General features: G+C 58.4%; 114 protein-coding genes, 2 tRNA genes and 2 pseudogenes (2 of these 118 running past the window's edge). 42 read left to right on the forward strand and 76 right to left on the reverse strand.

Features of this window, described 5'->3' with window-relative positions; all coding sequences use genetic code 11:
• Both JAB4_RS24895 and JAB4_RS24900 read right to left on the reverse strand, forming a co-directional pair.
• Positions 1–440, reverse strand: partial view of a phage baseplate assembly protein V gene (locus JAB4_RS24895; RefSeq protein WP_070217946.1) — the 5' portion only. It extends 67 nt beyond the left edge of the window; the window shows 440 of its 507 coding nt (coding positions 1–440); it begins with the start codon at positions 438–440; its stop codon lies beyond the left edge, outside the window.
• A complete protein-coding gene (locus JAB4_RS24900; protein WP_070217944.1) occupies positions 437–1,537 on the reverse strand; it encodes a phage baseplate assembly protein in 1,101 nt (366 codons plus the stop codon). Before JAB4_RS24900 ends, JAB4_RS24895 begins: the two co-directional genes overlap by 4 nt.
• Before the next feature lie 26 nt (positions 1,538–1,563).
• Between JAB4_RS24900 and JAB4_RS24905 the strand changes: the two genes are divergently transcribed.
• Entirely contained in the window at positions 1,564–1,794 is a 231-nt protein-coding gene (locus tag JAB4_RS24905) for a hypothetical protein (protein ID WP_070217942.1), read from the forward strand.
• Here JAB4_RS24905 and JAB4_RS24910 read toward each other — a convergent pair whose 3' ends face one another.
• From JAB4_RS24910 to JAB4_RS25025, 24 genes are all read right to left on the reverse strand, one after another.
• A complete protein-coding gene (locus JAB4_RS24910; RefSeq protein ID WP_070217940.1) occupies positions 1,795–2,358 on the reverse strand; it encodes a hypothetical protein in 564 nt (187 codons plus the stop codon).
• On the reverse strand, positions 2,355–3,245 hold the full coding sequence (locus tag JAB4_RS24915; protein ID WP_070217938.1) for a DNA circularization N-terminal domain-containing protein: 891 nt from the start codon (positions 3,243–3,245) through the stop codon (positions 2,355–2,357). Before JAB4_RS24915 ends, JAB4_RS24910 begins: the two co-directional genes overlap by 4 nt.
• Entirely contained in the window at positions 3,242–5,179 is a 1,938-nt protein-coding gene (locus tag JAB4_RS24920) for a hypothetical protein (protein WP_070217936.1), read from the reverse strand. Before JAB4_RS24920 ends, JAB4_RS24915 begins: the two co-directional genes overlap by 4 nt.
• A 122-nt stretch (positions 5,180–5,301) precedes the next feature.
• The gene (locus JAB4_RS24925) at positions 5,302–5,604 is read right to left on the reverse strand and encodes a phage tail assembly protein (protein ID WP_070217934.1); all 303 of its coding nucleotides are present in this window, start codon (positions 5,602–5,604) and stop codon (positions 5,302–5,304) included.
• 3 nt (positions 5,605–5,607) lie between these two features.
• Complete coding sequence (locus JAB4_RS24930) at positions 5,608–5,976, reverse strand: phage tail tube protein (RefSeq protein WP_070217932.1); 369 nt, start codon at positions 5,974–5,976, stop codon at positions 5,608–5,610.
• A gap of 46 nt (positions 5,977–6,022) precedes the next feature.
• Positions 6,023–7,504 carry a phage tail sheath subtilisin-like domain-containing protein gene (locus JAB4_RS24935; protein WP_070217930.1) on the reverse strand — a complete coding sequence of 494 codons (1,482 nt, stop codon included), beginning with the start codon at positions 7,502–7,504 and terminating at the stop codon, positions 6,023–6,025.
• On the reverse strand, positions 7,501–7,701 hold the full coding sequence (locus JAB4_RS24940) for a DUF2635 domain-containing protein (RefSeq protein WP_070217929.1): 201 nt from the start codon (positions 7,699–7,701) through the stop codon (positions 7,501–7,503). The genes JAB4_RS24935 and JAB4_RS24940 overlap by 4 nt, the downstream gene beginning before the upstream one ends.
• Positions 7,702–7,734: 33 nt before the next feature.
• The gene (locus tag JAB4_RS24945; RefSeq protein ID WP_070217927.1) at positions 7,735–8,298 is read right to left on the reverse strand and encodes a hypothetical protein; all 564 of its coding nucleotides are present in this window, start codon (positions 8,296–8,298) and stop codon (positions 7,735–7,737) included.
• Positions 8,298–8,630, reverse strand: a complete 333-nt coding sequence (locus JAB4_RS24950) for a hypothetical protein (RefSeq protein ID WP_070217925.1) — start codon at positions 8,628–8,630, stop codon at positions 8,298–8,300. The genes JAB4_RS24945 and JAB4_RS24950 overlap by 1 nt, the downstream gene beginning before the upstream one ends.
• Positions 8,627–8,857, reverse strand: coding sequence for a hypothetical protein (locus JAB4_RS24955; RefSeq protein ID WP_139143592.1), 231 nt, complete (start codon positions 8,855–8,857; stop codon positions 8,627–8,629). Before JAB4_RS24955 ends, JAB4_RS24950 begins: the two co-directional genes overlap by 4 nt.
• Before the next feature lie 2 nt (positions 8,858–8,859).
• On the reverse strand, positions 8,860–9,933 hold the full coding sequence (locus JAB4_RS24960) for a major capsid protein (RefSeq protein WP_070217923.1): 1,074 nt from the start codon (positions 9,931–9,933) through the stop codon (positions 8,860–8,862).
• A gap of 65 nt (positions 9,934–9,998) precedes the next feature.
• Positions 9,999–10,415, reverse strand: a complete 417-nt coding sequence (locus tag JAB4_RS24965) for a head decoration protein (RefSeq protein ID WP_070217922.1) — start codon at positions 10,413–10,415, stop codon at positions 9,999–10,001.
• Between the two features lie 31 nt (positions 10,416–10,446).
• Complete coding sequence (locus JAB4_RS24970) at positions 10,447–11,028, reverse strand: hypothetical protein (protein WP_175444720.1); 582 nt, start codon at positions 11,026–11,028, stop codon at positions 10,447–10,449.
• Positions 11,029–11,048: 20 nt separating this feature from the next.
• Positions 11,049–11,915 (reverse strand): S49 family peptidase, encoded by an 867-nt coding sequence (locus tag JAB4_RS24975; RefSeq protein ID WP_070217920.1) that lies wholly within the window; start codon positions 11,913–11,915, stop codon positions 11,049–11,051.
• Positions 11,915–13,543, reverse strand: a complete 1,629-nt coding sequence (locus JAB4_RS24980; protein ID WP_070217918.1) for a phage portal protein — start codon at positions 13,541–13,543, stop codon at positions 11,915–11,917. Before JAB4_RS24980 ends, JAB4_RS24975 begins: the two co-directional genes overlap by 1 nt.
• On the reverse strand, positions 13,543–13,809 hold the full coding sequence (gene gpW, locus JAB4_RS24985; protein ID WP_070217916.1) for a gpW family head-tail joining protein: 267 nt from the start codon (positions 13,807–13,809) through the stop codon (positions 13,543–13,545). The genes JAB4_RS24980 and gpW overlap by 1 nt, the downstream gene beginning before the upstream one ends.
• A 7-nt stretch (positions 13,810–13,816) precedes the next feature.
• Positions 13,817–15,964: a terminase gpA endonuclease subunit gene (locus JAB4_RS24990; protein ID WP_217494512.1), complete on the reverse strand. Its 2,148-nt coding sequence runs from the start codon at positions 15,962–15,964 to the stop codon at positions 13,817–13,819.
• Positions 15,891–16,409, reverse strand: coding sequence for a terminase small subunit (locus tag JAB4_RS24995; protein ID WP_070217911.1), 519 nt, complete (start codon positions 16,407–16,409; stop codon positions 15,891–15,893). The genes JAB4_RS24990 and JAB4_RS24995 overlap by 74 nt, the downstream gene beginning before the upstream one ends.
• Before the next feature lie 146 nt (positions 16,410–16,555).
• Positions 16,556–17,233 (reverse strand): hypothetical protein, encoded by a 678-nt coding sequence (locus JAB4_RS25000; protein WP_070217909.1) that lies wholly within the window; start codon positions 17,231–17,233, stop codon positions 16,556–16,558.
• A gap of 302 nt (positions 17,234–17,535) precedes the next feature.
• Positions 17,536–18,183, reverse strand: a complete 648-nt coding sequence (locus JAB4_RS25005) for a hypothetical protein (protein ID WP_070217907.1) — start codon at positions 18,181–18,183, stop codon at positions 17,536–17,538.
• Positions 18,184–18,186: 3 nt separating this feature from the next.
• On the reverse strand, positions 18,187–18,471 hold the full coding sequence (locus JAB4_RS25010) for a hypothetical protein (RefSeq protein ID WP_070217905.1): 285 nt from the start codon (positions 18,469–18,471) through the stop codon (positions 18,187–18,189).
• 302 nt (positions 18,472–18,773) lie between these two features.
• Positions 18,774–21,557: a DUF5906 domain-containing protein gene (locus JAB4_RS25015; RefSeq protein WP_070308419.1), complete on the reverse strand. Its 2,784-nt coding sequence runs from the start codon at positions 21,555–21,557 to the stop codon at positions 18,774–18,776.
• A gap of 22 nt (positions 21,558–21,579) precedes the next feature.
• The gene (locus tag JAB4_RS25020; protein WP_070217901.1) at positions 21,580–22,026 is read right to left on the reverse strand and encodes a hypothetical protein; all 447 of its coding nucleotides are present in this window, start codon (positions 22,024–22,026) and stop codon (positions 21,580–21,582) included.
• Positions 22,023–22,490 (reverse strand): YmfL family putative regulatory protein, encoded by a 468-nt coding sequence (locus JAB4_RS25025; RefSeq protein ID WP_070217899.1) that lies wholly within the window; start codon positions 22,488–22,490, stop codon positions 22,023–22,025. Before JAB4_RS25025 ends, JAB4_RS25020 begins: the two co-directional genes overlap by 4 nt.
• Before the next feature lie 444 nt (positions 22,491–22,934).
• Here JAB4_RS25025 and JAB4_RS25030 point away from each other — a divergent pair, with 444 nt between their 5' ends.
• The 7 genes from JAB4_RS25030 (at position 22,935) to JAB4_RS25060 (ending at position 27,951) form a co-directional block, all read left to right on the forward strand.
• The gene (locus tag JAB4_RS25030; protein ID WP_070217897.1) at positions 22,935–23,627 is read left to right on the forward strand and encodes an XRE family transcriptional regulator; all 693 of its coding nucleotides are present in this window, start codon (positions 22,935–22,937) and stop codon (positions 23,625–23,627) included.
• 174 nt (positions 23,628–23,801) lie between these two features.
• Entirely contained in the window at positions 23,802–24,011 is a 210-nt protein-coding gene (locus JAB4_RS25035; protein ID WP_139143589.1) for a hypothetical protein, read from the forward strand.
• 151 nt (positions 24,012–24,162) lie between these two features.
• Positions 24,163–24,495 carry a hypothetical protein gene (locus JAB4_RS25040; protein ID WP_070217895.1) on the forward strand — a complete coding sequence of 111 codons (333 nt, stop codon included), beginning with the start codon at positions 24,163–24,165 and terminating at the stop codon, positions 24,493–24,495.
• Entirely contained in the window at positions 24,492–24,695 is a 204-nt protein-coding gene (locus tag JAB4_RS25045; RefSeq protein ID WP_070217892.1) for a hypothetical protein, read from the forward strand. Before JAB4_RS25040 ends, JAB4_RS25045 begins: the two co-directional genes overlap by 4 nt.
• A 34-nt stretch (positions 24,696–24,729) precedes the next feature.
• Entirely contained in the window at positions 24,730–26,895 is a 2,166-nt protein-coding gene (locus JAB4_RS25050; RefSeq protein ID WP_175444719.1) for a ParB/RepB/Spo0J family partition protein, read from the forward strand.
• Between the two features lie 20 nt (positions 26,896–26,915).
• Entirely contained in the window at positions 26,916–27,620 is a 705-nt protein-coding gene (locus tag JAB4_RS25055) for a primase-helicase family protein (protein ID WP_070300294.1), read from the forward strand.
• Between the two features lie 73 nt (positions 27,621–27,693).
• Positions 27,694–27,951 carry a hypothetical protein gene (locus JAB4_RS25060; RefSeq protein WP_139143588.1) on the forward strand — a complete coding sequence of 86 codons (258 nt, stop codon included), beginning with the start codon at positions 27,694–27,696 and terminating at the stop codon, positions 27,949–27,951.
• A 36-nt stretch (positions 27,952–27,987) separates the two neighbouring features.
• On the opposite strand, the gene JAB4_RS25065 is transcribed toward JAB4_RS25060, so the two are convergent.
• The 5 genes from JAB4_RS25065 to pepN form a co-directional block, all read right to left on the reverse strand.
• Complete coding sequence (locus JAB4_RS25065) at positions 27,988–28,476, reverse strand: hypothetical protein (protein WP_139143587.1); 489 nt, start codon at positions 28,474–28,476, stop codon at positions 27,988–27,990.
• A gap of 273 nt (positions 28,477–28,749) precedes the next feature.
• Positions 28,750–29,715 carry a site-specific integrase gene (locus tag JAB4_RS25070; RefSeq protein WP_070224404.1) on the reverse strand — a complete coding sequence of 322 codons (966 nt, stop codon included), beginning with the start codon at positions 29,713–29,715 and terminating at the stop codon, positions 28,750–28,752.
• Between the two features lie 154 nt (positions 29,716–29,869).
• Positions 29,870–29,945 (reverse strand) — tRNA-Thr (locus JAB4_RS25075).
• Between the two features lie 117 nt (positions 29,946–30,062).
• Positions 30,063–31,064, reverse strand: coding sequence for a class 1 fructose-bisphosphatase (locus JAB4_RS25080; protein ID WP_034747152.1), 1,002 nt, complete (start codon positions 31,062–31,064; stop codon positions 30,063–30,065).
• A 133-nt stretch (positions 31,065–31,197) separates the two neighbouring features.
• Positions 31,198–33,852: an aminopeptidase N gene (pepN, locus tag JAB4_RS25085; protein WP_070224403.1), complete on the reverse strand. Its 2,655-nt coding sequence runs from the start codon at positions 33,850–33,852 to the stop codon at positions 31,198–31,200.
• Positions 33,853–34,050: 198 nt separating this feature from the next.
• On the opposite strand from pepN, the gene JAB4_RS25090 reads away from it, so the two are divergent.
• Complete coding sequence (locus JAB4_RS25090; RefSeq protein WP_070224402.1) at positions 34,051–34,680, forward strand: DUF4136 domain-containing protein; 630 nt, start codon at positions 34,051–34,053, stop codon at positions 34,678–34,680.
• 181 nt (positions 34,681–34,861) lie between these two features.
• On the opposite strand, the gene JAB4_RS25095 is transcribed toward JAB4_RS25090, so the two are convergent.
• From JAB4_RS25095 to JAB4_RS25110, 4 genes are all read right to left on the reverse strand, one after another.
• Positions 34,862–35,791 (reverse strand): quinone oxidoreductase, encoded by a 930-nt coding sequence (locus tag JAB4_RS25095; RefSeq protein ID WP_070224409.1) that lies wholly within the window; start codon positions 35,789–35,791, stop codon positions 34,862–34,864.
• 93 nt (positions 35,792–35,884) lie between these two features.
• Positions 35,885–36,274, reverse strand: a complete 390-nt coding sequence (locus JAB4_RS25100; RefSeq protein ID WP_034786684.1) for a methylglyoxal synthase — start codon at positions 36,272–36,274, stop codon at positions 35,885–35,887.
• Between the two features lie 29 nt (positions 36,275–36,303).
• Positions 36,304–37,224: an EamA family transporter gene (locus tag JAB4_RS25105; protein ID WP_070224401.1), complete on the reverse strand. Its 921-nt coding sequence runs from the start codon at positions 37,222–37,224 to the stop codon at positions 36,304–36,306.
• 196 nt (positions 37,225–37,420) lie between these two features.
• Positions 37,421–39,904: an alkaline phosphatase D family protein gene (locus JAB4_RS25110; protein WP_227742031.1), complete on the reverse strand. Its 2,484-nt coding sequence runs from the start codon at positions 39,902–39,904 to the stop codon at positions 37,421–37,423.
• 143 nt (positions 39,905–40,047) lie between these two features.
• On the opposite strand from JAB4_RS25110, the gene JAB4_RS25115 reads away from it, so the two are divergent.
• From JAB4_RS25115 to JAB4_RS25170, 12 genes are all read left to right on the forward strand, one after another.
• The gene (locus JAB4_RS25115; protein ID WP_070224399.1) at positions 40,048–40,773 is read left to right on the forward strand and encodes a YebC/PmpR family DNA-binding transcriptional regulator; all 726 of its coding nucleotides are present in this window, start codon (positions 40,048–40,050) and stop codon (positions 40,771–40,773) included.
• 164 nt (positions 40,774–40,937) lie between these two features.
• Positions 40,938–42,206, forward strand: coding sequence for a phosphoribosylamine--glycine ligase (purD, locus tag JAB4_RS25120; protein ID WP_070224398.1), 1,269 nt, complete (start codon positions 40,938–40,940; stop codon positions 42,204–42,206).
• Between the two features lie 113 nt (positions 42,207–42,319).
• Positions 42,320–43,135: a hypothetical protein gene (locus tag JAB4_RS25125; RefSeq protein WP_139143586.1), complete on the forward strand. Its 816-nt coding sequence runs from the start codon at positions 42,320–42,322 to the stop codon at positions 43,133–43,135.
• A 70-nt stretch (positions 43,136–43,205) separates the two neighbouring features.
• On the forward strand, positions 43,206–44,756 hold the full coding sequence (locus tag JAB4_RS25130) for a class I SAM-dependent methyltransferase (protein ID WP_070224396.1): 1,551 nt from the start codon (positions 43,206–43,208) through the stop codon (positions 44,754–44,756).
• 129 nt (positions 44,757–44,885) lie between these two features.
• A complete protein-coding gene (gene hemF, locus JAB4_RS25135) occupies positions 44,886–45,800 on the forward strand; it encodes an oxygen-dependent coproporphyrinogen oxidase (protein WP_070224395.1) in 915 nt (304 codons plus the stop codon).
• Positions 45,797–46,468, forward strand: coding sequence for a nicotinate-nucleotide adenylyltransferase (gene nadD / locus JAB4_RS25140; RefSeq protein ID WP_265334685.1), 672 nt, complete (start codon positions 45,797–45,799; stop codon positions 46,466–46,468). The genes hemF and nadD overlap by 4 nt, the downstream gene beginning before the upstream one ends.
• On the forward strand, positions 46,469–47,158 hold the full coding sequence (gene rsfS / locus JAB4_RS25145) for a ribosome silencing factor (protein ID WP_070224394.1): 690 nt from the start codon (positions 46,469–46,471) through the stop codon (positions 47,156–47,158).
• Between the two features lie 6 nt (positions 47,159–47,164).
• Positions 47,165–47,635 carry a 23S rRNA (pseudouridine(1915)-N(3))-methyltransferase RlmH gene (gene rlmH / locus JAB4_RS25150; RefSeq protein ID WP_034747108.1) on the forward strand — a complete coding sequence of 157 codons (471 nt, stop codon included), beginning with the start codon at positions 47,165–47,167 and terminating at the stop codon, positions 47,633–47,635.
• An 8-nt stretch (positions 47,636–47,643) separates the two neighbouring features.
• Positions 47,644–48,264, forward strand: a complete 621-nt coding sequence (locus tag JAB4_RS25155) for a nucleoside triphosphate pyrophosphatase (protein WP_070224393.1) — start codon at positions 47,644–47,646, stop codon at positions 48,262–48,264.
• A gap of 43 nt (positions 48,265–48,307) precedes the next feature.
• Complete coding sequence (gene rng, locus JAB4_RS25160) at positions 48,308–49,771, forward strand: ribonuclease G (RefSeq protein WP_070224392.1); 1,464 nt, start codon at positions 48,308–48,310, stop codon at positions 49,769–49,771.
• Positions 49,772–49,773: 2 nt separating this feature from the next.
• Positions 49,774–50,556, forward strand: coding sequence for an AraC family transcriptional regulator (locus JAB4_RS25165; RefSeq protein ID WP_070224391.1), 783 nt, complete (start codon positions 49,774–49,776; stop codon positions 50,554–50,556).
• A 79-nt stretch (positions 50,557–50,635) separates the two neighbouring features.
• The gene (locus tag JAB4_RS25170; RefSeq protein ID WP_070224390.1) at positions 50,636–51,265 is read left to right on the forward strand and encodes a LysE family transporter; all 630 of its coding nucleotides are present in this window, start codon (positions 50,636–50,638) and stop codon (positions 51,263–51,265) included.
• Between the two features lie 4 nt (positions 51,266–51,269).
• Here JAB4_RS25170 and JAB4_RS25175 read toward each other — a convergent pair whose 3' ends face one another.
• The 3 genes from JAB4_RS25175 to JAB4_RS25185 all read right to left on the reverse strand — a co-directional run bounded on the left by JAB4_RS25175 (position 51,270) and on the right by JAB4_RS25185 (position 53,495).
• Positions 51,270–51,809, reverse strand: coding sequence for a hypothetical protein (locus JAB4_RS25175; protein ID WP_227742033.1), 540 nt, complete (start codon positions 51,807–51,809; stop codon positions 51,270–51,272).
• Positions 51,810–51,875: 66 nt separating this feature from the next.
• Positions 51,876–52,355: a hypothetical protein gene (locus JAB4_RS25180; RefSeq protein WP_070224388.1), complete on the reverse strand. Its 480-nt coding sequence runs from the start codon at positions 52,353–52,355 to the stop codon at positions 51,876–51,878.
• Between the two features lie 114 nt (positions 52,356–52,469).
• Positions 52,470–53,495 carry a LacI family DNA-binding transcriptional regulator gene (locus JAB4_RS25185; protein WP_070224387.1) on the reverse strand — a complete coding sequence of 342 codons (1,026 nt, stop codon included), beginning with the start codon at positions 53,493–53,495 and terminating at the stop codon, positions 52,470–52,472.
• A 206-nt stretch (positions 53,496–53,701) separates the two neighbouring features.
• On the opposite strand from JAB4_RS25185, the pseudogene JAB4_RS25190 reads away from it, so the two are divergent.
• From JAB4_RS25190 to JAB4_RS25205, 4 genes and pseudogenes are all read left to right on the forward strand, one after another.
• Positions 53,702–54,940 (forward strand): annotated as a pseudogene (locus JAB4_RS25190) (malic enzyme-like NAD(P)-binding protein); the annotation flags it as partial.
• A 254-nt stretch (positions 54,941–55,194) separates the two neighbouring features.
• Entirely contained in the window at positions 55,195–56,406 is a 1,212-nt protein-coding gene (locus JAB4_RS25195) for an O-antigen ligase family protein (protein ID WP_070224385.1), read from the forward strand.
• Between the two features lie 51 nt (positions 56,407–56,457).
• Positions 56,458–58,191 (forward strand): lipid A export permease/ATP-binding protein MsbA, encoded by a 1,734-nt coding sequence (gene msbA, locus JAB4_RS25200; protein ID WP_070224384.1) that lies wholly within the window; start codon positions 56,458–56,460, stop codon positions 58,189–58,191.
• A 58-nt stretch (positions 58,192–58,249) separates the two neighbouring features.
• Entirely contained in the window at positions 58,250–59,350 is a 1,101-nt protein-coding gene (locus tag JAB4_RS25205; RefSeq protein WP_070224383.1) for a glycosyltransferase family 9 protein, read from the forward strand.
• Between the two features lie 15 nt (positions 59,351–59,365).
• Here the strand turns inward: JAB4_RS25205 and JAB4_RS25210 are convergent, their stop codons facing one another.
• From JAB4_RS25210 to JAB4_RS25225, 4 genes are all read right to left on the reverse strand, one after another.
• Positions 59,366–59,977, reverse strand: coding sequence for a response regulator (locus tag JAB4_RS25210; RefSeq protein ID WP_070224407.1), 612 nt, complete (start codon positions 59,975–59,977; stop codon positions 59,366–59,368).
• On the reverse strand, positions 59,964–61,559 hold the full coding sequence (locus JAB4_RS25215; RefSeq protein WP_070224382.1) for an ATP-binding protein: 1,596 nt from the start codon (positions 61,557–61,559) through the stop codon (positions 59,964–59,966). The genes JAB4_RS25210 and JAB4_RS25215 overlap by 14 nt, the downstream gene beginning before the upstream one ends.
• A 119-nt stretch (positions 61,560–61,678) precedes the next feature.
• Positions 61,679–63,067: an ATP-binding protein gene (locus tag JAB4_RS25220; protein WP_083287035.1), complete on the reverse strand. Its 1,389-nt coding sequence runs from the start codon at positions 63,065–63,067 to the stop codon at positions 61,679–61,681.
• Positions 63,064–63,750 carry a response regulator gene (locus tag JAB4_RS25225; RefSeq protein WP_070224380.1) on the reverse strand — a complete coding sequence of 229 codons (687 nt, stop codon included), beginning with the start codon at positions 63,748–63,750 and terminating at the stop codon, positions 63,064–63,066. The genes JAB4_RS25220 and JAB4_RS25225 overlap by 4 nt, the downstream gene beginning before the upstream one ends.
• A gap of 156 nt (positions 63,751–63,906) precedes the next feature.
• Between JAB4_RS25225 and JAB4_RS25230 the strand changes: the two genes are divergently transcribed.
• The 4 genes from JAB4_RS25230 to JAB4_RS25245 all read left to right on the forward strand — a co-directional run bounded on the left by JAB4_RS25230 (position 63,907) and on the right by JAB4_RS25245 (position 66,765).
• On the forward strand, positions 63,907–64,728 hold the full coding sequence (locus JAB4_RS25230; RefSeq protein WP_070224379.1) for a MipA/OmpV family protein: 822 nt from the start codon (positions 63,907–63,909) through the stop codon (positions 64,726–64,728).
• A gap of 103 nt (positions 64,729–64,831) precedes the next feature.
• Positions 64,832–65,371: a universal stress protein gene (locus JAB4_RS25235; RefSeq protein WP_070224378.1), complete on the forward strand. Its 540-nt coding sequence runs from the start codon at positions 64,832–64,834 to the stop codon at positions 65,369–65,371.
• 46 nt (positions 65,372–65,417) lie between these two features.
• Entirely contained in the window at positions 65,418–66,416 is a 999-nt protein-coding gene (locus tag JAB4_RS25240) for a VirK/YbjX family protein (protein ID WP_175444718.1), read from the forward strand.
• Positions 66,417–66,534: 118 nt separating this feature from the next.
• Positions 66,535–66,765 carry a DUF6139 family protein gene (locus tag JAB4_RS25245; RefSeq protein ID WP_070224376.1) on the forward strand — a complete coding sequence of 77 codons (231 nt, stop codon included), beginning with the start codon at positions 66,535–66,537 and terminating at the stop codon, positions 66,763–66,765.
• 65 nt (positions 66,766–66,830) lie between these two features.
• Here JAB4_RS25245 and dnaE read toward each other — a convergent pair whose 3' ends face one another.
• Entirely contained in the window at positions 66,831–70,331 is a 3,501-nt protein-coding gene (dnaE, locus tag JAB4_RS25250) for a DNA polymerase III subunit alpha (protein ID WP_227742034.1), read from the reverse strand.
• Positions 70,332–70,507: 176 nt separating this feature from the next.
• Here dnaE and JAB4_RS25255 point away from each other — a divergent pair, with 176 nt between their 5' ends.
• From JAB4_RS25255 to JAB4_RS30985, 3 genes are all read left to right on the forward strand, one after another.
• Positions 70,508–71,404 carry a sulfurtransferase gene (locus JAB4_RS25255; RefSeq protein WP_070224374.1) on the forward strand — a complete coding sequence of 299 codons (897 nt, stop codon included), beginning with the start codon at positions 70,508–70,510 and terminating at the stop codon, positions 71,402–71,404.
• Between the two features lie 659 nt (positions 71,405–72,063).
• Positions 72,064–72,387 (forward strand): AMP-binding protein, encoded by a 324-nt coding sequence (locus tag JAB4_RS30980; protein WP_071650280.1) that lies wholly within the window; start codon positions 72,064–72,066, stop codon positions 72,385–72,387.
• Positions 72,341–72,697, forward strand: coding sequence for an AMP-binding protein (locus tag JAB4_RS30985; RefSeq protein WP_071650279.1), 357 nt, complete (start codon positions 72,341–72,343; stop codon positions 72,695–72,697). The genes JAB4_RS30980 and JAB4_RS30985 overlap by 47 nt, the downstream gene beginning before the upstream one ends.
• A 352-nt stretch (positions 72,698–73,049) precedes the next feature.
• Here JAB4_RS30985 and JAB4_RS25270 read toward each other — a convergent pair whose 3' ends face one another.
• From JAB4_RS25270 to JAB4_RS25330, 13 genes are all read right to left on the reverse strand, one after another.
• Positions 73,050–74,207, reverse strand: a complete 1,158-nt coding sequence (locus JAB4_RS25270; RefSeq protein WP_070308414.1) for an acyltransferase — start codon at positions 74,205–74,207, stop codon at positions 73,050–73,052.
• A gap of 93 nt (positions 74,208–74,300) precedes the next feature.
• Positions 74,301–74,891, reverse strand: a complete 591-nt coding sequence (locus JAB4_RS25275) for a sugar transferase (protein WP_070224371.1) — start codon at positions 74,889–74,891, stop codon at positions 74,301–74,303.
• Positions 74,888–76,048, reverse strand: coding sequence for a DegT/DnrJ/EryC1/StrS family aminotransferase (locus tag JAB4_RS25280; RefSeq protein ID WP_205602288.1), 1,161 nt, complete (start codon positions 76,046–76,048; stop codon positions 74,888–74,890). The genes JAB4_RS25275 and JAB4_RS25280 overlap by 4 nt, the downstream gene beginning before the upstream one ends.
• A 70-nt stretch (positions 76,049–76,118) precedes the next feature.
• Entirely contained in the window at positions 76,119–77,345 is a 1,227-nt protein-coding gene (locus tag JAB4_RS25285; protein WP_070224369.1) for a glycosyltransferase family 4 protein, read from the reverse strand.
• Positions 77,346–77,354: 9 nt separating this feature from the next.
• Positions 77,355–78,224, reverse strand: a complete 870-nt coding sequence (locus JAB4_RS25290) for a UDP-3-O-(3-hydroxymyristoyl)glucosamine N-acyltransferase (RefSeq protein ID WP_071653569.1) — start codon at positions 78,222–78,224, stop codon at positions 77,355–77,357.
• Positions 78,209–78,853 (reverse strand): PIG-L deacetylase family protein, encoded by a 645-nt coding sequence (locus tag JAB4_RS25295; RefSeq protein ID WP_070224367.1) that lies wholly within the window; start codon positions 78,851–78,853, stop codon positions 78,209–78,211. The genes JAB4_RS25290 and JAB4_RS25295 overlap by 16 nt, the downstream gene beginning before the upstream one ends.
• Before the next feature lie 130 nt (positions 78,854–78,983).
• A complete protein-coding gene (locus JAB4_RS25300; protein WP_070224366.1) occupies positions 78,984–80,078 on the reverse strand; it encodes a glycosyltransferase in 1,095 nt (364 codons plus the stop codon).
• Positions 80,075–81,403, reverse strand: coding sequence for a hypothetical protein (locus JAB4_RS25305; protein ID WP_070224365.1), 1,329 nt, complete (start codon positions 81,401–81,403; stop codon positions 80,075–80,077). The genes JAB4_RS25300 and JAB4_RS25305 overlap by 4 nt, the downstream gene beginning before the upstream one ends.
• 18 nt (positions 81,404–81,421) lie before the next feature.
• The gene (locus JAB4_RS25310; RefSeq protein WP_070224364.1) at positions 81,422–82,684 is read right to left on the reverse strand and encodes a hypothetical protein; all 1,263 of its coding nucleotides are present in this window, start codon (positions 82,682–82,684) and stop codon (positions 81,422–81,424) included.
• A gap of 9 nt (positions 82,685–82,693) precedes the next feature.
• Positions 82,694–83,770, reverse strand: coding sequence for a DegT/DnrJ/EryC1/StrS family aminotransferase (locus JAB4_RS25315; RefSeq protein WP_070224363.1), 1,077 nt, complete (start codon positions 83,768–83,770; stop codon positions 82,694–82,696).
• A gap of 14 nt (positions 83,771–83,784) precedes the next feature.
• Positions 83,785–84,366 carry an acyltransferase gene (locus JAB4_RS25320; protein ID WP_070224362.1) on the reverse strand — a complete coding sequence of 194 codons (582 nt, stop codon included), beginning with the start codon at positions 84,364–84,366 and terminating at the stop codon, positions 83,785–83,787.
• Position 84,367: 1 nt separating this feature from the next.
• Positions 84,368–85,429 carry a Gfo/Idh/MocA family oxidoreductase gene (locus JAB4_RS25325; RefSeq protein WP_070224361.1) on the reverse strand — a complete coding sequence of 354 codons (1,062 nt, stop codon included), beginning with the start codon at positions 85,427–85,429 and terminating at the stop codon, positions 84,368–84,370.
• 17 nt (positions 85,430–85,446) lie between these two features.
• Positions 85,447–86,775: a nucleotide sugar dehydrogenase gene (locus tag JAB4_RS25330; RefSeq protein ID WP_070224360.1), complete on the reverse strand. Its 1,329-nt coding sequence runs from the start codon at positions 86,773–86,775 to the stop codon at positions 85,447–85,449.
• A gap of 599 nt (positions 86,776–87,374) precedes the next feature.
• Here JAB4_RS25330 and JAB4_RS25335 point away from each other — a divergent pair.
• Together JAB4_RS25335 and JAB4_RS25340 are read left to right on the forward strand one after the other, a co-directional pair.
• Positions 87,375–89,282 carry a nucleoside-diphosphate sugar epimerase/dehydratase gene (locus JAB4_RS25335; RefSeq protein WP_070224359.1) on the forward strand — a complete coding sequence of 636 codons (1,908 nt, stop codon included), beginning with the start codon at positions 87,375–87,377 and terminating at the stop codon, positions 89,280–89,282.
• 103 nt (positions 89,283–89,385) lie between these two features.
• Positions 89,386–90,627, forward strand: coding sequence for a lipopolysaccharide biosynthesis protein (locus JAB4_RS25340; protein WP_070224358.1), 1,242 nt, complete (start codon positions 89,386–89,388; stop codon positions 90,625–90,627).
• A 327-nt stretch (positions 90,628–90,954) separates the two neighbouring features.
• Here JAB4_RS25340 and JAB4_RS25345 read toward each other — a convergent pair whose 3' ends face one another.
• Entirely contained in the window at positions 90,955–92,523 is a 1,569-nt protein-coding gene (locus JAB4_RS25345; RefSeq protein WP_070224357.1) for a DEAD/DEAH box helicase, read from the reverse strand.
• 362 nt (positions 92,524–92,885) lie between these two features.
• On the opposite strand from JAB4_RS25345, the gene JAB4_RS25350 reads away from it, so the two are divergent.
• Complete coding sequence (locus tag JAB4_RS25350; protein WP_070224406.1) at positions 92,886–93,104, forward strand: oxidoreductase-like domain-containing protein; 219 nt, start codon at positions 92,886–92,888, stop codon at positions 93,102–93,104.
• 10 nt (positions 93,105–93,114) lie between these two features.
• Here the strand turns inward: JAB4_RS25350 and JAB4_RS25355 are convergent, their stop codons facing one another.
• Complete coding sequence (locus tag JAB4_RS25355; protein WP_070224356.1) at positions 93,115–94,803, reverse strand: methyl-accepting chemotaxis protein; 1,689 nt, start codon at positions 94,801–94,803, stop codon at positions 93,115–93,117.
• A gap of 498 nt (positions 94,804–95,301) precedes the next feature.
• On the opposite strand from JAB4_RS25355, the gene JAB4_RS25360 reads away from it, so the two are divergent.
• Together JAB4_RS25360 and JAB4_RS25365 are read left to right on the forward strand one after the other, a co-directional pair.
• On the forward strand, positions 95,302–96,021 hold the full coding sequence (locus JAB4_RS25360) for a Crp/Fnr family transcriptional regulator (RefSeq protein WP_035828139.1): 720 nt from the start codon (positions 95,302–95,304) through the stop codon (positions 96,019–96,021).
• 179 nt (positions 96,022–96,200) lie between these two features.
• Positions 96,201–96,863 carry a hypothetical protein gene (locus JAB4_RS25365; protein ID WP_175444717.1) on the forward strand — a complete coding sequence of 221 codons (663 nt, stop codon included), beginning with the start codon at positions 96,201–96,203 and terminating at the stop codon, positions 96,861–96,863.
• Between the two features lie 118 nt (positions 96,864–96,981).
• On the opposite strand, the gene JAB4_RS25370 is transcribed toward JAB4_RS25365, so the two are convergent.
• Complete coding sequence (locus tag JAB4_RS25370) at positions 96,982–97,374, reverse strand: GFA family protein (RefSeq protein ID WP_070224355.1); 393 nt, start codon at positions 97,372–97,374, stop codon at positions 96,982–96,984.
• Positions 97,375–97,494: 120 nt separating this feature from the next.
• Between JAB4_RS25370 and JAB4_RS25375 the strand changes: the two genes are divergently transcribed.
• From JAB4_RS25375 to JAB4_RS25385, 3 genes are read left to right on the forward strand one after another with little or no spacing between them, the layout of a single operon-like run.
• Positions 97,495–97,986 (forward strand): DUF4265 domain-containing protein, encoded by a 492-nt coding sequence (locus JAB4_RS25375; protein WP_070224354.1) that lies wholly within the window; start codon positions 97,495–97,497, stop codon positions 97,984–97,986.
• 32 nt (positions 97,987–98,018) lie between these two features.
• Positions 98,019–98,480 (forward strand): BPSL0067 family protein, encoded by a 462-nt coding sequence (locus tag JAB4_RS25380; RefSeq protein WP_227742035.1) that lies wholly within the window; start codon positions 98,019–98,021, stop codon positions 98,478–98,480.
• Positions 98,477–98,878, forward strand: a complete 402-nt coding sequence (locus JAB4_RS25385) for an STY0301 family protein (RefSeq protein WP_070308412.1) — start codon at positions 98,477–98,479, stop codon at positions 98,876–98,878. Before JAB4_RS25380 ends, JAB4_RS25385 begins: the two co-directional genes overlap by 4 nt.
• Positions 98,879–98,999: 121 nt before the next feature.
• Here the strand turns inward: JAB4_RS25385 and JAB4_RS25390 are convergent, their stop codons facing one another.
• A complete protein-coding gene (locus JAB4_RS25390; protein ID WP_070224351.1) occupies positions 99,000–99,725 on the reverse strand; it encodes a pyridoxine 5'-phosphate synthase in 726 nt (241 codons plus the stop codon).
• A gap of 128 nt (positions 99,726–99,853) precedes the next feature.
• Between JAB4_RS25390 and JAB4_RS25395 the strand changes: the two genes are divergently transcribed.
• Positions 99,854–100,567: a YjjG family noncanonical pyrimidine nucleotidase gene (locus JAB4_RS25395; RefSeq protein WP_070224350.1), complete on the forward strand. Its 714-nt coding sequence runs from the start codon at positions 99,854–99,856 to the stop codon at positions 100,565–100,567.
• 108 nt (positions 100,568–100,675) lie between these two features.
• Here the strand turns inward: JAB4_RS25395 and JAB4_RS25400 are convergent, their stop codons facing one another.
• The 4 genes and pseudogenes from JAB4_RS25400 to JAB4_RS25415 form a co-directional block, all read right to left on the reverse strand.
• Positions 100,676–101,011: an FKBP-type peptidyl-prolyl cis-trans isomerase gene (locus JAB4_RS25400; RefSeq protein WP_070224349.1), complete on the reverse strand. Its 336-nt coding sequence runs from the start codon at positions 101,009–101,011 to the stop codon at positions 100,676–100,678.
• A 198-nt stretch (positions 101,012–101,209) separates the two neighbouring features.
• A complete protein-coding gene (locus JAB4_RS25405; RefSeq protein WP_139143585.1) occupies positions 101,210–102,052 on the reverse strand; it encodes a hypothetical protein in 843 nt (280 codons plus the stop codon).
• Positions 102,053–102,179: 127 nt separating this feature from the next.
• The gene (locus tag JAB4_RS25410; RefSeq protein WP_139143584.1) at positions 102,180–103,454 is read right to left on the reverse strand and encodes a hypothetical protein; all 1,275 of its coding nucleotides are present in this window, start codon (positions 103,452–103,454) and stop codon (positions 102,180–102,182) included.
• A gap of 78 nt (positions 103,455–103,532) precedes the next feature.
• Positions 103,533–104,036 (reverse strand): annotated as a pseudogene (locus JAB4_RS25415) (site-specific integrase); the annotation flags it as partial.
• A 108-nt stretch (positions 104,037–104,144) separates the two neighbouring features.
• Here JAB4_RS25415 and JAB4_RS30820 point away from each other — a divergent pair.
• Complete coding sequence (locus JAB4_RS30820; protein ID WP_227742036.1) at positions 104,145–104,285, forward strand: hypothetical protein; 141 nt, start codon at positions 104,145–104,147, stop codon at positions 104,283–104,285.
• A gap of 6 nt (positions 104,286–104,291) precedes the next feature.
• On the opposite strand, the gene JAB4_RS25420 is transcribed toward JAB4_RS30820, so the two are convergent.
• The 12 genes from JAB4_RS25420 to rpoD form a co-directional block, all read right to left on the reverse strand.
• A protein-coding gene (locus JAB4_RS25420) for an IS3 family transposase (RefSeq protein ID WP_265334686.1) occupies positions 104,292–105,523 on the reverse strand; the annotation gives its coding sequence in 2 pieces (ribosomal slippage) (positions 104,292–105,155 and positions 105,158–105,523; 1,230 coding nt in all).
• Positions 105,524–105,697: 174 nt separating this feature from the next.
• A complete protein-coding gene (locus JAB4_RS25425; RefSeq protein ID WP_227742037.1) occupies positions 105,698–106,582 on the reverse strand; it encodes a site-specific integrase in 885 nt (294 codons plus the stop codon).
• A gap of 59 nt (positions 106,583–106,641) precedes the next feature.
• Complete coding sequence (locus JAB4_RS25430) at positions 106,642–107,502, reverse strand: hypothetical protein (RefSeq protein WP_139143758.1); 861 nt, start codon at positions 107,500–107,502, stop codon at positions 106,642–106,644.
• Positions 107,503–107,711: 209 nt separating this feature from the next.
• Positions 107,712–107,981 (reverse strand): hypothetical protein, encoded by a 270-nt coding sequence (locus JAB4_RS25435; protein ID WP_139143759.1) that lies wholly within the window; start codon positions 107,979–107,981, stop codon positions 107,712–107,714.
• Between the two features lie 237 nt (positions 107,982–108,218).
• Entirely contained in the window at positions 108,219–109,541 is a 1,323-nt protein-coding gene (locus JAB4_RS25440) for a hypothetical protein (protein ID WP_083287330.1), read from the reverse strand.
• Positions 109,538–110,683 (reverse strand): zonular occludens toxin domain-containing protein, encoded by a 1,146-nt coding sequence (locus JAB4_RS25445; protein WP_083287331.1) that lies wholly within the window; start codon positions 110,681–110,683, stop codon positions 109,538–109,540. Before JAB4_RS25445 ends, JAB4_RS25440 begins: the two co-directional genes overlap by 4 nt.
• A 9-nt stretch (positions 110,684–110,692) precedes the next feature.
• On the reverse strand, positions 110,693–111,028 hold the full coding sequence (locus tag JAB4_RS25450; protein WP_070308497.1) for a hypothetical protein: 336 nt from the start codon (positions 111,026–111,028) through the stop codon (positions 110,693–110,695).
• 2 nt (positions 111,029–111,030) lie between these two features.
• Complete coding sequence (locus JAB4_RS25455; RefSeq protein WP_193725205.1) at positions 111,031–112,323, reverse strand: hypothetical protein; 1,293 nt, start codon at positions 112,321–112,323, stop codon at positions 111,031–111,033.
• Positions 112,324–112,378: 55 nt separating this feature from the next.
• Positions 112,379–112,594 (reverse strand): major coat protein, encoded by a 216-nt coding sequence (locus JAB4_RS25460; RefSeq protein WP_070223129.1) that lies wholly within the window; start codon positions 112,592–112,594, stop codon positions 112,379–112,381.
• Between the two features lie 513 nt (positions 112,595–113,107).
• Complete coding sequence (locus JAB4_RS25465; protein ID WP_070223125.1) at positions 113,108–113,449, reverse strand: hypothetical protein; 342 nt, start codon at positions 113,447–113,449, stop codon at positions 113,108–113,110.
• Positions 113,450–113,972: 523 nt separating this feature from the next.
• A tRNA-Ile gene (locus JAB4_RS25470) sits at positions 113,973–114,051 on the reverse strand.
• A 108-nt stretch (positions 114,052–114,159) separates the two neighbouring features.
• Positions 114,160–114,718 carry the final stretch of an RNA polymerase sigma factor RpoD gene (gene rpoD / locus JAB4_RS25475; RefSeq protein WP_070223123.1) on the reverse strand. Its footprint extends 1,682 nt past the window's final position, so 559 of the gene's 2,241 nt are visible here — the last part of the coding sequence; the start codon falls outside the window, past its right edge; its stop codon occupies positions 114,160–114,162.

Consider the following 114,718-nt stretch of genomic DNA (forward strand, 5'->3'; position numbering starts at 1 on the left):
AGGCTGACGCCAGAGGCAGTGACATCGCCGGTTGCATCAAGATCGCCATGCAGCTTGATACTGCCGTGTATCGTGATCGGTAGCCCTGCACTCTGGATGACAATGCCTCCATGGGTGAGATGCACCGACTGGCCGAGGCTGTCGTAAATGGCGACTTCACCCGACGCCAGGCTTTTCATGCGGTAGGCCTGGCTGCCGATAGTGACCGCGATTCCATTGGTCCGATTGCCACCCATGAATGAAACGAACACATCAGATCCGATTGGAGGATTCGACGTAAAGCCGAAGTCGTGTGGCGCCGGCAGGTTGTCGATGATTTCCATGCCGCCGAACCTCACCTGCAGTTTCTGCACTGGTCCAGTGTCGTCCACAAAGGTCACGCGTCCCCGGCCGAACGCCAGCAGCATGCAACGGTACAGTCGCTCAATCGCCCCGATCATGGCGCGCCCGCCGCCGGCACATCAGCCAGCACCTTGTACAGCAGCATCGGCTGCGGAATGAAGGCTTCCGGCGGCATGATTACCAGCTCGCATGTCGTGCCGCTCTGCCCATCTCGCTTGTAGCTCACTTCACTGATCAGCCAGGTCGTGGGCGCCAGCTTTAATGCCGGAAAGTCCACCGCTACCAGGGTGTTCGGTGCATACAACGCACCGGCGGAATCACGCCAGCCGTCGGTGCGTACCTGCAACCGCCGCGAGCGGCCAGATCGCCGGGCCACTTCCCAGTTGGCGCGCCGCTTGAGCACATCAAATCCGCTATCTCCCGATTCCGCGATCAGCACCTTGCGACGATGACGCGGCACATTCGGATCGGTCACGGTGGCAACCAGGTTCCCGTCATCGCCAGCATCCGAGAACGTGTCCAGGTTCTGAATGAACGCCAGCACTTCGGAAAATCGTTGGTCCATGGAATACTCCAAGGAAGCTGACTGTACGTTGACACCCTGCTTGAAACCGCTGGCCGCCGATACTTTCCCAGTTTGAGTCAGAAACAAATTCCCAGCAGGATCATCGTAGGCAAGCAGCCCCGCATAGCGGCACAGGCGCTCGATGATCTCGAAGGCTTTTTCTCCCAGCATCAGGTTGAATTGGTGCAGTGGCGGTCCGGCATCCGTTACATCCGTACTTACGTGGATCGGATAGGAGGCATCGCCCGTCAGTGAAATACCATATGGTGCAGCAAGCTTGCGCGCGATTTCCAGCACGCTCGATCCGCTGATCTGTCCAGCTGGCCACTCTGCATCGCAATCGACCAGGTCCGCGCACTTTCCTCGGCCGACAACACGGATTGCGTGCGTTCCGGCATCCATGGAAGGAATGAAGCGGTCTACGTAGCCGGTCATGACCAGATCGCTGCCCAACAACACCTGACACGCGTCGCCTGGTTGAATGACGAAAGCACCAACCTCCTCTGGATAGAGTTCGGTCATGACCACCTCGAAATCACTAGGGCACCGTTCAATGCCGCGCGTAACTCGTACCGAGGTCCAGCCGGACAAAAGTCGACCTCCGACAATTAATGTGAGATCATCAGCCATATTGTTCTTTATGAAATGTGAATGCCATGAGCATCGTTGTTGCGTTGACGATCATCTTTTCGGATGGGTATATGGGCGGCTCCGTGCATGCCCGCGACTTTAAGACGATGGCCGAATGCAAGAAGTTCGCGCCACAGCTGGTGCGCTACTACACTGGCAATGGTCATCCCGCATCGTTCGTATGCGAACGGGCCGAAAAAATGGAGCGCCGAGGGCCCCCAGAAACCCACTCTGTTCAAACCCTACCTGCCGGTTAATTACGAAGACCGTGCCTTAAAGCTTGTGGGCATGAAGGCTGGATGAATCGGATTTGCCTGCCCCACCAGCTCATCGGCCCGCCCAGGTGTGCGATACAACCGCTGGGCCAGCACCGGCGCCGGCACCGGCTGCACGCTAGTGACAGTGATAATGGATGCCAGGCCGGCACCGCGTGTCGCCAGATCCAGCGACACCGCAGACCGCACTTCCCGCAATGCATTGAATGTGGCGTCCTGCCCCTGGTCGCCAGCGATCGTAATTTCAGCATCGAGCAACGCGCAAACCGCATCGCGCACCGCCGCCGCATCCTCCACAGAAGTGGGCTGATAAGCGGCAGACGCGCGGGCCAGTGCTACGACAGCGGCCCGGCGAAACATGTCGCCAGTGGCGTGTTGCACCAAGGCCATTGCCGATCCGATCGCCGACGACGTGGCCGGATCAGGAGGCACATTGACAGCCAGAATGGACAGCAAACGCATAGCGTCGCCCGGCTGCACCGCCGCATCCTTGATTGCGGCCGCCAATTCCTGCGCCGCGTCAACAAGTTCGCTACCTGTACTCATGATCCCAACCCCGATGCCGTTGATGTAAGTTTTTCGACTGCGCTCGATACAGCCGTGCGAGCGGCCGAGCCAAGCGCTATCAGCTTGGGAATGGAATTGGCCGCACTGGAGACAGCACCAGCAGCCACCGCGATGCCGGCAATACCATTGCCCTTGGCATAGCGGCCAAAGCCACCCTTGAGCGTGCCCACCATGTTGTATAAGTTCGTCGCGTCGTTAGCCAGACGCTGCGCCTGACGCCCCCAGGTAGCCGCCGTGCTGGCAACCTTCGCAACAACTGCTGCGCCCTGCTTGAGCGCCGCTGCTGTACTTGCCAGGAAGTCGCCCTTGGATGCGGCATCGGCTTGTGCGCATGCCTTCAAGACCGCCGAACCCGTCGACACCTGCACACTCGGGAAAACCCGCTTCCCTGACTCGATGAACGTGAAACTTAGTTGGAATACCCGTCCCTGCTCCCACTTTTCCTCAGCCACGCATTCAACTGCACTGGCGGTGAGCTGACCAAGCGTCGGGTGAATCAGCTCCCCACTACCTGCGGTCTCAGCTGCGGCGATCATGCGATCACGCTGGGCAATCACATCGTCACCAACCAGGAATCCCGTCATGGTGATGCGACGCACCGCTCGGCCCAGGTCCTCCACCCAGACTGTATCGCGGTACGGATATTCATGAACCGCCGTACGGCGGCCGAACTTGATACCACCTCCCAGGACACCAAAAGGCACACCGCGCCAGGAGGCGGGCCGCAGCTGGGCGGCCCAGCCTGTACCCGAGCCACCGCCCAGGCCGCCGCCGAAATCGGCGGCAACGCGTTTGATGGTGTTATCAGCAATGCTAATAGTAGTAGTAATCGACTGCAACGCGCCCAGAGCGCTATCGATACTCATCCTGCCGCCAACGTTGGCATTGCGTGGCTGACCCGTACTGGGACCATATTTCCACCTTTCGTACTCGCCGTTGCCGTCGTGCCAGCTGGCGCATTTTTAAAGTCGACAACAACCCTGGCCACAGCCTTCTCGACCATATCCTTGCTGAAGCCGCCCTGGTTACCTTCTTGCCTGATGATGGCCGATACGAGTGGCGCCACGGTTGCCTTATCAGTGAGATCGAGCTTCTGATTCGGACCAAAACCAGTATTCTTGGCCATCGCATCGATGTAGGCAGCCGTATTGTTTTCGCTCGCAGGCGCCCACTTACCGATAATGCTGGCGATAGTGTTGAGCCCATGCTTGCTTTGCTGTGTTTGCAGGTTTTGGATCATCGCGCTCAAGCCGGCTTCAGGCGTCGCAAATCGGGCAAAGCCATCTTCACGCGGGGTATTGCCCCATGTGCGCAGGTTGCCAGGATTGTTGTTCCGTATGCCGCGTGGGCGCGTGTCGCTGCCTGGTGACGACTCCCAGTCACCAGATGCGCCGTGTCCGTTAAACCGCCCACCTCCGGGCATGGCCGGGGAAGCACCTTGTCCCTCTGGTGCAGTACTCCATCCATCGCTGACACCCTTTGCGCCCTTAGCGAGCTTGTCGGTAGATGCTGCGATCTTGCCCTGTCCACTGGCAGCATCGTCCGACATGTCACCCCACATCCGGCGCCACCACTTGGCGAGCCGGTCCCAGTTCTCATAGATGAGCACCGCAACAGTCGCAATGGCGGTCAGGATGGCAGTAATGGGATTGGCCAGCATCGCCAGTCGCAACAGCCCCAGCGCACGGATCAGCACAGGGATGGTGACGGCCGCCAATCTAGCCAAACTAATACCAAACGAAGCGATGCTGAGCAGAAATGGCCCGGCCATGACGCCCATTACCAACAGAGCGGCAGTCTTCCAGCCACCGAGAGCATCAACAGTGTCTGAAATGCGAGACAGGAAGCTACTCATGCCGTTCAGCACGTCATTAAAACTGATGCGATTCAGCCAGTTTGCAAAAGCCTCGACAAACTCGGTGACGCGGGTAGCGATCAGGTCACGATTGGCCGCAATCCACGCGGTCAGCCGTTCGATAAAAGGCTGCAGCACCGGGATCAGGCGGTCACCGATAGAGGTCTTCAGACCATCTGTCGCCATATTCAGGTAGATCATCTTCAGGCCAAAGCCCTCTGCAGCCGCAATGCCAGCCTGCGTGCGCGATCCACCGAACTCAGCGACCTGGCGCTGATACTCCTCGATACCCTGCGCTCCTTTTCGCAACAAGGGCAATGCGGCTTCGATGCCGAACTGGCGGGCCACCAGGCTTTGCACCTGGGCACTCTTGATCCCGGCAATATAGGTTGCGATGTCTTTGAAGCCACGAGCGGCGTCGATGGAACCATCTGCAGTCTTATGGATGCTGACGCCGATCTTGTTGAGCAGCATCAGCGCGGACTGGTTGCGCCCGAACAGCGCATCTTCCATCGTATCGCCAACAGATTTCAAGCTGCCGGTCAGCTGCTCTGACGACACACCTGCCAGGCGCGCTGCACCGCGCATCGACATCAGGTCCGAGGTGGCCACGCCCAGCGTTCCTGCCGTCTTGCTCACTTCAAAACCAAGCTCCCCCCATCCGGTAGCCAGCGCGAACAGGCCTGCAATCGAACCGACGCCAATCACTGCGGTCATTGGTGCAACAATCGATGACACCTTACCGGCAACATCACCCGCAGCCCGTCCTACGCCCTGCATTGCCTTGCCTACCTTGTCGAGGCCCATGGCATTGGAAAACTGTCGTACAGACTGTTGAATTCGCACCAGCGGCTGGGTCAAACGGTTTAGCGAATTATTAATCCGCTGTACCGTCTGGGTCGCCCGGTCCACCGCCGAAATGACGATCTGAAAATTATTTGCCATTTACTCAGTCCCTGCCGCTTTGATGATCCTGTGCGCCTGGTCATTCCACCATGCCAGTTCGGTCCAGGTCAGGGACCATGCATCATGTGGCCCCCAACCGTAGTACTTGGTAAGTTCTGCGACTACATCTCGCCAGTTGCCAGGCCACCACCCGTAAAGCTGCCCAAAAAATCGGCGGCCTCCTGAAAGTCGCGCTGGGACAATTTCTCTACGGCGCCACGCGGCACCTTGGCAATGAGCGAAATCAGTGCGATGGCAATGTCAACGTTGCCACCGGCCTTCGATGCCTTCGACAATTCGCCTGCCGTCGGCTCGCGCAGGTTCAGGGTGCTGTATTCGACTTCACCCAGCTTGACTGGTTTGCGCAGCTCCAACGTTTTCTCTTCTTCGACCGGAGCCACCACTGCGGTTTCTACTTGATTCATGATTTACGCCTCCTCGACGCTAAAACCTTCCCACTTCACTTCAAATGTCGCCTCGGTGGTTTTCACCTCCAAGTCACCCACGGTCCACATGTTGCGGCCGATAATCGTCTTGCCATTGGCCAGCTCGACAGTGACGGTAACGTTCGTCATCGCATTGAAGCTCGCCACGCTCAAGCCGCCAGCATCACGGATAGTTCCGGACATGCTGCCTTGCTTCGGCTTTTCGGAATAACCATGCACCCGATCCTGCCCCATCAGTGTCTCGCGCGCCACCTTCGACACGCTATAGGCGAAATCACCGGCCAGCATGTAATTGGTGCCGTCGACGGTCAGGTAAGCAATCCCGGCCAGCCGGTTGGTTGTATCTGCCATAAAGGCTCCTTAAAAAAAGCGGCCGCACGTGGCGGCCGCGGTTGGCTTACTGGAGACGGAACTGATTCAGCAACGCAAAAACGCGCAACTGGTTGATCAAAATTCCGGGGAACAGGACGTCGACCCGGTTCGGGTTCTGGCTGTTTTGCTGCACAATCAGCCCTTCCTTGAAGGCATCGCCGTTCTGCACTAAACCATCCGCTTCCAGCTCACGATACTTGGCGATCAAATCGGCCCGGATAATGTTCGGCGTGACGATGGCCGAGCCGGACGCAAAGCGCGTGCCATCTGCCGCCAGCTTCACGCGTGCGTATTTCGACGTCACCATCGTCTTGAGGGCACGCAGGACATAGGCCAGTGTGAACATCGTTTCGATCTGTAAATAACTATTGTCGACGTTGCCGAAACCGTTTTTCTGATACGTCGTGATCAGGTTTTGAATGGCCACCGTCCCGTCGTCGGCCACTGAAAATGTTGAAATACCGGAGTACAGCAAGGAATTCTGCTCCGTCAGCTGGAAACGCATCTGCAACGGTGGCGCCAGCACGCCCTGAATTGCCACCGTTTGCAACGGCAACGCGGGGTCCGCGCGCAGGCTTACCGCTGCGGCGCCAGCCATCGATGCCGCCCAGAGCCACGTGGGCGTGGGCGAGCCATTGACACCCATTACGGTACCGTGCTGATCGTTACGCGCGGTGCCAAAGGTCACCTGTGCGCCAAAGGTACCCTTGTAAGCAGCAAAGTAGTGCCCGTACAGTTGCTGATTCCAGGCCCAACGTCCCGTGCTGTCATTGAGCAAACTTTTGAGGGCATCGAGGGACGCGGTATCCGTGTACGGGCTGACGATGAAATCGAATTCCTGGCTACCCAGATTCGCCAGTGCCACAGACAACGAGGGCGCTGTGGCACCACCTGCCATTGGCCCCAGCGTTGCACTCAATCCGGCCGGTAGCGCCTCACCACCGCGCGTACCCAGATAATTGAACTGCAGGTCGATATCGTTGCCGCACGGCCCCTTGTTGACTGCGGTAAGCGTCACGACACCCACCGCCGCCACCGCATTCACCGGGCAGGCCGCGTCGGCATTGATCAGCGCGGCCAAGGCAGTGGCCAGCTGGGCCACCGTTTGGCTGGTCAAGGCCGGCAAAGCGTAGCGCACGCCTGCGACGTACAGATACAGCGTGCCGTTGACCGTAGGCGACGTCAAAAAGGTGACCGTGCCGACAGCGGCCAATGCAGCCGCATCGTCCGAGAGGGGCAGGTACCACACCTCACCGAACGTATCGTTCACGCGGTACGCCGCTGTCATCAATGCCAGCATCGAATCCTGACCGCCGGCAATTGCGGCGTCCGCCGCCCCCTGGGAAATAATAGGGACATTGGGCACTGCAGTGCCAGCGGCCGTGATCTGGCCAATGATCAGCGCGCGCTGATTGGACTGGGCGCTGTTGGCCCGCGAGTTGTCCACCTCGGCGTAAAACAGGGGTACCCGGATATTGGCCGGGATATTTTTAAAAGGGAGGGTCATTCCTTGCTCCGGTTTTTCGATGTCGCTGCATCGGCCATGGCCGATTTCTCTGCCACTGCCACTGCAATGAGGACATCCTGGTCATGAATCCGGCGCTGCCAATATGGCGCGTCGGGCACCTCCCTGCCCTGTTCGGGCAAGAAGTCGTGCAAATCAGGGTCCGGAATCCGCAGACCCGGCGCAGGTTTTACAAACATGGTGAACTCCTGAAGTAAGAGCGTGAAGTGGCGTCAGCCAGCCACATCGTGGCTTGATGCGAACATTGGATTGGGATGATTGCCGGTCGAGTCGTAGGCCTGGCCAGCGGTAAAGACAAGACCGAAGTCTCCCAAATCCACTGGATCACCGGGTTTGAATGCGTCGAAGCTTTCCGGCAACTCGGCCTGCAAAGTCATACGGGCAGCCCCAAAATGAACGCGGCCATCCGCCGTAACCTCTGTGCGCGTGTCGCAAGAGACCAGGGCCGCCGCACAGGTCAAGTCATAGCTCGAAAAGAGCGCCGTCTCGATGGCGAAACACAATGCCTCAATTGCATCCTGTGCGGACTCAGCGGTCATCCCGCTCACTCGTGCCTCAATTTCGATACCGACGGTCGTAGAGAATGTCGGCTGACCTTTCGATAGGGAAACCTTCCGGTCATCCGGTGAGCGCAAGAGAATCGCCGGCAAATCTTCCGGAGGCGTATCCCAGTCGCCAGGTGAGTCTATGGTCACCTGGGAAAAGGTTTCTCCGGTCAGGGCAGCCAGGGCAAGCAGGCGGATATGCCTGCGCGCCAGGATGGATGTATTGACCATCACTCCCCCACGTAATTCAGCAGCAATAGCGCGCCGCCAATACCGCTCAGCTGCACTTCCTTGACTACGAAGGTACCGCCGCCATGTAACGCGGTCGACTTGATAGCCACACGATCCTTCTGCTTGGGAGGAATGGGGAAGTCGGACAACAGCACCCCCAATGCAGGCATCTCCGTCGTCACGCCCATACCACCAGTCAAGTCGAGGCTTTTATAGGCTTCATGGAAGGTTCCATGGATATCAAACGCTGCACCAGCCATCGGCTGGTAGCGCGCCTGATCACCAAACACAGCCATGACTGGACCGTTGACCATCCGGTTCCAGTCGATCATTCTGCAGGAGGGGGTTGTTCACCGTCCCCGTCCTTTTCAAAAGCCGGCCCCGGCGCGATGGTTGGCGCGGTCGCGGCAGGGTCGAGCAGGTAGCCGCCCTTGCGCAGCCACGCCACTTCGCCCGCAGGCAGCGTCACATCACCACCTGGACCGACGTGAATGCCTTCAAATTTGACGGTGCGACCCGGTGCGACCACTGCTTTAACAAGTTTTTCAATTTTGGCCATGATCAGAATACTTTCGGAGTTGCTACGGTTGCGCAGAGCGAGGCGTTGACGCGAGAAGGGATGACAATCGGCGAAGACTGCATCATGATCAGGCGCTGGGCCGGATCGTTTTCGACCCACGTCTTCGGTGCGTATGGCAAGGCCGTGTAGTTAAAGGCCGGGTCCAGGATCAGGCCGAAGGCGCGCGTACCCATCAGGTCGGGGCCGCTCATGATGACCTTGCCGTCATCCACCATGGCACGCTCGACGCCGTTTTCATCGATGTACCAGTCGTTGTAGACCCACAGATCGTACTGGCCCCATTTGCCCTTGTACTGGGCGCCGCGCTGGACCTGCGCGCCGATATTCACGTTGTTGCCTTCGCCGGAACGTGGGTAATGCAGCGACGTTTTGACGTTGCTGTCGAGCTTGAAGTATTTCCACGAAGTGGTCGTGAAAATCAAATCGGTAGCAGTACCGCCCGATTTTTTCAGGATGACATGCCCCCACTCTTCGATGCTGTCCGAAGGCGCGGTATAAATGCCATTGGCGCCGACCGCCGCAAAAGCCGTATCCCATTTGTCAGCGCCCGTCAATGCGAGTGACAAGCCCGGATCGCGGCCGAAGTCGACCAGTACGGCCGGAAAACCATCGCCCACGATCAGCACCGTGCCATTCATGAGGGCTGATGCCGCCATCCATTCCAGGCGGCGGTCGATCATGTCGATCTGATCCGACAGTTCTGCTTCGAGGTTGGCTGCTTCGCGGTCGGCGCCGCTCAATTCCCCGCCGATACGCTCGCCGATCATGCGACGTACAGGCTTGCGCAGGTCTGGGGCACGCTTATCCTTGATATACGCCGGCTTAAACTGGTTGGTCTGCTGACGGCGCTGCTCGACCAGCTTGCCCTGCACGAGCGGCGAGACAAATGGCGACATGCGGCGCAGGCCGACATCGACGTCGATCGAAACGAACTCGGTGTCGGACATCACGATGTTCGGGAAAAAGCGATCCAGCAGAAACTTCTGCGGGCGCTTCAAATTGGGCACCACACCGATCAAGGCATTGGTGTTAAACAAAAACGAGCCAGTAGGCATACATTACTCCGGGAGTTTGGACGAAAAAAAAGCCCTCGTTAGAGGGCCTTAGTGGGCGTTGCTGGTCAGGTCGGATCGGCAGCGGATACCGAACCCTTGACGTAGATGGACAAGGGCCGCAGGGCAGCGGCTGCGGCACCGAGTGTGATGCCAGTGCCAAGCGTCATTGCGGCGCCGTTGAATTCCCCGGCGATATAAACACCGGCGCTCACATCGCCAGTGGTCGCATCAACGTTGTCGACAGCAACGACTGCCGGGTTCTGCGAACCATCCGCTGCAGCGGCGAGCGCCAGAACGTACTTCCCCGAGGCCGTGATACGGCCAAGTACGGCGCCACGCGGGAACACCTGGCCCGCCAGCACGGTCACGTTATCCGTAACAAGGGCATGGCGACCCGCGATCAGCTGATCCGGGACAAAGGTTTCGGCATAAATGCCGGGGATCTGCGGGCTACCACCCACCGAGTTGACGGTCAGACTCATGTTGCGCTTCCTTTAAGTGACGGGTTGAAAACTATTTTTCGCCGCGACGGGCCCTGCCGGCGGCGACAATCTTGGCCGCGATGGCCGCATCGCTGCCATTTGCAGGAGCAGCCGCAGCACCAGCGCCGACGTTCTGCGGCTTGACACCGGCCATGCGGCTGGCCAGGCTGGCCGGCTGCGGCGCGCCACTAGCAGCGAAGGTCTCCAGCATGCTGATCGCATCGGCGCTGGACATGCTCGTATTGAAGGCCAGGTGCGCGGCCACGTCCGGCCGCGTGCCTGCTGCAGCGCATTTGAAGATCGAGGCGCAGCGGGCGCGCTCAGATTTGCGCGCTGCCTTTTCCTTGTCGTCTTCGTCTTCTTCGGCTTTCTTGGCCCTTCTGGCTTCGTCTTCCTTTTTCTTTTCTTCTTTTTCTTCTTCTTCCGCGCGGCGGGCGTCTTCTTTCTTTTTCTCTTCTTCCTCTTCGTCTTCCATGCGCCGGGCATAGTCTTCGTCGGATTCGTCACTGCGCTGCTTTTTGTCGTCATCATCGTCTTCGACTGCAGCCGAGGCGGACATGCCCAGCAAGTGGGCAAAAGGCAAAGCTGCTGCCATTCTCGAAATTTTGCTCATGTGTTCTCCAAAGTAAAAGGTTAGGCAATTTCAGTAAGCAATGCCCGAAATGCGGCATCAGGGGCCATCACATCATCCGCAAGCGCCTGGCCGACACCAGCCGCCCCCAGGTACGTTGCGGCCTGGGTATCGCGGACCAACTTGTCCGAGATATTCCGATTGCGGGCAACGGTAGTCACAAACAATTCACCCATCATGTCGATATCGCCCTGGAAGCGCGCAAGCGCCTCCGGGGACAGGGGAATTTCAGGATGTCCATCGGCCTTCGACTCGCCGTAGGTGATGAACGTCACCTTGAAGCCGGCTCCGGTCAGCGCCTTCGACCAGTCCATGTGCATCCAGATGACACCGACCGAGCCGACACCACCAGTACGCGGGACCGTGATACGGTCAGCGGCGCTGGCAATTGCGTAGGCCGCCGAATAAGCGCACTCGTTCAGGATCGACCAGACAGGCTTCTTGCCCCGCGCACGGTAGATTGTGTCCACCAGGTCAAAACAGCCGGCCACTTCACCACCTGGGCTGTCGATATCGAGCATGATTGCCTTCACATCAGGATCGCTCAACGCCATCAGGAAGTTCTGGCGGATGCCGTCATAGCCAGTCATGCCAGACCACGGCCTCAATGAGCCGAGTTTCTGCACCAGCGTGCCGTACACCTCGATAATGGCCACACCGGCGACCACCTCGTAGCCGGCACGGCCATTACGGCCCGGCGATGAATAAACTACTTCATCGTCTTCCATCATCAGCGGCGCTGGGTTCAGGCGCGCGATCTGGCTGATACCCAAGCGGTCGGCCAGCGCCGCCATGATCACCTCTGCCTTGCCAGGCGCGATTGCCAGCGGCGTGTTGAACAACCGCTGGGCCAGGAATTCAAATTTCATCAGGTAGCCTTTTCTTCTTCAGTTGCGGACGTTGCCTCGAACCCAGCCGCCCATTCCGGCAGTTTGATACCCAGTTCCTTGAAACGAGCGATCTCGATGGCGCGCTGGTTCAATGTCTCGCGCCAGTCGACACCACCCAGTTCCGCCGCCTCGTCTTCGAGTGTGGACAGGCCGGCATCCATGCCGAGAATGGCACCCTGGCGCTCTTTCACCGGATCGATGATGCCGCGACCTGGTCCCATCCACTTGGCCCGTGAGTAAGCCGTCCGGAACTCGTGATACTGCGGGGCGCCACGTGGCAAAGGCAGGTTGTCGACTTCCATCGCTTCTTCGGCAAAGACGCTGACAAGCGACTGGCCGAAGCCCACCGCATAATCATTGCGCCGCCGCGATAGCGTTTTCCACGCCTCCAGCATGGCGCCACGCGCCGAGCTGTAGTTCACGTCCGACCAGTCGTTGCTGACCTGCTGCGCGGACAAACCGGTACCAGCCGCAAAATTGCGCAGGACCGCAGCCTCAAACGCCTGAAAGTTGGCGTTTGGCCGCGTCGCCGTGACCGCGTTGATTTTTTCGCCAGGGAACAGGATTGGCATACGTGAGCCGCCCAGCTTGATCCTGCGGTCGTCATGAAACTCTTTGCGCTGCTCCTGGTAGCCTGAAAGCTGTTCGCTGTCCATCGCCTCTTCCACCAACGCCGGGTCATAGGGCGATTCGATGTAAGCGGCAAAAATGGCATTGATGATCGATGCATCCAACTCGGCGCCGTCATACTTGACCAGCATTTTCAGCCGCTGCAGCACGGGAGAAAAGATGCCTACGCCTCGGTGTTGACCAGCACGCTCGTGGTCAAAATCGTGGATGATGATCGGCCGGCCCCAACTGGTTTCGCGCTCGATGCGCTCCCACGTCACAGACTTGGCACCGGCGAAGAAGTCACCCTGGTGCGCGCGGCGGATGTGATACGCAACAGCCGCGCCGTATGCATCAATCTCGACGCCGCCACGCACTTCGTTGTTGTCAAACACCAGCTGCGGGTTCGACAGGCGATCCGGGTCGAGAATCTGGATGGCGGTTGCATATCGCGCACGCCCAGGCCCCTGACGCTCGGGGAGCCAATGCACCATAGCTAGCGCATCGCCATCAACAATCTTGTGGCGAAAGCCCAAACGCATTTGCTGGCCCACCGTCATTTCGCGCTGAGTGTCGCTGTAACGGCCAATATCGTTCGACCAGGTTCTGTAGCTGGCCTCCAAGCACTGGCCGAACTCATCGGCCCACATGTGGTCGAATTCCTTGATTCCCGTGTGAGCGCGCAAGGCCGCATAATCCGGCTTGAAAATAGGCCGGAAGGAAGCACCGATCGCGTTGTCCAGGATGCGTGTGACGGCGCCGGATGCCCAGCCGTCATTGCGTACCATGTCGCGTACACGCGAGATGATTCGGTCGCGGTGCATGTTGAGGTCGCCATCAGGCGAACCCAGGTATGGATTCCAGTCGGCCATGTGGTCGCCGTACATGTCGGCGGCGTCGTATGGCGCACCACCGGTACCGGACAGCATCGACGCGCGGCCGCGATGCGGAGGCAGCGGCTGACCATTTGGCCCGAGAATTTTGACGGGGCTGCCCATCAGAATCGGAACCGCATTGGTCGACGCGCACGGCTGACGATGCCCAGTTGCTGCTGCAGCGTCCGGATCAGCACGACCAGCTGCGAAATATTCGTCTGGGTATAGGTTACGGCGCGCGCACCGTCGCCCTGGGTATACGAATAAGACGTTCCCTTGGCGCCCGACGACAGGTCGATGTAGGCTTGCTGCGCCTCAGCCAGAGTCTTTTTCAGCGCGTCAGTGGACATGCCGGCCAGCAAGCTGGTGGATGCATTAAATGGTGTCATGAAATTCCTACGCGAATCGATTGGTACGTTTTTTCAATGCCGACGGAGCGGCGAAGGATACGACTCGCACGGCTACCGGCGCCGGCGCAGTTGTGGCTTCTACAGGTTGCTGTGCCACAGCCGGCAGCATGGCTTCCAGCGCGGCTGCAACTGCGCTCTTGAGCGGTGCCGCGACATCACTCGGCAGCACCGGCACATCGGGCTGCTCATCGTCGTCAAACAATGCGGCCTGGCTCAACTTGGCCTCCAGCGAACTCCACTGAGCCGGCGTGCGAAGATGAACCTTTGCCGCGCGGCTTGCATGCAATGCATACACCTCGCAGTCCAGCACCTCGTTGCGACGGCCGATTTTCTTTTGCCAAGCCTTGACGATATGGCCGTTGCTGGTCCGTACTGGTGCCTTGACCTCCGACTCCAGCAGCTGGCTGTAATACTCCGGGCTGGCGTTCCGGTAGGTATGGAACCGGCCGGGCCCGTCGCCTTCCAGCGACACCCGGCCACGCTCGCCTATCAGCAGGTCCTTGGCGCGCGACGTGCCGACGATGAACACCTGCAGGCCATACTTCGCCGCTTTGGTGTTGCGCCGGTTCGTGTCCTTCGTGGGCACCGGCCGCGCAAAGATCTCGGAATCCGTCAGGCTCGAACCCTTGATGGCCATGACGAATTCGATACCCTTGCGCTGGCGGTTTCGCACCCACTTGTAAGTGGCGTCAGACGTCGTGCCGTCCGACGTATCAAGGCTGACGGCGGAGACGCCAATCTTAAAACCACGCACCGAGCGGTATTTGTGAAACAAAATTGCGTCCAGGTCAGCCCACACGGGATCTTCATACACGCCAGGCGTGCCGAATATCCGGATGTACTGCACCAGCCAGCTCTCTTCGCCACGGCCATAAGCGCGCAACACCACCTCGATGCGGTCATGCTGGATATCGATACCGGCGACAAGAATCAGGCCACCAATCGGAACCGTGTTTGCCTCGTAATCCAGTTCGCGCTCCTGAAGCGCACCAGCGGTTGGCATGTCGCCCTTGTACGTATAAGGCAATCCCTTGCTGCTGTTCACAAATGCGATCAGCGGCCCCGCATCGCCACGACTCAGGTCATGTAGTGCGGTCAACCACTTTTCCATCAGCAACGACATGCGCGAGCCGGGGAACGGACTCATCAGCTCATTGAAGTAAAAGCCGGCGACGCCACGAAACGGCGCAGTAGCGACCCAGCTCCCCTTGCGCACGTACCGATTCTTCTGTGCATCGTTCCAGGTGCTGCCGCAGGCCGGGCACGCGTAGTACGAAGTCTCGGGCCGCTTGGTGCCAAAGATTGGATGGTTCTGCAGCGGGTCTTCCAGGCAGCGCAAATTCTCAAAGTCGAGCGGATGCGCCTCGCCACAATCGCCGCACGGGATCATCGCCTGGCGCTTGTCCGAATTTTCCATTTCAGCGACGACAGCCGAAACACCCTCAATGGTCGGCGTGCCACCAATGATCAGCTTCGGTCGAGCGTAGGTCTTCACACGCTCCTCAGCCAGCTTGATCGAGTCCCCCTGCCCCCTCAGATTCAGATTGCAATCGTCCGGCTCTTCCACGAACACTCGCGGCGTCGGCGTCGACTTGACCGATGAAGGCGAATTCGAGCCGACCAGCTTCAGGAAGCCACCAGGAAACCGCTTGAACAACTGGCGCTGCTGCGCCTTCCTGCTGCGCAGGTCGATCTTGCCGCGCAAGCGGGGTGTCGCGTCGACCATTGGCTCAAACTTCTCGGCCATGTACTCCTTAGCCGACGCTTCCTTCGGGAACAGCCCGAGGATAGGCGATGGATCGCTGTCGACCCACTTCGCCAGGGCGTTGCCGATCACGCCCGACGTCCATGCGATCTGTGCGGACTTCTGCCCGACCACCTTGCGCACGGTTGGATCGTCGATCGCATCGAGCGGCCCGTTTTCCCATGCCAGGTATGGAGTCACATCCAGGTTGTACTTGCCCGGCAGCTGCGACTCCAGCTCGGACAGGTAGCGGTACTTCCGCGCCCAGGCGCGGGTACTGATTTTCGGTGCAGGCGCCCAGCGCCGCTGTACTTCTTTAATCGTCGTCGCCACCGTCGAGCGCATCATCGCTTTCAGGGTCGGGTTCATCAGAATCGAATGCGTCGACATCAAAACTCTCCAGCTTGGCCAGCGAGGCCTCGATCTGCACCAGGATCAGATCGGTATCGACCGTGATGTTATGCAATGCATGAATTTCGCCCACTAGCCTGAGCGGCAGTGACAACAGTTCTGTTTTGGCCGCGATGATGTGATCGGACCAGGCGCGCTCGAACAGTGCGGCCGGCGCCAGTTGGCCCAGCCTCTCGGCCAGGTCGACTTCGACCATGTCCGCCTTCAAACGATCCAAGCGGTCACGCGGCTTTTCTGCGGAGCGGCGCGCGATGTCGCGCTCGATCATCCACTGGATGACCTTGGCAGTATCGTAGCTATTTCCAACGCCCCGCCCCCCATTGATTTCAAAAGGGAAGCCTGGTTCTTTCTGCCACTCGGTGAATGTCCGCTCCGACACGCCCATGATCTCCGACAGGTCGCGCTTGTTGACCAGCTTTCCCATATCGGTACCCAGTAATCTAAAAAGGAAGGAAGCGTATGCAATTCCTCAGCTAGAGAAAGAACGGGGCGCGCAATGCCCTCGGGAGCAAACCCTCCAGGGAGGACCCGTTGATTTTGGCACCGCCTTTACACTCGACCGGCTGGTCGTCAGGGACGGGCCGTCCCTATTGCTTTGATCATTGCCTTGTCCATCTCGGCATTGAAGTTGGCATTGACCATTGCCGTTGCCCGAGCGTGGTAGCCTAGATGTGTCCTGACTGCGAGCGCATCACCGAATCGAATCAACAGCTTCAGTGCCCCGGACGTGTTGACACCCCGCGAACTGATGCGCGTCTTGCCTGTCTTCTTATTGGTGATCGTTGCCTTAGCTGCCGTGCGCTGCCATACACCATTGACGATGCCCTTCTTTGTCCTGACCGGCCCAATGAAGATATCGCTGCGCCCTTTCAACGCGGCCAGCGTACCCTTGCGCAACTGCCCATATTGATTGAGCGCGATGTCCTTGGGATTGAGGAGCGCCTTGCCGGCCAGCTTATGTACACCACCACGCTCATATGGCTCCAGATACTCTGCCGCCTTGTCCATCACGTACACCTTGGCCACCAGGTTATCCTTGCGCGCTGCCATAGCCTTCACCGAGCGCAGCGTAAACGGCGACGGGTTCTTGAGCTTCGCGGACAGATTCTTAACCGCATCAGCAGCTACCAACTTGGACAGCGACGTCAATGCTAAGGCTGTGGCATATGGCATTTGCCGCTTGGCCAGGTCGCTCAACCCGCGCTCTACGTCTGCGAGATTGGTCCGGACGGATATTTCAAGGGCCATTCTTTCTCCATCCAGTACATGTGCAGACGTCTGCACAAAACACCCCACAAGAAAAGCGGCCGCCTTGTGGTTGAAGGGTCCGCCTCTGCGCCCTATCATCAACACAAATAAAAAAGCCCACTGAAGTGGGCAAGCACCAGAAACGAATGTATCCCCCGCTATGGAGCGGATCGAGATAGATCACCTCTTTCGCTGTTGAGAAATCGTCTCGTTAAACGCAAAAAAGCCCGCTTGTGCGGGCTTTAGGCGTTACTGCTGCGAGAATGACCGAAATATACACCCGCTGTAACAGCCGCGTCAAGCTATTGCAAAAACTCCTCGACCACGCCATCAGCAACAAAGCTTGGTGCGAGTCGGCTATAGGCCATCTGTTCAAGCTCCCGCACATGCCCGTGCATCTTTATCGATGCCCGCTGGTAGGTCATGTGGCTTGCGCCGAATGACTTGGCCAGGTCGCGCACCGTGATGTCCAGTTGCTTATGATTGGCGAACAATCGCCCAAGCATGCAGTCGATAGCATGCGGGTTCAGTCCAGGGAACATTGGCCGGAACCAATCCGCCAATCCCTTGATGGCCTCGATGCGCTCAACCGAGAAAGCAAAGCGGCGATGACCATCCACATCTTCGAAATCCGTCTGCCCGTACTTCGCCTGCAGCACCCACATTTCCGTCTTCGGCAGCCGGTGCTTTACCGCCTGCAGCACCATGGCGCACTGGGCGCGCACCTCGTTGCCATCCAGGCCGCCGAAATTGATTGTTCCCGACGCCGTGCCGCGCAGCTGCTCCAGCCAGCAACGCTGCCGTCCGTTCAATTGCACCGACTCCATGGCCTTGATAAGCGCCGCCCGTAATGGCGCGTCCTGCTTTGCCTCCTGGGCCATGATCAGAAACGACACATGCACCGCCTGCCCCACGTTTTCAAATACCGCTTCTTCCGCTTTCACTTCCATCGCCTAGCCCCTTTTCTCGTTATCAATCGCTTGCTGATCCAATGCTGCCTGCCATGCCACTTCACCCATCCGCCCCACATACCGCCCTGGCGCCCTATCCAGCAGCACGCCCCGATAAACCGGCGTGCCCACCTCATACCCCTTCTCAGTAGCGTGGAACCCCTGCCCACCACGCATGCCGCGCCGTATCGCCGCATCCACCACCTCCGCCCCAAATGCCTCGCGGAACGCATCGATGATCGCCGCCACCTGGGGCATTTGCTCCCGCATGCTCACCTTCTTATTCATCGTCCTGCCCTCCACTTCCTTCTTCGATGAAAACCGGCCGTATTCCGCTAACCCTTCATACCCATCACATACCCATCACATCGCTAACCCGCATGGATACTTACTTGTGATGGGTATGAGTACTGTTATTACTTCTTTCTACTTTCTGACAAAAAAATATAGCGAACCATCGACATTCAAACGGCCTTGTCCGTCAATGCGCACATGTGTGCGTGCGCGAAAACCCGTAATACCCTTCACACCCATCACATTCCAGCATTCATGCGGGTTTGCGATGTGATGACTTTGTGCGATGTGATGGCTTAACCCTCAACATCGGCCGCATCAACCCCGCTGCGACTCCGATATGCCCTCAAACTTTTCTCGAACAGGCCCGATGCATCTGCCGCCCACTCTGCAAGCGTCTTGCCTTCTGGCTTCTTCCCGGCTAAAAACACGTTGCGCTGCTTGACCACCGATCCCAGCTCATACTTGATCAGGTGCTTTTCCAACGCCTCGCCGGCGTACCGCAACACGGTGGGCGAGAAGATGGTCTGCGAGATGTACTTCGATTCCCCGCTCTTGTCGCACCAGACCTTGTATGCGTCGTATAGCTGGGTGGCGCCGCACGTGATGAACGGCAGCGGCAGGAAACCACGGCTCCAGTCGCGGTAGAAGCGCTCGGCCGGCGTCAGGCTCTTCTCGATCAAATCGTCCTTGGCGTCCGTATAGATCGGCTTGGTGTGCTCGTCAAAGTCACCCATGTCCAGCTCGTGCATCAGGTAGTGGTAGTACGCCTCGATACCGCCGCTGGCGATCTCTTCGGCCACCTGGACGTAGAACTCGCGCGACAATGCCGGCGGCGTCCAGATCACCAGGTAGCGCCGGTCCGTCTTGTCCAGGGCCAGCGGCTGTAGCTCATTCGATAGGAAGACGAAGTTCATATGGTTAGCCTCGCCATGTTCGGGCAGGCCCTTCGGGTTGATGATGATCATGTCGCCCGACACCAGGTACTTGAGCTTGCCCTTCATGTGCTTCAGTTCCGAGCGCGTCACCACCTCATCGGCCACCATGAATAGCTTCATCGAGGCCCAGTCATTGAACTGGCTCTCCAGCTGCGCATTGCCGATCACATAGCCGTATTCGCCATAGATTTTCTTGATCACCTTCTCGAAGAAGAAGTTCTTACCGCTGCCCTCGTCGCCGTGCATGATGATCGACGTCTCCATCTTCGCGCCGCGATTGCGCAGCGGATAGGCCAGCCAGCGTTCCACCCACTCGACTAGGGCATCATTGCCGTCGCACAGGTGAGCAATCAGGGTCTGGATGCGCAAGCAGCTGCCGCGTCGCGGCTGCATCTTCCAACCATTGAACAGGTTGACCGTGGCCGTGGCGCCGCTCGATGCCGGTGACGGCGTGTCCTGCGGATCGAAAACGATATTCTTTTTCAGCACCCAGCGCCGAGCTTCGCCGCCCCAAAACTTCATGACATCGTTGTTGGCCACGATGGTGCGCATGCTCGATATCTTCATCAGCATGCGCTGCGACACGTCCCACACCAGGTCTTCGCCATACACCAGCACGAAGTTTTTCAACACGTATTCCACCTGGTTCCAGTGATCCGCGCCGTATACCTTCTTCGGTTTATCTTTCGCCTGCTTGCCTTCGCCCCCCGCCCCCGGCGCGGAAGCGGAGCCGTCAGCATCTGGAGGCTCAGGCAGCGATCCATCCGCATACCCTGCCTCCAGCGCTGCTGCAAGGCGCGCATCGCTATCGTCCGCCTCTGCGTCGACAGCGCTCCTGCGGGCTGGCTGCTCCGCACCAGGGGGAGGGGGGGATTCATCCGTCACGCCTTCCAGGAACAACACCCCGAGATCAAGCACTGGCGCGATCACGCTGGCGTCGGGAAAACCAGAATCTGGCTGCTGCGCAGCAGGGGGGACCATTGAATTGGCGGCTGGCGCGGCAGGAGGAACGGGAGCAGCAGATTTGGGCTGCTGCGCAGCATGGATGGCAACCCCAATCTGCGCCGCTACCGTGTCCAGCCCCTCCTCGATCTGCAGGTCGTTGAAGTCCGACAGCTTGCGCCCCGCCCTGTCGGCGAATAACGGCATGACCATCGAAGTGCGATCCATCTTCCGGCATAACGCCGAGCAACTGGCCACGCCGGCATTCTTGAACGTGTAGCGCTGCTGCCGGCGGCCGGTGCGCACATCCGCCTCGATGTACTGCACGCCTGCCGCGTCGGCGCGCCACCAGGCAGTGACTTCCACGTCCGCACCATCGTCGGCCAGCACGACATGCGAGGCGCCGTCGATCAGAACAGCGGCCAGGACCTGATAGTCCTCGCGCAAGCGCTCGATGAAACGCTCGACTAACTGGTCATCATCGTCAGTAAGAAACAGCAGATGCGCGTGTGGGAACGCCTCGCGCAAAGCGGTAGCCACGGACGCCAAAGAACCGGCGTCAAAAGCCACGGCCACAGGCAGGTCGACGCCGGCCAGCGCTGAGGCCGCACGCGCACTCGCACATGTGGCGTAACCCTCGCCCACGGCGATGACAGTTGCGTCAAGCGGCTGTCCAAGCATGTGGTACGCGCCAGGCTTGTCTATGCCAGCGTTGTAGCGCTTCTCGCCCGCTTGGTCGATCTTCTGCAGACCAACCAGCTGCCCGGCACGCTGCAGCGGGATCAGCAATGATCCGGCGCGGTCGACGCGTACGCCCTCGCCCGCGATCTGCTTGCGGTCCAGGTACGGATGTTGCACAGCGATGCCAGCGGCTTTCATCCACTGATCTCGCGCACGGTTGGCGGCTAGCTGAGCCTCGCGCTGCTTCTTCTCGGCCTCACGCTGTTCGTTCTCACGCAGCTTGGTCGCAAACTCCGCGCGCTCGTCATCCGTCATCGCCTCGGCGTCGACTGTGACAGGTACGGTATTCCGGTTGTCGCCCTGGTGGAAACCAAAAGCGCCAGTGACGACCCTGCGGCCGGTCTTGAGAACCAGTTCGCGCAGGATGTACCAACCCTTTTTCTTCGGACCGAAACGATGAAACTTGCCATCTAATACGGGGTGATTCGTTGGAAGCGGCGGCATATCATAGTCCGCCATTTGAGCAATTACCTGGGCAACATTAGTCACTGACAATCGCTCCCATCACCCCAGGCATAGCCAGACCGTGCGGCACGCGCTGGCTGCCCATTCGAGATGGAATCGTTGCATAGTCAAACGAGCCAGGACGGGCCAGTGGCGCGCGCACCATGTTCGCGGGAGACAAAGGGAGTTTCTTGCCGACATAGCGCGGCCCGGCGACCTGGCCTGCCGGCGCCACCTTGGCTTGAGTCGAGCGGCCAACAAAATCCCATCCTTTTTGCGTCACCACGTAATCGCCAGCCTCGTGGCGTACTACGTGGCAACGCATCAGCGAATTGATAACTTCACGCTCAAACGCGGTAATCGGACGAGTCCACGCCATGGAATTCATCCAGCCATGCTGGGTGGCACGGCCGCCCAGCTGGACCAGCTTACGAAAGGCAAGATCAGGGCGCGTTCCGGCGCGCGGGCCAAAATGCGCACTCATGCCGCACCATCCTGTCCGACATCCGGCTTGCAATAAACACGGATTGTCAACGCCATTAGCTCTGACAACGCACGCTGCAGGCCATCGATATCAGCATCAAGGCAGGCCCGCTCACGTGAATCGATCACTTCGTCTGCCGTCGCCTCTTCAAAGTGGGAGGCGAAGACGCCCAAGCGGACGTAAATGTCGCGGAACTTTTTAGCCAGCACCTCATTGCCGTCGGACATATCTTCCGGCAGCTTTACGAAGGCGCCACCGCTCGATGAGGCCACAGCCTCAGCGAACAGCGTTGTGCCGGAGAACGCCTGCAGCTGCAGGGCAGTGTCCACAGTGACGCCCTGACCTTTGCGTTCGTAGACGCGGTTCTCCAGGCTATTGCGGCTCATACCCAGGGCGGCCGCAATTGCGTCCCAACCGCCAGGAAACGCCTTGATCATTCCAAGGTACGATTTTTTGATTTTCACAACATATCCTTCTTCTTGGTGGTTGTTCACATCACGCGGTCAAGCTACGCTTGCGACATGAAAATTGATCCTGCTCACGCCCGGCTTCGCGGATCGACACCTACGACGGAATGCTCCGGTACGGTATCGAGAATGTTTGTTGACGATGGCAGCTGACGTCCTGCATGACCAGGATCAGAGACGTTCCGCCCCTGTGAACTGAAGACTTCTGGCCGTGCCAGTTTCAGGAACATAAGACGTGCACGCGGGATGCCGTTGCGGCGCCACTCAGACACGGACGGGTCTTTAACTTGGCAAATCCGTGCGGTTTCTGACGTGCCGCCAAGCGCGTCAATGATTTCGTCGGCTGTAAGTTCATTAGTCATACCTTATTTTAGGCAAGCCTAAAGAAATAAGCAAGAATAATTTAGGCATCCCTTATTTGGAAGTTGTTAGGATTACCTAATGGATTGGCACAAAAGACTTACGCAGGCCCGCGAGGCCAAAAACATCAAAAAATCAGCTTTTGCGAAGCTGGTGGGAGTATCCGCGCCGACAGTTACTGACTGGGAGAACGGCGATACAAAAATGATCGAAGGCAACAACCTGGTAAAGGTTTGTCAGGTATTGGAGGTATCGCCGGATTGGCTGCTTCACGGAACCGACACTTCGAAAGAGGACGCTCAAAAGCTTATGCCTGGGTCCGTTCCAATCTCACTTATCGAAGACGACGAGGAAGCGCTTTATCGCGTTAAGTTGGTACAACTGCGACTACAGGCCGGAGTAACGGGTTTTCAAACTGAACCAGACAACACCGACGGTGGGACTCTGGGGCTGTCTAAATCATGGGTGCACCGCAAGGGCTTTGACCCTGAGAACCTCCTGGCAGTCAAGGTAAAGGGCGAAAGCATGGAACCCACCTTCTATGAGGGCGATACGATCGTCATCAATCTGGCCGACAAGAAGCTGACCGACAATGGAGTATTCGCAGTCAACTATGGCGGGGAAGCTGTTGTAAAACGTATATCGCGTGATGCCGGCCAATGGTGGCTGATGTCAGACAACTCCGATCAACGGAAGTTTTATCGCAGGAATTGTCATGGCAACGAATGCATCATTATTGGCAGGGTAGTACGTAGAGAAGGCGACCACTTCTAACCCTGCCGTTTTAGGCAATCAACCCCGCATGCCGGGGTTTTTTTTCGCCTTGCCGAAAGACCAGAGCGTCTACATAGTCAAAAATTTAGGCATGCCGAAAATATTTACTTGACTGTTTCTTTAGGCATGCCTAAACTTATTCGTATTAGCAACCACAACGATGGAGCGAAGACGATGGAAAACCTTCCAAAACCCCCTCTCACAGTTCTTGGCAGTATTCAGCAATGTATTGACGTCGCCACAAGTAGGCACCCGAAAGATCGCGTCCTGTGCACCGAGACCTTCATTGCTGCGCTATCTGGTGCGCTGCAAAGACACGACATGGCGCTGGCCAACCGCGTCTTTTCGATACTACTCACCCCAAAAAAAGAGGCCCGCCAGTGAACGCCTTCCGCGTCACCGTCACGACCTCGTGCGCGGTCACGCGCTACTACGCACTGGCCAGCACGGCCTGCGCTGCGTGCGAGGACGCCGTCGACGCCCAATGTGGCGAACCCTGCGGCGTGTCCGCGCACCCACTGTAGGAGCCTGCAGCATGCCCACCACAGCTACTCGCAAGCCGGCCAAGGCGACATTACCCAGCTCGCAAAGTCTGCACGACACATTGACAAGCGCGAACGATGCCGCAGCACTGTCGCGGTTCGCTCGCAACACCGGCTGCAGCACCGCCGAGGTATCCGGCACGGATGGCCGCCTGGGCATCTTGCAAGTGTTCGACGCGATGCGCCGGCGCGGTTACCAGGTCACGGAGCCAAAGCGACCGCAGTTCCAGCTGCGCGCCGGCTTCACAGCGTGGCTGGTAACTGTGACCCTGCCCAAGGGCGTCTCGTTCGATCTCGTTTACCACACACCAGGTGGCATCAAATGACCGCCCCGTTCGTCCACCTGGCAATCGACGTTCGTAGCGTGCTCGCCAGGCCCTTGCACGAGCTGCGCGGTTTCACGCACCCGGATGGAAAACCAATGTCGCCACGCCAGGCACAGGCCGCCCTAGTGGCGCAGTTGGCAGAGGGGCATGAACTCTTGCCAGTCGGCAGCAGCACCCCTTTCGACTTCATTAAACGCTAACCGGGCCATACCCGCCCACAACCAGGAGCCGCACATGAGTAGTGACCTCGTAATACCCACCATCGGAGGCATGACGAAAGCCCCGGCCCGCAGCGAGAAACGCATCGTCGTCGACGAACTGGTCGACGATCAGGTATTCGCAATCACCGACTGGGCCGACATCCGCCCCAGTTACACCAACCGCAAACGGTTCAACCAACCGGCGCTGGAGCAGCTGGCCGCCAACATCAAAGAGGTTGGAATCGTCCAGCCCATCCTGATCCGGCCCGTAACGCCGACCGCAGAAGCGCCACAGAAATTCGAGATCGTCGCCGGCGAGCGCCGCTGGCGCGCGGGGAACATCGCTCAGCTGCAACGAGGTCCGACCATCATCCGCACCCTGACCGACCTGCAGGCGCGCGAGATCCAGCTGCTGGAGAACCTGCAACGCGAAGACCCTCATCCCATGGAGGAGGCCGAGGGCTTCCAGGAGCTGATGCTCAACGCTGGCTACACGGCCGAGCGCCTGATCGACAAGCTCAAAAAATCCCGTTCCTACATCTATAGCCGCCTGAAACTTTGCGCGCTGACGACCGAAGTGCGCGAGAAGTTTCTCGATGACGTTATCTCGGCCTCGACAGCCCTGCTGATCGCACGTGTACCCGTCCCTGCCCTGCAGATCAAGGCGCTGGCCGAGATCAGCTCGCCGGACCAGCGCACTGGCGAGCCGATGTCCTACCGCGCGGCGTTACAGCATATCCAGACCCGCTATATGGTCGACCTGACCCGCGCGCTGTTTAAGCTCACCGACTCCAGCCTAGTGACGCTGGCCGGCGCCTGCACCAAGTGCCCCAAGAAAACAGGCAACCAGCCGGACGTATTCACCGACATCAAAAGTGCAGACGTCTGCACAGATCCGGCGTGCTATGCCGAAAAGCGCCAGGCGCACGATGCATTAGCCATCGCAGCAGCATCTCAAGGCGGCGTGCCCGTCTACGAAGGCGAGGATGGGGCGACAAGAAGACGTCAGAATGAATATAGAAGCAGCAGCGAGTTTGTAGCGCTGGCGTCGCCGTTGTGGGTCTTCGAACGCAACGCGCCCAGCACAAAAAATGAAGGTAATACCGAGAAATTCCTTGAGAGCGGCCTGCTCCCCGAGCCAGCGTGGTACGTGAAGGACGAGAAGGGCCTGTTGACCCCCTTTTACGATAAGGCGACTATCCAGAAACTCCTGGAAGATGCCGGCGCGTGCGAAACAAAAGAAGTTTATGACGCGCGCATGTCGACACTCCGCGCCGCAGAAGCAAAAAAGGAGGCCGCTGCCAATACACCGGAAAAGCAAGCGGCCGCCGAAAAGCAACGGGAAATCGCACGCGCGGATGAGGCAAAAGCCGAGCAGGAAGAAGCCTACCGCATCGAGCTTTACAAGCGCCTGCGCGCACGCGGCGCCAACGGATTTTCACTGGCCTCGCTGCGCGAATTTACCAAACTGGTGCTGATTGACCGCGATCTTCCGGACGAGGCTCTCGCCGGCATATACACGTTTGATACCTCCAGCACCGAGAGCATTCACGCCTATATCGATCAGGCAGGTCTGCCAGATGTGCAGCTGTTGCTGGTCGACTTGCTGCTGAGCGACAGCCTGATTACAAATGGATGGGATGACGAAGCTTTCGATAACCAGCAGGCCGCAATACATGCCATGGCCAGGCATGAGGGCATCGATCCAGATGCGGTGCGCCTGCAGTTGGAAATGGAAACGATAGCGTTTGAATCCGTCCAGGATTATCAGCTTGGCCAGCTGATCGCCATTGCGCCTGACCGCCTCAATGACCTGAGCAAGTTCATCCTCGCTGAACGGCCGTTGATGCTCAAACCGCTGGAGGCCGCAGCCAATGCGCTCGGCTGGCACTACGCACCTGGTCAAGTCTGGCTGCGCCGTGAGACTAATTCGGCGCCAGAGAACCAGCTCGCCGACACCCCGAAAGACGACGAAGACGCGGAAATGCTCGCCGAGCAGATTGGCCTCAATGCGGCTGCTGCCGTAGCTGAAGCACCTGCAGCACCCGCGCACGACGAACCAATATCGCAAGCAACCACGCCAACGCGGCGCGCACGCAAGCCAAAAGCGGCCGCTCCGCAGAAGCCATGGCCATGGCCCAAATCCCCGGTAGTCGGCGCCACCAAGCCCACGCCTGATACCGAAGCAGCAACTCAATAACCACCACGAACGGAGCAACCATGAAATTCATCACGTCCCTTTTCGCCAAAATCCGCGCCTTCTTCGGCTCGATCGCGCAACCTGCAGCGCCAGTGGCCACGACCGCTGCACCTCATATCCGCGCGCTGCTGCTGCATCTGTGCAACCAGGATAACGCGCAAGCCACCTGGGTGGCCCGCTGGCTGGCGTATCCACTGCGCCATCCCGGCGCCAAGATGCAGACGGCACTACTTGTCGCCGGCTCCCAGGGCGCTGGCAAGAGCCTCCTTTTCGAAAGAATCGTTGGTCCGATGTACGGCAACCAAGCCCAACTGGGTGGCGTACTTCCTCGCCGCACATTTAATGGATGGGCAATCGGCAAGCGTTATGCGGTACTCCAAGATGTCCTCGTCCAGGACCTTGGCACCGGCCTCCTTAAAAGCCTCATTGCATCACCAAACATTGTCGTCCGTCGGGCGGGCGTACCCGACATCGCCATCAACAACCACCTGAACTTGGTCCTCATGACTGCATACGACTTTCAACTAGGCCTAGACAGCCGCCGGCTCGCTCTACTCACCCCTAGAAACCCTCTGCCAGTAGAACTGGCTGCAGGCGTTGTCCACGAGATCGAGAACGGCGGCTTGGTCGACTTCCATCAATACCTCACCCAGGAACTGGACATGGGCGACTTCGACCAGAATGCAAAACCGTACGATGCTATGGAAAGAGCGGTGGCAGCATGAACGGTCATACGATGAATCGCAGCACGGAAAGCGTCACTGCTGTTGAGGTTGCAGAGAACACGAAAGGGAATATATGAGTACCGATGAAATGCTGGTGAAGTTGCTGGAGCGGCTGTCCAAGCCCGTACCACCACCGCTACCTGTTGAGGTTGACTTGTGGGATACGAAGAACATTGGCGCCTACCTGAAGCGCTCGGTGGACACGGTACGCGACGACATCGTATGCCTTCCGTCGTTCCCCCGACCTATTAGATTGCCGACACCAGGACGCGCTCAAGCACTGTACAAAGCACGTGAGGTAATTAAATGGGCGGAAAGCCACGTGTCCTGAATGAAAATCCGGCCAACATGAGATCGCTAATAAACTTTACTGCTCACCTGGAGGCCTGTTTGATCTCAGTTTTTTGGGAGGAGGCGCGGTCTTTGGCGGCGCCTTTACGACGACTTTCGGCACGGGCGCCGACTCTTTCGACTTGGTCATGTGACCTCTTGCTACAATGGCTGTAACTATAGCAGCCAGTGTCGCACCTCCGATGCCGACTCCAGCCCAGTCATGTCCTTGGACGATCACATAGGCGGCAATTGCCATTCCACCCAATGCAACAGCGCCTCCCATCAGAACACCCGACATCCTCTCAGCAAAGATAAACCAGTCAATGCGTTTTTCCTGTGATCTACGTGATGCCGCTTCAATCTCAGTTTGGTCAACGACCCATTGAACCAATTTTGGGTCAATTTCTTTCAGTTGCGCAAGTTGTGCAGCTGGGAGGATGGGGCTGTCAGTTGAAGTGTGATTAAGAGAAACACTTTTGCCATCACTATCAACGGACTGAAGATTTGTATGCCTGTTTGACATTGGAGCCTATTGATTTTTTAATGTCATTCCCGACGGTTCGAACGTCGCCAATAAGCTTAGCCTGATCTCGACGGAAACCATCACGGTCCGGCCTAGGATAGTCACGAGGACTTACATAGCTACCGGCCATCGATACAGCGCCGTTTCGGAGAATTTTTAAGATGTCCATGCCCGAATCATAGCATTAATCAAAAATAGAGCAACCGGTTGTCAATAGTACGAAACATTAAACGAACTCTTTTTACATCTGTTACATCGGCGCATTGATGAGCATCAAAGCTTACTAGCTATGTCATCAGCACTAGCGTTGTAGTACACCTGCAACTGCCGAATATCCTGATGCCCCACCATCCGGGCCAGGTCCAGCACGTTAAGTTTGCTGGCGAGCCTGGTGATTGCTTCATGGCGCGTGTCATGGAACGTCAAACCCTTAATGCCAGTCGTATCTCGCGCCCTGCGGAACATCGCATCGAGCGTCGCCGGCGTCAAATCAAATCCCTCAGGCACCATTGCCCACAATTCCACCGCACGCGGGGACAAAGCCACATCACGAGGCAATCCGTTTTTCGTCATCCGCAGCCGAGCCACGCGACCATTCACATCTTCCGCCCGTAACGAGCATATTTCCCCAGCACGCATCGCAGTCTCGATGGCAAACAGGAAAGCTATTGCGATGCGCTGCTGCTTGGTCTTCGGGACGACACCGGCCACCTGGTGATCCCACCCAAGTGCGATACAAATCTTCTTGATCTCTTCGGAGCTGATAAGACGATCACGGGGCGGTTTCGCCTTTGGCCGCGCAACGTCGGCCGTGGGGCTGGCCGATATCCATTTCCATTCCTTGCGAGCGACGGAAAACACGTGCGACAGCAGATTCATTTCTCGGGTTACCGAACCGCCCTGGACGTTCAGCAGTCGTTCATCGCGCCAAGCGGCAATATGAGTAGCATCCAAATCGCACATCTTGACGGAGCCGAGCGGCATCTCAGCAAAGAACGTCAGGCGGAATGCCTCCCAGCGGTGGCCTCGCTTCAACTTAGATACCTCTAGCTCGTACTTGCGGAACGCATCGGCGCAGGTCTTCGTACTGGCTACTGCTTTTTTGCCGCCGGCATTGATTCGCTGCTCAGCCTCCCAGGCCAAGGCAGCCGCCTTCGTATCAAATGTCCCGCTGGACCGTGTCCCGGCGACCATCACCCTGTGGCGCCATACCTTGCCGTCTTTGATCGGTGCTGCCATTTTTGCCAAACCCTTTGCCAATTTTTGGCAAATGGTAGCAGGATTTAACCGTTTTATACCGGACTACGCCGAAAACGCGGACGTAAAAAAACCCAGCCTCCCCCTATGAAAACGGGTTAATCTGGGTTTTTCCATACTACCTCTTACGAATACTTGGTGCCGTTGGCCGGAATCGAACTGGCGACCTTCACATTACGAATGTGCTGCTCTACCAACTGAGCTACAACGGCGAAGACCCACATTCTACAAACAATGCACAAAATTTGCTAGTGTCAACGCGAACTTTTTTGCATTTTTTTAGCAGCCCGGCTGCGGGCCGCTGAAAATCGTGGAAAAGTGCGGCTTTTTTACTCGGCGTGATACGCGGTGACGCGGGCCACTTCGTCCTTCGAGCCGAGGAAAACGGGCACGCGCTGGTGCAGCTTGTGCGGGGCGATGTCCATGATGCGCTGCTGGCCGTCGGTGGCTGCGCCGCCGGCTTGCTCGACGATGAAGGCCATCGGGTTCGCTTCGTACATCAGGCGCAGCTTGCCCGGCATCGAAGTGTCGCGCAGATCGGCCGGGTACATGAAGATGCCGCCGCGGTTCAGGATGCGGTGCACGTCGGCCACCATCGAAGCGATCCAGCGCATGTTGAAGTTGGTGCCGCGCGGGCCCGTGTCGCCGGCCAGCAGTTCGTCGACATAGCGCTTCACGGGCGGATGCCAGTGGCGCGCGTTCGACATGTTGATGGCAAATTCCTTCGTCGTCGGCGGAATCTGCATATTGCTTTGCGTGAGGACCCACGAACCCATTTCGCGGTCCAGGGTGAAGCAATTCACGCCATTGCCGAAGGTCAGCACCAGCATGGTTTGCGGACCGTACACGGCGTAACCGGCCGCCACTTGCTTGCTGCCCGCCTGCATGAAATCCTGCTCCGTCGGCTGCCCCATGCCGTCCGGCGCCTTCAGTACCGAGAAAATGGTGCCGATCGAGACGTTGACGTCGATGTTCGACGAGCCGTCCAATGGGTCGAACAGCAGCATGTATTCGCCCTTCGGATAACGGTTCGGGATCGGGTGGATCGATTCCATTTCTTCCGACGCCATGGCCGCCAGGTGGCCGCCCCATTCGTTCGCTTCGAGCAAAATCTCGTTGGAGATGATGTCGAGTTTTTTCTGTACTTCGCCCTGCACGTTTTCCGTGTCGGCCGTGCCCAGCACTTCACCGAGGGCGCCCTTGCCGACGGCGTGGCTGATGGTTTTGCAGGCGCGCGCGACGACTTCGATCAGCAGGCGCAGTTCGGCCGGAATGCTGTTGTTCGAGCGCTGCTCTTCAACCAGGTATTGCGTAAGACTGATGCGTTTCATGAAACCCCTTCGTTAGTTTTAAATACGTCTCGTGCGGTGATTGTCGGCTTACGCGCCGTTGGCGCCAAGCCGACCTACGAAATCATGACGCCGTGTAGGTCGGATCAGCCCGCAGGGCGTCATCCGACAGCCGTCAATTGGCCAATGCCTTGCTGACCACTTCCATCACGTCATTCGACAAACTGGCCTGGCCGGCGACTTGCTCCAGCGCCGTGCGCATGTGGTTTTGCAGCGCCGGCACGTAACGGCGCCAGCGGTCCATGGAGCGCGCCAGGCGCGCGGCCACCTGCGGGTTCAGGGCGTCAAGCGCGATGACCTGCTCGGCCCAGAAGGCGTAGCCGCTGCCGTCGGACGCATGGAATTGCGATGGATTGCCGTTGGTGAAATTGAAGATCAGGCTGCGCGCGCGGTTCGGATTTTTCAAGGTAAAGGCCGGATGCGTCATCAGCTGGCGCACGGCTTGCACGTCGGTCGTCGGCGCGGCCGCCTGCATGGCGAACCACTTGTCGACCACCAGCGCTTCGTTCTCGAAGTCGGTATAGAAGCTGGTCAAGGCCGCCTGCGCATGCGGCTGCGAGCCGGAATGAATCAGCGCTGCCAGCGCCGCGGCGCGGTCCGTCATGTTGCCGGCATTGTCGAACTGCAGCCGCGCCAGGTCCAGCTCCGCCGCTTCGGGCGCGATCAGCAGATACGACAGGGCCAGGTTTTTCAGCGCGCGCTTGCCGGCCGACAGGGCGTCGGGGCTGTAGTCGCCCGGCGTCTGGTTGGCGTGGTATTGCGCCAGCAATTCAGGTTTCAGGGCTGCCGCGATGGTGCGACGCATGAACTGGCGCGCCGCATGGATCGCCTGCGGGTCGACTTGCGCCATGCGCTCGGCGATGATGGTTTCCGACGGCAGGATCAGGGCCAGCTCGCGGAAGGCAGGATCGAGGGTGTCGTCGGCCAGCAAGGCGCGCTGCGCTGCGATGAAGGTGTCGTCCAGCGCCAGGGTCTCGCCGGCGGCGACGGCGGCGGTCAGTTTCAGCAGGCGCTCCATGGCCAGGCGCTGGCCCGCTTCCCAGCGGTTCACGGGATCGCTGTCGTGGCGGAACAGGTGCAGCAGCTCCGCATCGGTATAGCCGTATTCGAGCACCACGGGCGCGGAAAAATCGCGCAGCAGCGATGGCACGGGTTCTTCCGTCACATGCGTGAAGCGGAAGGTCTGCGACGCCTGCGTCAATTCCAGCACGACGCTGGCCGCGCCGTTCGACGCCACGCCATCCACGTGCAGCGGCAGGTCGCCGCCATCGGCAGCCAGCAAGCCGACGGTGACGGGAATGTGGAAAGGCAGTTTTTTCGGCTGGCCCGGCGTGGCGGGGCAGCTTTGCGCCAGGGTCAGCTCGAACGTCCGGCTGGCGGCGTCGTAGCGCGTGGATGCGGTGACGACGGGCGTGCCGGCCTGGCTGTACCAGCGTTCGAACTGGCTGAAGTCGCGGCCATTCGCGTCCGCCATGGCGGCGCGGAAGTCGTCGCACTGCACGGCCTGGCCATCGTGGCGCTCGAAATACAGGTCCATGCCCTTGCGGAAACCGTCGCGGCCGACCAGGGTCTGGTACATGCGCACCACTTCGGCGCCCTTCTCGTAGATGGTGACCGTATAAAAGTTATTGATCTCGACGAAAGAGTCGGGACGCACGGGATGGGCCATCGGGCCCGCGTCTTCGGGGAACTGCGCCTGGCGCAGGGTGCGCACCTGGTCGATGCGCGTGACGGCGCGGCCCGTGTCCGTGCCGATCATATCGGCCGAGAATTCCTGGTCGCGGAACACGGTCAAGCCTTCCTTCAGCGACAGCTGGAACCAGTCGCGGCACGTCACGCGGTTGCCGGTCCAGTTATGGAAGTACTCGTGGCCCACCACCGCTTCGATGCCCGCGTAATCGACGTCGGTCGCCACGCGCGGATTGGCCAGCACGTACTTGGTATTGAAGATGTTCAGGCCCTTGTTTTCCATGGCGCCCATGTTGAAGTCGCCCACGGCGACGATCATGAAGCGATCGAGGTCCAGCTCCAGGCCGAAGCGTTCCTCGTCCCAGCGGATCGAGTTTTTCAGCGACTGCATGGCGTAATCGGTCTTATCGAGGTTGCCCTCTTCCACCCACACCTGCAGCAGCACTTCGCGGCCGGACTGGAGCGTGTAGCGCTCTTCCTGGCATACCAGGCGCGCGGCGACCAGGGCGAACAGGTAGGACGGCTTCTTGAACGGGTCTTCCCACTTGGCGTAATGGCGGCCGTCGCCCAGGTCGCCCTCTTCGATCAGGTTGCCGTTCGACAACAGCACCGGATAGTGTTCCTTGTCGGCGCGCAGCATGACCGTGTACTTGGCCATCACGTCCGGGCGGTCCGGGAAGAAGGTGATGCGGCGGAAGCCTTCCGCTTCGCACTGCGTGAAGAAATTATGGTTCGACACGTACAGGCCGGACAGCGAGGTATTGTCCTGCGGCGCCAGCACGGTCTCGATATCGAGCGTAACATCGTCCGGGGCCTTGGGGATGGTCAGCATGCCGGCCGTCAGCTTGTATTGCGACGGTTTCAGCTGCTTGCCGTTCAGGCGCACCATCACCAGTTCGATGTGTTCGCCGTGCAATTCGATGCTGCGGCTGGTGCTGGCCGGGTTGTGGCGCATGCGGATCCGGCTCGCCACCACTGTGCGGGCGGGATCAAGATCGAAACCAAGTTCGACGCTGTCGACCAGGAAGCTGGGCGGCGTGTAATCTTTGCGGTAAATCGTCTGAGGGCTGTCTGTGCGCATAGGGATTTGGGTGGGAGCGGAGGCAAAAGCCTATTTTACCAACACCAGCCCGCGATGGTCGCGATTCAGCTCAGGAATGTTGGATTCCCTTACACGCCGACATACCAGGTAACATTCTGTAATAATGAATAGAAACAAATAGAACTATTCTTATAATACTAAGCGATGAATTGCGTCTACTAATCAGGAGGTCATGCAATGAAACGATATCTCACCATCATGATGGCCGCATTGACTGTGTTGCTGACCGGATGCGCCACCACCATACGCAGCGATGTGACCGTCTTCCATGAGTGGCCTGCGCAATTGCAGGACAAATCGTATGCGTTTGAAACGCCAGATGCCGAAAATGACACGCTGGAATACCGCAGCTACCAGAACCTGGTGCGCGCGGAACTGACCAAGCACGGTTTCGGCGAAGCTTCCGGCCCTGCGGCAGCCAATTTGCGCGTGGCAATGCATTTTTCCACCGTCGACTATCCTGAGCGCGTGCTGCAAGCCACCGACCCATTCTGGTATGGTCCTGGCTACTGGCCTGGCCGCTACGGCTACCGCTACGGCGCATGGCCAGGCTATGGCCGCTTCGGCTACAACCCCTACTGGTATGGCCCGATGGATATCGAGGAAAGCGTGCGCCACAAATACGAACGCGAATTGCGCATCACGATCAATGACCGCAACGGCAAGAAACTCTACGACGTGACCGTGCAATCGACCAGCAACAAGCGCGCCACCTCGCAAGTGATGCCAGCCATGGTAGCGAGCGCCTTTGCCGACTTCCCCGGCCAGAGCGGCGTGCCACGCAAGGTCGAAGTGAAAATAGAATAATTTCGTGGCAAGACAAAAAAACCGGCTGGTGCAGCGATGCGCCAGCCGGTTTTTTCATGTCTGTTTTATGCCTATGAGTAATACGCCTCGGCGGCAAAGGTGAGCGCGCCGATCAGGGCCACGGCCAATAACAGCACGAGCAGCAGGCGGCCGAATTTCGGCGCGCCGTCACTGCCGCCGCTCATGGCACGATGATGGTCGAACCGGTCGTCTTGCGCCCTTCCAGGTCCGTGTGCGCCTGGGCGATATTGGCCAGGCTGTAGCGCTGGTTGATCTCGATCTGCACTTCGCCGCTGCTGACGACGCCGAACAGCGAAGTGGCCATCTCTTCCAGGTTGGCGCGGTTCGAGGCATAGCTGAACAGGGCCGGGCGCGTGATGAAGAGCGAGCCGCGCGACGCCAGTTCGCTCAGCGTAAATGCCGGCACGGGACCGGAGGCGTTGCCGAAGCTGACCATCATGCCCAGCGGCGCCAGGCAGTCGAGCGAGCCCGTAAACGTATCCTTGCCGATGGAATCGTAGACCACGGAGACGCCCTTGCCGCCCGTGATCTCGCGCACGCGCTCGACGAAGTTTTCCGTGTTGTAGTTGATGACGTGGGCCGCGCCGTGCGCCTTGGCCAGCGCCGCCTTTTCATCGGAACCGGCCGTGCCGATCAGGTTCACGCCCAGCACCTTGGCCCATTGGCAGGCGATCAGGCCCACGCCGCCCGCGGCCGCGTGGAACAGGACGGTATCGCCCGCCTTCAGCGCCACCGTGCGGTGGAACAGGTATTGCACCGTCAAGCCTTGCAGCATCATGGCGGCGGCCGTATCGAAACCGATGCGCTCGGGCAGCACCAGCAGCAGGGCCGCCGGCAGGTTGCGCTGCTGCGCATAGGCGCCATTGATGCGCGCCGCATAGGCCACCCGGTCGCCGACCTTCACTTCCGTGACGCCCTCGCCCACCGCCTCGACGATGCCCGCGCCTTCCACGCCGAGGCCATTGGGCAGCGGCTGCGGATACAAGCCCGTGCGGAAATACACGTCGATGAAATTGAGGCCGATGGCCTCGTGTTTCACGCGCGCCTCGCCGGGGCCGGGCGGCGGCAATTCCACGTCCACGTATTCCATCACTTCCGGGCCGCCCACGCGCTGTACGCGGATGGCTTTGGTGGTAATCGTTGCGCTCACAATATGCTCCTTGAAGAAGAATCGGGAAAAACGTCAGGCAGCGGCGCTGGCCCGCGCCTGCAGCTGCGACAGCACCAGGTGCGCCGACGACAAATTCGTTGCGCACGCCACGTTGTGCACGTCACAGGCGCGCACCAGGGCGTTGATGTCCGGCTCGTGCGGCTGCGGCGTCATCGGGTCGCGCAGGAAAATCACGCAATCGATCAAGCCTTCCACCAGCAGCGAGCCGATCTGCAAGTCGCCGCCGAACGGGCCGGAATGCTTGCGCTCGACGGCCAGGCCCAGCTCGTTGATCAGGCGGCCGCCCGTGGTGCCCGTGGCCGACAGTTCGCAGCCCTTGAGGAAATCCAGGTATTCGCCCGCCAGGGTAATCATGTCATCTTTTTTCTTGTCGTGGGCAATCAGGGCGATGCGTGTTTTCATGGTGCGGACCATTTCAGTGAGTGAAGGAATTATTTCTTTTTCGACAGCAAGTAAAGACCGGCCAATACCAGGCTGGTGCCAGCCAGTTGCCAGTTGGTGATCGGTTCGTCGAGGATCATGGCACCGAGGAACAGGGTCGACACGGGGCCGATCATGCCCGCCTGCGAGGCGACGGGCGCGCCGATGCGCTCGACGGCGATCATCGTCATGAAGACGGGCATCACCGTGCAAAAGATGCCATTGAGCAAGGACAAGCCATACACGGGCATGGGCTGGATCAGCAGTTCGACGGGGCGCAGGATGAAAAATTGAGCGATGCAGGCAAAGCTGGCCACGCACATCGCGTAGCTGACCAGGCGCATGGAGCCGATGCGTTTCACCAGCTCGCCCGAGCCCAGCAGATACACGGCATACGAGCAGGCCGAGCCCAGCACGAGGGTGGAACCGAGCGCCACATTGCTGGCGCCGCCCTGCAAGTCGTGCACGAACACCAGCACGATGCCGCAATACGAAGTCAGCAATGCCAGCCACTGCAAGCGGCTGATGCGCTGCTTGAAGTACACGGTGGTAATCAGCAGCACGAAGGTGGGCGTGAGAAACAGGATCAGGCGCTCCAGCCCCACGGAAATGTATTGCAGGCCCAGGAAGTCCAGATAGCTGGACAGGTAATAGCCGACCAGGCCCAGCCCGACGAGGCGCCAGCGGTCGCTGATCGACAGTGGCGGCTCCGTGCGCATCTTCCACCAGGCGATGACGGCGAACACGGGCAGCGAAAAGATCATCCTGAAGGCGATCAGGGTGACGGCGTCGATCTGGTAGCGGTACAGCAGCTTGGCGACGATGGCCTTGGTGGAAAACAGCACCGCCCCGCCCACGGCGATGGCCAGGCCACCGAGATAGACGGAACGGGGAATAGATGGAGGGGTTGCTTGCGGGGAACTGGAGCTCATGCCCAGATTGTAATGGCAAAAGCCAAAGGCGGCGTGGGTGGGGCGTAGGTCGGGCGTAGGTCGGGTTAGCCCAAAGGGCGTAACCCGACACCACCGCAATGTAACCCGACACCACCGCAACGTAACCCGCCCCCCATCCCCGCCAACCATGTTGTCGGATTACGCGCGGCATCGCCGCGCTAATCCGACCTACCCTTTACGCCACCACCACCGCCGCCGCGCCCGCCGTCACTGTGGCCGTCGTCACGCGCGCAATCACGTTCGACGGCGCCGCCGTGCCCATCAGTTTATTCACCTGCTTGAACTGCGCCACCAGCTTGCCTGGCGTCAAGGTCACCACCGTGTAGCCCTGCGCATCCGTATTCAAATGCTTGATCCACGGATTGTTGCCAAGGCCGGACAATTGCTGCGCCAGGCCCAGCAGGGTCACGCTGAAGTCAGTGCTCGCTTTCAAGCCAGCCTGCACGGCAGAGACCGTTGCGTCGAGCTGCGCTTCCGGCACGCCCTTGGCGGCCAGGGCGCCGCGCAGTTGCACGCGCAACTGCTCCAGCAGGCTGTCGACGGTGGGCGCCGTCTTGCCCATGGTGTAGTCGAGCAGGTTGACGTCGAGGTTGACCGTGCCCAGGCCCGTGACGGGAATGGCCAACGGATAACTGACGAGAGTGCCGATGTCGCCCATGGCGGCAGCGGCCGACTTCAGGTAGCTGAAAAAGGAATCCGAGCTGACGCCCGCCGAGACCAGGTCCACCATGACGGGCGTGCCGCCGCCGGCCGCGTCGAAGTCGTCGCTGACCGTGCCGGCAAAAAACGAGTGGATATCGCCGGTAATGGCGACCACATTGCCGATGGCGTTGTTTTTCAGATGCGCCATCAAATTCTTGCGCTCGCTGTTGTAGCCATCCCACTGGTCGCAATTGAGCAGAAAGCGCGTGAAGAACGGCGCCAGCGCCGCTTGCTGGCCCGACGCAGCGACAAAGCTGGACGCCGCGCCCTTGGCCTGCACGTCGGGCTTGATCCAGCCGAAGGCGATCACTTGCGCGGCGGCGGCCGGCGAGCCGCTGTTGTAGGCGGCCACCGTGATGCCGGCCTGGGCCGCGCTCAAGCCGGCTCCGACGGCAGCGGCGCCCTGCGCGCCGGCATTGGCTGCCGCGCCGGCAATCGCCATGGCCGCCGCTTGCGCCACGGACTGCGATGCACCGGCCGTCGAGGCGGCGACGATGCTTGAGGCCAGCGGCACGCTGCCGCCCACCAGCGGCAAGGTGCTGGCGATGGCCTGGCCCACGTTCGACATCGCGCTCAGGGCCAGCAAAGTGGCAATCGCATCCGTGCCATTCAAGCCCATGCGCAGCAGGGACACTTCATTGCCCCACAGCTTCCAGGTCGAGGTGGCCGCCTTCATCTTGCTTTTCCACCAGTCGCGCTGCGTGCTGCCCAGCATGGCAACAAAGGCCAGCGAGTCGGCACCGGCTTTGGTGGCGGCCGCCATTTTCTGCCCTTCCACGCTGTCGAACAGCGCTTGCGGCACCAGGTAGCGGCTGCCGATGCTGCCCAGCGGCTTGCCCGTGGCCGGGTTGATCGTCGACTCGGCGATCGCATGGTCGGCGCGGTACAGGCGCTCGTCCGTCATCACCAGCTGCATCAGTTTGCCGAACTGGAAATCGCGGTAGATCTGGATGTTCTGGAACGTTGTCGCGGCGGCATCGAACGTGACGTCGGCCGGCATGTATTCGAACCATGCCTGGTTGGCGCTGCGGCGGCGGGCCGGCTGGTGCAGATCGCTGCCATCAAGCGCCACGATGCCTTCGTAGGTGGAGGCATCCTGCCAGGCGTCGTCCGTGAATTCATGGTCGTCCCAGATGGCGATGAAGGCAAAGCGCTCGTGCACGGCTTGCAGGCGCGTATCGGTGCGGTATTTCTTGTACAGGTAGCGGTAATCGGCCACCGTGGTCGCGTATTTCGCGCCGGAGGTGCCGCTTTTATACGTGCCGTCGGGCAATTTCAGCTGGTCGTGGCGGCTTTCCACGGCACCGCTCTGGAAGGCCTCGCCCACCGTTTCATAGATGTAATCGCCCAGGTGGACGATGAAATCGAGCGATTCGTTGGCGGCGATGTGCGACAGCGCGCCCCAATGGTTGATGCTCCAGTCCTGGCACGTCAGGTAGGCGAACTGCAGCTGCGACACGTCGCTGGTCGCGGCGGGCGCCGTCTTGAAGCGGCCCACGTTGGAGCGCACGTCGCCGGCGATGAACTGATAAAAATACACCTGGCCCGGCTGCAGGCCCGTCACCTTGTGGCGCAGCGTATTGTCGAAATCGGCTTTCAGGGGCAGCTTGGCGTCGACGATGGGCGTGCCGGCCAGGGCCGTATTGCCGCCCAGGGCGGCCGTATTGTCGCTGGCGCTGACGATCAGGCGCACGGCCACGTCCGACTTGCCGGCCACGGCGGGCGCGACGGCGTCGAAACTGGCTGGCACGACGCGCGTCCACAGCATGGCGCTGTCGGCGCGCGGGTCGCCCGAGGCCACGCTTTGCGGGAATTTCCAGTCGCTGCCCGAGGCCAGCGGCACGCCAGGATCGCTGTGATCGGTGCTGCCGCAGGCGGCAAGGCCGACGGTGGCCACGGAAACCGTAATAAAGCCGCCCAATTTCAGAAATTGCCGCCTGTCCATTTGACTTGCCATGATGTCGCGCCCTCGATATGGTGAAAGCGCGTCACTTTAGCAACAGATTGTGTCATCCTGATGACGGAGCCATGCCGCTTCGCAGGGGGCCGATATGCTAAAATGTCGGCCACAATTGAACACCCGTCTAAGGAAGATTCGACATGGCAGGACATAGCAAATGGGCCAATATCAAGCATAAAAAGGCTGCCACCGATGCCAAGCGCGGCAAAATCTGGACGCGCCTGATTAAGGAAATCACGGTCGCGGCCCGCATGGGCGGCGCCGACGCCATCACCAATCCGCGCCTGCGCCTGGCCGTCGACAAGGCGGCTGACGCCAATATGCCGAAAGACAACGTCCAGCGCGCGATCAACCGCGGCAGCGGCGGCGTCGATGGCGCCAACTATGAAGAAGTGCGCTACGAAGGCTACGGCGTGGGCGGCGCGGCCGTCATCGTCGAATGCATGACCGACAACAAGGTCCGCACGGTGGCCGAGGTACGCAACGCCTTCAACAAGAATGGCGGCAACATGGGCAACGAAGGCTCCGTTGCCTTCATGTTCCAGCATTGCGGCCAGCTGCTGTTCGCGCCGGGCACCGACGAAGACAAGCTGATGGAAGCGGCCCTGGAAGCGGGTGCCGACGACGTCATCGCCGATGAAGAAGGCGGCTTCGAAGTGGTCACGCCCGTGCACGATTTCGCCGCCGTCAAGGAAGCGCTGGAAGCGGCCGGCTTCAAGGCCGAAGTGGCCGAAGTCATCATGAAGCCGGCGACGGAAACCGTCTACGCGGGCGACGACGCCGTCAAGATGCAAAAACTGATCGATGCGCTGGAATTGCTGGACGATGTCCAGGAAGTCTTCACCAACGCCCTCATCGAAAACTAGGCACGGGGTAAAAAAGTCCATGGCGGCGTTGCATGGCCTCGCCGTACTAGCCGTACTGTCTTCGGCCATGCGCCTTGCCCTGAACATTTTTACCGCGTGCCAGGCAATATGTTAAACAAGGGCGGCACCGCCGCCCTGCAACCCACACTGAACGAACGGTCCCTATGAAAATTCTGGTAGTCGGCTCTGGCGGCCGCGAACACGCCCTGGCCTGGAAACTGGCCCAGTCCGAACGCATACAGATGGTGTATGTCGCGCCGGGCAACGGCGGCACCGCGCGCGATGCGCGCCTGGTCAATCTCGACATCAGCGACCCGCGCTTGCTGGCCGACTTCGTTCAGCAGGAACACATCAGCCTCACGGTCGTCGGCCCGGAAGTGCCGCTGGCGGCAGGCATCGTCAACCTGTTCCGCTCGCGCGGCCTGAAAATCTTCGGCCCGACCAAGGAAGCGGCACAGCTGGAATCGTCGAAGGACTTCGCCAAGGCCTTCATGCAGCGCCACGGCATCCCGACGGCCGTCTACCAGACGTTTTCCGACGTCGCTCCCGCGCATGCCTACGTCGACGCCATGGGCGCGCCGATCGTCATCAAGGCCGACGGCCTGGCCGCCGGCAAGGGCGTGGTCGTTGCCATGACCCTGGAAGAAGCGCACCAGGCGGTCGACATGATGCTGTCCGATAACCAGTTCGGCGACGCCGGCGCGCGCATCGTCATCGAGGAATTCCTCGCCGGCGAAGAAGCGAGCTTCATCGTCATGTGCGACGGCAAGAACATCCTGCCGCTGGCCACCAGCCAGGACCACAAGCGCCTGAAGGACCACGACCAGGGTCCGAACACGGGCGGCATGGGCGCGTATTCGCCAGCACCCATCGTCACGCCGGCCATGCATGCGCGCGTCATGCGCGAAATCATCGTGCCGACCATCCAGGGCATGGCCAAGGACGGCATCACGTTCACGGGCTTCCTGTACGCTGGCCTGATGATCGACGACAAGGGCACGCCGAAGACGCTGGAATTCAACTGCCGCATGGGCGACCCGGAAACGCAACCCATCATGGCGCGCCTGAAGACCGACCTGGTCACCGTCATGGAACACGCCGTCAACGGCACGCTCGACGCAGTGGAACTGGAATGGGACCGCCGCACGGCCGTTGGCGTCGTGATGGCCGCCGCCGGCTACCCTGACGATCCCGTCAAGGGCACGCCGATCGGCGACATCCCGGCCGAAACGCCGGACGCCGTCACCTTCCATGCGGGCACCCGCATCGACGGCGAACGCCTGGTCACCAATGGCGGGCGCGTGCTGTGCGTGGTGGGTCTGGGCGACAGCATCAAGATGGCGCAGAAGCAGGCATATGAAACCGTGGAAAAAATCCATTTCGACGGCGCGCAGTACCGCCGCGACATCGGCTGGCGCGGCCTGAAGCACTAAGCACCCAGCACGCCGCTTTGCGGCAAACGGCGGGGCCGGCGCGGAAGTCATCCGCCCCGGCCCCGTTCATATTGGCGCGCCGGGAAAACCGGCGTTGCGCTAAGATGCAGCCCATGTCCAGCCCCAGCCAACTCCACCCCGCCCTCGCCCAGGTGCGCCAGCTCGGCCTGATCACGGACGATGAACTCGACGACGCCATCGCCGAACTGGACATTATCGAACTGCAACGCAGCCATAACGAAGAAGAGGATATCGACGTGCCGGAGCTGGCCGCTGACGCGGGGCTGGTCGACACCCTGGCATGGCTGCTGCTCACGGACCTGCTGCCGCAGCACGGCTTCCTGCAGCGGGTGCGCGACCTGCCGCGCCAGCATGACGGCGCGGCCCTGCTCGAGCGCCAGCAACTGGCCGCCGACGCGCTGCGGCAAGTCAACCGCCAGGCCATCGACACCCTGTACGACGAGGACCTGATCGACCAGTGGCAGCGCGACGCCGCGCACGCCAGCTTGCCTGCGGACCGCCTGCTCGCCTCGCCGGTTGCCGCCCTGTGCGACATGCTCCGGCAAGGCACCTTGTCCGCGCCCCAATTTGAAGCGCTGCGCCTGCGCGCCCGCCAGCGCGGCTCGGAACTGGCCGTCATCATCATCGACGCCGCCGCGCGCCAGACCCGCCGCGAGCTGCCCGCCCATGCGCGCCCGGGAACGTGGGTGAAGGCCGCGCTGATACTGCTGGTACTGGCCTTTGCGGCCAGCGCCATGATCAGCAAGCAAGTGCCCACTCCCACCGCCGCCACCGCTGAGCAGGGCGCCGAACGGCATGACCTGCAGCAGCGCGCCGCGCAGGCCGTGGAAAGTGCGCGCCTGCCCGGCGCCGGACCGGACCTGTCCGTCACCGTGGAGCAGGACGGCGCCGCGCCGCCGGCGCGCTGAACCACGGCGCACTTCCCGCGCCGGCGGTGATGATGGCATACTGCCGTTTTGCCACCAATGCGGGGAAACCATGGCCTGGAATGAAGGATACGTGTCGGATATCGAGTACACCAACGGTTTTTACAGCGACCTGAGTCCGCATCACCTCAATTTCAGCTGCATCCTCAACGGCATCGAACCGGTCCCCCTGGACCAGCCCTACACCTACTTTGAACTGGGCTTCGGGCGCGGCCAGACGCTCAACGTGCTGGCCGCCGCCAACCCTAACGGCCAGTTCTACGGCAACGATTTCAATCCGGCCCATGTCGCCGGCGCACGCACCCTGGCGGCAAAGGCACAGTTGGGCAATCTGACCCTGCTGGAGAACAGCTTTGAAGAATTGGCGCAGGGCCGCGTGGCCGATCTGCCGCAGTTCGACTTCATTACCCTGCATGGCATCTACACCTGGGTCAACCGGGAGAACCGCCAGCACATCGTCGACTTCATCGCGCGCTACCTGAAACCGGGCGGCATCGTTTCGCTCAGCTATAACGCCATGCCGGGATGGAGTTCCGCCCTGCCGCTGCAACGCCTGCTGCTGGAGTTTGCCGCCAGCTTCCCCGGCCGCAGCGACATGCAAATGCAGGCTGGCATCGCCTATGTGCAACAGTTGCAGAATCTGCAGGCTGGCTACATCGCGGACAATCCCGCACTCGCGCCGCGCCTCAATGCGCTCATCAACAGCGATCCCCATTACAGCGTGCATGAGTATCTGAACCAGGACTGGGAACCGCTGTACCACGCCGACGTGATGCGCGATGTGGCGCGCGCCAAGCTCGATTTTGCCGGCTCCGCCGACCTGCCTTTGGCCTTTCCCGAGCTGTACCTGAACGCCGACCAGCAAGCCACCATCGACTTGCTGCCCGATGTGGCCAGGCGCGAAACGATGAAGGATTATTTTCTCAATACCAGCTTCCGCAAGGACGTGCTGGTACGGGGCGCGCGCCGCATGGGGGCCGTGCGCCAGGCCGAATGTTACGCCGACGTGCACCTGGCCATGCTGGTACCGCGCGCAAAAATGACCTTTACCTTCCAGACCAAGGCGGGCGTAGTGACAGGCAACGAGCAGGTCTACGGCGCCGTCTGCGACGCGCTGGCCAACGGCCCGCATAGCCTGGCCGAACTGGCCGCACTGCCCTCCTTGCCCGGACAGAGCGTACAAAGCCTGGCGGAGGTGGCGGCCATGCTCGTCACCGGCGGCCAGGTCGTGATGTATTTCCCGAGTCAGGCGCACGCCGACAGCGGCGACGCAGCCGCGCGCCGCCTGAACCGGACCGTCGGCGCGCAGCAGCGCTACGGCGACGACTACCGCATCCTGTGCTCGCCATTGACAGGCAGCGGTATCGATACGGAATTCATCGACCGGCTGCTGTTTTCGCTGCTGACCCAGGAGCGGGAGCAGCCGGACCTGGCCACCCTGCAGGCGCAGGCGGCCACCGCCATGGCGCGCTGCGGGCGCCGCCTGCTCAAGGATGGCGCTGCATGCGCCGACGAGGCGGCGCACCAGCAGCTGCTCAACGCGGCCATCGAGGAATTCATGCGGGACACGCTGCCCGTGCTGCAGCAATTGCGCGTGCTGTAGAAGGCGCTGGCCGCGGACGGTGCGCGCGGCCGGCCCAAAACCACAGCGCAAGCGCCGCCCTATCACAAAAACGCGTAACAGGGTACAATCCGTCCTTACTTTTTTATTTCGGCCTCGTCGGCCCACGCGATGTCGTCAACTCCCTCTCCTTCGGCCGTCAAGGCTTATTTGCTCGATTTGCAAAGCCGTATCGTGCAGGCGCTCGAAGCGCAGGACGGCAAGCCCTTCCTGACCGATGCCTGGCAGCGCCCCGAGGGCGGCGGCGGCATTTCGCGGCTGATCGAGGAAGGCAATGTGTTCGAGCGGGGCGGCGTGAATTTTTCGCACGTCACCGGCGCCGCATTGCCGCCATCGGCCGCGGCCGCGCGCCCTGAACTCGGTGGCAAGGCATGGGAAGCGATGGGCGTGTCGCTGGTGCTGCATCCGCGCAATCCCTACGCGCCCACGGTGCACATGAATGTGCGCTTTTTCAGCACCGTGAATACCGATGGCGAACCCGTATGGTGGTTCGGCGGCGGCATGGACCTGACGCCGTACTACGGCGACGCGGGCGACGTGAAGCACTTTCACCAGGTGTGCCATGACGCGCTGGCGCCGTTCGGCGGCGAACTGCATCCGAAGTTCAAGCAGTGGTGCGACGATTATTTCTACCTGAAGCACCGGCGCGAAGCGCGCGGCGCCGGCGGGATCTTCTTCGACGATTTCAACGCCCTGGGCTTTGACGACAGCTTTGCCATGCTGCGCAGCGCAGGCGACGCCTTCATCGACGCCTATGTGCCGATCCTGGCGCGCCGCAAGGACACGCCGTACGGCGAACGCGAACGCGATTTCCAGTGCTACCGGCGCGGACGCTATGTCGAGTTCAACCTGGTGTTCGACCGCGGCACCCTGTTCGGCCTGCAATCGGGTGGACGCACCGAGGCGATCCTGATGTCGATGCCGCCCGTGGTCAAGTGGCGCTATGACTGGCATCCGGAGGCGGGCAGTCCCGAAGCGGCGTTGTATACTGACTTCCTCGTGCATCGCGACTGGCTGCAGGCGTGAAGGAAAGTGGTACGGCATGCGTGGCGCTACTCGGTGGCAGCTACGATCCGGTGCACATGGGCCACGTCGCGCTGGGCACGCATTTTTCCAGCCTGCTGCACGCCGACGAACTGCGCGTGATTCCGGCCGGCGCGCCCTGGCAAAAGAGCAAGCTGGGCGCCACCGGCCAGCAGCGCGCCGAGATGGCCAGCCTGGCCTTTGCCGGCCTGCCCCTGCCTGTGGTGATCGACCGCCAGGAAATCGAGCGCAGCGAACATGGGCAGGCCAGCTACACCATCGATACCTTGCGCCAGGTACGCGCCGAGCTGGGACCGCGCGCTTCCATCGTTTTCCTGATGGGCGCCGACCAGCTGCAGCGGCTCGCGACATGGCGCGAATGGCAGCAATTATTTGAATACGCGCATATCTGCGTCGCGGCCCGCCCCGGCTTCGCGCTGAATGACACAGCAGTACCGCGAGTGGTCGCCGACGAGTTTTCGCGCCGCCTGGGGTCTCTGAAAAGCATCCGCAACACGCCGCACGGTCTGACTTATCTGGCACAGGACTTCGCGGTGGATATCTCCGCCACCGAAATACGTGCGGCATTACAACGGGGGAATCGGGCAAACTCGCTTCTTTCCCCGCTAGTGCTAGACTATATTGAACAACATAATTTATACAAAAGCTAAATGGACATCAAAAAACTGCAAACCCTCGTCGTTGACGCCCTGGAAGACGTCAAAGGCCAAGACATCGCCGTCTTCGAAACGAGTCATCTGACCAGCCTGTTCGACCGCATCGCGATCGTCTCCGGTACCTCGAACCGTCAAACCAAGGCGCTGGCCGCCTCGGTGCGCGACAAGGTCAAGGACGCCGGCGGTCAAATCATCGGCATGGAAGGCGAGGAAACCGGTGAATGGGTGCTGGTCGATCTGGGCGACATGATCGTCCACATCATGCAAGCGCCTATCCGCGCCTACTACCGCCTGGAAGAAATCTGGGGCGACACCCCGGTCAAGCTGGGCGCCGCCAAGCGCGCGCCGAAAAAAGCGGCCGGCGACGAGCCGAAAAAGGTCAGCGGCCATCTGGCGGCAAGCAAGGCCAATGTGGAAGCTTCGCCCGTGATCGAAAAGAAAGCGCCAGCGAAGAAAGCCACCGCTGCCACCGCCGCCAAGAAAGCCCCGGTGAAAAAAGCCACCGCTCCCAAAGCCGTCGGCAAGACCGTGAAAGTCGCGCCTACCAAGACCGAAGCAGCTGCCGTGAAAGCGCTGAAAGCGCTGCCGGAGAAAAAAGTGCGCGCCCCACGCGCGGCCAAGCCGGCAGCCGATGCCGCACCGGCAAAAACCGTGATCAAGCGTATCAAAAAAGTCGAAGCGTAAGCCTCGATGCAGCTCATCATCGCTGCGGTCGGCCATAAAATGCCGGCCTGGATAGAGACGGGCTTCGCGGAATACGCGAAGCGCATGCCGCCGGAATTGCGCATCGTGCTGAAAGAAATCAAGCCGGTGGAGCGCTCCGGCAGCAAGACCGCCGCCACGGCGATGGCGCTCGAACGCGAGCGCATCGAAGCCGTCCTGCCCAAGGGCGTGCGCATCATCGCCCTCGACGAACGCGGCAAGGATCTGACCAGCGTCGGCCTGTCGCAGCAATTGATGGCGTGGCAGCAGGATGGCCGCGACACGGCTTTCCTGATCGGCGGGGCCGACGGCCTCGATCCGCAACTCAAGGCGCGTGCCGAAGGCATGCTGCGCATTTCCAGCATGACCCTGCCGCACGGCGTGGTGCGCGTGATCCTCGCCGAGCAGCTCTATCGTGCCTGGTCGATCACGCAAAACCACCCCTACCACCGTGTCTGAACTCCCCCATGAAAACGGCTGATCACAAGATCTACCTCGCCTCCAAAAGCCCGCGCCGGCGCGAACTGCTGCGCCAGATCGGCATCGATTTCGAATTGCTGCTGCTGCGCAGCGACGGCCCGCGCGGCGCCGACGTCACCGAGGAAGTCCTCCCCGGCGAATCGGCGCTCGACTATGTCGCCCGCGTATCGAATGAAAAAGCCGCCTTCGCCTGGGACCTGGTGCGCCGCCGCCACCTGACCCCGCGCCCCGTGCTGGCGGCCGACACCACCGTCACCATCGACGGCGTCATCCTCGGCAAGCCGGCCGACCGGGCGGAAGCTGTGGCGATGCTGCAGCAGCTGTCGGGCCGCACGCACGAGGTGCTGACCTCGATCGCCGTGCACTACAAGGATTTCGCCGAACAGCGCACGCAGGTGTCGCAAGTGCGCTTCGGCGTGCTCTCGCCCGCCTCGATCGCCGCCTATTGCGCCACGCCGGAACCCTACGACAAGGCCGGCGGCTACGGCATCCAGGGCAGCGCCGCGCTGTTCGTCGAGCATATCGAAGGCAGCCATTCCGGCATCATGGGCCTGCCCCTGTACGAAACCGCACAGTTGCTACGGCTGGCAGGTTTGCCCCTGCCCTGATCCCGGGTATGATGTCATTCGTTGCCTCCACTCCCGCGCCCCCATGAACGAAGACATCCTGATCAATATCACGCCGCAAGAAACGCGCGTCGCCCTCATCCTGCAGGGCGCCGTGCAGGAATTGCACATCGAGCGCACGCTCACGCGCGGCCTGGCCGGCAATGTGTACTCCGGCAAAGTGGTGCGGGTGTTGCCGGGCATGCAGTCGGCCTTCATCGACATCGGCCTGGAACGCGCCGCCTTCCTGCACGTGGCCGACATCTGGGAAGCGCGCGGCCACGACGGCCAGAACGCGACGCCGGCGCCGATCGAAAAAATCCTGTTTGACGGCCAGGTGCTGACGGTGCAGGTGATCAAGGACCCGATCGGCACGAAAGGCGCGCGCCTGTCGACGCAGATTTCCATCGCCGGGCGCATGCTGGTCTATCTGCCGCAAGACAAGCACATCGGCATCTCGCAGAAAATCGAAAAGGAAGCGGAGCGCGAACAGCTGCGCGTGCGCCTGCAAAGCCTGCTGCCGCCCGATGAAAAAGGCGGCTACATCGTGCGCACCATGGCCGAAGACGCGTCCGACGCGGACCTGAAGGCGGACGTCGACTACCTGAGAAAAACCTGGAGCACGATCACGCACGGCGCGCGCACGCGTCCCGCCACCAGCCTGCTGCACCAGGACTTGAGCCTGGCGCAGCGCGTGCTGCGCGACTTCGTCGGCGATGAAACGGCCACCATCCAGGTCGATTCGCGCGAAAACTATGTAAAACTGCGCGAATTCGCGGAAATCTACACGCCCAGCGAACTGACGCGCCTGCAGCACTACACGGGCGAGCGCCCCCTGTTCGACCTGTACGGCGTGGAAGAAGAGATCTTGCGCGCGCTGGGCCGCCGCGTGGATTTGAAGTCCGGCGGCTACCTGATCGTCGACCAGACGGAAGCGATGACCACCATCGACGTCAACACGGGCGGTTTTGTCGGCGGGCGCAATTTCGCCGACACGATCTTCAAGACCAACCTGGAAGCGGCGCACGCCATCGCGCGCCAGCTGCGCCTGCGCAACCTGGGCGGCATCATCATCCTCGACTTCATCGACATGGACAACGCCGAGCACCGCAGCGCCGTGCTGGCCGAACTGAAACGCACCTTGTCGCGCGACCGCACCAAGGTGTCGGTGAGCAACTTCTCGCCGTTGGGCCTGGTGGAAATGACGCGCAAGCGCACGCGCGAATCGCTGGCCCACATCCTGTGCGAACCGTGCCCCGCCTGCGCCGGCAAGGGACAAGTGAAGACTTCGCGCACGATCTGCTATGAAATCCTGCGCGAACTGCTGCGCGAGGCAAAACAGTTCAACCCGCGCGAATTCCGCATTCTCGCCTCGCAGGAAGTGGTCGATCTGTTTTTGGAAGAGGAATCGCAGCACCTGGCCATGCTGGGCGACTTCATCGGCAAGAAAATCTCGCTGCAGGTGGAGAACGCCTACCACCAGGAGCAGTACGACGTGATTCTGATGTAGCCATGCCCGGCACCACCGCCTTCTGGCGCGACCCGGCGCTGCCCCACGTGGAGAGCCGGCGCGCCTGCAACAGCCGCGCGTGCTACAAGCCGCACAGCCATCCCACGTTTTCCATCGGCGCAGTCGATTCGGGCGGCAGCATCTTTACGGGCAGCAAAGAGGGCAAGGTGGCTCTTGGCAATGGCAGCCTGGTGCTGGTGCCGGCCGGCTGCGTGCACGCCTGCAATCCCCTGCCTGACGCCGTCTGGAGCTACCAGATGCTGCATCTCGATGCGCAGTGGCTGCAAATCCACGTGCCGCGGCTGGATGCAAGCAGCGCCAGCGTACTGCACGAACCTGTCCTGTATGCGCAGTTCTGTGCCATGAATGCGCTGCTGTTCTCGCCCGCAGCCGCGGCCGCCAAGCAAGAGGCCCTGCTGGCCTTGCTACACGCCTGTGCCGATGCCGGCGGGGCAATCCCCCTCCCCTCGCACGCTGCCCGCATCCCGATGCAACTACGCCCGGTAGTGCAGCAGCTGCAGTCTCAACCGCTGGCCAGCCTGGCGCAACTGGCCGAACTGGCCGGCATGAGCCGCTACCAGCTGATCCGCGCCTTCCGTGCCGCCACCGGCATGACGCCGCATGCGTACCAGCTGAATCTGGGCGTCAACCGCGCGCGCAGCGACTTGCAGGCGGGCAACGCCCTGGCCGACATCGCCTGCGCGCTGGGGTTTGCCGACCAGAGCCACCTGCAGCGCGTCTTCAAGGCGCATGCCGGCATCACGCCGGGACGCTATCGCGGCTGAAGTGCCTGCAATTTTCTTCAATACAGACCGGAGCGCCCCCCCGCATACTCGCGCATCGCCATTGCCGGAGTCGCGTTTCATGCAGGATTTTCTCCTTATCGCCGCCGCCCACTTCCTCGCGCTGCTGTCGCCGGGGCCCGATTTTTTCCTCGTCGCCCGCAGCGCGCTGGCGCACGGCTGGCGCGGCGCCATGCCAGCGTGCATCGGCATCGCACTGGCCAATGGCGTGTTCATCGTGGCGGCGTTTGGCGGCGTCGCCGTGCTGCATCCGGGCAGTCCCCTGTTTATCGCCGTGCAATTGGCGGGCTGCGCTTATCTGCTGTACCTGGGCGGCCTATTCCTGCGCCATGCGGGCACCACGACGCTGACGGCAGCGCCGGCCGCCACGCCCGGCAAGGCGCACTGGCGCAACGGCCTGGGCATGGGTTTCCTGTCTGCCATCCTGAATCCGAAGAATGCGCTGTTCTACGTGAGTCTAGCGTCCGTCGTCGCCAGCCGGCAAACGGGCAGCGGCTCGGTCGTGCTGTATGGCGTGTGGATGGTGTGTGCGGTGCTGGCGTGGGACATGGCGGTGGCGCTGGCCATCGGCAATGGCGCGCTGCGGCAGCGCTTCGCGCGCGCCCTGCCGAGCCTGGAGCGGCTATCGGGCGCCGTGCTGATCGTGCTGGCGGTGCTGCTGCTGGTAAATGTCGCCAGCAGCAGTGTCTGACGGATCAGGCCGGCAGCGGATCCAGGTAAAACACGGCATACACTTTCAGCGGCGTGGTTTCCGTCGCTTTTTCCGAACGCACGACGGAGCAGTCGTCGGCGGCCAGACTGCGCCAGTTCTGGATGCCGGCCTTGGCGAACATCGCGTGCGCGGGGGCATTCGCGGCCAGATCCAGCACCAGGCAGGCGTTGCGCGGGCCGGCGCCGTAGTTGACGGCGCGGATCTCGATGCCGAAGGTTGTCATCCACGGTTCCCACAAGCCCTTTTCCTTGCCGGCCGCCATGCGGTCGAGCATGTCGCCAAAGCTCAAGCCTTTCTTGACGGTGCTGCGCAAGGCGGCCAGCGACGGCGCCAGGCGGGGATCGGGCTGCTTGTTGCCGGCGCGGATCTCGGCGATCGCCTTCAATTCCTTGATGATGGCTGCGTCGCGCTCCGTGTAGTCGCGCATGCGCGCGTAAAACTCGGCGTCGAGGAAGGGATTGACGGTCAGTTTGGCGACGCCCTCTTCGCGGCGTTTCGGGGAAGGCGTGTTGGTTTTGGTCATGGCGGTAGAGGGCAAGAGAAACGATGAGGGGCGCCAGTTTAACATCATGGCGCGTCGGCGGCGGCGTTAGCGCCGCTTTAATGTTGCGCCTGGCGGGTGCGGGGCGGCCACTACGGCGCGCGCACCGGGCCGCATGAAGCCACGCCGTGGCCCGAACAGGAAGACGGCGCCGGCATACAGTCCCGCCAGGGGGAAGCGCACCTCCCTGAGCAACTGGTGGAAAATGGCGATCGACTGCGCGCGGGTGACGGGCATCTCGGCGCGCCACTGGCACAGCACGTCATGCACGAGGCTAGCATGGTAGGTGGCGGGCAAGCCCAGGTGCTGCGCGCCATCGGGCGTGCCCACATAAAACAGGCCGAGCACGCTGATACAGGGCGAACAGCCATCCCAGGCATAACCGGCGCGGATGCGGATGGCCGATTCGCGTATCGTCACCCACTCGTTTTCAAATTCAATGCCTTCGAGTAGCGGCGAGCAATAACCATAGTCACTGCCCAGTGCATAGCGCCAGGCGCTGCCGGGCATGCCGAAATTCTTCGGCATCAGCGGCCTCCCTGCTGTGCATGCTTTTCCGTCGTCTGCATGGCGTTGTCTTGATTAATATCAATATCAAGATTTAAACATACTCTGGCAAAAGAAGGGCAACAAGTGGCAGGCTCAGGCGCGCGGCGGCGCCGTCGACTCGCGCACCACCAGCTCGGGCTTCAGGCGCACGTCGATCACCGGGGAATCGGGCGAGGCGATGGTTTGCAGGATCAGCCGGGCCGCTTCCGTGCCGATGCCGTGGTGGCGGATGCGGATGGTACTCAAAGGCGGACGGATCATGTCCATGTAGGGCATGTCGTTGTGGCCCACCACGGAAATATCTTCGGGACAGCTCAAGCCCAGTTCGCGGATGGCGTCGTAGCAGCCGAGGGCCACCAGGTCGCTGCCCGTCACCACGGCCGTCGTTTGCGGCGACTGGCGCAGCAGTTCCAGCAGGGCCGCCTTGCCGCATTCGCGCGAATAGCCGCTGCTTTCAAAGACGAACGCTTGCGAGGGGTCGAGTTCGCTGGCCTGAATGGCGGCCAGGAAACCGAGACGGCGCACGTGGCCCGTGGACAGGTTTTCCGGGCCGGCAATGTGCGCGATATGGCGGTGACCGAGCGCCAGCAAGTGTTCCACGGCCAGGCGCATGCCGACCACGTCGTCGCTGACGACGCAGGAAGCGACGCCCGTTTCGTCGCTGCGGTTGACGGTCACGACGGGCACATTCTGGTCGATGCACATCTTGATGACGGGATCGTCGCGCCGTGCGGTAGCCAAAATCAGGCCATCGACCTGCTGCCCCAGCAGGCGGTTGATGACGAACAGCTGCTCTTCCTCGTCGGCGCCCACATTGGCGACGATGGCCAGGTAGCCATGCTTGCGCAAGCCCTCTTCGATGCCCAGCAAAATCGGCGGGAAAACAGCGTTGGTGATGTCGGGCAAGACTACGCCGATGATGCGCGACTTGCGCGTGACGAGGGTCGAGGCGGCGCGGTTCGGCCGGTAGCCGAGGCGGCCCGCTTCGGCCAGCACGCGCGCGGCCACCTCGGCGCTGACCATTTGCCGCGTTGCCGGGTTCATCACGCGCGACACGGTGGAAAAGTGCACGCCGCTGGCCCGCGCAACGTCGCTTAAGGTGGGGTTCTTGTTTGTCATGGGCTTCCCGGATCGCAATACTGTGATTTTATCGTAAAAATTCCCCATTTCGTCAAAAACCGAGCAAACGCTTGCATTGAAATAAAGCCGTTGCCCAAAGCGGTTTTGGTACGCTTAAGTACATTCCAGCCTTGACAGCGTGCAAACGCTTGCATACCATGGCTCGGACTTACCACTCGGGCCTGGTTGCCCCTCCCAGAATTCCTATGTCTACTTCGCACAGCAAGCATGCCGAACAGAACGGCGAAACCTTCAACCTGAAAGAAGCCGCCCTCGCCTATCACGCACAACCCCGCGCAGGCAAGATTTCCGTCACGCCCACCAAACCGCTGGGCGACGCGCGCGCCCTGACCCTGGCGTACTCGCCGGGCGTGGCCTTCGCCTGCGAAGCCATCGTGGAAGATCCGCGCACGGCCGGCACCTACACGTCGCGCAGCAACCTGGTGGCCGTGATCACCAATGGCACGGCCGTACTGGGCCTGGGCGATATCGGCCCGCTGGCCAGCAAACCGGTGATGGAAGGCAAAGCTTGCCTGTTCAAGCAGTTCGCCGATGTCGATGTGTTCGACATCGAGCTGGCCGAGAACGACCCCGACCTGTTCATCGACACTGTGGTGCGCATGGAGCCGACCTTCGGCGGCATCAACCTGGAAGACATCAAGGCGCCCGACTGCTTCTACATCGAACAGCAATTGCGCAAGCGCATGAACATTCCCGTCTTCCACGACGACCAGCACGGCACGGCCATCATCGTCGCGGCCGGCATCCTGAACGGCCTGGAGCTGGTGGGCAAGGATATCGGCAATGTGAAAGTGGCCGTCTCGGGCGCCGGCGCGGCCTCGATCGCCTGCCTGGACTTGCTCGTCTCGCTGGGCCTGAACAAGTCGCTGCTGAAAGTGTGCGACAGCCAGGGCGTGATCTACCCGGGCCGCGATGCCAGCATGGAAGAGAACAAGGCGCGCTACGCGAACGATACGAGCGACCGTGACCTGGCCGACGCCATGGTCGGCGCCGACATCTTCATCGGCGTCTCGAAGGGCGGCGTGGTCAGCGCACAGATGGTCGAATCGATGGCTGCCAAGCCTTTGATCTTCGCCCTGGCCAATCCGCATCCGGAAATTGCCCCGGAAAAAGTGCACGCCGTGCGCGACGACGCCATCGTGGCCACGGGCCGCTCGGATTATCCGAACCAGATCAACAATGTGCTGTGCTTCCCGTACATCTTCCGCGGCGCGCTCGACGTGGGCGCCACCACCATCAATGAAGAGATGAAGCTGGCCTGCGTGCGCGCCATTGCCGCGCTGGCCAAGGAGCCGTTGCCAGGCCACGAGAGCAGCGCCCTGACGCCGTTGCAACTGATCCCGTCACCGTTCGACGAGCGTCTGCGCAGCTGGGTCGCGCCTGCCGTATCCCAAGCGGCCATCGCCACCGGCGTTGCGACGCGCGTGCCGGCTACCGCCTGATGCGCAAGGCAAGGCCCGCCTTGCCTTGACAAAATTACAGCAAGTTACCATTGCTTACAAAAAAACCATGGTTCAAAACCATGGTTTTTTCGTTTATACCCTTGGGCTTGGCGAATTGATTTCAAAAAAGCAATTTTTACGTCGGCGTTTTTGCATGAACCTTCGATTACAATGACGCCTACTTTATGTTGCTACAGTTGCCATAATGGCGACGACGTGCGTTACCAAGGATATTCATGCTCGGCTTGACCTCTGTTTGTGTTTTTCTCTTTTCGGCATTGGCGTTGCCTGTCACCAGCGGATATTCCCTTGGCGCGCTGGTTCTTCTGCTGGCCAGCAGCTGGTTGCTATGGAAACGTCCCCGCCTGAACCTGCAACGCCAGGATTATCTAATGCTGGGCACGCTGTTGCTGTATTTCTGTATTTTCACGGCCAACATGCTGTACCACGCAGATCCTGCCCGCGAACTCGACATTCCATTGCGGGCACTGCTGGCCATACCCGTCCTGTTGTTGCTCATTGCGTATCCGCCACGGCCGGAGGCTTGGTGGGCAGGCTTAGCCGTCGGCGCCATTGCTGGCACAGCATTGGCGATGTGGCAATTTTTTATTCAGGATATGCCGCGCCCTCTCGCAGCAACCAGTAACGCGATTCACTATGGCAATATCAGCATCTTGCTGGGTATGTTGGCCATGTGCGGGCTCGACTGGGCCAGCATGCAAGCTCACCGCTGGTTATGGAGAGCCGTCATGCTATTGGGCTGCTTGGCAGGCATCGTCGGCTCCATCATCAGCGGCAGTCGCGGCGGCTGGATCGCCTTGCCCGTCTGCCTGATTTTCTTCGTCGTACATCACAGCAAAAAGCATGGCAAACGCTATCTGATGATGGGACTGTTGGCCCTGGCGGGCCTGTCCATCGTGGCCTACGTTTTGCCCCACTCGACGGTAAAAGAGCGCATTACTCTTGGCATTTCCAACATTCACACATTTGAGGACCGCGGGGAAGTTGATACCTCCATCGGGCAACGTCTCGAAATGTGGCGCACCGCGATCGATATGTCCCAGCAACGCCCCTGGACAGGCTTGGGTCGCAACGGTTACATGGAACAAAAATCGATGTTGGTGGCGGAAGGTAAGGCAAACATTTCCATACGCAGGCATACCAATGCCCATAACGACTACCTCGATACGATGGTCAAACGCGGCATTATCGGTGTCTTGGCCTTGTTGGCGCTCTTCCTTGTACCGTTGGCACTGTTTGCACGCTCCCTGCGCCAGAGTTCCCCCGCTGCCCAGCCCTATGCACTGGCCGGCGTGGTGCTATGCACTTGCTACCTGATTTTTGGCCTTACGACGAGCTCGCTCACCCTGAATATCGGCATCATCATGCTGGTCTTCCCGATGGTGATATTGTGGGCCCTGTTGCGCCAGCAAGAGCGCACCGCTTGAGCTCGTTTTTCGCCTGACCGTTTTTGCTGTCCCCTGCAAGGAATCATACCGATGCTCACGCCCGACCTGAAGCGCCTTACCGCGCTGCACGCGCCCTATAAGAAACACCTGGCCCTGGCCCTGCTGGCGATGGTCGTCACGGCGGGCACGGAACCGCTGCTGCCGTATGCGCTCAAGCTGCTGCTCGACAATGGTTTTGGCGGCAAAGTGCGTTTTTCCTTCTGGCTGGTGCCGCTGATCGTCATCGGCATCTTTGCCATCCGCGGCGCGTCGACGTTTGCCAGCAGCTACCTGATGAGCTATGTCTCCACGCGCATCCTCAACGAATTGCGGCGCCGGATGTTTGCCAGCATGCTGAACTTGCCCATCGACTTCTACAACACGCACACGGTGGGCAAGGTCATCAACTCCATCATGTTCGAGGTGCAGCAGATCATCGAGATGGTAACCAAGGTGTTTACCTCGATCGTGCGCTCCTCGCTGACCGTGCTGGGCTTGCTGGCATGGCTGCTGTACCTGAACTGGGCACTGACCCTGGTGACCCTGGTGCTGCTGCCCGTGCTGACCATCGTCGTGCGCACCACGGGCAAGCGCCTGAAAAAACTCAACCGCGACTCGCTGGCCGTCAATGCCGAGCTGACCCAGGTCATCGAAGAAACCACGCGCGCGCAGCAAGTGATCAAGATCTTCGGCGGCCAGGCCTACGAAAAAGCGCGCTTCGAAGAGCGCGCCGAACAATTGCGCCGCTACAGCATGCGCATGACCACGACCTTTTCCGCCACCGTGCCCATCACGCAGGTGATCACGGCCGCCGCCGTGGCCCTGGTCATCGTGATGGCCCTGTTCCAGTCGGAGCAGGGGCAGATCACGGTCGGCGGCTTTGTATCCTTCATCACGGCCATGCTGATGCTGCTGACGCCGTTGAAGCAACTGGCCGAAGTCAACGGTCCCCTGCAACGCGGCATGGCCGCCGCCGAAGAAGTCTTTTTGCTGATCGACAAGATACCGGAACGCACGGGCGGCAAGCCGCTGGCCGGCCGCAGCAAAGGCCGCATCGAGTTCAAAGACGTGAGCTTTGCCTACCCCGGACATCCGGAACCGGCCCTGCGACACATCGACCTGAACATCGCGCCGGGACAAACGGTCGCCTTTGTCGGCATGTCCGGCGGCGGCAAATCGACCCTGGTCAGCCTGCTGCCCGGCTTTTACTCGGTCAGCAGCGGTGAAATCTTGCTCGATGGACAGAATATCGATGCCATCGCCTTGACCAGCCTGCGCAGCCAGATCGCCATGGTCAGCCAGCAGGTGGTGCTGTTCGACGATACCCTGGCCGCCAATATCGCGTATGGCGATGCGGCCCCGGACCGGCAGCGCATTGAGGCGGCCGCCGCGGCAGCCTTCCTGTCGGACGTCATCGACGGCTTGCCCGACGGCCTGGAAACGCGCCTGGGCGACAATGGCTCGCGCCTGTCCGGCGGCCAGCGCCAGCGCGTGGCCATTGCCCGCGCGATCTACAAGGATGCGCCCATCCTGATTCTCGATGAAGCCACCTCGGCACTGGATACGGAGGCGGAACGGGCCGTGCAAGCGGCACTGGAACACCTAATGCAAGGAAAAACCACCTTAGTTATTGCTCATCGCCTATCAACAATTGAACGGGCGGACCGTATCGTGGTATTGTCACATGGGAAAATAATGGAAACCGGCAGTCACCAGCAATTATTGGACGCCAACGGCGCCTATGCCAATCTGCACCGCCTGCAATTTTCCCAGCAAGTGGCATGACACCATCCCACCCAGTGGTATGACACCATCGAATGAATACCTGAAATCGTACTGATACATGACGCCCTTGATTCCCGCCGAACTGCTACAAAAGTCGGACAAAATTCTGTTCATCGCCCATCTGGCGCTGGGAGACTTCACCTACCTGCAAAACGGCTTCCGCGCCTTTGCCGCGGCCTACCCGCATATCCAGATCCACCTGTGGGTCGATGAAGTCCGACGCACGTCCGACGCCAAACAATGGGAAAGCTTGCGCACCTATTCGCTGTATGACTGGGTGGAACAGTCGGGCCTGTTTTCCAAGGTGTACCGCAAGACTTACAGCCCCGCGCTGTACGAAGAGTCGCTGCGCGAAGCCAAGGCGGAGCACTATCCTGTCGTCGTGTCGCTGGCCCACGTACGGCCACAGCAATATGCGGACCTTGCCCGCGCGATCAGCCCGCACGGGCTGGTGATCGGCACGCGCAAGCCGTTCAGCCCCTTGCGCCCCTGGCATTACCTGGCCTACCGCAAGATCGATGCCGTGCTGGCCTCGTATGCGGGACAGGATGCCGGAGAACACCATATCAGCAGCGTGTATGCGGACTGGTTCCATCAATTGACGGGACTCGACATTCCCGTGGCCGAACGCTATCCCTTCGTGCACATTCCCGAGCACGCATTGCAGCAAGCGCAGGAGCAGCTGGCCGCCTGGGGCTTTGCTCCGCGCCAGGGTCCGCTCGTGCTATTGAACCCGTTTGCCAAGTCGCACAAGCGCGGCTGGCCCCTGGAGCGCATTGCCGAGCTGATCACGCGCATGCAAGCGATGCCGAAATGGCAGCATGCCTGCTTCCTGATCAATGCCATGCCGCAGGAACTGGCCAAGGTGGATGCCGTCGTGCAGGCGCACAACTTGCCGCGCACGCAGGCATTCAGTGCCGTCGACAACTTTTTCCAACTGCCGGCCATGCTGGCGCAATGCGACCTGATTATTTCGGTGGAAACATCGATCATGCATCTGGCAAACGCCGTGCATGTGCCCGTAGTGGCATTGATGCGCAAGAAGAATCCTGAATGGGCCCCCTTCGACAGCGCCAACAGCACCGTCATCACGGTGGCGCGGCGCAGCGACTGGGTCAAGGCAATTTCAAGCGATCAGGTATTGAAGGCGATCGCCTAGAGAACTCTTCCTCGGCTAGCCGGTGCCCAGCATGCTGATGCGCACCAGGTCGGCCACATTATCGACGCCCAGCTTGTCCATCAGGCGCGCCTTGTGCACTTCCACCGTGCGTACGGAAATACCGAGCGCCGGGGCGATATCGCGGTTGTGCTGGCCCGTCACCACCAACTGCATCACTTCGCGCTCGCGCGGCGTCAAGGCGCGCAGCAAGGCGAGCCCATCCACCTGGCGCTGCAACTGGCCGCGCGCATGCGCCTCGCGTGAAAATGCTTCATCGATGGCGGCCAGCAGCTTGTCGTGGTCAAATGGTTTTTCCAGGAAATCGCTGGCCTGCGCCTTGAATGCCTGGCGTGCCAGCGCCACGTCGCCGTGCCCCGTGATGATGATGATGGGCAGCATGCATTTGAGCTCCAGCAAGCGGCGCTGCAGGCTCAGGCCATCCATGCCCGACATGCGGATATCGATCAGCAGACAACCGGCCCACTCGGGCCGCCAGCTGTGCAGGAAATCCTCGCCGCAGGAAAACAGCGCCGTGCGGTAGCCGCGTATGCCCAACAGCAAACCCAGCGCATCGCGCACGGCGGGATCGTCGTCCACGATAAACACCGTCAAATTACTTGTCACCATACTCTCCCCTGGCGCCCGCACTGGCGTGCGCCAGAGGCAGGATAAAACGAAACATACCATGCTTGCCCACTTCGGCCCATAGCTGGCCGCCATGCGCTTCGACGATGCTGCGGCTAAGTACCAGCCCCAGCCCCAGGCCGCTGGCCTTGGTCGAGACGAACGGTTCGAACAGGCGCGCGGCCAGGCTGTTGGAAATGCCGGGCCCGCTGTCTTCCACGGACAGGCGCAGCCGCCCGCCCTCGAGCGGCTCGGCCGACACCGTGATGCGGCGCTGGCCGCGCGGCTGGGCCATCACCGCATCCTGTGCATTGGCCAGCAAGTTACGCAATACCAGTTCGATTTGCAGGCGGTCCGCATTGACGGCCAGCGGCGACGGCGGCGCCAGTGCCAGCTCGATGCCATGCTCATGGAACAGCGGCGCGAACTGGCGCGCCAGGCCCTCGATCAAGGCGCTCGCCTGCACCGCCTCGAGCTGCATCGCGCCGGTACGGAAAAAGTCGCGCAGGCGGCGCACCACGTCTGCGGCGCGTCCCGATTCAACGATCATGTGCCCGATGGCGCCCTGCAGCAAGGCGCCGTTCTCGCCCCGTTCCAGCAGGTATTCGCACGCCTTGCCATAGGTCGACAAGGCCGTCAGCGGCTGGTTCAGCTCGTGCGCCAGGGCGGCCGCCATTTCGCCGGCCGCCGCCAGGCGCATCGTGTGCTTCAGTTCGTCGGCCACCTGCCGCATTTCATCGACGACGATGCCGATAAAAAAGCCCACCAGCGCCAGCACGGCGTCGAGCAGTTGCAATTCATAAAACTGGATATCGACGGCATGCGTCCATTTCACCAGGGTGATGATGCATAGCTGCAATACAAACACGGCCAGCACGGCGCCATGCAAGCCCTGGCGCGAGGCGGCCCAGATGACGGGGAGAAACAAAAAATAGAAATGCTTGTATTCGGAACGCACGATGGAACCGAAGACGCTCCACAACACGAAGCAGGCCAGGGCCAGGTACGCCAGGGTTTCCCAGCGCCAGACGGCGGCATGCAGGCGCTCACGCCCCCGTTCGCTGAACAGCACCCAGATCAGCGGCATCGACACCAGCATGCCGACCGTGTCGCCGATGCCGAAACGCCAGACGGCCGTGCCCCATTCGGCGGACGGTATGCGCCCCGTGAGCGACAGCAATGAAATATAGCCGATTGCATTGAGCGCGGTGCCAAGCAGCACGATGAGAACCCAGGCGCTCAGGCGGCGCCGGTTGTCGAAGATGTCGCTGCTGCTGAAACTGCGGCGCAAGACTACGCCGATACCGCCATAGCCGAGCACCAGCCACGCCGAACAGAGCAAGGTCAGGGGCAGGCCAGCCGGCATGCCGCGCACCAGCACCTCGCCGGCCACCAGGGCGATGAACCATGGCAGCGCCGCCTTGCGGCCGTGGATCAGCCAAAATACCAGACCCAGCGCGGGGTCGGGATTCCACGGGGTGATGTTCAGCCCGTACATCGGGTCAATATACGTGGCCCAGTCAAACAGCAGGTACAGGCCGACAAAGGCGGGATACGGCAGGTAGCGGGACAGGAAGGGGCGCATAACGGTGTTTTTTAAACTGTTCCGCATTATGCATCGCAAGCGTGCGCCACGCCATGCCATCTTGCGTTATAAGCACATGAAATAATTTTCAGGCAATATCCCAAAGCCTGCCAGCGCGGTCAGGCCTCGGCCAGGGGCAAGCGCACCTCGACCAGCAAGCCCAGGCCGCCGTTACCGCTGTGCAACTGAATCGTGCCGCCATGCTGGCGTACGACGGAAGCGACGATGGACAGGCCCAGGCCGCTGCCTGGCTGCGCCTGCTGCGGCGCGCGGAAAAAGCGGTCGAACACGCGGTCATACAGTGCCGGCGCGATGCCCGGTCCCTGATCGGCCACATGCAACACGGCCTGGCCCCGCTCCGCATGCAGCGACACCGTCACGCTACTGCCGCGCGGGCTGTACTTGATGGCGTTTTCCACCAGGTTGTCGATCAGCGACACCAGGCTTTCGCGCTGTCCGGGCACGCTGAGCGAGACGCTGGCTTGCAATTCAAGCTCGATATCGCCCGCCTGGGCCAGGCCGGACAGGGCCGCCAGACGATCTTGCAGCAAGGTATCGAGCGCCTGCCGCCGCGGCAACTCGCCCGCGCCCGCCTGCACTTCACTGCGCGTCAGCTGCAGCAGCTGGCCCACCAGACGCGCGGCCCGGTTGCCGCTGTTCAAGATACCGTCCAGCAGCTCTTGCTGGCGCGCATCATGTACCTGGCCCTGCAAGGCCTCGACATTGACACGCATGGCCGCCAGCGGCGTGCGCAGCTCATGCGTGGCATCGGCGATGAAGCTGCGTTCGCGCGCAGCGCTGGCATCGACCCTCTGCAGCAGCGCATTGATATTGTCAACCAGTGCCGCCAGTTCGCCATGCGGCGGCTTGAAGGTCAGCGGACGCAAATCCTGCGGCCCGCGCGCCGCCACCTCCTGCGCCAGCTTGCGCCACGGGCGCATGGCAAGGCGGATCGACAGCCACGCCGGCACCAGCAGGAACGGCAAGCTGATCAGCAACGGCAGCAGGTAGTAACCGCGTGAATTGATGGTGATGAACAATTGCCAGGCGCCTCCCGCTTCCAGCACCGTCACGCGCGTGCCGCCCTCGGCCAGGCTGCGGCTGCGCCAGGCCTGCCCCTTGATGTACACGACTTCCATCTGTTCCGGGCCGGCGCTACGGATCCCGCTGGGCGCATCGGGCGACTTGTAGACCAGCTTGCCTTCGCGCCAGACCAGGATGCGCGGCGCCAGTTCCGGCACCTGCCCCGTTTCAAACTCCTCGCGCAGGGCTGCGTCGATGGCGCGCAAGCTTTGTTCCTGGCGCTGCGGCTGCTCGGCCAGGTTATCGGCCACGCTGATAATGGCGTGCAGGACGCCGCGGCTGACAGTGCTCGCTTCATCCGCGCCCTCGACCAGCACATACGCCACGGCCAGGCTCCACACCATGGTCAGCATCAGCATTTGCGCCATCATCAGGCGGCGTACCAGGGTAGGCTGGCGCAGCATGGCCCAGAAACGCCCCATCATGCGCCGGCACCCGATGGGGTGGATGATTCGCCCTGCTGGTCGATGACATAGCCGACGCCGCGCACGGTACGGATATAGCCTTCGCCTATCTTGCGGCGCAGGTTGCCCATATGCACGTCAAGGGTATTGCTGGCATTGGCCAGCCCGCCGGGCAGGATATGTTCTTCCAGCACGCGGCGCGTGATGACCCGGTTGGCGCGCATCAGCAAGGTCTTCAGCAAGGCATATTCACTGGCCGTAAGCTCCACGGGCCGGCCATGCACGCTGACACGGCGCGTGGGCACCTGCAGCAGCAGGCCGCGCAACTCGATGGTGTCGCCGTCGAAGCCATAGCTGCGGCGCGCCAGGGCGCGCACGCGCGACAGCAGCTCGGCCAGCACGAAGGGCTTCACCAGGTAATCGTCGGCGCCGCCATCGAGGCCCCGCAAGCGCTGTTCCAGCGTGTCGCGGGCGCTGAGGATCAGCACCGGCAAGCGGGCCGCGCGCAGCCGGGCCAGCAAATCGAGGCCATCGCCATCGGGCAAGCCCAGGTCCAGCAGCACCAGCTCGCAACTGTCGTGCTCGATGCTGCGCGCCGCATCTTCCAGGCTGCGCACCCAGACCACTTGCATGCCCTGGTCGCGCAAGGCGATCCGCACGCCGTTGCCCAGGTCCATATCATCTTCAATCAGCAATATCTTCATGGTGGGTATTAAACCACCGCAAGCTGAAGAAAGGGTAAAGAAGCGCTCTTCATGCAATCTTAATAAAAGGCTCATTTTTCCTTCATGGCAAGGACAGATACTACCGGCAGTCAATCGAGCCACTCCGGACTCGGTTCTCATCTGACGGAAAACTCCATGCACGCACCCACAACCCTGCTGACCTCGCTGGCACTTGCCAGCGGCATGATCCTCAACCCGCTGGCCGCCGCGGCGGCCGAACCGCCGGCGGAAAATGTCTTCACCATCGGCGGCGGCGTCGCCGCCGTCTCCAGCTATTCCGGCGCCGACAAGCTGTCGGCCTCGCCGCTGATCATCCTCGATTACGCCATGGCCAATGGCCTGTTCTTCAGCACGTCGCGCGGCATCGGCTATGGCGGCCAGGCAGGCGCCTTCAGCTACAGCGCAGCACTGGGCTACCGCGGCAACCGCGAAGACCACAAGCGCACGGGCGCCAACGGCTGGGGCGGCAGCGATTACCTGAAGGGCATGGGCGAAGTGAAGGGCAACGCCAGCGCCCTGCTCAGTGCCGGTTATTCGCCTTTGCCGGGCCTGTCGCTGAGCGTCACGAGCGACATTCCCCTGTCGAACCGCGAAAATGGCGCGAACGTGCATTTCGGCGCCACAGGACAGATCTACGGCCGGGCCGATGCCAAGGGCGTGCAGCAAGACAGCGTGACCATCGGCGGCCAGCTGGGCTGGGGCGAGCGCAAGTACGTGCAGACCATGTATGGCGTGACGGCCACCCAGGCCGCCAATACCTCGTTCAAGCAATACACGCCCAAGGGCGGTTTCTATGAAGCGCAAGCCACCGTCAACTGGGAACACCGCTTCGATGCACGCTGGGGCATCAATACGCTGATCGGCGTCGAGAGCCGTCTGGGCGACGCGGCCAAGAGCCCCATCGTGCAGCGCAAGACATCGCCGATCGGCGCCGTGTATGTCACTTACCGCTATTAACAACACGCGAACATAAGGGAAACCCGTACGCTGTTTCGCCAATTTACAGCGGATACGGGCATGGATAAGATGACACGGTTTTTCCACCACGGCCATCTTTTCCATGCATGCATCGCGCCTTGCCCCGCAACGCCCCCGCGCCCCGGACAGCGCCGCGAGCGCCTGCGGCAAGCCGGGCCAGGATACCTTGCTGCTGCTCTTGCCCGTCAAGCGCGCCAGCGACATCATCTATGGTGCGCGCTACGCCAGGCGCCTGCAGGAATGGGGCATCAAAGTGTGCGTCAGCCTGTTGCACGTGACACCGGCGCCGCGACGCTGCGCCGATGGCCTGCCCCGGCACAGCGCCAATGAATGCGATGCCCTTGACCTGGCCACGCAGCACATGATGCACGAGGCGGGACTCTACCTGAGCCGCTCTCATATCGATTTCAGCACCCACATTTTCGCCGGCGAGCCGCTGTTTACGATCCTCGATACGGCTGAGCTATTGGGTTGCCACGAAGTCGTCTTGCCAGCACACAAGCAAGGCGGCTGGCCGCGCCGGTTTTCAGGCGGACTGGCCGGCAAGCTGGCGCGGGGCAGCCGCGGCACCACCATCCTGCTGGCAAACCACGAGGGCGTCAGCAGCCCTGTACCCGTCTGAGCCGGAACGGCTTCGACGCTCCTCCTTTATCATGGACATGCGCACGATGATGCCAACTATTACCCTGTCTGACGGCTTGATGGCGATGCCGAGCGGCATGCGCCGCTGGCGTGAATTGCTCAAGCTGCATCTGCGCGCCCGCGTGCAACAGCGCCAAACCCGACTATGGCTGCAACTGCTGAACTCGCATCCGGTGTTTCATGATCTGGTACATGCCTATCCGCACATGATCCACAAGGTCTACCGGCCTTACCTGAGCCTGACCTTGAATTGCCACCAGCGCGTGGAATTGCTGGCCGAACACTACCATTTCATCTTGCAGCAAGGTTGGGGCAAGCTGATGGCTCAAGCGGCGCACGGGCCCGTACGCCTGGGCACAGTGGCGGGCAAGTCGGGCGCGTCCTACCACCTGCAACTGTGTTCGCTGCATCCGATGGACCGCGAAGGCGAGATGGTGCTGCAACTGATGGATGACGACGACGTCCTCTATTCGATCGCCTTTTCCTTCTTCGGCAGCCAGTTGCGCGCCACCCTGGGCATGCGCATCGGCTGCCTGCAAGGCCCGAAGGGCGAGGAAAGCGCACACCGCGTGCGCGAGGCAACGCGCGACTTGCACGGCATGCGTCCCAAGACCCTGATGGTGCGCCTGGTGCGCCAGCTGGGGTACGAACATGGCTGCCGCAAGATGCTTCTTGTCGGCAATATCAACCGCGCCGTACACCATTCCGCCAAGAAAGGCCGTTTGTTCGCCGACTACAATGCGCTATGGCAAGAACTGGGCGCGCAAGTGCGCCAGGATGGCGATTTTGAGTTAGCGTGCGAAAACCTGCCCTTGCCGGCGCTGCAAGACATTCCTTCCAAAAAACGCTCGGAAGCACGCAAGCGCCACGAATTGACGCTGGCCATGATCGCCAGCCTGCGCAGCGGCCTCGACACCCATCGCAGCCCGATGCAAGCCGCCACGGCAGGTGCTGCGGCCGCCGCCAGCGAGGCGCGGCAAGCGGCCATGCTCGATGACGACGACTACGCTTCCGTTGTCGCCTGAGCGCCGCCCCCACCTGCGGCACACGCTACAACCCGTGCACGGCGCAATCCTGTTACGCTAGCGCTATCGGTACGCATTACGGTGCGCCGGTTCCCCCAACGCTTACTAGGAGGCATTCATGCGCGTAGACATCTACCGCCGGGCCGAGCACGACGGCATTTTTTCCTACCTCGCCGTGCCGGAAGGAAAACTCATTCCGGAAGAAGTGACCAATACCGACTGGCAGCTCGAAGTACGCGCCAGCGAAGTGGCCGACGATGCCCAGATATTGCCGGACTACCATATCGAACAGCCGCACCAGCAGATCGCCGCCAAGGGCTATGCGATCACGGGCCTGAAAGACATGTAAACGTAAAAAAAGCCAAACCAGCATGTCTGCGGTTTGGCTTTGTCGTATGCCACGAACGGTGCCGGTCAGTATTCGACCGCCACCTCTTGCGCACCCAGCATTTGCTCCAGCGCCATCTGCAATTCATCCGATGGCGCCACTTTCCACTCGTCGCCAAACTGCAGCACGCAGCTGACGCCTTGCGGGCTGACCCGCGCGGCGATCGGCAAGCCCGTCTCGGCCCGGTGCGGCATGATCACGTCTCGGATGCGCTTGGCATCCAGGGTGGCCGGCAAGGTCAGGCCCAGCTGGCGGCCATATTGCACGCGCGCGGCGATGATGTCGAAAGCGCTCTCGGCCGTGATCCGCAAGCCGCCCGAAAAACGGTCTTCCGATACCTTGCCCACGACGGCCAGGAATTCGTCTTCCTTGAAGATTTTCCGGTTGGCGTCGAACAGTTCGCCATACACCGTCACTTCCACCGTGCCGCTCTTGTCATCGAGCGTGACGATGAGGATCTTGCCGCGCTGCGTCATCTGCGTGCGCAAGCCCGTGATGACGCCGGCCATCATGCGCGGCTCGCGCGACGGCGACAGTTCCGACAATTTCGTGCGCGCGAAACGGCGCGCCTCGGGCGCATACGAATCGAACAGGTGGCCGGACAGGTAAAAGCCCAGCGCGATCTTTTCTTCCGTCAGGCGCTGTTTATCTGTCCACACGGGCACCTTGACGTACTCGGGCGGCGCCACCATGTCGCTGTCGTCGCCGCCGAACAGGCTCACCTGGTTGGCCGCCTTGGCGGCCTGGTCGGCGCATTCCATGGCGAACGCCACGGAAGCGAGCAGGATGGCGCGGTCGACCTTCAGGCAGTCAAACGCGCCGCTGCGGATCAGCGACTCGATGGTGCGGCGGTTGATCTGCTTTTTATCCACGCGCTTGCAGAAATCGAACAGGCTCGTGAATGGCCCGCCCGCCTCGCGCGCGGCGATGATGGCTTCGATGGCATTCTGGCCCGAGCCCTTCACGGCGCCCAGGCCGTAACGGATCTGCGTGACTTTCTTGCCGCTGACGGACGGCGGCGCGCCGCTCGGCGTGAAGCGGTAGTCCGATTCGTTGATATCGGGCGGCAACAAGGTCAGCTTGCAGATTTCCAGCGAGTCTTCCACCAGGATCTTGATCTTGTCCGTGTCGTCCATGGCCAGCGACAAGTTGGCAGCCATGAAGGCGGCCGTGTGGTGCGCCTTCAGATACGCCGTGTGGTACGACAGCAGGGCGTAGGCGGCGGCGTGCGATTTGTTGAAACCGTAGCCGGCGAACTTTTCCATCAAATCGAAGATCTCGTCGGCCTTTTCCGCCGTCAAGCCGTCTTTCGCCGCACCGGCGCGGAAGATCTCGCGGTGCTCGGCCATCTCTTCAGCCTTCTTCTTGCCCATGGCGCGCCGCAGCATGTCGGCGCCGCCCAGCGAGTAGCCGCCGACGATCTGCGCCATCTGCATCACCTGCTCCTGATACACCATGATGCCGTAGGTTTCGGACAGAATCGATTCCGTGCGCGGATCGGGATAATCGAAACGTTCACCGTGCTTGCGCTTGCAAAAATCCGGAATCAGGTCCATCGGGCCCGGACGGTACAGCGCCACCAGCGCGATAATGTCTTCGAAACGGTCGGGACGCGCGTCTTTCAGCATGCCCTGCATGCCGCGCGACTCGAGCTGGAACACGGCCACGGTCTTGGCCTTGGTCAGCAAGTCGTACGACGGCTTGTCGTTCAGCGGCAAGGTGGCCAGGTCGAAGTTCGCCTGCGCGGGATCAAGCTGCTTGATGTAGCGCACGGCGCGGTCGAGAATGGTCAGCGTGGTCAAGCCCAAAAAGTCGAACTTCACGAGGCCGACGGCCTCCACGTCATCCTTGTCGTACTGCGACACGACGCCCGAATCGCCGCCCTGCGTGTACAGCGGACAGAAGTCCGTCAGCTTGCCCGGGGCGATCAGCACGCCCCCCGCGTGCATGCCGATATTGCGCGTGATGCCTTCGACCTGCTGCGCCAGGTCCAGCAGCTGCTTGACCTCTTCCTCGTTTTCCAGGCGCTCCTTGAGCAGCGGCTCTTCCTCGATGGCGTCGGCGATCGACACGGGTTTACCGGGCTTGAACGGAATCAGCTTAGAGATGCCGTCGCAGAAGTTGTAGCCGAAGTCCATCACGCGGCCCACGTCGCGGATTGCGCCCTTGGCCGCCATGGTACCGAAGGTGGCGATCTGCGAGACTGCTTCCTTGCCGTACAAATCCTTGACGTGCTGGATGACGCGGTCGCGCCCTTCCTGGCAAAAGTCGATATCGAAGTCGGGCATCGAAACGCGTTCGGGATTCAAAAAGCGCTCGAACAGCAGGTTGTACTGCAACGGATCGAGGTCGGTAATGAGCAGCGAATACGCCACCAGCGAACCGGCGCCCGAACCGCGGCCCGGGCCGACGGGCACGCCGTTTTCCTTGGCCCACTGGATAAACTCCGCCACGATCAGGAAGTAGCCGGGGAATTTCATGTTGCAAATCGTGTCCGTCTCGAACTTCAAGCGCGACTCGTAGCGCGGACGCTCCTTTTCGCGGCGCTCGGGATCGGGATACAGCTGGATCAAACGCTTTTCCAGGCCCGCCTGCGATTCGGCGACGAGGAACTGGTCGATCGTCATGCCCGGCGGCGTGGGGAAGTTCGGCAGTTGCGGCTTGCCCAGGGTCAAGGTCAGATTGCAGCGCTTGGCGATTTCCACGGAATTGGCCAGCGCGGCCGGGAGGTCGGCGAACAATTCCGCCATGTCGGCCTGCGACAGGAAGCGCTGGCTGTCATTGAAACGTTTCACCCGCTTGGCGTTGGCCAGCATTTCGCCTTCGGCGATACAGGTGCGGGCTTCGTGGGCAATGAATTCCTCAGGAGAAATAAATTGCACGGGATGCGTGGCGACCACGGGCAAGCCCAGCTTGGCCGCCAGGGCCACCGCATGGCGTACCTGCGCTTCCTGGTTGGCCTGGCCGCCGCGCTGGATTTCAATATAGAAATGGCCGGGGAAAATCTCGGCCCAGCGCTGCGCATTGCGTTCGGCCAGGGCCAGGTTGCCGTTCTCGATGGCGATACCGACGTCGCCGAAATGCGCGCCGGACAGCACGATCAGGCCATTGGCCGCGCTTTCGCCCGGGTACAGGTCGTAGGTATTCGTCGCCAGCGCTTGCAGCCACTCGATGCGCAGCTCGGCGCGGCCCTTGTACTGGTTCGTCAGCCAGGCCGTCGACAGCAGTTCGCACAGCTGCAGATAGCCCATGCGGTTCTTCGCCAGCAACAGCAGGCGCGACGGTTTTTCGCGGTTGTCGTCATTCGTGATCCACACGTCGACGCCGACGATGGGCTTGATGCCCTTGCCGCGCGCTTCCTTGTAGAACTTGACCATGCCAAACAGGTTCGACAGGTCGGTGACGGCCAGCGCCACTTGCTTGTCCTTCGCCGCCGCCTTGACCACGTCGTCGATGCGCACGAGGCCATCGACGATCGAGTACTCCGAGTGCACGCGCAAGTGGACGAAAGCCGGACCTGGCTGCATCGCTTGCTGTGAACCTGCCGGAGCGCCGGCCTCTTGCATTACCATTTCCATCCTGTGTACCGTTTCGTGCAAAATTCAATGGGGTCTATTCTACCGCGTCGCGCGTGCGGACCGGGTATCCTGGCTGGCCTGTCGGGCTTATAATATCGGCTGTTCAGTCTAACCCGATCGCCATCATGCAAGCCATCACCCCAGCAACATCCGCCGTTTCCGCCGCCGTCAGCCCGCCCGCCGCCACGTTTGTCAATATTGCCGCGTATAAATTCATCACGCTGGCCGATACGGAAGCCATGCGTCCCTTGTATCAGGAGCAATGCCTGGCGCTGGGCCTGAAAGGCACGATCCTGCTGACGCCCGAAGGCATCAACATGTTCCTGTCGGGCACGCGCGAGCATATCGACAGCTTCCTCGCCTGGGTGCGCAGCGATGAGCGTCTGGCGGACCTGGAATGGAAGGAAAGCTTGTCGAATGAGCAATCGCACAAGCGCATGCTGGTCAAGCTGAAAAAGGAAATCATCACCATGCGCATGCCGCTGATCAAGCCGGAACTGGGCCGCGCCCCGTCCGTCGACGCGCATACGCTCAAGCGCTGGTTAGATGCCGGCGTCGACGACGCGGGCAAACCTGTGGTCATGATGGAGACGCGCAACGCGTTTGAAGTGGACGTGGGCACGTTCAACAACACGCTCGATTACCGCATCGACAAGTTCACGGAATTTCCGGCCGTCGCCGCCGCCCACAAGGACGAACTGGAAGGCAAGACCGTCGTCACCTTCTGCACGGGCGGCATCCGCTGCGAAAAGGCCGCCATCCACATGAAGGAAATCGGCTACGACAGCGTGTACCAGCTCGACGGCGGCATTCTGAAATATTTTGAAGAAGTGGGCGGCGAGCACTACACGGGCGACTGCTTCGTGTTCGACTACCGCACGGCCCTGAACCCGAAACTGGAACCGACGGAAACCGTGCAATGTTTTGTGTGCCGCGCCGTCGTTACGCCGCGCCAGCAACTGGCGCCGGAATATGTGTATGAGGTGTCTTGCCCGCATTGCTTTGGCAAGAATAGCGCATAAACCTGCAAGAGGCAGATGCCATTTCATTTGGCTCGGTCCTCGACCACAGGGGTAACACGCTTCATTCCCGCAATGTGCAGTCCCGCTGGATAGCGTGCTGCACGACGCGGTCGTGGCGCTGATCAAGCACGCATCGCAAGGGAAACTGCGCGGCCTATCTGTAACGGCACTCATGCCAGCAGCACGTCCCCCCATTTCACACCAGTAAAGAAACGGGAACCAAGACGCAGTTGCATTGCGAATTGCACCGCCATCACTCACGATGCACGGCTGACCACCGGCGGTCGTGCCGCCTATCGGGCCTTCATCAGGAAAGCCAGCATCCGCCATCAAGGCACCAAGCTGCAGTTCGGCATTCGCGCGCAAGACCCCGATCACGTATGTCAATGCGTATAACAGCCGCCTGCACGAAATATTTGCATAGATTTCCCCTCATCGTCATGCCAGATTTGTCACTCTGCTTAGTTAGCGTTGAATACCCGGCGCCGGGCGTATTCAATCGCAGGAAGCTTTATTGAAGATAGTGCCGACAGAATTTCCACATTTGACGATGGCATTGTCCTTATTATTACCTATAATATAAAAACAATAGAATTGCATGCACCAAAGACTATGGTGGATTGCATATCGAGAAAATAACTATCAAGGTATAGGACTTCTTGCCGATCCTGAAAACTTTTCTGTTTTGCGGCGAACTGCTGGCGCATGCCACTGCCAAACGTCTCCGGGAGCGTTTCCCAAACAGTATTATCATCAATACTTATGGTCCGACAAAGGCGACCGTCGCGAGTACCTGGATCGTCGGTGATGACGCCTTGCTGGCTGAACACAATCCCTTGCCTGTTGGGTACAGCAAACCAGGCGGCTACATTTTTCTTGATACCCAGAATGGAGAACTATGCATCGCAAGCAATCATGTCATGAGGAGGGGGGTACTTGAACAACCCTCGATTGAACGCCGAAAAACTCTTCGAACATCGTGATCATCGCGCCTTCCGCAATGGCGATCTGGGCGAGATTGACGCCAGTGGTCTGGTATTTTGCCGTGGACGTATCGACGATCAAATAAAGTTTAATGGATTCCGCATAGAATTGTCCGATATCGACCATGCCCTACAGCGCCTGGATGGGATCGCAAGTGCCGCCGCCGTGGCGCTACGTCGGCCCGATGGTACGGTAGGGCGCTTGCTAGGTTTCCTTGTGAGAGACAATGGATTGCCGGACAAAGAGATACTCGATGCTTACAAAAAGAAGTTGAACCAGATGCTCCCCAGTTACATGGTGCCATCCTAACTGATCGTCACGACATCGCTTCCGGTATCGATTAATCGCAAGATAGATCGGCAAGTGCTTGCCGAAAGTTACAGAAATAAAAACCTTGTGCAGTAACGCAGGCGTTGAAATTTTCCAAATACGTCAAGTTTCCATCCCGTGCGTTTGGAATTCGGAATCAAACTCGAATGTATATTCCATCGAGCACAGGGTGAAAGCAATACTGCTGGTATCGGAAATGCTCCCGCCGCACCTACGCCAGCGGCCCACGACAAGCATGATTCCTATCACGGATGCTACAGTCATCTCCCGGTGAGGACGTGAAAAATCGCTATTCGCTTGGTAGCTCACCAAAAGATATCGCAGTTCGGAATCAGGCCTGCTTCAAGCGCAGTGTAAAACGATTGCCGATTATTTTTCTCTTTAATAAAGAACTGAGCCGGACTTCAAGAAGTTCGTAGCTTATCCAGGCAAGAGCAATTGAAGTTGCGGTAACTAGCATGGTAAAAGGGAAATCGTAGGTATATTTCTCAATCTCTGTTCCCCGGGTAAGAAAATATGCGGGAGCAATCACCAAGGGATGGACCAGATACAAAGAAAAAGATATCTTACCCAGCCATAACAATGGCGCTGGTATGGCTATCTCCTGCTCCTTGTTCAACAAGGCAAGAAATACAAATGTTAGTGCAAGAGGACCGCTCCAGAACTGAAAGCCAAAATGTCTCGGCATCCCACCAAGAATATTCCAGGTGGCGATACACATGGCAAGCATCAGCGCCATGTACAGGGCCTGTATGTTGCGTATACGCAGGCGTGAGATATAGACCAGTCCGATAACGACTCCGGCAACAAAGTCCCAAATAATCGGCGAGGTAATCAGGTTTAAATAACCTGGCCGAAAGTCATGATATGCGGTGACATCAAAAAAATGATACCAGGGATTTATCAGGAAAAGCGGAGCAATCAGCGTTACTCCTATCCAGGAAAAAAAAGCCAGCCATCGATACCTGCCAAAGAAGAGCGAACCACCCAATATGAAATAGAAATACATCTCGTAGTTCATCGTCCAGCCGACATGCAACACCGCGCCACCGAAATAGGGTGCGCCAGCCGCGTAATCCAGAGGTAAAAATAGCATCGAACGCAGAATCCCTACCGCCGTCCAGGCATGTAATTCCCAATCGGCAATCAGGCTGGCATTCATGTGTTTTCGCACAATCACTTCTGTCAGGCAAAATAAAAGCGTGATGACGAAATACGTAGGCCAAATCCTGAAAAAACGATTGATCCAGAAGCGGAAAGTATTCTCCAGGGAAGGTTCCTTGTTTTGCGTGGAAAGCACCATGACAAAACCGCTCAGCATGAAAAATAAATCCACGGCGGCAGGTCCGGACGCGAAGAACCATTGTGATGTGGCATTATTAGGTCCGACAGGTACATGCGACGTAGTATGGTAAATTGCGACAACAATAGCAGCCAGGCCGCGTAGTGCCTGGATAAATGGTATCTGGATCTGGTCCGTAGATTTCATCGTGACAATGGAGAGTAAAGGTTATGCAGATCAGCCCCATAGCGTGAGGGCTGACAACGCGGCGGCAACGTCCGGCTACCGCGTGCCATTCATTCAGCGAATCAGCTTGCCGATAGTCATGAAAATAATACGCACATCCAGCGCCAAGGAGCGCTGACGTACATACTCTTCATAAAAGCGCAGCTTGACCGGCATAACTTCCTCGATGTAGGTGCGCTCCGGGTCGGCCGATTCACCCAGCAGGCGATTTTCATCACGATACGTGATCGACGCGAGGTCCGTAATTCCTGGCTTGACGGAAAGTACCAGCTCGCGTTGCGTACTCGTGTACAGCGCCACATACTTCGGCACTTCCGGCCGCGGCCCGACCAGGCTCATATCACCGATGAGCACATTGAGCAGTTGCGGCAACTCGTCAAGTTTGTAGTGACGCAGCCGGTGTCCGACACCAGTGATGCGCGCGTCGCGCCCGACGGTGATCTGCCCCTGCGCTTCCGTGCCAACCGTCATCGTACGGAACTTAAAAATACGAAACAGGACACCATGCTGCCCCACCCGTTCTTGGCGAAAAAACACCGGTCCCGCGGAGTCCAGTTTCACCCATACGGCAATCAGCACCAACAACGGCGCCAGCAGCAGCAAACCGCACAGCGCCGCGATGACATCGAAAATACGTTTGATCAACACAGCAACTCGCGCAGCGTGCGGATCACCCGTTCCTGGTCCTCATCCGTCATGGCAGTATACAAAGGCAAACTGACCATCGCATGATAGGCCGCCTCCGCCTCGGGGAATTGTTCCGGCGCAAGATGATAGGTATCACGCCAGTAAGGATGACGGTGCAACGGAATGTAATGGACGCTGGTGCCAATACCGTGGTCGGACAGCTTCTGGATCAGCTCATTGCGGCCAATCGGCGCCGCAGAGGTCAAGCGTACGACGTACAGGTGCCAGGCATGTTCGCCACCATCAGCAGCCTCGGCCGGCAGCAGCAACGGCAGATCCGCCAGCCCCTCAAAATAGCGCCGCGCAAGTTGCTGGCGGCGGGCCGAAAACGCATTGATCTTGCGCAACTGATGGATGCCCATCGCTGAAGCGATATCGGTCAGATTGTATTTGTAGCCAGGCGCAACTACTTCATAGGCCCAGGCCGGGGTCTTCGAGACGAAACGATCGAAGGCATCGCGGCTGATGCCGTGAATACGCATCATCTTGATGCGGGTGGCGATGTCAGCGTCGCGCGTGACGACCATGCCACCCTCACCTGTAGTCATCGTCTTGTTGGCATAGAAACTGAACACGGTGACGTCGCTGTCCAGGGTACCGATCAAACGTCCTTTATAGCGCGTTGGGAACGCATGCGCAGCATCTTCGACGACACGCAATTTGTGTTCACGCGCCAACGCCAGAATGGCATCCATGTCGCAGGCCAGGCCGGCGTAGTGAACAGGCATGATGACTTTCGTGCGTGGCGTAATGGCCGCACGAATCGCCTCCAGCGACAGGTTCAGCGTGACCGGGTCGGTGTCGACAAAAACCGGATCGGCCCCCATGTAACGCACGACTTCCGCCGTGGCGGTAAACGTCATGGTTGGCACAATCACTTCATCGCCAGGACCGACGCCGAGCGCCTCCAGGGCCAGGTGCAAACCGGCGGTGGCCGAATTGACAGCGATCGCCTCGACACCATCGCCGATATAGGCGGCGAAATCCTGTTCGAACTGCTTGGTCTTCGGGCCCGTCGTGACCCAGCCGGAACGCAGACATTCGACTACGGCGGCAATTTCATCGTCACCGATTTCAGGTAATGCGAAGGGCAGGAATTTTTGTTCTGTCGTCAAAATAAATACCTCAGGTTGGCATAACGAACGCCCTTTACGGCGCCTTAGTTATGCGATCAATGAAACGATTCTATCGGCAGGCGTCGATGAAGCGCTGGGCCAGCACGGGATAGGTATGGTTTTCCAGCACAAACCGCCGGCCCTTCTGGCCCATGTCCGCCCGCTCCTCGTCGCTTAATGCCAGCAGGCTTTCAATGGCATGCACCAGCGCAGCCGGATCGCCAGGAGAAATGGTCAGTCCGCAGCCGGCTTCACCGACCGGGTCGTTGCCCGACTCAATGGCCTGAATGATCGGTTTGGCGGCCATCATATAGTCCATCATTTTATTTGGACTGACCCCAAAACGGTAAATAGGCACCCGTTGCGAGCCGATGAATACCACATCCATCTTTTCCAGCAGGGCCGGGATCGACTGTTTCGGAACAGGATCGAAAAAGTGCACATTATCGAGCTTGAACTCGGTCTTCATGGCCAGCAGCTTGCGTTTTTCCGAACCATCACCGACCAGGACAAAGACCACTGGCCGGTCAGCCAACAGGCGCGCCGCCAGAAGGACATTGTCCATCGCATTGGCCGGGCCATGCGAACCGGCATAGCCGACCACGCGCGCCCCGCCCCGTTTGAGCGCGTCGATCTGTTCAAGCACCGGCAAGTTTGGCGCCTGTTCGGGCGCACGCCATTCATCGACGTCAATGCCGTTCGGGACATAGGCAAATTTCTCACGCGCCATGCCATGTGCCATCATGTGTTCGAGCGCCTTGGGCAGCATGGAAACCACCTTGTCAGCAGTGCGGTATGCCCAGTTCTCGGCGTACTGCAATAGCATGATGAATGGATGGCGCGGCGACATGCCACCTAACTCAATAGGGCTGAGCGGCCACAGGTCGTGTACCTCGAAACATAGTTTGGCACCGCATTGAGCGGCGATGCGTTTGGCCGGAAAGATATCGAGCGGGTAGGTCGAAGACGCGATCACCAGATCTGGCTTGACCAGTTTGCCGATGCGTCGCCCGTAGAACAGCATCTGCGCCACAAAGGAAAACATGTTGAGTACGCGGCCGCTGCCATTCCCGTCGTATTTCGGGCTACGCAGCCAACGGTATTCGATACCATCCACCTCTTCACGCGCAAGAGCACGGTCAACCACAGGATTGGTGCGGCGCAGGTGCGAGAAATCCGCGCCAACGATAGTCACATTGTGCCCCTGCCTGACCCATTCACGGGCAAGATAATAGGGACGGTATTCCATGCCGTAATGGGGATTACCGGCATAGTGATTGATCAACAATATATTCATGAAAACAGTCTAAGGACTTTTTTTGATCAAGGGGCGAGCTGGATTGCCAGCCACGGTTATTCCGGCCTCGACGTCTTTCACAACCACGGCGCCTAATCCAACCACCGCTCCAGGTCCAATCTTGCGCTTCTCGAGGATGGAGGCATTCGGCGCAATCCAAGCGCCGGCGCCGATCACTACGCTGCCGCTCACTTCGGCACAGGCAATCACCATCGCATCGGCACCAACTTCAACATTGTGAGCAATGTGCACATGATCGTCGATCTTGCAGCCATCCATCAGTACGGTATTGCCGATGGTGCCGCGGCATACTGTCGTGAGGCTACCAACTTCGACGTCGTCACCAATGATGACACTTCCCAGATGGGGGATACGAATCGGCCGTCCGGATGCATCGGACTCGAAACCATAGCCTTCTTCGCCGATCACAGCGCAAGACTTGATCAGGCAGTTACGGCCGATACGTACGCCATCGGCGATCACGACATTATGATAGATCTCCGTACCCTCACCGATTTCCACACCATTGCCGATCACCGTATTGCGGCCGACACGTACGCTAGGGTGGATACGCGGTGGTTCCGTGTGCTCGCAAAAGCCGATCTTGACTTGCAGCAGGCGCAGTGCCAGCGCAAAATCGAGGCGTGGATTATCGGACTCGATCAAGGCCAGGCCATCCCGCGCCATGGAAAGCGGACCGATTACCGTGCAGGCGACGGAGCCGAGTTCACGGTCCGCCTTGGAAAATACCAATGCACCTTCCGTGACGTGATCGACCGAACGAATTTCCATGATAGGCAGGTCGCTGCCGTGCAAAGTACGGCCCAGTGCCGAGGCCAGCCAGGCTGCCGTGGCGGGGCGGTTTAAGCGATTATCCATCGGATCACCTCAAATGATTCTGCATATTGCGTACCGATCTGGGTACCACGGAAAACGGCCTGGCTCTTCACCACCTCGGCAGAAGCGTACACGCGATGTGCCTGCGATTGGTAGCGCGCCAGCGACTCCACCTTCTTGCCAACATCCTGCTCACTAAGGTGTACGAAGCAGCTCGTGCGGAAATCGAGATTGTTCCATGGCACTTCATAGCCAAGCATGGTGGTACGCTTGAATGCGCGGAAACCTTCATGCGCAATCACATGGTGATCCTGATGGGTATCGTTAGGACTAGGTAAAAATACCAAATCGGGCTGCAGCTCGCGATTCAGCTTGACCATTTCGTCGAGAATAGCCTGACGCTGCTCGGGGAATTTGCGAACTTCGAAATCGAGCACGATACAATCTTCAGGAGCGATACCCAACACCAAGGTGGCTTCCTTGACTTCCTTGCGCAAGATGTCACGCGGCAAATGGGGTAACACCGATTGCTCCGCTGCAGAAAATGCCACGTATACGGCACGCCAGCCTTCGCTGACATATTTCGCAATCGTTCCGCCACAGCCGAATTCGCCGTCGTCGGTATGCGGTGCAAGCACCAGCAAAGTTTTTACTCTATGGATATCAGCCATGTAATCTGCACCTTCAATAAATTATTAGAAACGCCGCACTTGGCACTGGCCGTGACTCCTACTTGGAAGCATTACAACAGCATCGATAATAAACCCGAAGCCTTCCGACACGCCAGCGCCGTAGATCTACTTACGCCGCCACAGTCTGTCTATAGGCATCGCGCATCAATGTCACACAATGATCCCAGGAAAATTGCTGGCACACCCTGGCACGTCCTGCCACGCCAAGACGGTTGCGCAAGGCACTATCTTGCACCAGCAGGTATAAGGCGTCTGCCAGCGCTTGCGGGTTTTCGTTTGGAATGATCAAGCCCGTTTCATTTTCGGCTACCACCTCCGGCAACCCTCCCATACGCGATACCACCACCGGCAATGCACAGCTCGACGCTTCCAGAATCGCCACGCCGAAGCTCTCACTGTCGTTGCGGCTCGCCGCCACATAGATATCGAGGCGGTTCAACCAGTCCGGTACGGCTGTGTGGTCAACCTGACCCGCGAAGGTAACACTGGCTTCAAGTCCCAGCTGCGCAACCAGCGCCTGCAACACTGCAGTCTCGCCCCCACCACCGACCAGCAACAGTTCAAGACGCCCGAGCAAATCATCTGCTTTTTCGTCTTGCAAGCGTTGCCTCAATAACGCATAGCCATGGATGAGAATATCGATACCGTACTTTTTCGCCATCGTCTTGACGGTGCCAATCACCAGGCGCCCGTCAGCTGCTCTCGGTACTGGCACGAATCGCGCGGTGTCGATACCGAACGGCGTGACAAAAATCGGGGCCAACTCAGGACACAACGAGCGCGTCTGCTCCGCCATGACATGGCTCGTGGAAGCGATGCGGCTGGCAGCCCTCAAATTGCGCTTGATCAACCACATCTTGAACCGCGACTCGTAGGGGAATTCGTAGACGTCCGCCCCCCATACCGACAACAGCGAAGGTCCGCGCCAGACCCCTGCCATCAAGGTGCCGTAACCGCTGGCATAATGGCAATTAAGCAAATCCGGCGACATCTCTGCAAGCACCTTGCCTAAGGCGCGCCGATTCAGGAAATAGCCCTTTCCGCCACGGTAAGGCAGCAGATGAACGCGTACGCGATCAGAGTACTGATGAACATCAAAATCGTGCTGAGTGACCAAGTGTACTTCGATATCCTGCTGTGCCAGTGCATTGCACCAGCGACTAACATGAATAGAATTGGCTGGTCCAAGAATGGCTATTTTCATATTTCGTTTTTGTTGTTGTCGGTTTTTTGCCAATGTGGCGCCCCTCTGGCGGTCCACTCCATCAACCGGCAAATCAGGTAAATAAGAGGCAGCGGATAAATAATATAACCGAGGCCAATCACGATATTTCCACGAGCAATCATCAGCAATGCTGGCAGCCCAAGTCCAAGAAGGATTGCCGTCATGGCTGGTGGCGCCCGCTGCAGCAACGACTCAAATACCGTCAGTAAAAATGCGAATAGCAACGGGTAAAGAAGGGCACCGAACCAGCCAGCGTTGAGCAGCGCATCACCCCAAATCAAAAAGTGAAGGGACCCGGGAATACCTTGATGCGAACTATCGATCATTTCTGTTAACCAAGGATTATCGTTGAATAATCCATCGTTCAAGGCGGCGGTCCAGACCTGATAGGTTACGTCCAACGGCTTGAGGGGAATATCGGCCAGTTCGCGCGGCAACAGAATAAGCAAGGCCCGATGCAAGGTGGGCATTGGACCAGCACTCCAGCCTTCGAGGTACTTGTGTACAATGTAAAAGTAATACTTCATGATATTGTCTTCGCCGCCGAAAAGACCGCCCCCGTCAACGGAGCTGCCAATCGCATCGAGCAGGCTTGAAAAATCCATGCTCAGCATAGCGCTCAAACCGATGCCACGCGCAGCGCGCGACAGTACATGCATCGACAGCGCGGCCACTGCGCCACCGAGCAAAACGTACAAGCGGCGAGAAAAACTGATGCGATCAGATAAAAACAATTCATAGTAGAAATAGCCACCAAGACAGAACAACATGGCCCGCGAGCCGGTTACCATGAAGACGCCCAAGCAGCAAAGCACCAGCAAAACAAATCTGATGCGGCTTTTATAGAACACGGGAGCAAGGGAGAATGCCACGAGTCCCAGCAAATTGGATACGCCATCAAGCAAAGTGAGGCCTTCGCTGCGCTGCTCCGACCAATTGAGCATCAAGAAATCGAGGCCATTACGGGCCTTGATTAACGCAATGATGACAAATATCCCGGTAACCAGAAAAAAGAGCCGTTTCCAAGCTTGTTCGTCAAAAACCAGTTTCCGATAAGAGCTGCCGCGCGGCAGAAGCCAACCGCCCAGCAGGTATAGAAACACGCAGAACAAGACATTACAGGCAAAAAGAAACAGCATGCCGGCGTACAGCACCCGAGTACCATAGGCCGCCTCAATGGATGCCTCGTTGATTGATAGCGTGTAATAAAACAATGCCATCAATAAAATAGCATAGTAGCGGGATTTCGATATCGAATACAGAATACTGGGCACAAGAACCAATGCCGACAGGAAAGAGATCATGGTAAAAGCGAATCCTGGTCAGGTATGCAAGGCCGATGGAAAGCCAATCAGGCGGCCATAACTGCAGCTAAAAATATTCTTAAGGCAATATGCCATATAAGCGAAACAGCACACCTCTCCAGCGACCCAACACAGGGCGATGTCACGGGCGCTGGTCGGCCGCAAAACAAGAATGGCCAGAACAATGAAAACCGAGCGCACGATATTGGCATAAGCAACACTCTGGTGATGTCCCTGTGCCATCAACATCGGCGGCAAGATACGATTGTGCAACCAGAAAAAACTGGCGCCAATGAAGCAAAGTGCAGAAGCACCTGCAGGGGCGAAACCGGCGCCAAAAACCATGGAAATCATCGGTGGCAGCGCTAACCATCCGAGAGGAAGAGCAAGTATGCCCAACAGGCTGCAACCGAGCGCCAGCTTTTCATATTCGGCCTGCGCAACGGCGCCGTTACCCTTCTTCGACCAATGGTTGTATAGCACCGGCGCGACCATATTCAAGGCAGTCACCATGGCATTCAAAAACAGCAACGACATACCAAAATAGCCAGCCTCAGTATGGCTGCCCGCAGCCCGCGCCAACATCCAGAAAGTCAGTGCAGGTACAATTGTAGTGGTAATAGCTGGAATGAAAGACCAAGCGCCCTCTTTCATCAAGATACGGCAGTCGGCCCCCAACGCTCCCCCTCCACGCAAGTCGAAACCTGCCGTTCGCCCTACTTCGGCGCTGGCGCACAAGGCAGCACAAACGAAACTCCACATGAGCAATTGGGGCAGTATGGTGAAGTCGTTACCTATGCCAAGAAAAAATATCAGCGGCAGGCAAATCAAGCCGGGGCTTGCTGTAATCAGATTAAACAGCAGAGGGCTGGAGTTACTCAGAGCAACGGCGCGGAATAAACCGTGCAGCACCATCGCCAGCGCACAGGCACACATCAGCCAGACATCGCGCAGACTTAATGCTGTCGCCTGAGCTAAATAATTTCCCCCAAACGCTCCCAGCAGCAGCAATAGCGCTGCCAGAGCCAGGCCATAGTGCACGATCAATCCCGCAGCGCGGCGCGCACTGATCCGCCCTGCATTGATGTGAAAGGTCAGCGCCTGGGAGAAGCCAAACAGGCCTAACACGGAGATCAAGTCGATCCACGAACGGTAAGTACTGAAATAACCTTGGCCCTCGGGTCCAAAGCGACGTGAGACCACCACTGAGACAAGGAAAGTCGCAACCACACCGAAGCCTTGAATCAAGAGCGCGAGCCCCAGTTGCCGCTGTAACTTCATGCGTCCTCTTTATGCCAACGCAACGATGATCTGTTCCTGCTCCTGTGCAGTCAAGTCTGGCCCCATCGGCAGACTCATCACGCGCTGTGCAGCGCGCTCGGCATGAGGATAGGCACCCTTGTCGCCGAAGCCGGCATAAGCTGGCTGCAAATGCATGGGTACTGGATAATGTACCGCAGTAGGAATACCAGCGGCCTTCAGGCGTTCCTGAACAGCATCGCGCGACTCGACCAACACGGTAAACTGGCCGTACACGCTGCTGCGATCGGCACGCTGGCTGACCGTCTCGACTTTATTTTTCAGCAATTCATTGTAGCGCTGACCAATTTCCAGCCGCTGCGCCACCTCCCATTCAAAACGTTCGAGCTTGGCAAGTACCACCGCACATTGCAACGTATCCATACGGCCGCCAACGCCGATACGCGTATGCACATAGCGTTTCGACTGACCATGCACCCGAATTTCACGCATGGCCTGGGCAAGCGCATCGTCACTGGTAAAAATAGCGCCGCCGTCCCCGTAACAGCCCAAGGGCTTGCTCGGGAAAAAGCTCGTGCAGCCTATCGTCGACAGATTGCAACTCTTGCGGCCCTTGTACGTCGCGCCGAAGCTTTGCGCCGCGTCTTCGATAACTACCAGGCCATGACGCGCCGCGATAGCATTGATCTCATCCATGTCAGCCGGTTGACCATACAAGGAAACTGGCATTATGGCGCGCGTGCGTGGCGTGATTGCAGCTTCGATCAGAGCCGCGTTGATATTGCAAGTGTCAGGTTCGATGTCGACAAATACAGGCTTGGCGCCCAACAGCACGATCACTTCGGCCGTGGCGATGAAGGAGAATGGCGTGGTAATGATTTCGTCACCCGGTTTGACGCCGATGGCCATCAGCGCAATCAGCAGCGCCTCGGTACCCGAAGCAACAGTGATGCAATGTTTCGCCCCTGTATATTCCTGCAGCTTGCCTTCCAGCTCCTTGACTTCCGGACCCATAATATATTGGCCATGATCGAGAACTGCCTGAATGCGTGCGTTAACCTTGTCACGCAGGGCTACGTATTGCGCCTTGAGATCGATGAATTCCATGTTGGACTTTAATGTTAGTTGTTGATTAAGGCGCAGATGCCATCTTGCAATGTATAACGCTCGCCAGTGTGCTCGCAAACGGTTTCGCCGTCGCCGGTAAGAGGCAGCGCCAGCCGTTCGCCGAAACGGCTCATCCAGCCAACCTGACGCGCCGGCACGCCCACCATCAGGGCGAAGTCCGGAACGTTTCGATTGATCACGGCGCCCGCGCCAACGAAAGCATAAGCCCCTACAGTGCTGCCGCAGACAATGGTGCAATTGGCACCCAGCGTGGAGCCGCGTTTGATCAGCGTCTTGCGATACTCATCCTTGCGCGTTACCGCCGAGCGCGGGTTGTACACATTCGTAAATACCATGCTGGGACCACAAAACACGTCGTCCTCGATGGTCACGGCATCGTACACGGAGACATTGTTCTGGATTTTGACGTTGTTACCAATGACAACGTCATTGCCGACAAAAACGTTTTGCCCCAAGGAACAGCCTGCACCGATGCGTGCTCCACCGCAAACGTGAACAAAATGCCAGACGCGGGTAGTGTCCCCAATCGTTGCACCAGCGTCTACGATTGCACTCGAATGTATTGTGGCCGCCATCTTAATACTCCAGCGGTAATGCGACACGCTTGCCATCACGCGCTGAAAGGTAGGTGGCGATCAGCACTTCCATCGATTTCAAGCCTTCACGGCCGTCCGTCTCTGGTTCGGCTTCGCCACGCAATACCTTGATGACATTGTCGTAATACAGCGGATGGCCAAAACCATATACCGACGTGGTCTGATAACTGGCTTCCTTGACCTTCTCATCATCCGGGTGCGGCTCGGAAAACTCCCAATGCTGCACTTCGTTGACGGCAACACCACCGATACGTACTGTGCCTTTTTCACCCAGAATGGTGATGCTGCCTTCCAGATTGCGCGGGTAGGTCAGCATGGTCACGTTCATCGAACCGAGCGCACCATTACGCCAGCGCAGACTGATGACGCCGGTGTCCTCGACCTCGATATCGCGCTCCAGCGTGGCGGTGTAGGCATGCAGACTCTCGACGGGGCCGATGACCCAGTCGATCAGGTCGACATAATGGCTGGCCTGGTTCATGAAGGCGCCACCGTCGTATTCCCATGTACCGCGCCATTTCGCACTGTCATAGTATTCCTGCGGGCGGGTCCAGAAAACATTCAGGTTCACCATGTAAATACGACCGAAACGTTTTTCCTCGACGGCCTTCTTAAGCAACTGCAAGGTCGCATTACGGCGATTTTGTTTCACAACAAACAACCGCACATTGGCAGCATCACAGGCTTCGACCATGCGCTTGGCATCGTCCCAGCGGGTTGCCATCGGCTTTTCGGTGATGACGCTGTAGCCAGCCTCGGCAATCTGAATCGCCTGCTCCGGATGCATACCGGACGGCGTCGTCAGAATAAACGCATCAGCCTGGCAATGCGCGAGCATCTCGGTCAGGCTGGCATAAGGCGTGGCGCCCGTGCTAGCGGCAGCTTCGGCCAGCGCTTGCGGATTAATATCGCACACGCCGACGAGTTCGCAACGGTCAGCATGCTGCTGGATCGCGCCGAAATGATTCTTGGCAATGCGTCCGCAGCCGAGCAGGGCAAAGCGGATCTTGCGGTCAGTGACCGGAGGGGGGAAATGGCGCATTCAATAATCTTTCGGAATTAGGCTTTGACAACGTTCGACGCCGGCGTCAGGTAGACACCACGCGTATCGACGATCAATTTTGCGTGCTCCTGAATCAAGGCGTAATCAAAGGCACGGTGATCGGTCGCCAGCAACACCACATCATAGGAGGCGATTGTGGCGGCGGTCAGTTCAACACTGGACAATTCAAAATGGTGTTCGCGCATCTTCGGGAAGACCGGCACGTGCGGATCCGAGTAAGCGATATCGGCGCCCTTGTCACGCAGAATCTCCATCAATTCCACCGATGGCGACTCGCGCATATCGTCCACATTCTTCTTGTAGGCAATACCCAGAACCAGCACCTTGCTGCCCTTGATCGAACGCGAGCGCTCATTGAGGGCATCGGCCAGCTTGCTGATGACCCAATGGGGCATGTCGCTGTTAATCTCGCCAGCGAGTTCAATGAAGCGGGTGTGCAGACCATATTGACGCGCTTTCCACGTCAGGTAGAACGGGTCGATCGGGATGCAATGGCCGCCCAGGCCAGGGCCCGGATAATAGGCGGTAAAGCCGAAAGGCTTGGTGGCCGCGGCACGAATGACTTCATGAATGTCGATATCCATCTTGTCAGCAATGATCTTCATTTCATTGACCAAACCGATATTGACAGCACGGTGTATATTTTCCAGCAACTTGGTCAACTCGGCCGCGCGTGTCGAACTGACCGGCACGACGGTATCGATGGCGGGGCTGTAAAGTGCGATGCCAGCCTGCTGGCAGGCCTCGGTGGTGCCGCCGCAAATCTTCGGAATGGTTCGGGTTTCGAAATGTTGGTTACCCGGATCTTCGCGCTCGGGCGAGAACACAAGAAATACTTCTTCACCGACCGTGAAACCGCCAGCCTCGATACGCGGCTTAAGTTCTTCATCGGTGGTTCCAGGGTAAGTAGTGCTTTCCAGCGAAACGATCTGGCCTGCACGCATATGCGGCACCAGCGCTTCTGTGGTACTCAGGACATAGCTCAGGTCTGGCTCACGGTAATCGTTCAGCGGAGTGGGCACGCAGATAATCAACGCATCGGCCTCAGTGGCGCGCGAAAAATCAGTGGTAGCCTCGAAACCCTTGGCACGCGCCGCATTGATGGATTCGGCGGAGATGTGTTCGATGTAACTTATTCCTTGATTCAGCTTATCGACCTTGACCTTATCGATATCGATACCCAGCACCTTGAAACCGACATCAGCATAACGCAGCATCAAAGGCAGGCCAACATAGCCCAAACCCACAATGCCGATAACCGCATTGCTATTTTCGAATTTCGAAATAAGTTCATTTAGAAACTTCTTGTTTTTGCTATCGTTCATTTTTAGGTTTAAATTCTTATATAATTACAACAATTACACCACCCCGAAAAAACGAAACGGACACATGCCGCACGTTAGGACATCAAGAAAGAAAGATGATATAAAGAAAGAGGAGAGCCAGATTGTAAAACGGTGGTCCAGTATAACGACTCCGAGCCTATCTGGATAGGCCTCGGAGCGGAAAAGGGCCGCGACACAGGGGCGCGCCATGGGCTAATGTGACGCTTTTACTACTATAGACAGGAAAAATCATGCCCTGCCTGGTCACATAAAGTTACACTTTTTCATGGTAACACAAGCAATTCTGCATCCGCGCACGCCTGATGATCATTGCGGAACCGCCCCCGGCACGCTATCATCACAGGTCGAAAATATCTGCCGCGCACAGCTCCCTATAAGATGTATCAGGCCTATAAATTCACGGCACCACCAAGATTGAGGCCTCAGAACAGTTACACCATCACCATGCGCGCACGGACTCGATACCCAAGCCCCCATTCGGCAAATGAGTCTCCATTCATTATATATATGAAAGCACATGAAATTGTACGGGTCGATTACCTGCAAATTGACTACCCGGCGACTCATCAGTGAGTAAAATGAAAATATTTCTTGATTTATCCAGATTCCAAAAACAAATTATCGCCATAACGGCAGATTTTTTCTTATTACCTTTAACTTTTTGTTTGGCGATTATCCTCCGGTATGACGTCATCAACGCTGACGTCTACCGTAGTTATTTATGGCTCATAATTGCAGCTCCCTTGGTTTCAATCCCTATTTTCATCCGCCTCGGCTTGTATCGGGCCGTGATACGCTTCATTGACCAGAAGATCGTCTATGTTGTCATTCTTGGCGTCACGCTGTCGGTAGCCAGCCTGGTAGCGCTGGCCGCGTTCGCCACCCACATGACAGGGCTTTCGCGAGGCGTCTTTGGCATTTACTGGATCAGCGCAATTACTTACGTCGTGGCCAGTCGCTTTCTGACCCGTGGCTTTTTATTGCACGTAAAAAGCCCGAAACAGACGGTGCGCGTAGCCATTTATGGCGCTGGTAAGGCAGGATCACAACTGGCAAGTGTTCTGCGCGGCGGTCGCGAATACCTTCCGGTTGCGATCATCGACGACAAAACCGAACTGCAAGGCGCGTCGATTGCCGGCATCCGGGTTTATCCCCCATCGAGCCTGCCCAAATTGATCGGCAAACTGAACATCAGCGAAGTTCTGCTGGCCATGCCATCGATACCGAAGAGCCAGCAGAAACACATTCTCGACAAAATCGAATCCCTCAAAGTCAAGATCAAGGTGACACCACCTGTTGCCAGCCTGGTCAACGGTGAACTTCGCCTGCAGGACGTACGCGACATTGAGATAGAGGACTTGCTGGGACGTGACCAGGTGGCCCCGGACACAGACCTGGTCGCCACTTGCATCACCGGAAAGTCAGTATTGGTGACTGGTGCGGGCGGGTCGATCGGCTCCGAACTGTGCCGTCAGATCATCCGCCTGCGCCCCTCCAGACTCATACTTCTGGAAATGTCCGAGTTCGCACTGTACTCGATCAAACAGGAACTGAAGGGACTCAAGCACGCGCACGCTCTGGAACTCGAGTTGGTGCCCTTTCTTGGCTCCGTACTGGACACGGAAAAGTGTGCAATGATCCTGCGCACCTTCCAGGTCGAAACTGTATATCACGCGGCAGCCTACAAGCATGTGCCATTGGTGGAGCACAATCCGATTGAAGGCGTGCGCAACAATGTCTTCGGCACCTTGAGTATCGCACGCGCGGCGATGGACGCTGGCGTCAAATGCTTCGTCCTGATTTCAACAGACAAAGCCGTACGTCCGACGAATGTAATGGGCTCGACAAAACGCCTGGCTGAACTGATTTTGCAGGCATTTGCACAGGAACGTGGCAAGACGCGTTTTTGCATGGTGCGCTTCGGTAACGTACTGGGATCGTCCGGCTCGGTCGTGCCGCTCTTCCGCAAACAGATCATGGCGGGCGGCCCGATTACTCTGACGCACCCCGAAATCACACGCTATTTCATGACTATTCCTGAGGCGGCGCAACTGGTGCTGCAGGCTGGCGCAATGGGAGAAGGCGGTGACGTCTTCGTGCTTGACATGGGTGAGCCCGTCAAGATCGTGGATCTGGCCGAACGCATGGTGCATTTGAGCGGCCTGGAAGTAAAGAGCAAGTCGGCTCCGGACGGCATCGAAATCGTCCATGTCGGCCTGCGGCCCGGCGAGAAGCTGTACGAAGAACTTCTCATCGGTGACAATGTCGAAGGCACCGAACACCCACTGATCATGCGCGCGCAGGAATCCGAAATACCGCACGCGGAATTGCAGCTACTGCTACGCGAACTCGATGATGCCTGCGCACGTTTCGCCTACGAAGATGTGCGTATGGTACTACTGAAGGCGGTAAAGGAATATGCGCCACAATGCGGTATTGAAGATTTGATCTGGTCCGAAAAAAACAAAACGCAGGCGCCGCACTGATTACAACGCAGGCCTGGTAGAAGTACCAAGCCGGCCGCCTAGTGAGTAGCCTGCTTGGCTCCTTCGGGCATATTATTCATCCACACACAATTTGAGAAACCATATGGAAACGCAGGAAAAATTCACTCAACGCACGAGCAAACAGGATGGCGCGCTGATTTCCCCAACCGAGCTTCTGAGCACGCTGTGGCACGCGCGTCGCATGATTATCGGCATGACAGTGGCCTCCATCGCACTGGGCGTGAGCAGCACCGTGTATTGGGCCAAGTATAAGAGTGACGGATTCCTGCAATTTGGCGGCCCCATCCCCTTGCAACCAGAAAAAACGGCAAGGACAAAAGACGTCAAGGATGCAGGCTTCGGCATTCAGCTCAGCGACTACAAGCGCTATTCAGCAGCATTTGGCAGTCGCGGCCGCTTCGATGACTTTGTACAGGCCGTCAAACTCGAAAATGCTCCCGGGATCGCTACTCTGCGCAAGAACATCACCAGCGAAAAAAACCTGAACGCCATCATCGAACCCATTTTCCCTTTCACCAAACTCGATGCCAAGGACTTGATGGAGCAACCGAAAGAGAACAGCAATAATGTGATCGGTTTACGCATCAGCTACGAAGCCAGTACCCCGGAAGAGGCGCAACGTATCGTCGCCCTGCTGGGCCGTTACACTATGGACACAATTGTTTATCTGATTTATACGGATTCGCTGCGCTTCAAGCATCTGGAAATTACCGCAAAAATCACCAAGCTTGACAATGACATCATTGGCAGCAAGCAGAAACTGGCGGAATACAGCAGGCGCATCAACGACCTCAAACAAATCGTTGCACGCCACCCGAAGGCCGAAGTGCAAAATACATCGCAAGTCGTCACCGTGACGGATGAAAACTCACGTTACCTGTCGCCAGTAACGCAACTGATGAGTGCCGAGGTCGAGGCCAGTGCGGCGCAAGAAGCCATTTATCAGGCTAAACGGGAACAGCAACAATATCTGTTATTGCGTGATTACTACGATAGTGCCAAAGCGACACTCGACGCCAACAAGTCAGGCGAGGCAGTGCTACGCGCACTGGAAGCGAGCAAGGAACACGCATTCAAATCCAAAGACCTGAATGACGAACTGGTCAAGGAAGTGTACAACAAAATCACAATCGACAATCAGAACTCGCTCAATTTGTATCTGGAAAAAAGCCGCTTCATCGCCGGCCCGAGTTTGCCCGAAAACCGCACTACACGATTGTCAACGGCCCTGGTGGTAAGTGCCTTGCTCGGACTCTTTCTCGGCTGCCTGATTGCATTGGGACGGCAATGGTGGTTAGCGAACCGCGAGCAGTTAGCCAACTAACGATGTGATGTCGGCAGTATGATATTTATCTGCCGCAAGATTACCCAGTCCGGCCTGCCGAACTGGCAAACAAGCGCCCTCAAACGCTGCTTGATTAAAAGCCACTGGCGTACCACTCCGCTTTCCTGCCATTCAGCAACATCCAGTGCGCACCAAAATAAAAAACGCGCCATCGCATCGGCATGAAAATACCTGATGCGATGGCGCGCAAGTCAATACCGCTGCCAGGACAATCATGACGCCGCCACGTCTACAACAGAGTGGCGTCGGAACGTTTTCTGGCAATTGCATGGTACGCCAGCAAACGCTGTTTTCTGGCGATGCTCCTTATTGCTTCAGCAAACCACCCAGCAATGCCGCCACTTTCTGCTTCGGCTTGGCCGCAGTAGGCGCCATGCTGGCGGCAGCCGGGGCTGCGGCCTTGGCCGGCTCATATGGCTTGAGGAACCAGGGATCAGCCTTTTCGCGGCGTGCGCCGGGACCAAAAGCGGGACGCGCACCGCGCTCCGCGGAGCGGCTGTCGCGGCTATCGCCGGCATGGCGGCTCTCGGGGGCGCGCGCCGGGCGTGCCTCGCCACCTTCGCTGCGGCGTGGCGGACGGCGCTCGCTGTCGCCGCTGCGGGCGGGCGCCGGGTTGAAGCCCGTCAATTCGCCGCGCTTGATGCTTTGCTTGATGAGTTTCTCGATATCGGCCAGCAAGCGCTCGTCCTTATCCGAGTAGATCGAAATGGCGTCGCCCGAGGCGCCGGCGCGGCCCGTGCGGCCGATGCGGTGCACATAATCTTCCGCGTTGTACGGCAAGTCGAAGTTGATGACGCAAGGCAGGTCGGAAATATCCAGGCCGCGCGCCGCCACGTCGGTCGCCACCAGCACGTCGATTTCGCCCTTCTTGAACGCCTCCAGCGCCGCCATGCGTTCCTGCTGGCTCTTGTCGCCGTGAATCGCCGTGGCGCTCATGCCTTCCTGTTCCAGCACGCGGGCCAGGCGCGAAGCGCCGATCTTGGTGTTCGAGAATACGATGACCTGCTTCAGGTCGCGCTGGCGCAGCAGATGGGCGACCAGGGCATGCTTCTGGTCTTCCGTCACCTTGTAGACCACTTGCGTGACCTTGTCGGCCGTCTGGTTGCTGCGCGCCACTTCGATCGTCAGCGGATCGTTGAGGAAGGTGGCGGCCAGTTTCTTGATTTCTGGCGAGAACGTGGCCGAGAACATCAGGTTCTGGCGCTGTTTCGGCAACAAGTTGATGATGCGCTGCAAGTCCGGCAGGAAACCCATGTCCAGCATGCGGTCGGCCTCATCCATGACCAGCATCTGCACCTGGCTCAGGCTGATGTTCTTTTGCTCGATATGGTCGAGCAAGCGGCCCGGCGTGGCGATGACGATTTCCACGCCGCCGCGCAGGATGACGGTTTGCGGCTTCATATCCATGCCGCCGAAGACGACGGTCGAGCGCAGCGGCGTGTGCTTGGCGTAGGCCTTGACGTTTTCGGCCACCTGCACCGCCAGCTCACGCGTCGGCGTGAGGATCAGCGCGCGCACCGGGTGGCGCGCCGGCGACATGCTGCTGCTGGCGTGCGCCATCAGCAACTGGATGATCGGCAAGGAAAAACCGGCCGTCTTGCCGGTGCCCGTTTGCGCGGCGCCCATCACATCGCGGCCTTGCAGCACCACGGGGATCGCTTGTTCCTGGATCGGTGTCGGATGGGTGTAACCCTGGTCGGTCAAGGCGCGCTGGATTTCAGGCGCAAGGCCAAAGTCGGCAAAAGTCAGGCTGGGAGCAGCGGATGCGGCAGGTGCAGGTGCAGGTGCAGGTGCAGGCGCAGGCGCAGCGGCGACGGGCGCCGCTTCAGGGGCAATCGCCGGGCTGGGCGTAGGAGTCGATTCGGTTTCAGACATAAATTTTCTGGTGTGCCTCCGCACTGCGGAAGCCATGCTTTCTCAATAAACAACATTTCGGGGCACAGGCAGCTCCGTCTTGCAAGCCATGGATCATTGTTCTTGCGGCACCTCCGTGCTCCGGGACATGCTGTATGGCGTATGCGGGAGCGTCGAAGAGATGTGCTGCGATGGCGGCGGAGATCGCGCCGGCGGAACATCGCGCGCAGAAGATACAATATCAGTGCTGTAAACGATACCCTAATTCACCGCAACTGTACACGGAAACCGTGATTTTTGAGCAAAAAGCGTTCCAGCAATAGACCTCCGGGATGCCGTATCATGCCGGCTCCGATGCCAGCTCCGCCGTCCCTGCCCTTACCATGCCCACCCCGCCTTTATCCCACGATCCGCAACCGCAGCCGCCCAGCAAACCGGGCAATGACGAGTGCTGCCACAGCGGCTGCACTTTTTGCGTACTGGAAATGTACCAGGAAGACCTGGCCGCCTACGAAGATGCCCTGAGGGCGTGGCAACAGCGCCAGCAAGCCGCTGCCGCGCCCGCCACCCAGAGCGTCAGGAAGCCGCGCAAGCGCGCTTAACTTAATTCAATTAAAAGCTTTCCCACTCATCCACCGGCGCCGCGCGGCGCGCCGTGCTGGCCAGTTGACGCGGCGCCGGTGCCGGCGTCACGGCTGCCGACGCCTTGACAGCCTTGACAGGCGCACGCGGCCGGTTTGCGGCGGCGCTGGCCGCATCGAGCTTGAAGATGCTGACCACCTCGCTCAGGCTGGCGGCCTGCTCCTGCATCGACTCGGCCGCCGCGGCAGCCTCTTCCACCAGGGCCGCATTTTGCTGCGTCACCTGGTCCATCTGGGTGATGGCCTGGTTAACCTGCTCGATACCGGCGCTCTGCTCGCTGCTGGCGGCCGTGATCTCGCTCATGATGTCCGTCACGCGGGTGATGCTGGCAACGATGTCATCCATCGTGCGGCCCGCCTGATCCACCAGTTTCGAGCCCGCCTCGACTTTCTCGACCGAATCGCCGATCAGCACCTTGATATCCTTGGCCGCCGCGGCCGAGCGTTGCGCCAGGTTGCGCACTTCCGTGGCGACGACGGCAAAGCCGCGCCCCTGCTCGCCTGCGCGCGCCGCCTCGACGGCCGCATTCAGGGCCAGGATATTGGTCTGGAAAGCAATCCCGTCGATAACGGCGATGATGTCGACGATCTTGCGCGACGAGGCATTGATCGACGCCATCGTCCCCACCACCTCGCTGACCACCTTGCCGCCCTCGATGGCGATGCTCGACGAGGTCTGCGCCATGGTGTTGGCCTGGCGCGCATTGTCCGCGTTCTGCTTCACGGTCGAGGTCAGCTCTTCCATCGACGAAGCCGTTTCTTCCAGCGAACTGGCCTGCTCTTCCGTGCGCGACGACAAATCCTGGTTGCCGGCCGCGATCTGGCTCGACGCCGTGGCGATGGTATCGGTGCCGCCGCGTACCTGGCCCACCAGGTTTTGCAGGCTGGCATTCATGTCTTTCAGGGCTTGCATCAATTGCCCCGTTTCGTCTTGCGATCGCACAACGATATGCGCCGTCAAGTCGCCAGCCGCCACCCGGCGCGCCACGCCGACGGCCTCGATCAGCGGACGCGCCACGCTGCGCGCCACCCACAGCGCCAGCAGCATGCCGATGATGACGATGCCCGCCACCAAGGCGATCAGGCTGGCGCGCGAGGCCGCATAGGTTGCGTCGGCGCTGGCGCTCGAGCGCACGCCGCCGTCCGTGTTAATCGCCACCAGTTTATCGAGCGCCGCCATCATGTCCGTCATGACCTGGGCCGACGGTCCCACGGCCAGCGCGCGCGCCTCTTCCTTTTTCATCTCGCGCGACAGGCTCAGCATGGTTGCATGCAGGCGCATGAATTCATCGTTGAGCGCCAGGAAGCGCTCAAACACTTCCTTCTCGCCCGGTTCGGAAATCAGGCTGCGGTACTTGTCGGCATCGGCCTTCAGCCTGGCCTGGGTTTCCGTCATGCGCGTTTCGTTCTGCGCCATGTCGGCATCCTGCGCGGCCAGCATGTGCGCCAGTTCCCAGCGGCGGAAATCGCTGACATCGCTGCGCATGGACATGGCCGCCAGCACGCTGGGCATCCAGTTGTCGGACAGGTCCGTCGACGCGGTATTGATGCGCGCCATGGAAAAGATCGCCGACACGCCCAGCGCGGCCGTCAGCAGCAGCACGGCGCCAAACGACAAGATCAGCTTGGTGGCAATTTTCAGATCAAAAAACCATTTCATGCGTTGCGTTCCTTCATTAACAGGTAAACGGGACAAGACAGGCGCGCACCAACACGGCGCAGGTAATGCGGCGGCTCATACCGAAACGCCGGTTAAATTTCCACAAGGCAACATTTTATCACCGACGCACTGCAGCGCAGAGTGGTTTGATCGCGGCATGCGGCCAAAGTTCAGGTGTAGCGGGCAGCGCGCCGCATTTTTGTCCAAACACGGTTGTTTCCAAACGGGAAAATGAAGAGCGGGCGTAGGAGTTGGATGACACGGGGCAATGTTCCTAGCCTACATAAGCACGTCGGCTCATCCGATGCCCGTCATTGCCCCCTGGTTCTATAGTGGATACAAGATTCAGCACAACGCTAGCAAGCCAGAAAAGCAGCGCCATCCAACAAAATCAGAAGACGAGGCCCTACCATGTACAAAGCTTATAGCAACCTGACACCAGCAACGAATAGCCACGCAGCCGCCCAGCACAACTGGCAAGCCGCTCCGGCCACACCCATGATCAGCATCACGGGCGCCCAACAGAACGAATTGCTGCGCGCCTTGTCGCGCGCCGATCTGGAGCGCCTGTTTTGCCAGCTGGAATTGGTCGCTTTGCCTGCCGGCAAGCACCTGTTCGATTGCGGCGGCAAGATTGAATACACGTACTTCCCTACCAACGCCATCGTTTCCCTGCTGTATGTGATGGAAGACGGCGCCACCACCGAGATCGCCGTCATCGGCCGCGAAGGCGTGGCTGGCGTGGTGTTGTACGAAGCCGAGCGCGCCACCTGCACCGCCATCGTGCAGACGGCAGGCTACGGCTACCGCCTGAAAACCGCCTTCCTGCGCGAAGTGTTCAATGAAGGCGGCGCGCTGGCGCAATTGCTGATGCGCTACACCAGCGCCATGTTTGCGCAAATGGCGCAGAACGTGGTGGGCGGCCGTCATTGCAGCATCGAACAAAAACTGTGCCGCTGGCTGCTGGACCGCCTCGACCGTTCCCTGTCGAACGAACTGAAGGTCACGCAAGACACCATGGCCAACATGCTGGGCGTGCGCCGCGAAAGCGTCACCGTCACGGCGCGCAAGCTGCAGGACGAAGGCCTGATCCAGTACCGTCGCGGCACGGTCGAAGTGCTCGACCGCGAAGGCCTGGAAGCGGCCGCCGGCAATTGCTATAAAGCCGCACGCGCCGGTTTCGAACAATTCCGCAGCGGCATCAGCGCACACAATTAAGCCACGTCGCAAGCTGATGCGGCAGGAAAGCAACACCTTGTACCACCATTTGCCACTTCGTCTTGCTTGGCAACAATCCAGCCTCTATTATTCTCGTTGAAATTACCCAATAGAAATTTTAGTTTCAATTGGGTAATTTATCGCGTACATAATTAGACCAACGACTGGAGTCAGTAAGCATGAAACAGCAATACCTGATCGCCGCCCTACTGGCAGGCATGTTCTGCGCAAGCCAAGCCCAGGCAGAAATCGCCATCGCCGCCGACCTGGGTACGACTGGCGTCGGCGCCCACCTGAGCGTGCCGCTGCAATCGAATCTGAATGCCCGTTTTGGCGTCGGCTTCCTGAATTACTCCTACGACTCCAGCACCGAAGACGTCGACTACAAGCTGAAACTCAAGCTGCGCACCTTCGATGCCTTGCTCGACTACTTCCCCATGGACGGCGCCTTCCGCGTGAGCGCCGGCGTCGTGTACAACGGCAATAAAATCGATGCCAAAGGCAAGCCGAACAAAAGCGGCAGCTACACATTGAACGGCAACACCTATACGGCGGCCAGCGCTGGCCAGCTGGACGGCACCATCGATTTCCGCAAGGTCGCCCCCTACATCGGCATCGGCTGGGGCAACCCGGTGAAAGAGGCAGGCTGGAGCATTTCCAGCGACATCGGCGTATTGTTCCAGGGTTCGCCGAAAACCTCGCTGCACAATACCGGCTGCGACCCGCTGGTCTGTGCCGCCCTGAAAACGGACGTTGCCGCTGAAAACGAAAAACTGTCCGACAAGGTCAAGGATTTCAAGGCGTATCCAGTGCTGCGCATCAGTGCCAGCTACCGCTTCTAAGCAGGTTTTCGCCCCCTGGCGCCAACCCGCCAGGCAAGATATCAAGGCACGCTGCGGCGTGCTTTTTTATATTCGGGGTTGAATAGGACTGCAGGCCAGACACTGCGGCACGCCGCACCTAACCGGCAGCAACGGTGGCGACCGGCCACCAACCCGGCCTGGCATCGTCAAACGAGTGGTACTCGGGTGCGAAGGCGGCCTGGGTCGCATCATCAAAACTGCCCACCAGCAAGGCCACCGTGGGCGCATCGTCAATGGCGCCGATGGAACTGCCGCAAACGGCGCAAAACGCCCCGCTGGAATAATCGGAAGAGCGGTAGGTGGCCGGAGCGCCGGCCGTGCCCGTCCAGCGCACTTGATCGCGCGCAAACTCCACCCACGCTACCGTCGGCGCGCCCGTATGCTGCTGGCAATTGCGGCAGGAACAGCTGTGCGGATTGCTGCCCTCCCCCCTCACTTCGAAGCGCACCGCGCCACATAAGCAGCCGCCTGTTTGCACCGCATTCTCCATTGCCTCTCCTCGTTTGCACCGTTGCGCACCCTGCCAGCAGGAAACTACCCGGTACAATATTGCCATAACCCGCTCCCTGGCGCACCCATACAATATGGCGCCGGCACTATGAAAGAATAAATGGAAGACATCAATTGCGAAGGCTTGCCGCACATCCGCGTACTGGCAGGCGAAAACACCAGCGGTCCCGTGTATGAAACCCTGCCCGCGCGCCAAATCGACGAACACGTCTACGAACTGCTGGCCTCGCCCGGCCTGACCCTGAACCTAGCGCGCGGCGACATCGTCAACATCGCCAACCCGCTCGCCCCCGCCGAAGTCTTAAAGCGCGGCGGCAACTTCTGCATCCAGATCTACGCCGACGATGTGCCGCAAGCAGCAGTGGACCAGCTCGAACGCGACGTGCAAAGCCAGCTGGGCGGCACCATGGATGGCCAGTACAAGGGCAACCTCACCTTCAGCGTGCCGGGACACCACGGCATCTACAACGTCAACGGTCCCTTTGACGCCTTCCGCGAGGCAACGGGCGTGGAATGGTACTTCGCCAATATCTACGTCAACCTCGATGACGACGATGATGAAACCTTGCTCAACTGGTGGGTGGATATGTAAGGTTGTCCGTGCACCAGGCGGGGCCATGACACATGTCAATGTTCTGTATTGCTCTGGCACACATCAAGCTGCTTGCCCGCGCCTTGCATACGCTCTCCCTATCGTCAGCCACAGAGAGCAACGCTATGCCCTACATTGCGCGTGCCGATTATGCGAAGCAAAAAGAGTTCGTGGGAAATGGCGAGTGCGTTACCCTGGTCAGGCACCTCACCGGCGCCCGTGCCTCATCGCTTTGGCGCGAAGGAAATAAAGTGCCGGATCTGCTGGAACAAGGCGGTATCGCGAAAGGTACAGTGATTGCCACCTTCGTCAACGGCCGCTATCAGAATCTGCGGCAGGGCAATCATGCGGCGCTGTTCATCCGCCAGGTGCCTGGCGGCATAGCAATTTTCGACCAGTGGCGTAACCACAAGCCCAGCGCCCGCGTGATCTACTTCGGCCGTTCGGCGGCCGGGGCATCGAATCGTCCCGAACGCTATTCGATAGTGGAATGAAGCCGCTCGCACTGGCGACATTGGTCATCGCTGCCGCGGCGATGCGGCCAGTTGCCGCGGCCCCCATTGCGTCCGTTTCTTGCCCGCAAGCGCCTCCCTCAAGCTGGAACCTGCCGGCCAGCAAACTCGATGGCGTACGCGTGCTGTCCTATCCGGCGGATCAGCCGCCAGCAGCTGGCGAAGCGTTGCCTATCCTGGCCCCGGACAAGGAATGGACACGCAACGGCACCTTGCATCAACGCTGGGACATCAATTTTGATGCACCTGAGTATCTGTTTCAGGTGGACTGCCTGTATGCCGGTACCGAACGCTACCTGCGCATGGCTTTGCCAGGCGTCAAACAGTGCGTTGCAGCCATTACACAGCAAACGAAAATAGTCAGTTTTCAGTGCAAATAGTGCGCTCAATACCACTCCTCAAGTCACTCCCCCGCAGTTGCGTCAAACATGCAAAAATCCATTCAGAAATGACTGGTAAGCAAGGTCAGCAAGCGGCAAGCGCGTTCGATGTGCGGCAGCCCTACGATTGACATATCTCAAGGTAGCGGCCCAGCACCGTGTCCATGCCCAGTTCCAGGCACTCGACCACCAGTGCGTGGCCGATCGACACTTCCAGGATGCCGGGAATGTCCAGGAAGCGCGCCAGGTTGTGCAAATCGAGGTCGTGCCCCGCATTCACGCCCAGGCCCAGCGCCTGCGCCCGCCGCGCCGCCTGCCGATACGTGTCAAACACGGCCTCGGCCTGCGCGCCGCCATAACTCTCGGCAAACCGTTCCGTGTACAGCTCGACCCGCGCCGCACCCACCTCGCGCGCCCATTCCAGCGCCGGGTAGTCGGCATCGACGAACAGGCTGACGCGGATGCCCAGGTCATTCAATTCCCCAATGACGGGACGCAACAGCGTCGCATGCCGTTCGATCTCCCAACCGTGATCGGACGTCAGCTGGCCCGGCATATCGGGCACCAAGGTGCATTGCGCCGGGCGCGCGCTTTTCACCACCTCCAGAAAATCCGCCGCCGGATAGCCCTCCACATTCAGCTCGCGTCCCCGCTCCGCGCACAGGTGCTGCAAAGCGGCAACATCATCGTAGCGCGCATGGCGCTGGTCCGGGCGCGGGTGCAAGGTAATTCCGGCGGCGCCCAGGTCGAGGAAGCGCGCGGAAAACGCGAGCAGGTCCGGGAAATTGCGGCCGCGCGAATTGCGCAGCAGGGCGATTTTATTGACGTTGACGGAGAGCTGGGTCATGAAAGGAATGAAGTGAAAGTGACGGGTCTGGCAGCGATTGTAGCGGATCGCCCGCACAGGGCACGGCCAACCGAACTCAGCGCTACGTGCTACGATGCAAGACAAGTTCCACGCTTTCAATACTTACCATGACCTACCAGCTATTCCTGTTTGACCTCGACGATACCCTGCTCGACTTCCGGGCGTCCGAAAAACGCTCGTTTCTGCACACCATGCACGAACTGGGTTTGCGTGACGGCATCGACGGACTGTTTTCCCAGTACCAGGCGATCAATGTCGATCTGTGGAAACGTTTCGAAACGGGTGAGGTGAGCAAGGATTTCCTGAAGGTGGAGCGCTTCCGCAAGACGTTCGCACTGAACGGCATCGCCATCGACCCGGAACTGGCCAGCCGCTTGTATCTGGAATCGCTGCCGGACACGGTCGTGCTCATCGATGGTGCAAAACAGGTGTGCGAAACGCTGTCGCGCATCGGCGAAGTGGGCATCATCACCAACGGCGTCGACGCCATCCAGAACCGCCGCATCGCCGCATCCGGCCTGGGCGACTACATTTCCTTCGTCGCCACCTCCGAAGCGTGCGGCCACGCCAAGCCGGACGTGCGCTTCTTCGACTACGCGGCCAACATGGCGCGCGCGTTCAGCAAGGAAACGACCATCATCATCGGCGACCGCCTGGACGCCGACATCCTGGGCGCCAACCGCTACGGCATAGCCAGCTGCTGGTTCAACCCGGACGGCATGGCCAACACCTCGGCCGCCATCCCCACCTGTGAAGTGGCCAGCCTGCACGACGTCGTGCCAGCGCTGGAGATGATGCAGGTCAACTTGAAACAGGCTTGATCTTCCACAAGCGCACCGCCTGGATATGCGGGCAGCGGCACGAAAACACGCCGCTGTTCGCGTAGAGTGTAGGCAAGCGCCCTGCCCACCTGATTGCGCGTCAAGCGATCAATCGCGCGTCAGCACTTCCAGCAATTCGATCTCGAAGATCAAATTGGAGTGCGGCGGTATCAAGCCCACCTGCCGCTCGCCATACGCCAGCGCCGCCGGCACCCACAGCTTGCGCGTGCCGCCCACTTGCATGCCGTGCAAACCCAGAATCCAGCCCTGGATGACCTTGTTATTGCTCAACACACAGCGAAAAGGCTCGCCCCGCTTGTGCGACGAGTCAAACTCCGTGCCATCTTCCAGCCAGCCCCGGTAATGGGCTGTGACCAGCGCGCCACGCGCCGCCGCTTTGCCGTCACCGACCACGATATCGTCAATCTTCACTTCAGCCGTCATCTCGTTTCATCCTTCATCAAAGCACCAAGCCGCGATTGTACGACAGCACGAAAAAAGCCCCGGCAGTCACCCGCCGGGGCTTGTTCTATTATTGCTCAATTCTGGTGGACCTCCCGTGAGTCGAACACGGCACCAACGGATTATGAGACACATGCTCTATGCAAAATCAACAACATTTCCAAATGACAACATGCTGCACTAATTCGTTTTAGCTAAGGCGTGTTCCATTTCTTTCAGAATGCTCTGATGTTGTTCAAATAAAGTTTTTCGATACTCTTCAATATCACTATCAAATCCCAAATCTGCTCTCATAGAAACCAGAACCTCAATTTGTTCGGAAGTAAGTGCAATAAGGTCATCAACTAAACTCCTTGAATAATTTAGCGTATGCTCCTGTTTCTCATTTAGCGCCACTCCACGCTGATCCCACCCCTTTGACATTTCTTCCTTGTAAAAATCAAGATAACTCTTTAAAACATCATAGTTTGCCTTCTCGCTCCCAATTTCCTGATTTAACTCAGTCATCTTTAGCAAAGTTCTATCAAACTCAATTTTATTTCTATCAATTGAATCCTTCGCCAATTCAGCAGCCACTTCAGCATTAAAAATATGATGAACTGAAGAAATAGCTCGAATGGACAGCATTGAGAATTTATTTGCAAAAATCATGAGTAGCTTGGCTGTCCTAGGAGAGGCTACCAATTGACATTGCGCCGCCGCCGCGAAGAATGCATTAGTTCCCTTAGCTGGATTTTCTTTCAAAATGTCTAACATCGGAATATTCGCCAAATGCTGCTCAGCTGAAACTAATTCTTTGGCAACAAGCATATATGAATCTTGTCGCAACTTTAGCGACCTTTCCGTAGACTTTTCAATTGAATCATGCTCCAACTGCATTTTTAAATTTTTATAAGAGTGCTTACTTGTTAAATAAACACCACTCAATGCAAGCATTGAACCGATAACACCAGACCATATAACAGGCGGAATAGAATAAAATAATCCCACAACGCTCTTGACAACACTGAGAAACTCGATCATTAGTCTATTACCCAAAAAAATACTTACCAATAAAAATTTATTTGTTTGATATTTTTAATATTATCGATATCTATTCACAAAATTAACCTTCATGAAATTTTCCACGAAAAATTTAACAAATACATTACTAGACCGGTGGCTCACTACTTTTTTTAATGAACTCCTTCACCAATTGCAATCTAGCTATTTGACTATCAATTGAATCAATATCTGTTGATGACGACATGAAATCAAAAAAATCTTTTGGAATTGAAAAACCATAATAATTGTTAATCAAATACGATAACATGGCATCAACAAAGAAACACAGCCTAAAATTCTTCATATTAATATTTAACGGCACCACTCCTGCATGCACATGCGAATTCCGCGCCTGACGTAAAGATCGCAGTATGGCCTTCTCCACGTCCCGATCCGCAAAAAAGAAAATAAGCCTTTTTATAATACCATCCGCATTATCGGAATTTGTCACAAACTCAAGGCACAACCACAAGCTCAAAAATCTTGCTTCAGCATCATTTTTAGAAATAGCTAAGACATAATTAATTAGAGCTTTTGTACAGAGTTCAAAATATGGCCTTTCTGCCTTACCCAACTTTCCGATTGCCTCACCAGTCAAATCATCTATTTTTTGGAAATCAATAATATTTACTGGAGGAGAAGAGTTAATGAAATCTTCGGTCCAATAACAATCTGCAGCGCGCCGACCATCTGGCAAATGTAACGTGTGCAAATTTCCGGGCTTTAAAATACAATCTGAATTGTAACGAATTCCCGCTTCAGAAAGAGAAAAGCTTATCTTTTTAGAAAAATAAATTTGCCACAACCCACGATAAATATCAAAAACTCTCATCGCACTAGCAAAAGCGGTTAAATGCTCAGGTGCAATCACCTTGATAACCATATAGGTATAACCAAAATTATCGCGCTTGACTTTTAACTTATTTTGTATTTCCTTAATTAAATCAGCCCTATGTCTCTTATATATAACAGGAATTTTTTTATGAAAACTTATCTCACACCCATCAATAATTCTCCCTTCTGGATTTTCCGAAGTAGAAAAATTTATTGATGTTACCAAGAAAAATTCATTCTTCTTCTGCAATGCGGACGAGCAATCCTTTTCGAATATTCTTAGTATTTTTGCTCCATCAATATTCCCCTTACCATCCTTATATGCTTCTCTAATTGAATTCTCGAATTTTCTAAACAGAAACTCAGCATTCAATGGATATTTATGATCCACAAATCCGTATAGAGCATCTGCCAAAAACTCGAATGTTCCCATTCTTATTGAAACGGCCCCATCCTCATTGAAAGATAGATATTTCTTAATTTCAGAAATTAAAGAATTTACGTATCCACTAGCATCTTTCCCATCACTCTTCCAACTGATCGCCATATTTCACTCCGTAAAATATAAAAATTATCTTGAATTGCTTAAATATTACAATACAAATTGCAATTTAATGAATAAATTTTACTTAGTGAAAGTCGGTAGCCTGTCAGCATATGCAGCTAGGTGTGAGGCTAAAAAATGGGCATATCGACGAACCATCTGAGCACTTTCCCACCCTCCCAACTCCTGTAAGACATTCAATGGGGTGCCATTTTGCACATGCCAACTTGCCCACGTATGCCTCAAGTCGTGCCAGCGAAAATCATCTATCCCACATCGCTTCAATGCTTTATACCAAGCTGCGGTTGTGACCTGCACAACTGGCTCGCCTTTATAGCTAAAAACACGCAACGGATGCTTACCGACTTGCAAGGACACAATGCGTACCGCATCTAAATTGAGAGGAACGGCTATAGCCTTACGTGTCTTAGACTGATCTGGGTGTATCCACGCAAGCCGCCGAGGCAAGTCAACCTGCGACCAACAAAGTCCAGTGACATTGCTCTTACGAAGACCGGTAGCTAAAGAAAATGCCGTCATATTCGCAAGATGCGCAGGTAATTGAAGAAGCAGTGATTCCGCCTGATTTTTAGGGGTAGCAGGGTCAGGTCCGCCATTCAGACACAAGCACAACCATAGCCGCACTGAACAACGACAATGACCTTTAGCGTACCCAATTACGCACGAGATTGAATGGAAGATAAACTGCACAACGCGTCTTATGCGCTCCGTACCGCCATAAAGATGGAATTGGTGACGAAACCAGCAGCTATCACGCCCAAACGACAAAATCTTGCGGTGATTGTCATACTGTCCAGTCCTAAAATAGGTTGACAGTATTTATTGCTGCACAAACGCCCGATGCACCGCATCGGGCGTTTTGTACTTCAAGGCCGTATGTGGTCGTTCCTGGTTGTATATCCGCACCGATTGCGCCACCATTTTGCTCGCCTGTTTCAGGTCTGCAGGTCGATTCAGCAAGAACTCGCCTTTCAGAATGCCGTTGATACGTTCGGCCAGCGCATTCTGATAGCAGTCGTAGCCGTCGGTCATGGAGCAAGTCAGTCCATGACGACGATGAATTTCTTGATAGTAAGTCGAGCAGTACTGGATGCCCCTGTCTGAATGATGGATCAGCGGCATCTTGCGCTGTCGTGCTCGCAGGGCCATCTTCAAGGCCTCGCTGACCTCTTCGGTTTGCAGGCTTGCGTGCACGTGATAGCCCACGATCTTGCGCGAATACGCATCCGTTACCAAGCTCAGATAGACGCATTTTCCGGCGGTCGGGAGATACGTGATATCGGCTACCCACACCTGCTCCGGCCGCGTGGCGAGCACTTGTCCCGGCCCCTCCTTGAGTAAATTGGGATGGCGCCGGAAGCGGTGATGGCTATTCGTGGTCTTATGATAGGCCCGCTGTGGTTGCACCAGCAGCCGCTCCTGGCGCAAGATATCAAAGAGTCCATCGCGTCCCAATTTGATTTTTGCACCGGTAAAGGCTGCACCGAGCATGCTGTGCAGCTTGCGCGTGCCGATGCGTGGCTGGCGCAGGCGTATCGGCTGCACCAGCTTGACGACAGTTTGCGCCCTGTCCAGGCAATGTCGCTCGCGCTGACGGCGCTGGTAATACGCTTGGCGGCTGATGCCGACACAGCGGCAGGCCCGTTCGACGCTTAATCCTTCGACTTGCTTGCGCGCGATGACCTGCCCAAAGGCTTTTTTACCGGCACCCCGTATTCGTCACGCAGGACGTCGAGAACCGCCTCGAACAGCGCGGATTTCTGTTTTTCTTCCTTGAGCTGACGCTCCAGCTCCTTGATGCGCTGCTCTGGCGTCAGTGGCCTGGCTGGTGTGTCTGTCATGGTCGCTCTCCGTTCGCTTCGGCCCCTGGGATGCGTCCAATCCTGCAGGCCGTGTTTGCGACACCATACCAAAACTGTCGACCGACCCTGTATTCCGTAGCGCGTTTGCGCCTGCTTGTACGTCATCTCGCCTTTTTCAACCTGCTCGACAACGCTCAATTTAAAAGCCAGGCTGTAATCTCGCTGACTGCGTCGAAACCCTTGTTCCATCGGACACTCCTTCTCTGTAACGAAAAAGTGTCAACTTATTCCAGGACGGGTCATACGCATAAAAAAAGCCCCAGCAGTTACCCGCCGGGGCTAATTCTATTGCTACAAATTCTGGTGGGCCTCCCGTGAGTCGAACACGGCACCAACGGATTATGAGACACATCATCGACCTCATCACACCGAAGCCTCCGGCCCCACGACTTGCATTCTAGCATTTGTCACCATCAACACCGGCAAATTCGCCGCGTGAGCAGCCAAATGCCCCGCCGAGAAATGCGCATACCGCCTTACCATCTGAGCTGACTGCCAACCGCCCAGTTCCTGCAGTACATGCAATGGTGTACCTCGCTGCACATGCCAACTGGCCCATGTATGCCGCAGATCATGCCACCGAAAATCATCGATGCCACAACGCTTAAGCGCCTTGTACCATGCTGCCGTTGTAGCGACGATTACCGGCTCACTATTGTAGGTAAAAACGCGCACCGCATGACGACCACGCTGCAATGTAAGCACGCGCATAGCATCGTCATTGAGAGGCACCACAATAGCTTTGCGCGTCTTACTTTGATCAGGATGAATCCAAGCGACCCGACGCACAAGATCGACCTGAGACCAACACAAGCCAATCACGTTCCCCTTGCGAAGCCCCGTAGCAAGGCTAAAGGCCACCATATGCGACAAATGCTCAGGCAACTCATTCAGCAACGCGGACGCCTCCCCGTGAGTCAAATAACGCACCCGACGATCAGGCTCCCTCAACAATCGAACCTTCGGAATTGCATCAACCCACTCCCAATCAACACAGGCCCGGATTAGCACAGAACGCAACAATGCTAACGTCCTATTGACAGTTCCATTCTTGACACCAGTAGCACGTTTTTTCTTCGTAATAGCGTCCACGACAGAACGATTTATATCGTTTATATCATAACCAGACAAGAGCGGTTCAAGCCATCGAAAAATGCACTTATCGGAATGCAAGGATGCCTTATCTGCCTTTTCGACCATCCAGCGATCAACCGCATCACACCACGTCTTACCGGTCAGAGTTTCCAATACCAAGCCAGCAACTACCATCTATGCGCCCCATATAATGTTGCCATAAACCAACTATATCAGAATGGACACCAATCCGCGTCCGGCGCACAACCCGGCCCGGTAGCCAAGTAACAAACCTCTAGACCGTTATTGCACCAAGTCTGCATACCAGTCAAATCATACCCAGCAAGTGCCGAAAAGGCAGCCTGTACGGCACCCAGCATATCTTTCGCAGCTATCCAGTACGTCTGCACATCCGGCACCGGAATACCCTTGCTAGCAAAATAACGTTTTTGGTTCAAATTTCGACACTGCATTTCCTTGCCACAATACTTGGCAATGTAGCTGGCAATACGATGATTGCCCTTGTTATTGAAACCGAACTTGTTAGGGTCCCGCACATTGACCTGGCCCATTTGCTCACCGTCCGGTCCAAGGCCCAAAATGCTTTGCCAAATCGACCGCAGCAAAGCGTACATCTGGCGACCAGCGACCGCCACATGAAAATGCAAAGCGCCACGCGCCTGCTCCTCAATGACCGCCACATATCGAAACTGCTTATGCTTACCCAGCCTACGCCTAAACAAATCCCAATGCTTAAGAGCCGTAGCTCGATCAACCATATTCTCGCGATACGTCAACGTCACCATGCGATCAACCCCCAACGTCTTGCACTTCAAGCGCACATTTTTTTTAGCATTACGTGATGCAATGTCATCATTCACTTCCCGGTTCTCAGACTCACCACGTGCGGCACGCTGTTTCTTGATAGCAGCCCCTGAGAAGTGTTTTTCACGACACACCGTCACCTCAGTTTGCCCATCAGCAAAATCGCGCCTACGGAGCGTATAGCCATCCCACCATCCTCCCCTTACATGCTCATCAGCTTTTGTAAAATCAATTGACGCAAGAGTAGTTTCATAATCTAATTCGGTCACTGCTTATCCAATCACGACTTGGTTAGGTGGAAGACCTCAAAGAGTTTCGACCTCTTCGGGGTCTTTTTTTTTAACTTCAAATTCCTTCATCAACCTATGGGAAATGGTCAATTCCCGTGCTGCTTTCCGTTAAGTATTCCTATTACAAGTTTAGCGGCGCTTCGCGCCGCCACCCGCGCTGCGCGCAGATAGCGGCACCAAGCTTTCCGCTACCGTTTGCGCAGCAATTGCTGACGCAATAATTTCTCTATCACCTGATCCGGCGTAATGTCTTTAAAGCGGATATACGCCTTCAATCCTTTCAGCACCTGCGCATCGACATGCACCGTCAAAAATGCCTTGCCATCGTCACGCAAGCGATCCCTGCGATCTTTTTGCCGCTGTGCACTGGTCTTTGCCGCGCCAGTTGCCGGACGCCCTCTGCCCCGTTTAATCGGGCCGAGTAGATCAATCGTCTTGTCATCCTCAAGCTGTTTCATGTGCATACTTTCAAAACGGTTTTTCAGAGTGGGCCGTACTGGCCAACGTGCAGCGACGCGGTACTAAGCGTGGCGGCGGACTGCCCGCTAAAACTTTGAAAACGTGTCGCTCCTCGCTCCGATACGCACGGGCCACCTGACGCCATTACTTCAAAATCAACCGCCGACTTCGATATGCCCTCAAAGATTTTGCCCTCCGGGCCGCTTGTGCCGTCACCCCGGAATTATCGTGACAAGTCACCGTTTTTCTGACGTTCGGGGAACTTGCGCACTCAAGATCAGCACCAGATCGGTATGCAGCTTCGTCCCCGATCGAGCAGCCCACGAAGACGGCAGAAACGAGAAGCCAGAGGAACTATCGACGGTTTGCGCATCGTTCAGGCCGCCAATCAACAGCACTTCGCCATCGTTGACCGTCACCGCCGTTTTGACCTGGCGCTTAATCAGCGTGGGCGAACCTGTTACGCCACTGGCAGTAGGTTTAAAACTGGATATCTGGCCATCGATGGCAAGATTGATTTTGCCGTTGCCGAGCACCTTGGGCAGTACGTCGACAATGACGCCGGAAGGCCGATAGACGATGTTTTGAACGCTGTTGCCGGAATTGTCTTTGCCCGTACTGGCAATCGTCGGCGTTTCATCGCCCACCGTCAGCACCATCTTTTGATAATCGTCGCCCACAATTCGGCTGTTCGATACTTGCTTGAAACGCCCATCCGTGTTCAGCGCATCGATTACCAACTGAAAATTGGTTCCGCGCAAGCTGATCGCGGACGCCGAATTGACGCTCCCCAGCGACGCGCCGAACTTCGCACCGAGCACGCTGGCCATGATGGAAATGCCGCGGCCCGAGCTGGCGTTATCCGTGACCTCAACCCACGACGCCGACACATCAACCATACGCGGCAACTGATCGAGCGCACCGAGCAAAATGCGCATCTTGTTTAACTCCGACGCGCTGCCGGTCAGCACAATTTGATTGCCAGCCGCCACAGCACTACGCGGACCAAACGCAGCCGTCACGACCTGCACCAAGAAATCAGCCGAACGGCCAGCCGGCGCGTATACCTCTGATTCATCATCACGGCGCCGGCCGGAAGTACTGCCTGCAATGCCACTGGCATACCCACCGTCAAAATACCCCTCATCTGATTTAAGCCTGTTCAGCGGCGCAAACAAGGCTGCAGCAGATGACGATGCGCTTTGTGTAGCGACTTCAGGCGGAAGTGACACAACCGGAGCTTGAGCGGAACGAGAAGACTGCGCTGCACGCAGGTAATACACACCTTCGCGCAACTCGGACGAGATACCAAGATCAGCAAGAACGCCTTCAATAAAACCTGGCAATTGCTGGGGCGTCAAAGAGCGCACAGAGACCGAAATCTTGCGATCTAACGCCAGTGCATCCGGAGCAATCACAAAGTCGCGCTCAAGCAGATTTTTGTATGTCGCCTGTGCAAACGCCACGAGCGAGGCAGAGGACAGATTAATGGCGACAGGCTGATTATTGGCCATCGCCATACAGGGCAACAGCATCAGGTACAGGAACCATTTTTTCATGCGGCACCCCGCACCCACAAGCCCGGCTCGATCTGTGCTATCCAGCCGCCATCCACGAAGCGGAATCGCAACGCTTGTATCACACGACCGTCCGACAAGCTAACCAAAAATGTAGAACCCTGACTCATATAGCCGACACCCGTGATGGTCTTGGAATAAACAAACTCCTCCTTTTTCTGGACAACCTCAGGCGCGAAAAATGAGCCCCAAAAGTGGTATCCAAAAACGCCAAGAACGACACCCAACAGCAGCGAACAGAATAGAAATTTAGACATATGTTTGTGTGGTGGTTTAGGAGGCAGCGCCCTAGGGCGCAACAACGACAAGGCGGCAGGCGTAGCCTGCAATGGCCCGATGAAATCGGGAGGAACACCCACGGCAGCAGATAAGTGCCATGCCGAAAGCAGCGAATGCGTGCCATGGGGGTAGCTATCAGAAAAGACTTGCGTGGTGTTATAGGCATTGTTCAAGTCATCGCCCCGGAAGTACCAGCGATCCGCCACCAGCCCATCAGGAGAAGCGCCCAAGCGCACGACACCAATGTGCAAGCGTGGCATGCTGCCTGTCGATGCACCGGCCGTCATAAAAGCAATGGCGGGACTCAGAAGAGGCACCTTCATACGGTCAAGACGATTCAACCGCACCACATACTCAAGCAGCGATTCGCGCAACTGTTTGTCGACCTGGCTGATGTTCTGCATGATGAAAAAAATGTCCCAGCCATACTTGCGCGCATGGATCGCCCATTCGAGCATTTCCGCCCTGCCCTTGTCTTGAAAATTGCGCGTATTGAGCCAGGAACCGCACTCATCGAGAATGAGCGCACCATTGTGGTGTTCGTCAAATCCCGGCAGTAACTTAGGCGAAGGTGCAATCGCCGTGATACCAGCGCGTCCATACTGCAAAATAGGCTCAAACTGGATAAACCGATTGCCGCTACCGACCATGTACAAATCGACCGCAGACGGCTTGTCAGGCACCCGTATGACGATACTTTTATCCGTCGATGGCATCAGGTGCTCAAGGAAAACGTCACAGTTTGTCGCCACCCTTTTACCGTCGCGCAGGTAACGCCTGATCTGGTCAATTGCCGCCTTGCCCTTACCACTGCCGAGCTTGCCCGTAATTGCGTAAACAGCCATATCAACCACCTACTTAGTAACGATGTTCAGGCCTTTTTTCTGGAAAACGTACAGCTGGCAAGCAAGCCACACCGAAACGTAACAGGAAGCAGCAGCCATCGTAGTGCTGTTAAACGCAATTCCGAGACCAACGGCAAAGTTTGGATGTGAAGTGGAAATTCCCGAAATACCTTGCGCACAAACCCCACGGGCGCATGAGGACATCGTAACCATCAGAATTCCAAAAAGCGTCAACATCACCAGCACAGCCGAGACACGAAACGCTTTTTCAGCCACCATAAACTTACCGAAAATATTAATAAGGAGAGTAACAATCGAGATAAGTAAATTTCCGAGAAGAGGCATGATTAAGCTTTCGCAGCAGAGGTAACTTGTTGAACGGAACCAATTACGGCGAAGAAGCAAATAACGCCGGAAATGAACTTTGCAAATATATCAACATACGAACAAATGCTGACCTCATATGTTCCACGGCCTATAGGATTAGGAACAGTTGGATTCGTGCAAGCAGCGGTATTAATTTGCGGGAACCAGTCACCAAGCATTAATTTATCTTTTGAAATTTCGCCTATCTGATCCAGCGCATCTTTATTCTTCGCTTTGATATCACTTAACTGCGACTCCCCCTCATCGCCATTCATACCCTTAATTCCAGTCTCATCGATACGGCATGCCGGTTGCCCCGGTGCGCCACACGCAGCCTCTTGCTTGCCACCTGTGCCGGTTCCTGTGCCGTTGCCTGTGCCGTTGCCGTTGCCTGTGCCGTTGCCGTTGCCTGTGCCGTTGCCTGTGCCGTTGCCGTTGCCGTTGCCGTTGCCGTTGCCGTTGCCGTTGCCGTTGCCGTTGCCGTTGCCGTTGCCGGTGCCGGTGCCGTTGCCGTTGCCGTTGCCTGTGCCTGTGCCGTTGCCGTTGCCTGTGCCGGTGCCGGTTCCTGTGCCTGTGCCATTGCCGGTTCCTGTGCCGTTGCCGTTGCCGGGATCAGTCGGATTTGTCGGATTATTCGGATCACCGGGCGTATAAGGCGGAGGATGCGAATCTGGAAGACTTTCCACCGAACAACGCTCACCGTTATTAGTCAAGGTAATATCGTAATGCAATAAGAACACACCATTAGCATCACTCGATCCTTCATAAGCCTTACCTACATCATCTGCAGACTTAATTTTGGAAATGCAGCCATCAATACAATATGAAACGGCAAGCATGGAGCCATTCGGAATGACAGGCTTAACAACTATCCCCTCGCCATTAGGACCACGCTTGTAATAAGCAGATGGAATATCATAAGTACCAGCCGAGTCGCCCTCAACACACTGAGCACGAACGCATCTAGAACCAATCGGCTTTGATGAATCTTGCTCAAAACGACCACCACCTGGACAAACCTCAACAAGCTCGCCATAAACCCAATCCTCCTCCTTACCCATGTACACAGTAGTAAGCTTATAAATATCAGCACGAACATTTGCGCATTTAATCGTGGCTTTCGGAGAATAAGATTGCATGACAGAAACAATACCTGCGCAGTCATTACTGGGAACAAGTGGACGAGCGCCACCCGCCGCTTCAAAATACACTTTACCGCCAGCAGCAGCAGAACCAGCAAAAAACAACATTAGAATGAACAGTAATGAGCGCACGTTGTCACCTCAAAAAAAAAAGGCGACCGAAGTCGCCCATACCACAGAGCCGGACTTAGCCAGCCTTCGAGAATGCTTTTTTCATCATCTTGATACCCCAGAAGCCACCGGCGACCAATACCGCGACAGCGAACGCTGCCGAAATGTACGTGCTGGCAGTACCGGACAAAGCAGTGATCGCAGCGACGCCTTGATCATCAGCAGCCGACGCACCAGCCGAGACAGCAACAGCACCAACCAGAGCCAAACCGCGCTGAATATTTTTGTTCATGTTCAATTCCTTAAAAATTGGCCTACAAGTACGATTGACGACGGCCAAACGCCAAAAGAGAGCTAATCCAATATTTCGATAGAGCGGCGGATAATTCGCTGTATCGAACCAGCGGCATACCCGATCCCAAACGCACTCAAGGCATAGCCAACGGCGGCGGCGATAGTCATTATTTGTGCTCCAAAAAGCGGGCAATAATGTACTTGAGCAGATGTACGCCGCAGACAAACAGGCCAGCCAAAAACAGAATGGGCCAGAGATTTTTAAGCAGGATCATCGTTGCGCCCCTGCGATCCAGCCCAACGCGAACAGCACCACTACAGCAGCCGCAAAAAACGCATCCAAAGCCTTATCCTGCGCCGCCACTGCCGCCACGTATTCAGTGCCTGACTCGACCACGTAGGCACATGCAGACAATTCAGTGGGAGCGCTAGACACCGTGTACAGCACGGCACCAGACGGAGCATCTGGCCCCGTCATTTGTGTGGAATCGACGCAGGTAGGCATGGAAAATTACGAAGCGGTTTGTTGACCTGGGTTCGCCTTGACGGCGGGAGCCGCTGCAGAGGGTTTTGCTTGAGAAGCAGCGGAAATTGGAGTGATAGAAAAGACCTGCGCGCCGACACGCTTGTCTTGCGAGATCGAAACTTCAAATTCGACCTCATACATGCCCGGCTGGGTGTCTTTGAAGCGCTCCGGCAAGACCAGCTCACCGATTAACGGCTCGATGACGCCGGTATCGCGGTTTGGCTTGTGGACGATGCATTGCGCCATGCGCATATCGTAGTCATTGCCGGTTTTTTTCGAACGGCCAGCCACTTGGGTGACGTGCAAAATTTGGATGGTATTTTTCATGGTCTTTTCCTTGGAGTAAGTCGCCCGCTAGAGCGATTAAGTTTTTGCACGGATCAGCAGCCGAAAAAACCTCCCAAGGCGTACCAGTGGGCAAACAGGCGGCCCTTGGGCCGGAGACTGAGCGGTTTACATTCAACCTAGATGTGCTATCGTTTACTTACATCGTGAGAAGTAACTTATCACGATGAGAATATATTACATCATGAGAAGTTTTCCTGCGAGCAAAAACAATGAATAGCACGATTGAATTATTAAATGAAGTTTTGAAAATCCATAAGGCTAAGACTATCGCTCAGGGATTAGGGATCAATGAAGCGGCGATTAGCACATGGAAGAAGCGTAAGCACCTGTCTGCGTACTATGCGGCGAAAATGGCTGCAATCATCGGAGCCGATACGGACAGAGCAATTGCACTGGCGGGAGCTGAAGGAGAAGCTGACCCACAGAAGCGTGCTGAACTACTTAGCTATCTGTGGATCAGTCCTGAAGAGACGACGCTTGCAGATCTGCAAGCGGAAATTAATGGTGGGCCTCCCGTGAGTCGAACACGGCACCAACGGATTATGAGTCCGCTGCTCTAACCAAGCATGAGCTAGAGGCCCGGGGACTGCGGCTTGGCGGCGCTGTTGATGCCCGCCTCGCGCGGCCGTTTTGGAAACGGACACGCGAGGATAGGGGTATCAGGGGCGCACGTCAAGCCCTATTGGCTTCTAGTTGCCTTCCAAGAAGCTTTTCAGCTTGTCGGAGCGCGATGGGTGGCGCAGCTTGCGCAGCGCCTTGGCTTCGATCTGGCGGATGCGCTCGCGCGTCACGTCAAATTGCTTGCCCACTTCTTCCAGGGTGTGGTCGGTGGACATCTCGATGCCGAAACGCATGCGCAGCACTTTGGCTTCGCGTGGCGTCAGGGAATCGAGCACGTCCTTGACCACACCGCGCATGGAGGCGTGCAGCGCTGCGTCAGCCGGCGCCAGGGTGTTGTTGTCCTCGATGAAGTCGCCCAGGTGGGAATCGTCGTCGTCGCCGATCGGCGTTTCCATCGAGATCGGTTCCTTGGCGATTTTCATGATCTTGCGGATCTTGTCCTCGGGCATCTCCATCTTGATCGCCAGGGTGGCCGGATCAGGCTCCGCGCCTGTTTCCTGCAGGATTTGACGCGAGATACGGTTCATCTTGTTGATCGTCTCGATCATGTGCACGGGAATGCGGATCGTGCGCGCCTGGTCGGCGATCGAGCGGGTAATCGCCTGGCGGATCCACCAGGTCGCATAC

This window comes from Janthinobacterium sp. HH102 (genome assembly GCF_001758625.2).
Classification (GTDB): domain Bacteria; phylum Pseudomonadota; class Gammaproteobacteria; order Burkholderiales; family Burkholderiaceae_D; genus Janthinobacterium.

Coding starts and splice junctions, on each gene's coding strand:
- JAB4_RS24900 (WP_070217944.1), bottom strand. CDS start 1,537: ATGGCTGATGATCTCACATTAATTGTCGGAGGTCGACTTTTGTCCGGC.
- JAB4_RS24905 (WP_070217942.1), top strand. CDS start 1,564: ATGAGCATCGTTGTTGCGTTGACGATCATCTTTTCGGATGGGTATATG.
- JAB4_RS24910 (WP_070217940.1), bottom strand. CDS start 2,358: ATGAGTACAGGTAGCGAACTTGTTGACGCGGCGCAGGAATTGGCGGCC.
- JAB4_RS24915 (WP_070217938.1), bottom strand. CDS start 3,245: ATGAGTATCGATAGCGCTCTGGGCGCGTTGCAGTCGATTACTACTACT.
- JAB4_RS24920 (WP_070217936.1), bottom strand. CDS start 5,179: ATGGCAAATAATTTTCAGATCGTCATTTCGGCGGTGGACCGGGCGACC.
- JAB4_RS24925 (WP_070217934.1), bottom strand. CDS start 5,604: ATGAATCAAGTAGAAACCGCAGTGGTGGCTCCGGTCGAAGAAGAGAAA.
- JAB4_RS24930 (WP_070217932.1), bottom strand. CDS start 5,976: ATGGCAGATACAACCAACCGGCTGGCCGGGATTGCTTACCTGACCGTC.
- JAB4_RS24935 (WP_070217930.1), bottom strand. CDS start 7,504: ATGACCCTCCCTTTTAAAAATATCCCGGCCAATATCCGGGTACCCCTG.
- JAB4_RS24940 (WP_070217929.1), bottom strand. CDS start 7,701: ATGTTTGTAAAACCTGCGCCGGGTCTGCGGATTCCGGACCCTGATTTG.
- JAB4_RS24945 (WP_070217927.1), bottom strand. CDS start 8,298: ATGGTCAATACATCCATCCTGGCGCGCAGGCATATCCGCCTGCTTGCC.
- JAB4_RS24950 (WP_070217925.1), bottom strand. CDS start 8,630: ATGATCGACTGGAACCGGATGGTCAACGGTCCAGTCATGGCTGTGTTT.
- JAB4_RS24955 (WP_139143592.1), bottom strand. CDS start 8,857: ATGGCCAAAATTGAAAAACTTGTTAAAGCAGTGGTCGCACCGGGTCGC.
- JAB4_RS24960 (WP_070217923.1), bottom strand. CDS start 9,933: ATGCCTACTGGCTCGTTTTTGTTTAACACCAATGCCTTGATCGGTGTG.
- JAB4_RS24965 (WP_070217922.1), bottom strand. CDS start 10,415: ATGAGTCTGACCGTCAACTCGGTGGGTGGTAGCCCGCAGATCCCCGGC.
- JAB4_RS24970 (WP_175444720.1), bottom strand. CDS start 11,028: ATGAGCAAAATTTCGAGAATGGCAGCAGCTTTGCCTTTTGCCCACTTG.
- JAB4_RS24975 (WP_070217920.1), bottom strand. CDS start 11,915: ATGAAATTTGAATTCCTGGCCCAGCGGTTGTTCAACACGCCGCTGGCA.
- JAB4_RS24980 (WP_070217918.1), bottom strand. CDS start 13,543: ATGGGCAGCCCCGTCAAAATTCTCGGGCCAAATGGTCAGCCGCTGCCT.
- gpW (WP_070217916.1), bottom strand. CDS start 13,809: ATGACACCATTTAATGCATCCACCAGCTTGCTGGCCGGCATGTCCACT.
- JAB4_RS24990 (WP_217494512.1), bottom strand. CDS start 15,964: ATGTCGACGCATTCGATTCTGATGAACCCGACCCTGAAAGCGATGATG.
- JAB4_RS24995 (WP_070217911.1), bottom strand. CDS start 16,409: ATGGGAAAGCTGGTCAACAAGCGCGACCTGTCGGAGATCATGGGCGTG.
- JAB4_RS25000 (WP_070217909.1), bottom strand. CDS start 17,233: ATGGCCCTTGAAATATCCGTCCGGACCAATCTCGCAGACGTAGAGCGC.
- JAB4_RS25005 (WP_070217907.1), bottom strand. CDS start 18,183: ATGGAAGTGAAAGCGGAAGAAGCGGTATTTGAAAACGTGGGGCAGGCG.
- JAB4_RS25010 (WP_070217905.1), bottom strand. CDS start 18,471: ATGAATAAGAAGGTGAGCATGCGGGAGCAAATGCCCCAGGTGGCGGCG.
- JAB4_RS25015 (WP_070308419.1), bottom strand. CDS start 21,557: ATGGCGGACTATGATATGCCGCCGCTTCCAACGAATCACCCCGTATTA.
- JAB4_RS25020 (WP_070217901.1), bottom strand. CDS start 22,026: ATGAGTGCGCATTTTGGCCCGCGCGCCGGAACGCGCCCTGATCTTGCC.
- JAB4_RS25030 (WP_070217897.1), top strand. CDS start 22,935: ATGGATTGGCACAAAAGACTTACGCAGGCCCGCGAGGCCAAAAACATC.
- JAB4_RS25035 (WP_139143589.1), top strand. CDS start 23,802: ATGGAAAACCTTCCAAAACCCCCTCTCACAGTTCTTGGCAGTATTCAG.
- JAB4_RS25040 (WP_070217895.1), top strand. CDS start 24,163: ATGCCCACCACAGCTACTCGCAAGCCGGCCAAGGCGACATTACCCAGC.
- JAB4_RS25045 (WP_070217892.1), top strand. CDS start 24,492: ATGACCGCCCCGTTCGTCCACCTGGCAATCGACGTTCGTAGCGTGCTC.
- JAB4_RS25050 (WP_175444719.1), top strand. CDS start 24,730: ATGAGTAGTGACCTCGTAATACCCACCATCGGAGGCATGACGAAAGCC.
- JAB4_RS25055 (WP_070300294.1), top strand. CDS start 26,916: ATGAAATTCATCACGTCCCTTTTCGCCAAAATCCGCGCCTTCTTCGGC.
- JAB4_RS25060 (WP_139143588.1), top strand. CDS start 27,694: ATGAGTACCGATGAAATGCTGGTGAAGTTGCTGGAGCGGCTGTCCAAG.
- JAB4_RS25065 (WP_139143587.1), bottom strand. CDS start 28,476: ATGTCAAACAGGCATACAAATCTTCAGTCCGTTGATAGTGATGGCAAA.
- JAB4_RS25070 (WP_070224404.1), bottom strand. CDS start 29,715: ATGGCAGCACCGATCAAAGACGGCAAGGTATGGCGCCACAGGGTGATG.
- JAB4_RS25080 (WP_034747152.1), bottom strand. CDS start 31,064: ATGAAACGCATCAGTCTTACGCAATACCTGGTTGAAGAGCAGCGCTCG.
- pepN (WP_070224403.1), bottom strand. CDS start 33,852: ATGCGCACAGACAGCCCTCAGACGATTTACCGCAAAGATTACACGCCG.
- JAB4_RS25090 (WP_070224402.1), top strand. CDS start 34,051: ATGAAACGATATCTCACCATCATGATGGCCGCATTGACTGTGTTGCTG.
- JAB4_RS25095 (WP_070224409.1), bottom strand. CDS start 35,791: ATGGAATACGTGGACGTGGAATTGCCGCCGCCCGGCCCCGGCGAGGCG.
- JAB4_RS25100 (WP_034786684.1), bottom strand. CDS start 36,274: ATGAAAACACGCATCGCCCTGATTGCCCACGACAAGAAAAAAGATGAC.
- JAB4_RS25105 (WP_070224401.1), bottom strand. CDS start 37,224: ATGAGCTCCAGTTCCCCGCAAGCAACCCCTCCATCTATTCCCCGTTCC.
- JAB4_RS25110 (WP_227742031.1), bottom strand. CDS start 39,904: ATGGCAAGTCAAATGGACAGGCGGCAATTTCTGAAATTGGGCGGCTTT.
- JAB4_RS25115 (WP_070224399.1), top strand. CDS start 40,048: ATGGCAGGACATAGCAAATGGGCCAATATCAAGCATAAAAAGGCTGCC.
- purD (WP_070224398.1), top strand. CDS start 40,938: ATGAAAATTCTGGTAGTCGGCTCTGGCGGCCGCGAACACGCCCTGGCC.
- JAB4_RS25125 (WP_139143586.1), top strand. CDS start 42,320: ATGTCCAGCCCCAGCCAACTCCACCCCGCCCTCGCCCAGGTGCGCCAG.
- JAB4_RS25130 (WP_070224396.1), top strand. CDS start 43,206: ATGGCCTGGAATGAAGGATACGTGTCGGATATCGAGTACACCAACGGT.
- hemF (WP_070224395.1), top strand. CDS start 44,886: ATGTCGTCAACTCCCTCTCCTTCGGCCGTCAAGGCTTATTTGCTCGAT.
- rsfS (WP_070224394.1), top strand. CDS start 46,469: ATGGACATCAAAAAACTGCAAACCCTCGTCGTTGACGCCCTGGAAGAC.
- rlmH (WP_034747108.1), top strand. CDS start 47,165: ATGCAGCTCATCATCGCTGCGGTCGGCCATAAAATGCCGGCCTGGATA.
- JAB4_RS25155 (WP_070224393.1), top strand. CDS start 47,644: ATGAAAACGGCTGATCACAAGATCTACCTCGCCTCCAAAAGCCCGCGC.
- rng (WP_070224392.1), top strand. CDS start 48,308: ATGAACGAAGACATCCTGATCAATATCACGCCGCAAGAAACGCGCGTC.
- JAB4_RS25165 (WP_070224391.1), top strand. CDS start 49,774: ATGCCCGGCACCACCGCCTTCTGGCGCGACCCGGCGCTGCCCCACGTG.
- JAB4_RS25170 (WP_070224390.1), top strand. CDS start 50,636: ATGCAGGATTTTCTCCTTATCGCCGCCGCCCACTTCCTCGCGCTGCTG.
- JAB4_RS25175 (WP_227742033.1), bottom strand. CDS start 51,809: ATGACCAAAACCAACACGCCTTCCCCGAAACGCCGCGAAGAGGGCGTC.
- JAB4_RS25180 (WP_070224388.1), bottom strand. CDS start 52,355: ATGCCGAAGAATTTCGGCATGCCCGGCAGCGCCTGGCGCTATGCACTG.
- JAB4_RS25185 (WP_070224387.1), bottom strand. CDS start 53,495: ATGACAAACAAGAACCCCACCTTAAGCGACGTTGCGCGGGCCAGCGGC.
- JAB4_RS25195 (WP_070224385.1), top strand. CDS start 55,195: ATGCTCGGCTTGACCTCTGTTTGTGTTTTTCTCTTTTCGGCATTGGCG.
- msbA (WP_070224384.1), top strand. CDS start 56,458: ATGCTCACGCCCGACCTGAAGCGCCTTACCGCGCTGCACGCGCCCTAT.
- JAB4_RS25205 (WP_070224383.1), top strand. CDS start 58,250: ATGACGCCCTTGATTCCCGCCGAACTGCTACAAAAGTCGGACAAAATT.
- JAB4_RS25210 (WP_070224407.1), bottom strand. CDS start 59,977: ATGGTGACAAGTAATTTGACGGTGTTTATCGTGGACGACGATCCCGCC.
- JAB4_RS25215 (WP_070224382.1), bottom strand. CDS start 61,559: ATGCGCCCCTTCCTGTCCCGCTACCTGCCGTATCCCGCCTTTGTCGGC.
- JAB4_RS25220 (WP_083287035.1), bottom strand. CDS start 63,067: ATGATGGGGCGTTTCTGGGCCATGCTGCGCCAGCCTACCCTGGTACGC.
- JAB4_RS25225 (WP_070224380.1), bottom strand. CDS start 63,750: ATGAAGATATTGCTGATTGAAGATGATATGGACCTGGGCAACGGCGTG.
- JAB4_RS25230 (WP_070224379.1), top strand. CDS start 63,907: ATGCACGCACCCACAACCCTGCTGACCTCGCTGGCACTTGCCAGCGGC.
- JAB4_RS25235 (WP_070224378.1), top strand. CDS start 64,832: ATGCATGCATCGCGCCTTGCCCCGCAACGCCCCCGCGCCCCGGACAGC.
- JAB4_RS25240 (WP_175444718.1), top strand. CDS start 65,418: ATGATGCCAACTATTACCCTGTCTGACGGCTTGATGGCGATGCCGAGC.
- JAB4_RS25245 (WP_070224376.1), top strand. CDS start 66,535: ATGCGCGTAGACATCTACCGCCGGGCCGAGCACGACGGCATTTTTTCC.
- dnaE (WP_227742034.1), bottom strand. CDS start 70,331: ATGCAGCCAGGTCCGGCTTTCGTCCACTTGCGCGTGCACTCGGAGTAC.
- JAB4_RS25255 (WP_070224374.1), top strand. CDS start 70,508: ATGCAAGCCATCACCCCAGCAACATCCGCCGTTTCCGCCGCCGTCAGC.
- JAB4_RS25270 (WP_070308414.1), bottom strand. CDS start 74,207: ATGAAATCTACGGACCAGATCCAGATACCATTTATCCAGGCACTACGC.
- JAB4_RS25285 (WP_070224369.1), bottom strand. CDS start 77,345: ATGAATATATTGTTGATCAATCACTATGCCGGTAATCCCCATTACGGC.
- JAB4_RS25290 (WP_071653569.1), bottom strand. CDS start 78,224: ATGGATAATCGCTTAAACCGCCCCGCCACGGCAGCCTGGCTGGCCTCG.
- JAB4_RS25295 (WP_070224367.1), bottom strand. CDS start 78,853: ATGGCTGATATCCATAGAGTAAAAACTTTGCTGGTGCTTGCACCGCAT.
- JAB4_RS25300 (WP_070224366.1), bottom strand. CDS start 80,078: ATGAAAATAGCCATTCTTGGACCAGCCAATTCTATTCATGTTAGTCGC.
- JAB4_RS25305 (WP_070224365.1), bottom strand. CDS start 81,403: ATGATCTCTTTCCTGTCGGCATTGGTTCTTGTGCCCAGTATTCTGTAT.
- JAB4_RS25310 (WP_070224364.1), bottom strand. CDS start 82,684: ATGAAGTTACAGCGGCAACTGGGGCTCGCGCTCTTGATTCAAGGCTTC.
- JAB4_RS25315 (WP_070224363.1), bottom strand. CDS start 83,770: ATGGAATTCATCGATCTCAAGGCGCAATACGTAGCCCTGCGTGACAAG.
- JAB4_RS25320 (WP_070224362.1), bottom strand. CDS start 84,366: ATGGCGGCCACAATACATTCGAGTGCAATCGTAGACGCTGGTGCAACG.
- JAB4_RS25325 (WP_070224361.1), bottom strand. CDS start 85,429: ATGCGCCATTTCCCCCCTCCGGTCACTGACCGCAAGATCCGCTTTGCC.
- JAB4_RS25330 (WP_070224360.1), bottom strand. CDS start 86,775: ATGAACGATAGCAAAAACAAGAAGTTTCTAAATGAACTTATTTCGAAA.
- JAB4_RS25335 (WP_070224359.1), top strand. CDS start 87,375: ATGAAAATATTTCTTGATTTATCCAGATTCCAAAAACAAATTATCGCC.
- JAB4_RS25340 (WP_070224358.1), top strand. CDS start 89,386: ATGGAAACGCAGGAAAAATTCACTCAACGCACGAGCAAACAGGATGGC.
- JAB4_RS25345 (WP_070224357.1), bottom strand. CDS start 92,523: ATGTCTGAAACCGAATCGACTCCTACGCCCAGCCCGGCGATTGCCCCT.
- JAB4_RS25350 (WP_070224406.1), top strand. CDS start 92,886: ATGCCCACCCCGCCTTTATCCCACGATCCGCAACCGCAGCCGCCCAGC.
- JAB4_RS25355 (WP_070224356.1), bottom strand. CDS start 94,803: ATGAAATGGTTTTTTGATCTGAAAATTGCCACCAAGCTGATCTTGTCG.
- JAB4_RS25360 (WP_035828139.1), top strand. CDS start 95,302: ATGATCAGCATCACGGGCGCCCAACAGAACGAATTGCTGCGCGCCTTG.
- JAB4_RS25365 (WP_175444717.1), top strand. CDS start 96,201: ATGAAACAGCAATACCTGATCGCCGCCCTACTGGCAGGCATGTTCTGC.
- JAB4_RS25370 (WP_070224355.1), bottom strand. CDS start 97,374: ATGGAGAATGCGGTGCAAACAGGCGGCTGCTTATGTGGCGCGGTGCGC.
- JAB4_RS25375 (WP_070224354.1), top strand. CDS start 97,495: ATGGAAGACATCAATTGCGAAGGCTTGCCGCACATCCGCGTACTGGCA.
- JAB4_RS25380 (WP_227742035.1), top strand. CDS start 98,019: ATGTCAATGTTCTGTATTGCTCTGGCACACATCAAGCTGCTTGCCCGC.
- JAB4_RS25385 (WP_070308412.1), top strand. CDS start 98,477: ATGAAGCCGCTCGCACTGGCGACATTGGTCATCGCTGCCGCGGCGATG.
- JAB4_RS25390 (WP_070224351.1), bottom strand. CDS start 99,725: ATGACCCAGCTCTCCGTCAACGTCAATAAAATCGCCCTGCTGCGCAAT.
- JAB4_RS25395 (WP_070224350.1), top strand. CDS start 99,854: ATGACCTACCAGCTATTCCTGTTTGACCTCGACGATACCCTGCTCGAC.
- JAB4_RS25400 (WP_070224349.1), bottom strand. CDS start 101,011: ATGACGGCTGAAGTGAAGATTGACGATATCGTGGTCGGTGACGGCAAA.
- JAB4_RS25405 (WP_139143585.1), bottom strand. CDS start 102,052: ATGATCGAGTTTCTCAGTGTTGTCAAGAGCGTTGTGGGATTATTTTAT.
- JAB4_RS25410 (WP_139143584.1), bottom strand. CDS start 103,454: ATGGCGATCAGTTGGAAGAGTGATGGGAAAGATGCTAGTGGATACGTA.
- JAB4_RS30820 (WP_227742036.1), top strand. CDS start 104,145: ATGGAAGATAAACTGCACAACGCGTCTTATGCGCTCCGTACCGCCATA.
- JAB4_RS25435 (WP_139143759.1), bottom strand. CDS start 107,981: ATGAAACAGCTTGAGGATGACAAGACGATTGATCTACTCGGCCCGATT.
- JAB4_RS25440 (WP_083287330.1), bottom strand. CDS start 109,541: ATGAAAAAATGGTTCCTGTACCTGATGCTGTTGCCCTGTATGGCGATG.
- JAB4_RS25445 (WP_083287331.1), bottom strand. CDS start 110,683: ATGGCTGTTTACGCAATTACGGGCAAGCTCGGCAGTGGTAAGGGCAAG.
- JAB4_RS25450 (WP_070308497.1), bottom strand. CDS start 111,028: ATGCCTCTTCTCGGAAATTTACTTATCTCGATTGTTACTCTCCTTATT.
- JAB4_RS25460 (WP_070223129.1), bottom strand. CDS start 112,594: ATGAACAAAAATATTCAGCGCGGTTTGGCTCTGGTTGGTGCTGTTGCT.
- JAB4_RS25465 (WP_070223125.1), bottom strand. CDS start 113,449: ATGAAAAATACCATCCAAATTTTGCACGTCACCCAAGTGGCTGGCCGT.